Source organism: Carboxylicivirga caseinilyticus (assembly GCF_050589785.1).
GTDB classification, from domain to species: Bacteria; Bacteroidota; Bacteroidia; order Bacteroidales; family Marinilabiliaceae; genus Carboxylicivirga; species Carboxylicivirga caseinilyticus.
Genome location: NZ_JBNGOX010000018.1, coordinates 1 through 103,522, shown reverse-complemented (window position 1 = coordinate 103,522; position 103,522 = coordinate 1). Strand labels below are relative to the sequence as shown.

Here is a 103,522-nt window from a genome sequence, read left to right as displayed (position 1 = left end):
TCCCTTTTAGGGGAGGTTTGGTGGGGTATAATGAAAGTAAAGTTACAATTTGAAAGATTCCTTATTTGCAGAATCACTTTTTGGACACCCTCTTTGTTTTTGTTACGAGCTTAGATGCTGTTTGATCTTTTTAATTAGATCTTCCGGTTGAAAAGGCTTACTGATATAGTCATCCATTCCAACAGACATACACTTTTCTTTGTCTTCAGGGAATGCATTAGCAGTTACAGCAATAATAGGAGTATGTGTTCCTGTACTCTTTTCAATTTCACGAATTTTCTGAGTTGCCTTAAAACCATCCATAATTGGCATCTGAACATCCATCAGAATAAGGTCGTATTTGGCCTTACCGAACTTATCCAATGCTTCTTTTCCGTTAAAGGCAACTTCAATTTTCTGCACCTCATTTTTGATATACAGAATAATGATTTGCTGGTTTGAGAAGTTATCTTCTACCAATAAAATATTGGCATCAGCCATATCAACTTTTGGCTTAAAGTAGTTGCCACTTTGTTTGGTAGGTTCAATAATCGAGTTAATGGATTGACTCTTTAAATTTTCTTTGAAAGAAGCCGTAAACTCAAATGCTGTATTAACCGATCCCGGGTAAATATCGAGTTGGTTACCATCCATTTCAATAATCTTTTGGGTAATACCTAATTCCAAAAGATTGATGTATTTATTGGTGTTAAGTCGAATGATTTCTCTCGAGTAAAAAGCCTCCTCTTTCAATTCTTCTTTGGGTAACGGAACAATAGTATTGCTAACTATTCTGAATTTAAGAACCAGTTTGTTGGGTAACGTTTCTTTGCGGGTAACTTCAATGGTAACCTGTTTATTTTCAGATTTATTGTATTTTAAAATGCTGTTTAGAAGGTTAAGAAATATCTGTTTGATTTTTATACTGTTACCGATAACATTATTCGGAATGTCAGCTGATAGTGAAATGTCAAACTGCTTTTTGTCGTTTTCGTCCTGAAAGAGTTTGATTGTATTGTTGATGGTTGAGTATAAATTAAAACTTATTTCTTCATCAGGTATCTGACTGAAATTGGTTGTGGTGGCAGCAACCATGCTGTTAACCACATTCACCAGATTGTTTGAAGATGCATGAATTGTATTGATATAATCTCTTTGATCATCGCTGAGGTTAGTTTTTTCAAGTATGTCAATTATACCGGTAATATTACTTAGGGGAGTTCGAATCTGATGTGATAGTTTTGATATCAGTTCTTCCTGCGTCTTGTTGAAATTCTGAGAATTCAACATTCTTAATTCTTTGTTTAAGATAATCTCAGAAAACGAATGATGAACAGCATATCCAACAATGATCATGGCAAACATTACCCCTGAATACATTATTTTTTGAGGTAAAGAATACTTATGAACCAACGGTAAAATATTACTCAACCCGAAAAGGTAACCAACTACAATGAGAAAGAATATAAGCGAAATGATGGTGCCTTTATTCTTTCCTATAAGTGAGAATATAAATGTAGGGAAGAGAACAATCCATATAATACTCAAGCCTGTACTTCCTCCAAAGACTATCAGATAAAGAAAAATGAGAATGGCAAAAAATGCAAATGAATTTCTAATGCCAATTGAATGGGCTTTACGACCCAGATATAGAAAATGAAATCCAAAAATAAGACTAAAGATCAGCAGTGGTATTGCATAAAATGTCTGATCTGTTAGTAAAGTGAAAATCCCATCAACAAAAACAACCATGAAAAGTATGAAATAAATCAGATTTCGCATCATGATTGGGGTTTGTTCTTCAATATCAGCTTTTTCCTCTCTGTCGAAAACAAATAACGAAAGTATTTTATTTAGTAATATCATTTTCAGTGTAATAAATTTCTTAACCCTAAATATATAAAAAACTGCTGTAGTTAAGTCGCCAATAAATTATTAAGGTTAGATATAGGAAACTTTAATATAGCTAACAAATGTATTTAATTGTTATAGATAAAGAAACAAAATTTCGAAAATTAAAGAAGTGTTCATATGGTAAGTTTTTATATATGGATGCAATATTTTAGATAACTTTGTGTATATATAAGTAGATCACAGAAGATAATTAAAGCTGCTGATGACACTCAAATTATACCTAAAAGAAATTAGATGATGAAAAGGACTGCTTTATTAATTTTGTTAGTAGTCTCTGTATTTGCAGAGATAAACGCCTCGAACGATCACTTACCAACAAAAGAAGACTACAAAGCTTTTTTAAAAAGTAAAACATTGGTTGTAATGGATACCAATCCAATGAGTGACTTTAATTTTAAAATAAAGGAGGTGATGAAAGATGTATGGAATCTTACCGATTATGAATTCATTACTCAAAAAGAATTTGAAGAAAAAGTGGGAGATCCGTCTTATTCGTTTCTTTTATCAACTACCGTAACTTTTTCGATGGATAAAACAAAAGCGCGTTATACATTCTTAAGTTTGTTGATGGGCAAGCCTGAAACAGAAGTCAGAGATTTACCTGATTTGTGTTCCATTCCATTGTCTTACTTGAGGGTCGAGGATGATAGCTATGCATACAAAATGGAAGTATTTGTTCGTTTTATTCAGGATCATGTAAAACTGATGAATGCTCAACCTGAATTAATAAAGGCTAATGTATTTAAGTATTACAATAAGAATATTGAATCGCTTAAGAATAAGACACTTTATTTGGTTAAGGATGATCTGTCTCCAGATGTAAATTCTATGTCAAAGTTGCAAAAATATTACCCTTATGATGTGAAAATTGTAACACAGGAGGATATTGAAGAAGTCTTAAAGAAAAGAGATCCAAATGTTGTAATACTGCATAAGGTGGGTCCGGAAGGTACAAAATATAAAGCCAGATGCTATAAAATACTGGTTGGTGCAGCAGATTCACGGTTTTACTATTTCGATTATCATATGGTAAGTTCTAAAAGACCTGATGGTTTGTTAAATAGTGATCTGAAGCAAATGGGTTCGAGATAAATTAATAATCAAATAATGTCAGACGATAAAAAGATCATATTTAGTATGGTGGGAGTCAGTAAGACTTTTCCGCCACAAAAAAAGGTATTGAATAATATCTATCTCTCATTTTTTTACGGAGCTAAAATTGGAATCATTGGATTAAACGGTTCTGGTAAATCAACGCTTCTAAAGATTATTGCCGGGGTTGAGAAAAATTACGAAGGAGACGTTGTTTTTTCACCAGGTTATTCTGTTGGATACCTTGAACAGGAGCCTCAGTTGGATGATAACAAAACTGTTAAAGAAGTTGTACAGGAAGGTGTTCAGGAGATTGTGGATATTCTAAAGGCATATGAAGCCGTTAATGAGCGATTCGGAGACCCTGAAGTTTTGGAAGATCCGGATAAGATGCAGGCATTGATGGATGAACAAGCTGCTTTACAGGAAAAGATCGATCAGCATGATGCATGGAATCTTGATACTAAGCTGGATAGAGCAATGGATGCTTTGCGCTGCCCGCCCGAAGATCAGAAGATTAGTGTGCTATCTGGTGGAGAAAAACGTAGGGTTGCCCTTTGTCGATTATTGCTGCAGGAACCGGATATTCTGTTATTGGATGAGCCAACCAACCATTTGGATGCTGAATCGGTACAATGGTTAGAACAACATCTTCAACAATATAAAGGGACCGTTATTGGGATTACGCACGATCGTTATTTCCTTGATAATGTTGCAGGTTGGATACTGGAACTGGATCGTGGTGAAGGCATTCCATGGCAGGGTAATTACTCTTCATGGTTAGATCAGAAAACCAAGCGATTGGCGAATGAAGAAAAACAGGCTTCAAAACGTAGAAAGACTTTAGAACGAGAATTGGAGTGGGTGCGAATGACACCAAAAGCTCGTCAGGCAAAGAGCAAAGCTCGTTTAGGTGCTTACGACAATTTACTTAATGAGGATGTTAAAGAAAAGGAACAGAAACTTGAGATTTTCATTCCTAACGGACCTCGATTAGGTGATAAAGTTATAAATGCTCAAAGTGTTGCAAAGGGATTTGGTGATCGTTTGTTATTTGAAGATCTGAATTTTACTCTGCCAAAGAACGGAATAGTAGGTGTGATTGGCCCCAATGGTGCAGGTAAAACAACCTTGTTCCGGTTAATTATGGGATTGGAAACTCCTGATGCAGGTACTTTTGAAGTGGGCGAAACGGTTAAAACAAGTTATGTTGATCAGTCACATGATGATATTGTACCCGGTAAGACTGTTTATGAAGTGGTTTCAAAGGGTGAAGAGACAATAAAAATGGGAGGTAAAGAATTAAATGCACGTGCCTACCTTTCCCGATTTAATTTCTCAGGTACTGACCAACAAAAGAAATGTGAAATTCTCTCGGGTGGTGAACGAAATCGTTTACACCTTGCTATGGCATTGAAGGAAGAAGGAAATGTTTTATTACTCGATGAGCCAACCAACGATATTGATGTAAATACACTTCGTGCTTTGGAAGAAGGATTGGATGACTTTGCCGGATGTGCTGTAGTTATATCTCACGACCGTTGGTTTCTGGATCGCGTAGCAACTCACATTATGGCATTTGAAGGAGATTCAAAAATTTATTTCTTTGAAGGTTCGTATACCGAATACGAAGAAAACAAGAAGCGGCGATTGGGTGATGTTACACCACATAGAATCAAATATAAAAAACTGATAAAAAATTAGTTCAATAAAAACAAGGGGTTGCTTATCGAAGTGGCCCCTTTTTGTTTAGGACTGATATCGTTACTTATGGTTCTATGAATATAATACATAGGTATGGTTCCCTTTCCTTTAACCTTTCTTGCAGTACGCGTTACAATGTGATAGTAATCCTTTACTTTCTTTTGAATCTCCTCTGAAATGTTTATTTGGTCTGGTTCGCAGGCATTTTGCATTCTGGCTGCCATATTAACTGTTTCGCCAAATATATCAAACGAAAGATTGGTTGTACTTACCGAACTACATATTACATCACCGCTGTAGAGACCAATTTTAATTTCCCATTGAATTGAATTTGTTTGGTTTCTTTTTGAGATGGCCTCTCTTAGTTTTATGGCTGTTTTTACCCCTTGTAGTTCTGGATTTTCTAATTCGTGAAACATTCCACACACGGCCATGTAGGCATCACCAATCGTTTTTATGCGTGTACAAAACTGAGATTCAATTACTCTGTCAAATTCCTTGAATATTTCCTGTAGTTCACGTAGTAAAGTACCATGAGACATTTTACCTGATTTAGATGTAAAATCTACCATGTCGACGAACAAAACAACTGTATTACGATACCTTTTGGGAGATATTGAGCCATATTGTTTTACTTGAGCTAAAATTGGTGCAGGTAAAATAGATCGCAAAATAGTGTCGTTTTTATGATTCGACAGCATTAACTGATTGCGTTGAGCTTTTAAATCTTTAATCTGAGAAGATATTGCTAAAGAAGATTTTATGCGGGCTATTAATTCAGTTTCTTCAACTGGTTTTTTGACATAGTACATCGCACCGGCTTCAAAAGCCAGTTTTATGTTGTCAGATGCGTCAGATGCAGACAGCATTATTATTGGAGTGTCTGAGGTAAGTTCATTTCGTTTGAGCTTTGAAACAGCCTCCAATCCATTCATATTAGGCATTTCCCAATCCATCAGAATCAAATCTGGCAAATGACGCACAGCCTGTTTGCAGGCTTCCCTTCCGTCATTGGCAGATAAAATCTCAGCATCAGGAATACTCCTTTCAACAATGTCGCTTATAATTGCCAGCATTGTTGCAGAGTCGTCTACTATTAAAATTTTAGTGCCCATTAATGCAAATATCTATATTATTCCCCTGTGCTTTATTACGTTTAAATATAGGATTTGTTGATTTAACTTTTGTAGAATTAGCTTTTGTTTTGATGAAGCATTGTATTTTTACTGTCTAAGAATGTAACCAATGACTAACGTATGATTATTAATGACGAATTATTAAAGCCGGTTATTGAGGAATCAAGGAGCAATAACAGGAGAAGGAAGAATTATAATTTTCATAAAGTTTTGGAAGATCCATTGCAACGAATGTTGAATGTTTTGCAACCTGACAGCTATGTTCAGCCTCATAGGCATAAGAATCCGGATAAACGTGAAGCTTTTATTATTCTAAAGGGAAGATTGTTGGTTATAATATTTAATGATGAAGGAGGCATATTGGATTCTGCTGTGTTGGACAATGCAACAGGGGCATACGGGTATGATATTGATGCAGGAATTTTTCATTCAATCATTGCCCTTGAACCCGATACAGTTGTTTATGAAGTTAAAGACGGACCCTATTTCCCATTAGATGATAAAAATTTTGCTTCCTGGGCTCCTGCTGAAGGAGATGAAAATGCTTTAAGCTATAATGAAGAATTGAAGACGAAACTTTTATAAATCATTCATTCTAAATTAAATAGATAAAGTGCTTATGGTTTGATAAGATCATAAGCACTTTTTTAAAGGTATCTCTATACTTATTTCGGTTCCCAAAAACAGCGTTTTGGTGAAGTGATTTTTTCTTCGGCTTTCAATGTTTTCATTGCATTATCAACTTCTTTTTTGTCTAATCCACTTAACTCAGCAATTTCACCTGCTTTTAATGGTTTCGCCGCCTTTTTCATGGCATCCAGAACTAATTGTGTTGTATCCATTTTCTAAAATTTACGTTTGTTATTTAGATTTATTAAGTCTGTAAATTGAATTTAATAAGATCCATTTGCTAACAGTTTTATTGCTTATAGGTTTAAATAATTTCTTGAAAAATTCAAGAAATAGAAAAGTGAAGATTAGACATCAAAAGAATGGTTTTGGTTAGATTCTTTAATTGCATAATTAACCAAACCTACATTCGACTTAATATTAAGCTTTTTATGAATGTTTTTGCGATGAGTATCTATGGTAAATTTGCTAATTTTAAGTTGCTGAGCAATTTCCAGCGTACTCCTTCCTTTTGCTATTAATTCAAGAATTTCGTTTTCTCGTTTAGTAAGTCTACCGGTTTCAGTATTTGTTCTCTGTTTTTTCCAGTCCTCTACTTTTATAGGTAGTTTTTTACTAAAATAATAATCTCCGCAAATAACAGTTTTGATTGAGGTAAGGAGTTCTGTTCGTTCAACATTTTTGGTAATATAACCTTTGGCGCCTGCATCAAGCATTTCAATAACATCAGCACTTTGATCATACATCGATAAGGCTAAAACCGGTATTTCAGGAAAGTTTTTTGTAAGAGCCCTGGTTGCGGTAACCCCATCAATAATTGGCATACGTATATCGGTAATAATCAAATCAGGTGCCATTCCGTTTTCAATACATTTAATTAATTCGAATCCATTAGTTGCTTCGGCTATTACGCAGATTTCCTTTTCGGGTGCTAAAATTGATTTAATTCCGTCAATAAATAATTGGTGATCATCGGCGATGATTATTTTTATACTCATAAAGGTACTTTTAGAATAATAGTAGTTCCATTGTTCACTGCCGAGTCAATATTGTATTGCCCGTTAAGTTTGTCAATCCGCTTTTCGATATTTGTCAAACCATATCCTATTTTAATTTCATCAATATCGAATCCAATACCATTGTCTTCAACCATCACAACCAACTCATTGTTATCTATTGAAAATTGAATGATACATTCTGATGCTTTTGCATGTTTTATAATGTTTGTTAGTAATTCCTGAATTATTCTGAATAGTTGAATCTCAATGGTTGAGTTTATATTTATATGGTCATCAATATCCACATTAATAACTTCAATTTGCAATTGGTTACTCTCTGATATCTGATTTGATATGGTTTGGGTTGCTGTAATCAGACCTTTGGCAATTAACGCATTGGTATTTTTGTTGTGCGCAATTTTTCTGATTTCCTGATAAGTATCTTCCGATAAAGTTTGCAATTGCTTCAATTCAGGTTTTATATTATGAATATTCTCATAAGGCAATGCTTGTATTCCTTCTATATATAATTTTAGAGTGGCAATTTTGCTTCCCAAATTATCATGAAGATCGTTTGCAATGCGACTACGTTCCTTTTCCTGAGCATCAATAATGGCATCTATACCTTGTAATTCTTGTCGTTTCAAGATTTGTTCAACTTCTTGTTCCTTAATTTTTAACTCTTGTTTGATGAGTAGTTGTTTGCGCTTAGTCCATATTTGGTGGATATATCCAAATAGTAAAGAAAGAGTCAGCAATGCAAGTGCAATAAAGAGTAAAATGCGATTTCGGTTTCGAGCAATGTTTATCTCCAGGTTGGTTACTTTGAGTTCAGATAGCTCGCGCTTAGCTTTTTGAGTTTCGTACTTGGTTTGAATCTCATTAAATATCTCCTGGTTCTTAGCATTCAATAGGCTGTCATTAAGAGATCGGGATCGTTCGGTATAATCCAATGCTTTTGAAAACTGATTCAATCCTTTATAGCATTCAGCTATTTGGTCATAAGCGAAAATCAGTTGTTTACCATTCACTTTTTGTGCTACCAGATTATAGTAAAACAGAGCTTTTGTATATTCTTTGTTTTTTAAGTGAATATATCCCAGATTCCCTTGTGTAACTTCGAGCCCCGTTATCAGATTTAGTTGTTCTTTTAAAGCAATTGTTTTGTCCAGATAGTATTTAGCTTTTTCAGGATCTTTATCTAAGTATATACTTCCCAAATTATTGTAAATAATTGATAGAGACCGTTTATTGTCTTGTTTTTGGGCTAATTGTTCTGCCTCCAAATTGTATTTAATGGCAGTAATCGTATCGCCAACTTTAAAATATTGGGCTGCAAGATTTGGCAAAGTTATTAGTTGATACTGAGTCAGGTTATTAGTCTTAAAAATATTTAAAGCCTTATTACTAAACTCAATAGCTTTATTGTAATTCCCAAGTTCTGCCATTGCGCTGGCAATATTGCTGTAACATTTGGCAGCATTCAGATCATCCTGTACTTCTTCAAAATATGCAGCACTCTGAGTTAATATTTCAATTGTTTGATTGTAATTTCCTTGTCGTAAATAAATAGCCCCCAAACTAATGTCAACAATAGAAGCCCGATCAGTATTACCTGTTTTTGTTAGTAGATCTTTTGTTTTTTCAAAATAATAGATGGCTGAGTCGAGTTGTGTTCGATAGAAATAATTGCGACCCAGCTGATTATATGTTTCGGCAAGAATCGAATCGTTTGATTTATATTGCAGAGCATTAAGAGCATGTTTCCTCCCAAGATTTAAGTCGATACGCTCATAAAGTTTTGAGAGCTGAAGATTGGTTTTGGCTAGATCAAATTTGTTTGTGCAATTTTTTAACTTCGATTGTAAACTGTCAATTTCGTCATTATTGGCATATACAAATAAAGGAAGCAACAGAAGTAATGCAAATAGGAGTTTTATTCTAAATAAGAAAAGTGAACTTAATTTAAATGAATGGACAAACTTATAGTGGTTTTGAGGTTTTGGTTTCATCGATTGTCCTTTTATTCAAATGTAATGATTCTGAATAATGAATTCAAGTGTTTGACAAATAGAGGTATATAAACCGCGTTGACTTAAATTAGTGCAACGCGGTTCGAATTTTACCCCGTTCCTTATCAATCACTATTCAATAATTATCTTTTCAACTAAGGAGGTTTTCTCTGTTGTTATTCGTAGTAAATAATACCCTTTTTTATAAGATGATAGATCAATACAAGATTCAGAATTGCTGAAGTTATAAATGTTTATAGTAGATCCTTTTAGATTTAATACTTCAACCTTTTTGATCCCTTCAGCTGAAATAAAAACTTTTCCTTTTGTTGGATTTGGGTAGACTAAGGTTTTTGGCACTGATGATGATTCATTTCCGGTTGATAATGAAAATATAGCTGTAAGATTTATGTTTGAAGTCATATTTTGTATTGTAATAGGATTTTCAGTTGAAAATGAAGTGCCGTCTTCAGCTTGCCATTCTATAAATTGATACGAAGCATTGGGTATAGCTTCAACAGTTGCCGCATCATCGGCTCGTTTAATAATTTGATTTGTTTCTCCACTAATACTTCCATTTCCATCTGTTGCAAAGTTTAAATTATAACCAAATTGCCATTGAAGATAGGGACGTGGATTCGCATCATATTCGGGTACTGTTTTAATAATCCATGTGTTGTCAAAATCCCATTCTGAAAAGTTATCAGCATCGGCAAACATTGATGTCTCATAACCAATTGGTGTTTGTGAATTTTCGTCAGTAGCAATGGCATTTGAAACTCCAGTTGTTTCAGTATCGAAATAACAATTTGTTGCAGTTGATGCTCCTTCATTTGATCCAATGAAGCCAGCCGTTGTATAGGTTCCACTCACTGTACCTGTCGCATAGCAGTTTTTAATTGAGGCCACTGTTGTTGTATTCGAATAATTTCGACCTGAAAAAGCCGCTACCCATTCATATCCTGCCACCGTTGCATGACTAAAGCAGTCTTCAATTGTTGAAGTGTGATTTTGGGCAGCCAATCCTCCAAACGATTTAGCTCCGTAGCCTCCTGTACTGTTTACGATGTTAAACGAAAAGCAGTATTTCATGATAGAACTGCCTACCAAACTACCCATTAAACCACCTGTAAAACCATATCCTGTTCTTACTTCTAGGTTGGTATAACAGTAAGTAACTTCGCTTGAGGTGGTTGCCATGCCAATTAATCCTGCTACAGTATTGCCATTAGCTCCTTGTACTAACCCGCCAACTGCATTGCAATTACTAATGATTGAACTGTTTGCATATCCGACCAAAGTAGCAGTGTATTCTTTACCTTTCACAAGGCAATTTTCCATCACTACATTAATGATTGTAGCATTTATAACATAGCCAAATAAGCCTCGGTAATCTGTATATTGAACATTACAGGTCAATCCGCTAATGGAATGATTATGCCCGTTGAACGAACCCGTAAAATTATTGGTTTTATTACCAATAGGTGAAAACCCATTATTGCTATTCCATGTTGAAGTTGCACTTGCGTCAATGTCATCGATTAAGATAAAGTGTTTGTCCCAGTCGGCAACCGTTTCGGAAAGTGTTTTTAATTGATCAAGATTGGCAATCTGAAATGGATTGTTTTCTGTGCCGTCACCGCCTGCGTATTCGATGGCAGTGGATTTTTCAGAAAATGCAAATGAAAGCAAACTGAATAATGCGATAAGGGTAAAAAGTTTGTTCATAATAAATGGAATTATAATTAACATAACTCAAAGGTATGTGTATGTATATGTATTATAAATACCTAATAGTAGGTATTCGAACTTGTTATAGTTCATGATGATTAAAAAAAACCGTAATACCTTTTCAGCTTAAATATTAAGTTTCGATTAGCTTTAGTATCTTTGCAGCTCAATAAATTACGATAATAACGAAACAATAATATGGCTCAGAAACCAAGTATACCTAAAGGTACCAGGGATTTTTCGCCTGTGGAGATGGTGAAACGTAACTACATTTTCGATACGGTAAAATCAGTTTTTCAGAAATATGGGTATTTGCCGATTGAAACACCTGCTATGGAAAATCTTTCTACTTTATTAGGTAAATATGGCGAAGAAGGAGATAAGCTGCTATTTAAAATATTGAATTCTGGCGATTATCTTAGTAAAGCTGATGCCGGTTTGTTGGCCGAAAAAGAATCAAATAAGGTAATATCTCAAATAAGTGAGAAAGGACTTCGTTATGATTTAACAGTTCCTTTTGCCCGTTTTGTGGTGCAGCACCAAAATGAAATTACATTCCCATTTAAGCGTTACCAGATTCAACCTGTTTGGAGAGCTGATCGTCCGCAAAAAGGTCGCTATCGCGAATTTTTTCAGTGCGATGTCGATGTGGTTGGAAGTAACTCATTATTGAATGAGGTGGAGTTGATTCAGATTGTTGACGAAGTGTACCAACTGTTAAACATTAACGTGGTACTAAAACTGAACAATCGTAAAGTGCTTTCGGGTATTGCTGAAATTATTGATGCTTCTGATAAGATTGTTGATATTACAGTTGCGATTGATAAGCTCGATAAAATTGGTTTGGAAAAAGTAAATGAAGAATTGACTTCAAAAGGTTTATCAGAAGCGGCTATTCAAACCATTCAACCAATTATCATGTTGAGCGGAACAAACAGAGAGAAAGTAGCCAAGTTGCGTGAAGTATTGGCTGCATCAGAAATTGGATTGAAAGGTGTTGATGAACTGGAAGTGGTGTTGAATTATCTGGATGTTCTGAATCTCGATTTAGAAGTAGAGTTGGATCTTACTTTAGCGCGAGGATTGAATTATTATACTGGAGCAATATTTGAAGTAAAAGCCAAAGATGTGGCTATTGGAAGTATTACAGGTGGTGGTAGATATGATGATTTAACAGGAATTTTTGGTTTGAAAGATGTTTCAGGGGTTGGAATTTCGTTTGGAGCAGATCGTATTTACGATGTAATGAACCAATTGGAATTATTCCCAAAAGCCGATGGAGCAAAAACCAGAGCTATGTTTGTGAATTTTGGTGGTGAAGATGAATTGTATGCGCTGGGAATACTTACTCAATTGAGAAAAGCCGGAATAAATGCAGAGTTATTCCCTGATGATGCAAAGATGAAAAAACAGATGAATTACGCCAATAAAAAAGAAATTCCATTTGTGGTGTTGACAGGTGAAGAAGAGCGTCAGGCTGGAGTAGTGACTTTGAAAAATATGGAAACAGGAGAACAGAGTAAATTGGGTGTTGATGAATTGATAAAAGTCATCAGCATCTAAATAAGAAATTAAATACATTTGCGGATAAAGTAAACAGTTGCTTTATCCGCTTTTTTATGGGTAGAATTTTAAAAAACAGCAGACTTATTATTAGTTCTTTTGGTGGCGATATCCGTTGCCCTTGAGATATTTCCTTCTTATCTTACTCTTTGTATTCATCGTTGAGGTGGATCAATTTAGCTTTTGCAAAAAAGCATCCAAATCAGTCATATCAAAGTTTTGAATTTTATTTATGGACAAAATATTTTATATCTCCCCTAAACCATTAACATTTGAAAATATTGAAACCATTCTTTCAGAAGGGTATCACCTTAAATTATCAGATGAGTCAATTGAATTGATTCAGGTATGTAAAAAGTATCTGGATGATAAAATTGCCAAAGAAGATGGTCCTGTTTATGGTATCAACACTGGTTTCGGTGCCTTGCATAGTATCTCCATTTCAAAAGATGACTTGAGTCGATTACAGGAAAATCTGGTAAAGAGTCATGCTTGTGGAATTGGCAGGGAAGTACCACGCGATGTGGTTAAGCTGATGTTAATGCTGAAGATTCATGCTTTAAGTTTGGGTAACTCAGGGGTACAGTTGGCTACAGTGAATCGATTGATCGATTTCTTCAATAACAATATTTATCCGATTGTATTCGAACAAGGATCATTGGGAGCTTCAGGAGATTTGGCTCCACTGGCACATCTGTTTCTACCATTAATTGGAGAAGGTGATGTTCACTTCAACGGAGAAACTCGTCCTGCCATTGATGTATTAAACGAAAAAGGGTGGGAGCCTATTAAGCTGGGAGCAAAAGAAGGATTAGCTCTGTTGAATGGAACGCAGTTTATGAGTTCGCATGCAGTTTATACTTTGCTCAAAGCTTTTCGACTTTCAAAGTATGCAGATATCATTGCTGCCTTGTCGTTGGATACTTTCGATGGACGTATTGAACCATATTTTCCTCAGTTGCATACTATCCGTCCTCATAAAGGACAGATTGAAACAGCCCGTAATATCAAAGCTATCCTGGAAGGAAGTGAATTAATTACAAGGCCTAAGAAACATGTTCAGGATCCTTATTCCTTCCGTTGTGTGCCTCAGGTCCATGGCGCTATTAAAGACGCAATAAACTATGTGGCTGGTGTGGTGCTTACTGAAATAAACTCAGTAACCGATAATCCGATTGTTTTTCCGGATGATGATATGATTATTTCCGGAGGTAATTTTCATGGAGAACCACTGGCTCTGGCAATGGACTTTCTGGGCATTGCCATGAGTGAGATCGGAAGTATCTCGGAGCGTCGTACTTATCGATTGATATCGGGGGAACGTGGATTGCCTGAATTTTTGGTTGCCAATCCGGGCCTAAACAGTGGTTTTATGATACCACAGTATTCTGCTGCTTCCATCGTGAGTTTGAATAAGCAAATGGCCACGCCTTCTTCGGTTGATAGCATTCCATCATCCAATGAGCAGGAAGATCATGTAAGTATGGGGGGTAATGCAGCTACCAAGGCATTGAAAATAGCAGATAATGTAGAACGTGTTTTGGCCATTGAATTATTCAATGCTTCTCAGGCAATGGAATTTCGCCGTCCTGCCAGAACATCAGAGTATCTTGAAAATTTCTTAAGTCAATATCGTGATTATGTCACTTTTGTGGAAGAAGATAAAATCATGTACAAGGAAATACAGAAAAGTGTCGATTTTCTTCAAAACGGAAGATTCGATGAGTTTCATTCTGCTGAATAAATAAGGAAAAGATTGATATTAATTTAAGGAATGTTCACAATAAAGGGCATTCCTTTTTTATTTTAACTGGTTCAGGTTTTTTACCTAATGAAAATTGCAGTACTTTTGCGGCTGAATTTTAGCAAAGTAAATATCATCATATGGCATTACAGTGTGGAATAGTTGGTTTACCGAATGTGGGTAAGTCAACCTTGTTTAATTGCTTATCAAATGCAAAAGCCCAATCGGCAAACTTTCCGTTTTGTACAATCGAACCGAACGTGGGAGTGATTACCGTCCCTGACGAACGATTGGTGAAGTTGGAAGAGTTGGTGAAACCACAGCGTGTTCAACCAACAACTGTTGAGATTGTAGATATCGCAGGTTTGGTAAAAGGAGCTAGTAAAGGTGAAGGATTGGGTAATAAATTCCTTGCCAATATTCGTGAAACGGATGCGATTATTCATGTATTACGTTGTTTTGATGATGATAATGTGACTCATGTTGATGGATCAGTGAATCCGGTTCGTGATAAAGAAATCATTGACATGGAGCTTCAGTTTAAAGATTTGGAAACCATTGAGGCACGATTGCAAAAAACTGAGAAAGCTGCCAAAGCTTCAAAAGATCAGGATGCTAAAAAATTAGTTGAGGTTCTTTACAAGTTTAAGGAGGCACTGGAGAATGGTAAGTCGGCCCGTACTGTTGAATTAACTGAGCATGAGGAAAAAGTAAGCAAAGATTTATACCTATTGACTAACAAACCGGTTATGTATGTTTGTAATGTTGATGAGGATTCAGTTATAAGTGGTAATAAACATGTTGATGCTCTTCGTGAAGCAGTTAAAGATGAGAATGCTGAAATACTGATGATAGCAGCCAAAACAGAATCTGAGATTGCTGAGTTGGAGACATTTGAAGAGCGTCAGGAGTTTTTGGAGGATATGGGATTGACTGAATCAGGTGTATCAAAGCTTATTCGTTCTGCTTATTCGTTATTGGAACTACAAACTTATTTTACTGCAGGAGTAAAAGAAGTACGTGCCTGGACATTTCATAAGGGGTACCTGGCTCCTCAGGCTGCCGGAGTAATTCACTCTGATTTTGAAAAAGGCTTTATTCGTGCTGAGGTTATAAAGTATGAAGATTTTGTGACCTTGGGATCAGAACAAGCTTGTAAGGAAAAAGGAAAAATGAGCATTGAAGGAAAAGAATATGTTGTGCAAGATGGCGATATTATGCACTTCCGTTTTAATGTATAATATTGAAAATCATATATATTTAGAAGGTTTCACAGTAGTGGAACCTTTTTAGTATAAAAATTTTGTAAAAACAAATTGAAACTCAAGGCGGTTAAAAAATGTCAATCTAACGTTAATTACTGTTAAAGGGCGTGCAAAATAGAAAAATGCCTACTATGTTTGTAATTAATTTATGACCAAGAAAGAATCGAAAAGAATGAAAAAGGAAAGTGATTTAACATTGAAATTGAAGCGGAAGATCTTCATCTATTCGATCATTGAAGTAGTTTTGATCGCCGCATTATTAGGCTTCGTTATGTTTTTAATAATGGTGCTAATGAACTAGTACAGGAAAAGAAATAATTTCTTCTCCGCTATCAGTTTGCCATCCAACCATGTGTAGAGCTTCCATTCGCCAGCTTTGTCTTCGTACGGCTCCCACACAGTATCTCCAAGAAAAAATTCATACGTATTAGAATTGACATAATATTCACCCTCAAAAGGTGGTTCAATTTCACCTTTATCATTTTTAAAGGGTGGATGTTCAATTTTAAATACTAACTTTTTACCTTTAGCTCCTTTGATTTTAAGTACATAACCAAATTCAATATCATCTTTGATAGGAATGCGATCGGTTATTTCTAAAAGTTTAGGCAGGTCTTTTGACTGACGCTCCCAGCGATTATAAATGCCGTAACTATATAATTCGTGTGATATTTTCTTCTTTGCCATTCTATTCTTCCAGTGAGTAGCGAATTTGATCCAACATTAACGGGATGTCTGGTTTTTCAATTCCATGAGTTAATAAATGAGGAATGTCTTCCTGAAATGTTTCCAAAAATTCATTAAACGAATGGTTGGGTAGTTTTATACTTTTCTGATAGCTGGCCAAGGCCTCTTTACGTAATTTTTTACACCAAAGTGTATGTCCCAGATTTATTAAATCCTGTTTATTGGTTTCTGCAACCAGAATCTTGTTGTAATACTTTTCTGCCTGATCGAATTTACCCAAAACAAACGAACACCATCCGATTGCTCTTCCTACTTTATGATTTCCCGGATCAAGGTATTCTACTTTAAAATAATATTTTAAAGCTTCTTCAAATTGTTCCAGTTCCAGGTAGCAGTGTCCGATAGAGGCTTGTGTTGAAAGGTTTTCAGGATCGATATTTTCTGCCTCTTTATAATATTGTAATGCTTTTTCGGGGTTCTTTAAATGGCGGTAACAAAGAGCAATCTTCTTTTTATTCCATACACTTTCAGCACCAATTAAATCGGCTTGTAAATATTTAGCAAGAGCTTTCTCAAACTGATTAAGTTTTTGATAACCAAAGGCAATTTTTTGAATGATATCAACAGCTGTTTGATCCTTTTCGTAGATCTGGTTAAAGATATCTATCGCCTCATCATAGTATTCCTTTTTAAAATAATATTCAGCCAATTCTCGTAATGAAGAATCCTCAGTTACAAGTTTTTTAAAGAACCACTTATTATGAAAATCCATCGGCTGAGTAAAGATGTCGTCGAGTTGATGGCGTTGTGGATGAACTTTGATCAGTCGATATAAATCCTGTATAAACTGGTTCGAAGCAATCAGCTTTCCCTGGTTAGCCTTTAATGCTTTTTCGTCTTTGTTGATTTCTGCCATTTGTTCCATCTCAGCCGAAAACATCTGACCCATTAAATCCTTTTGCATCGAAGGCATATGAGGAATACTGAGCATTAAAGAATATTTATCAGAGTTGCATAGAAACCTCGACTCAGCCAGATTATCAAGTAATGATGAACTTTTAAAAAGATCGCTCTCGGAATCCAATGCCTTTTTTATCTCGGGGTGAGAAGGATAAAATGGTAAAAGCCAGTTAGCAAAAGAATTGAAGAACGAGAAGTGCTTCAGGTGTTTAAAGGTAGACAGAAATACATCAGCACCTTCCATCTGCCATTGAGTAAGCTCTTCCATCTTGGAGATCAGACTGGGTGAGTCTTTGAAAAAATCTTCCCATTCCGGATTCTTATCATCTGTTAGATTCTCACTTAGCATATTCTCCAGATCAAGTTTGTTTTTAAACTTGGGTTGCATTTTTACTACCTCAGGAAGTATTTCATCATGAAGCTTCTGTGAGATTCGTTGTGTTTCTTTTGTTCTGATTAATTGAATGATGATGCTTTCAATCAGTGTAATCCATTTATTTTCTTCTGCCAGTAATGTAAAGCGTGAATGAATTTTAGGGTTTAGAGGTAAACGGGCATCATATTTCAGAAACGATAAAATTAATGTTGTGACAGCACGAGAGCTTATACTATCATTTTCATTAAGAGCTAAATCCATTAATAAATCCAAATACTCTGGGATGAAAGAATGAAGAAGAGCCAGATTAAGAGCTCCCACCAATTGCGCTTTCAAATACCATGGATAGGATGAGTTATTAAAAAGGCTCTTTAACTTATCAAGGTCACCTTCTGATAAGGTGGAAGCACTCCATAAATATTGAAAGATTCTTACACTAATATTTTGTATTTCCTGAGCATTTTCGGCTTCGGGATTCACAATTTTTTGAAGTTCAATGCCATTCCAAAGTTGAGCATACTCATCCAATAAAACACTGAGTTGGATGGATGCGTTTTCGCGACGAAGCTCAAAAATGATGTCGTTGGAATATTTCAACATCAGTTTGTTATAGGCATTGTCAGCTAATCTGTAGACATCCCTCACCAAATGATTGTAGATCTTTTGTCGTTCAGGGTCGGTTATGCCTTCCACAGTATAGCGAAGCATGTTTTTATAGGTGAATTCAAGATTATAATGAGTGTCGATAAGATCGCCGTCGTGAGCATCTTTCACCAGGTCTTCAATCATATCGAGGCTATCTTTGATACGTTTTGAAGCTAGTTTCTTACAAATAGCATTATGCTTCGATTTTAATTCGCGCGTATTTATCATCACCTAATCTTTTTTGGATTCGAACTTCAAAATTACATCAAAACCTGATTCTTTGGAACTCCCGCTTTGTAATCTCATGAATAAATTTTTACTTAACTCATATTCCAGTGTGATAATCTCTGGTGTTATTTCATCTCCATCGGTTTCGCCAAAGCCACGTTGATAGATAACAAAAAGATCATTCGTAACATATTTACCAACCACAAAAGCTGCGCTTTGCCAGTTTTCTGCCGCAGTCACCTCAATCATGTCGAGGTTGAATTGAGTACCTAAAGTTTTACTTAATTGCGATGTAAGGGCTTTTGTCAACATATTGGTTCCGATTGCTCCACTAATTCCATTCTGTCCTGAGTAGGATAGTTCATCCATCGTCTTTCCAAATATGAGGATACTAATGGCATCTCCTTCTGTAATGGAAGAATCATCCAGCTTAAATGAGATAGCAGGTTCAGATAATTTTTCACTGACAGAAAGTTCCAGGGTTCGTTTTTCTTTGTCTGGTCCTCGATAAGTATAACTGGCATTAAAATTCAGAATAGGATCTATCTCCTTACCTCCCTGAAAAGTTAAAGTACCTTCGTTAATCACCAGTTTTTTACCATATAGAATATAATGTCCACGGTTAATACCTAATTCACCATATAACTCAAAATACGGATTACTCTTTTCTATCTCCAGATCGCCCCAGATCTCAATGCCCATATCTTCACTTCTCAACCAGGTATTACGAGGTATTTCCAGTTCAAGCCGACCTTGTAAATTGGTAATGAATGGAGATGTTTCTTCTTTCTTTTTTCGAAGACTAATATGCTGTTGTGAACCAGATATAGTATCTGAGGCTGCAGTAGCCTGAACCAGTAGAGGTACATTCTGTTCTTTAGTCTCATTGTCAGAATCCATGAAGGCAGGAAGGTAAAATTCAGACCTAAGAACTTTAATCTTACCTCCAAAACGGCTTTCTGATTCAGAATTTGTAAAAAAGGTCTTAGCATCAATCAATGCAGAATAATCGTGGTGTTTGATCACATAAAAGTTATTGGCATTCGCTTCCAGTGTTGAGCTATGGATTGAACCGCTTACTAAACTACTATCAAAAACAGCAGCACCAGTCATGGTTAAATAGCCTTTGTCGCGTTTTATGATGAAGGTATCAATGGCCACTTTATTACTGTCGAAATTTAAGGCTATTTGTGCATTACTCATGTCAATTCCATAACCAGGGTGACTATACTTTCCATTTTGAAGATTAAAATTGCCATAAAGAAGCGGTTTTGAAAACTCTCCTTTCGCCCTGATATTGGCATCAAGTAACCCTTCAACTTCTAGTTGTGCAATTTTCGCGGTTGGAGCAGCAATATCGAAGGAGTCAAGACGCAAGGTTGCCTCGAAATAATCACTCATATTAAAAATGAAACCTGTTGTATCAAAACGTGTTTCAAATGGTGTTGTTAAACTAAGGTTGAATTCTTTTTTATTCTCCGGATTGATAAAACTACTTTTTAACGTATCATTCTTAAGAGTTAAGTTACCTTCAAAAAAGGGCAGTTGAATTTGATCGTATTGGCCGTTTTTTACGTTGAATGTTGATTTTAATTCAGGAGACTGAGGCTGTCCTGTTAATCTCATATTGATTGAAAATAATCCATCAATATAATCATCCAGTATATTTAGCCGGGTTAATGAATTTAAATCGAAGTTATCTACAACAAAATCAAGATCCTGTGTTCGGTTGGCTCCAAATGTTCCTTTTGCTCTCAAGGAAAATTGGGGTGATAATTCATCTTTTAATGCCAAATCTTTAATGGTGAACTCATTATTGTAAAATTCAACTAAATTTATGGTGTCGGTTGTATAATAACGGATTCGTGGAGTATTGAATCGTAAATTGTCAATATTGATGCCTAATGTATCGGCCAGATGAATATGTGTTTTTAATTTAGTGTTGATACTGTCTTTTTTAGCAAATACTTCAGCAAATAAGGTGTCTTGTTTATAATTAGCTTCGCCGTAAATGGTGTCAGCCAATATATCATTGTTTTGCAAGGCTTGAATCTGGAAAGATGTTTTAGCCTGTATAAGATTCTCGATATAGTTAACATTTAACCGGGCATTCATTTTATTACTTGATAAAGAATAGCCATTGAATTCAGATACTGTTAGATGGCCTGTAGTATTTAGAGAATCAATTGAGCCATTGAAGGACAATTGTCCTGTAGCCTGTGTAAAATTGAATTCAGGTGCTAGAAAGTACTGCAGGAAGGTAAGTGAATCAACCACAAAATCAGCATTACCATTTAGTTCTTTTGATAATAACTGAAAGTTACCGGAAGCATCAACTTTTCCACCTGGTAAGAGGATTCTGCTTTCTGATATATTGAGAAGGTTATCTTTTAGATTGGCTTTAATATAGGCCGAGTCGACTGGGACGCCATAAATGTTGCTTTGCGAAATATTAATTGTACTAGTTGCGTCAATACTATCAGTACTTAGGCCTTTCCCAATAACTAAAATTTTGCCATTTGCCATACCAGCATCATCTGATATTATTTTACTTAAAAGTAAACTGTCAATCTTTAAACTTGCTTTGTAAGTTGGATTTGAAGTATAGTTTCGTAACTCAACATTTCCTTCTGCCCTCCCCAAGTAAGATTGTGCAATCAAGCTTGAACTGACATTGAAATTATTTTGCTGAGCATTAAACTTAAAAATTTTAAAATGATGATCTAAATAAGTCGAACCGGTTAAATCGCCTTTAATATTTTCCCAGGTTGTATAGTCTAAAAGATGATTACCCTTAATGTTAATATTTCCTTGTAATGTACTATTGGTATTATTCATCAACCACCAATTTTCAGGATGGACATCAACGAATGCAAGCTCTGCGTTAAATGGGATCTGCTTTACTTTATTGTTTGAATAGTCCTCAAGCCTTAAAATTTGTGCTTTCAAATGAACCTCTTCCTCATTTACAGTTATGCCAACATTGAAAAAACTAGTGTCATTCCGTGTCAGATATTCTAATTTAACTTTAGGGGATACTGGCAATTGAACTGATGGAATAAATATTTTAATTTCATCCTTACTGATCGGATCAGCTTTAAGTTGAGCAGTACTTTTATCAATGGATTGATACTTGCCTGAAGCTTCAAATAACGAACGGGATGTTTCAACGTTTAGGCTGTCGATGCTTATTAAAGAGCCGTCTTGCTTAAAATGGCCGTTTATTTTTCGAATGGTAAGATCAGGTTTTATCGAAACTAATTCAAGGTTATGCAGCTTAAAATCCATAAGCTCCTGTTTATAATAAAACGAAGCAAAGAGGTTCAGGTTTTGAATGCTGTCGGGCAATAGTTCTATTGTTGAGTTTGAGGCAATGTTCCAGTTGTTTAGCCGAATGGTATCAATTTGTATGGCATACGAAAAAGGAGCTGAAGAAGTAGTTGTATCTCCAGATGTGGGTATAATATCTGCAATTTCCCATCTGCCTTTCTCATCCTGATAAAACGATCCATCAAGGTTATTGATGATAAAAGACGAAATCTCAATTTTTTGCTCTAATAATGACCAAATGTTAAATTGAAGTTGAATTGATTCAACCTGAGTAATTATGCTACTATCTGTTTTTTGCCGAAGCTTAACTCCTGTTAAATCCAAATAACTGTAGTAGTTGCTATTGAAACCATCAACAGATATAATTGCATTAAGCTCTTTGTTAATAACATTTACAACTTGTTTTTTAACTATCCTATCAAACCATAATGTTTGAGTGAAAAGCATCAATAGGATTAGAACAACAAAAAATGTTGCAATCAGATACGACAGATATTTGATGCTTTTTTTTATCATATATTAAAATGGGTGGCCGATATTAAAGTGTATTTGCCACTGTTTTTCTGAATCAAAGATTGGTCGGGCAAAATCAATACCAGCCGGACCAATTGGGGTATCATATCTGATGCCTAATCCTGAGGCATAACGTAAATCATTCAGTTGGTATTTGAATGATGGTTCCCAAACATTACCCAGATCAATAAATGTTGCTACTATTAATTTTGGGGCGATATTATATCTGGCTTCAAAGCTTCCTTCGAGTAAGCTCTTACCGCCGATTGGATTGCCAGACTCGTCTTTGGGGCCCAGGTTTGATCTAGACCATCCTCTGACAGAGTGTGCTCCACCTGCATAGAATCTTTCCTCGGAAGGAATAAAATTTAAACCATCAGTTCCTTTAGCCATACCTATCTTGCTCTTAAACGCAAGTGTCAACCCATAGTTCAATCCCCAATACCTTTTGTATTCAAGAATGCTTTTGTAGAATGGCATATCATGAGTGATGTATAAACCGTTGGTTTTAATGTTTAGTGAGAGGGAATGACCGCTGATAGGATTTAATTTGGGTTCGCCATTGAAATAAGTAAAACCGATTGAAATACCTGATTTTAAATAAACAGATTCAGGTAATTCATCTATGCCAGATAAATAGAAATTAGTCGTGTCGTTTGTTACATCTTCGAAAAAGAAATTGATATTGGAATTGAAATTATCCGATAAGTTTTGCAGGAATGTAAAATTGAAACCATTTTTTTTAACGCTGTATCCGGGTTCCTTTTGTTCCTGAATATATGGATTAACAATTATTGAGTTGATTGGAAATAATACTGCTGGTTGTGTAAATTTCAGGTCAAAATTATAGGGCTCCAGTGCAGAATGTTTAGCACTTAGGTTTATTCTGCCTAAATTGGTTAAAAAGCCTAGATATTGCACTTCACCAAATACTCTGAATTTATCTTCCCGGCCATAACCTGCACCAAACCGGGTGGTCCATTTGGGAGCCTCTTTCAGAATTATTTCAATAGGTATAGTGTCTTGTTGTTGTTCTGTAGGAGCGGTTTTAACTGAACTAACCCTGAACATGCCCAGATTGAAAATTCGTTTCTGTGTGAGGTCAATATCTGCTTTTGACCATACATCACCTTCACTAAAAGTTAGTTGTTTTCGTATGTTCTTTTCTTTGATACGATTGTTGCCTATGATCTGTATTTTACCAAAATGAGTCAGGTTTCCTTTCTCAACTTCCCACAAAACTTTAGTTGTTGATTTTACGGTATCAACCATCAATTGGAAGTCAGCATCAGCAAAAGCATAACCAATATTATTGAATTGGTTGACGATTAACTGTTGGTCGTGTATACACCACTCATCACGAAAAATATTATCAGCCCGTAAATCTGACTGAAGTCTTATATTCCTTAATCCTTTTCGGGGTAATTCATTGGAAATCTTTTTTGTTGAATCAATTAGATAATCTACGGATTCAACTTTAATGGGCTCATCTTCTTCAATGTTGAAGGTTAAAATGACTTTGTTTTTTTTTGTGATTCTGATGGTTGGGTCCAGAAAATGAATATCTAAATAGCCTTCTTGCTGATAAAAGGTTTTTAATCGTTTAATGTCTGATAAGTAAAGGCTTCGTGAATAAAAAGAAGGGTCCTTTTTGAGTATTTTTTCTTCAAAATATGAAGTGCCCTGTAAACTTATCTGTTCTTTAAGTTTAAGATTGTTAAAGGCAGTATTACCCTTGAATTTAATTTTCTTAACCTTTAAATTTTCTTGCGAATTGGCTAAGAGAACTGAAAGCAAAAGCAAAATAATGGTCGTAGTTCGAATCAATGTGTTACATAGTTAGGAACTCAAATATACGTATTTTCAATGTCAACTGGATTTTGGTTATTGATTTTGCAAGGTAATAACCATGATTTCATCAGTTAAAGAGGTATAGTAAAACTAAATCGTGATCCTTTGCCAATCTCGGATTCAACACTCATTTCCCCTCCCAGATTATCGATGATTTGTTTTGATATTGAAAGGCCTAGTCCTGTTCCGCCGTATAACTGACCTCCATTATTATTTGCCTTATTAAAGCGTTCGAATATATGCTCGAAACTTTTAGGTTCGATACCTATGCCAGTATCCTTGACAAAGAACTCAAGCAGGTCATCGTATTTATTATAGCCGAACTCAATAGAACCAGATTCAGTATATTTAATAGCGTTGCTAAGTAGATTAGAAAGTACTTGTTTTAAACGGTACGGATCACTATTGATAATAAATTCGGGTTCGGAAGGGTTACATAAATCGATGGCGATATTGTTTTTGTGTAATCTTATTTTTTCATGACGGAACGTGTTAAGAAGTTCGAGCAGAGCTCCATTAACATCAAAATTTTTGTAGATAAGCTTAAGCTGACCTGCTTCAATTTTGGCAAGATCAATGATATCATCAATCAGGTGGAGTAGACTGTCTCCATTGGTCTGAATCTGGTCAATAAAGTTTACCTTTTCTTCATCAGAAAAATCTGAGTGTCGCAGTAAAGTTGAGAATCCAATAATAGCATTCATAGGAGTTCGAATTTCATGACTCATATTGGCCAGGAATGCGGTCTTCAAACGATCTGATTCTTCAGCTTTATCTTTTGCTGCAGCTAATTCTTTTGTACGTGTTGTAACCAATTCCTCAAGGTGATTTCTATGTTCTTCCAGAATTTCATTCTGTGTGATGATCTCCTCGTTTTTTTGTTCAAGCAACTCTTTCTGTGTTGTTATTTCTTCTTTCTGTTCTTCTAATTTTTCATTGGCTTCGTGCAGTGAGAATGTTCTTTCTCTAACTAGTTGTTTTAATCTCTCTTCTTTATTCTTGAGCATTTTAATTCTCACAAAATAAAATAGTAAAGAAGCAGAAATAATAAAGGCTACCAATAGGGTTCTGAACCACCATTCTTTATAGAAAGGAGGTTGTACAATAATTTTTAATTCGGTTCCTTTTTCATTCCAAACACCATCGTTGTTGGAGGCTTTCACTTTCAAGGTGTAATTGCCAGGAGGTAAGTTGGTATAAGTTATGAACCTCCTGTTTTCCGACATGTTCCATTCTTTCTCAAATCCATCAAGAATATAGGCATATTGATTTTTATTGCTTTGAATATAGTTTAGAGCAGAAAACTCGAATGAAACAACATAGTCGGTATTCTTAATCTTAAGTTCATCGCAATATTCAATTACCTCATTAATTTTCTGAGGTTGATCAGATGAAGGATCAAATATAATTTCTTTGTTATGAATCAATAGTTTGGTAATTCGAACCGGAGGGGGCAGGATGTTGGACATTAATTCTGTAGGATTAATTACATTAAATCCATCCGTGCCACCAAAATACAAATTGCCTTTTGGGTCGATGTATTTTACACCTTGCGAAAAGTCATTGCTTTGTAAACCATCATCTTTTGTAAACAGGGTAACTTTCTTAGTTGATGGATTGAATTTGATTATTCCTTTATTCGTACCAATCCATAGATTACCTATAAGATCCTCTTCTATGCTTACCGAAAGGCTTGATAGCAACTCATCTTCATCTCCCAAATGTTTAATCTGATCAGTTTCTATATCGTAAGAAAGTAGTCCATTGGAAGTAGCAAGCCACACAATATTTTTATCCTTCAATATATCTAATGTTCGATAAGCTCCCTTATCATCTGTTGATTTTATTAATCGGGCTTCCGAAGTAAGGTGATTGAATTTAATTAAACCAGCATCTGTTGAAAGCCAAAGAAGTTCTTCTCCATCTGGAATGATTGAATAAACTTTTATGGGATTGGGTAGCTTAAGATAATCCTGGATATTGTTGATAATTGAAATAGACTCTGTTTTTTTATCGAAACAAATGACTCCATCGAAAGTGCCAATCCATAATTTATTGTTTAGCGAATCGTCTACTAATTCAATTGGCTGAAGATCTGCGTCTTCTAAAGTGATTGTTTTAATAACCTCCAGGTTTTGGGCATCAATTTTAAAGAGTTGCTTGTCTGCTTCCATCTGACAACCCCAAATTATTTTGCCATCTGTTTTTAAATCTTTAGTAAATACATTGAAGTGTTTATCTCTGATTAATCCTAAATGTGTGATTTTTCTATTGACTTGATCTATAACATTGACATTGTTTTGTCTGCCGTATCCCGAAATCCATATTCGGTTAAGATAATCACTCGTTATAGAAGTTACACTTTCAAAGTCAATTGAGTTTTTATAGCTACTTTTATAAGTTTTGAATTTTCGTAGAGTTGGATGCCAAATATCCACTCCTTTGCCATAAGTACCAATCCACATTGAACCGTTACGATCTTTGAATAGGCTTAAAATAACATCCCAGCTAATTGACTCATCGTTGTCAATATTATATCGGTAACGGCTGAATTTTTGGTTTGTCAGATCATAAATAAATAATCCATGGCCAACAGAACCAATCCAAACCTGATCTTCATATGCCGAAATACTATTGATGGGTATGATTTCATTAGGCTCAAGTTCCAGAACTTTTGCTGTATTCAAATCAACCTGACGATTGATATCGATAGAAAAAAACTGGCCTCCGCCAGTACCAGCCCATAAATGATTGCCATGAATATGAATAGTCTTGATGGAATTTAAGTATGGCTTGTCTTTATCTTCAAACCTGAATAAACTTAGAATGCCATTGTTATTATTGTATCTGTATAAACCACCTGGTGATGCCAACCATATATTACCGTTTTTGTCTTCAGCTATTTGTATTGGAGCATTTTTATCCAAATCATATTGTGGCGAATTCTCCTGAACGATTGGTTGTAATATATCTTTTGAAGAATTATAAAGAACGACACCTCTTGTTGTTCCAATCCACATCTGATTTTTGAAATCTAAATGCATGAACAAAATATCATCACTTGGTAGCAGAGGATAAGTACTTGTGTTAATCCTTTTTTCTATTTGTCTGGTCTTGAGATTTAAGATGTCTATTCCTTTAGAGGTTCCAATCCAAAGATTATCGTTTTTGTCCTGAGCTAATGTTTTAATTCTATTCTCAGAAAGAAAAAAGGAGCTGTTATGATAACTTAAAAAAGTAATGATATTATAACCGTCAAATCTATTTAATCCATGCGATGTACCTAACCAAATAAATCCATCTTTGTCTTGAAATATAGTGTTGATGGTATTGTCTGAAAGGCCATTGTTATTATTGAGGTGATTAAATTTGAACGTAGAAGCACTAATGATTTCAGCATAACTGACTGTTATGGATGAAATCATTTGAAAAAATATGATAGTCCAAAATAACTTTTGGTATTTCATTCAACCTCTGTTTTAAAACCAACTAATGGATTTCTATATACAATAATTAAAAAAAATCATTCGGTAAGTCAAGTAAATCCTAACAAAAATTTTATTCTAATGCAATACGAATGTTATTTGTAATAGATACCCCGATTTGGTTAAATCTGATTCTGCATTTACCAATGGGCTTATTTGTCTGATAAATGATTATTCGTAGGATTTTTTTATGTTTTCAAGTTTGGTAACCGAATCCTCAAGTCCACCTTTTCTATTACGAAGCATCCATATGGTTTGATGTTTCATTATAATATAGTCGAGGGTATCAATAAATTCTTTCTGTTTGTGTAATGAAATATCTTTAAAATAACCTTCATGTGTTTGAGATTTAGCAATTCCAACGTCACAGGCATGTATTGCTAATTTAGCGGCTAATTGAATTTCTTGTTTAACAGTGTTTGAATCATAGGATGATATTTGAGCATTCCCTAATAATTCAATCTGATCATTTATGAAATTTTTTGTTCGAGCAAGTTTCTCCGCATAGATTTGTTTTAACCAGCGATCTGTTTTTATTGAATGATTATTGCGCCGCAAAAGCTGATAGAATATATTACTGTTGTCAGTTATAGCTCCGGTTTTTAGGTATGCATTACCGAGGTTTACTAGCACTTTACCGGCAATGTCAGTTTCATCCAGCAAAAGAAATTGAGAAGTAGCCTTGGCAATATCCATATCTTTACTGTCCGATACATTCCAGCTTAAAGCGGCACCGTATATAAATGATGGGTAAGAGACTGATAACGGTTGCCAATGACCATGATCGCCCCAGTCAGTTATTAAATAACCTTTGGCGTTATGTCTTTTGCCGTTTTCGGCTGCATTTAACAGGTTAGCAAAAGCATTTTTGTTTCTGCCAATTATTGTTAGCCATGATGAGGTACCCGGACAAACATAGTAATCCAAGCCTGCTTCAGCAAATTGTTTACATTGTTTATCGAAAGGGTGATTGGCTTCGTATCCCCAGATAAGGGCAACCATATCTTTAGGCAATTCACTGATCAATTCCGGGTGATTTAAGATGATGTCGCCCCAAAACTGAGTTGTTCTTCCATACTTATCAACTTCTTTCTTAAGTTCCAGCAAGTAGTTTAAGTAAACCTGTCCTTTTCCAGTTTCTTTGCAAAGTCCTTTTGATTTTCCAACACCTAACTCAACCGTTTCGTCACATCCAATATTAAAATATTTGCTTGAGAAATTGGGTAGTAACTCTGCGTACAATTCTTGCATAAGTTCTAATGAACCTTCTTCCATCGGACTCAATGTATTCTTCGATCGCATTCCCCAGATGGTTTTGCCAGGTTCCTCCAGTTCTGCCAGATGTGTGTATTCAGGATGTTTTAACCAGCGATTCATATGACCAAATGAATTCTGATTCGGAACAAGGTCGATAAAACGTTCTTTGCAATATTTATCCAGAGTTTGGATTTCCTGAGGTGTCATGGGACTCGCATCCTTCCATACCATTTCATGGTTTTTGTAAGCAAAGGTGTGTTCGGTATACAACTGAATTTCGTTGATTTTCAAACCGGCCAACTGATCAATCAAACTCATTAAAGTATGCATTGTTGGCACCTTATCACGACTAATATCCAACATTATACCTCTACGAGGAAAATCGGGCTTATCAATAATTTCAACACAAGGCCAGAATCCTGTTTTTTGTGCATAAAATCCAATTTGGTTTAAAGTGACCAAAGCATAGTAGAAGCCAGCATCAGAACCGGATTTGATGGTTATGGCTTCAGGATTTATTGTTAGTTGATATTCTTGATCTGCAATGGTGTAATCGTTTATGAATTGTATTGTCTCAGACTGATTAAACAGCTGAAAAGGACTTATCTGTGTTTTAATGCCGGTTTTAAAAAGACTGTTTTGAAGAAGTAAAGTCTGACCTATAAGTTGATTGTGCGGTAAATTAAGATAACCATTCCTAATACTTAATTTGCCTTCCTTTACAATTATTTTTTTGGGAAGTGGGAGTAAATACTCCTGAAGTTTTTGAGAGGACATATTTACCGAAATAAAGAAGATAAGACAGATTGAAAGTATTTTGTACATAGAACTTTTGTTTACCAGAACTAAGATAAACAAAGGCTTTTAATAAATAATAAGATATCAGGTTTATTGGTTAATAGCTTTAAAATAGTAGATTTGTGTTCTGCAATTTTTATCACAATTGGTTGATCATGTGGACATTTATCGGTGCTATACTGGCTTTGGTTCTTGGCTTTTTGATTTATGGTAAAATTATCGAACGATTCTTCGGTGCTGATGATAATAAAAAAACACCAGCCATCGAAAAGCCTGATGGAGTTGATTTTTCTCCCATGCCAACGTGGAAAGTTTTTACTATTCAGTTTTTAAACATTGCCGGTTTAGGACCTATTTTCGGTGCTATTATGGGTGCCAAATATGGACCAATGTCCTATGTGTGGATTGTTTTTGGCTGTATTTTCATGGGTGCCGTTCATGATTATATGTCAGGTATGTTATCCATTAGAAACGGTGGCGCCAGTATTCCTGAAATAGTTGGTAAATACCTGGGTAAGGGATTTCAGAACTTTCTGAGGGTTTTTACAGTTGTGTTACTCATATTTGTTGGTGTGGCATTTGTAACCGGACCGGCAGGTTTATTAGCTACCTTAAGCAAGGGAGGAATGACAATCTGGCTCTATGTAATCTTTGGTTATTACCTGATTGCAACTCTTCTGCCGATCAATAAAATTATTGGACGTATCTATCCTGTGTTTGGTGCTACTTTATTAATAATGGCTCTGGCAATAGGCGGAGCCATGTTATGGGGCGGTTTTAATGGCTCGCTACTATTACCAGAAATAACAACAAACAGTTTTGCTAATTTTCATTCCAACCCTACCGAAAATATACTTTTCCCCATGATGTTTATTGTTATATCATGTGGCGCCATCAGCGGTTTTCATAGTACACAGGCACCAATGATGGCACGAACGATTAAGAAGGAAAGTCATGGAAGATATGTTTTTTACGGAGCCATGATTGCTGAAGGAATTGTGGCAATGATATGGGCTACCGCAGGAATGACATTTTTTGGTGGTGTTGAAGGATTGAACGATGTGATGATACCAAAAGAACACAATGCTGCCTGGGTCGTGAATGAGATTAGTGTGGCCTGGCTGGGTAAGGTTGGTGCTATCTTTGCAATTATTGGGGTCATTGCTTGTCCCATAACAACAGGCGATACAGCCTTTAGAAGTGCCCGGTTAACCATTGCCGATATTTTTAAATACGATCAGGCCAAAATTATCAGGCGCCTTTTTATAAGTATTCCTTTGTTTATTATTGGTTATTTGCTGACAATCTTTGATTTTGAAGAAATCTGGAAGTTTCTTGGTTTATCGAACCAGATACTGGCAGTTATTATTCTTTGGACCGGAGCCATGTATTTTGCCAAAGTAGGTAAATGGCATTGGTTAATGTCGCTTCCTGCTGCATTTATGACGACTATTTGTAGTTCTTATGTTCTGGTTGCCCCGCTAAAAAATGGAGGAATGGCTATTGATACAAGTCTTGGGCTTACAATTGGTATTTTGATAGGTTTTGCCTCGCTTGCTTTATTCTTGTATAAGGTATCAAAAGCTAAAAATATTTAATTAGTTAACAATGAGGCGTTAGTTCGGTTCTGATGTTTATTCTCAACAAGACTTAAAAGAGTATCATTAACATTAGCATAAAAGAAAATATTTGTGCCGCACAAGGGTAAAAAATCAGAAACTAATTATATTTAAGTCGTCAAACATAAAATATTTTCTATGAAAAGACTTAATGTAATAGCAGCTTTAATGCTATTGTTAGCAGTAAGCATCAATGCCCAAACAAAAGTGGAAACACTAACTGAATTTTTAGATGGAATCATCAAATTCGAAAATGCAACTATTCAGGAAGGTACACCTATTGCTGATATTAAAGAACTGGCAGCAGCTCAGGCCGACAAGATGATGGATCTGAATAAAGAAACCGTTGCTGAAGTTTTGGAAACAGCCAATGATTATCATTTCTGTGTTATTACGGTTGGAGTGCATACCATTGCCCGTATCACTGATTTGGAAAATTGTCAGCAAAGTGGGTCGTGGGGGCAGTGCATGCCTATGAGCGAAGGATTTGTGCAGAAAAATGGATTAACTGATAAAAATGAGTACTTGAATAATATTATTGGAATACCCAATAGTCAGGAACGTAAAGTATATTTCTTTATGAAGAAGTAAACGCATAAGATCATTTATAAAAAGCAGATTCTTTATGGGTCTGCTTTTTTTATTTAAGTCAAATTTCAAAAGTATAAACTACAAATTGGAACCTCCCGGACTTCGTGCTTTGGACTTCGTACTCATAACTCCTGGAGTCATCTGTTTAATTGCAGAATTGTTTAGTTGTTTAACTGAAGGTATTGTGAGTGACTGTCAGTTATAACAGTCCCGAAGGGACGCCTTTACAAGCGCAGTGCGAAAGTGCTGTGGAATGAATAGGTGTTGTAATGAGTCCTGAAAGGACGACTGTCATTATGCACCAGATTAAAAGAGAAAAAGTCACATTTCAAAAGTAAAATCACCTGATTGTTACTATCCGGACTTCGTACTTAGGACTCCGGACTTTATGCTCCTCTGTCTTCAAACTAATACATATCTTTGTAATAAAAGAGCAGCTATGAGAATCAAAACCTGGATAAAGAAACCCTTTGTACTTATCTTATTACTGGCCTTGCTCACTTTTATTTTTACTGAGGTTGCCGCATCATTTCCTCAAATTACCAACCGTTTCTATTCTTCAGGTATCTATCCATTGCTGGCTTCTTTTTTATCATTTTTTAGTGGTTTGTTTCCTTTTTCTCTCGACGACCTTTTTTATATTCTTCTCATCCTTTGGCTGATTATTTTATTAATCATTCCTCTCTTCAGAAGAATTAAATGGGCAAAATCATTCCGGTTGATCATTAGTACCCTTGGGGTGACTTACATAGCATTTTACTGGTTGTGGGGATTTAATTATTATCGACCCGGATTAAATCAACGCTTGGCACTTAACGAAGCACAGGCAGATACAACGGTTTTGATGAATACGTTCAGATGGCTGATTGATGAGGTTAACGAAACATATACGCCTGTTGATTCTGTAGATAAAGATCAATGGGTTACTATAATCGAAAATGAATATCTAAGGCATGTTGAGCTCTTAAAGATTGATAGCCGTTTGTGCAAAACGCATCCAAAACAAATGACTTTCAGTCGCTTTTTTGCATCAGCTACCATATCTGGTTATTACGGGCCATTTTTTAGTGAGGTACATTTAAACCGACACCTTTTAGCGGTTGAACTGCCTCTGGTGTTGGCCCACGAACTGGCTCATCGGTATGGAATAACAAGTGAGGCAGAAGCTAACTTTTATGCATGGTATGTTTGTACTCATTCAAATAATCAACAAATGAAGTATAGTGCCAATCTATACCTTTTAAGATATTTTGCTTATTCAACCTATCAGTTGGAAGGATTTAAGGATGCAGTTTCTAATATCAGGCAAGAGGTTAAAGATGATTATAATAGTGTTACAAAACATTGGATGACATTGATGAATAGAAATGTGGAAGAAGTAGCAACTGCGGTTAATGATGCATATCTGAAATCAAATAAGATAGAACAGGGAATTGCCGATTACGAAGGTGTGTTGAAATGTATAATGGATTATCTGAATACTTATCCAACGGTTGAATAATGATTAATTTCCGTAAACATGTCTTTTTGATTGATTAATATTCAAGTGGTCAATTGACTATGGCATAATTAGGTGGTAATTTGCATGGATTCTAAAACACCTTAATTATGAGAAAATATTTTTTTACAGTTGCTTTAATTGTAGCTGCTCTTTCCGTTCAAAGTGTGCAATCGCAATCATTTCTTGAGAAAATGGCTAAAAAAGCCGCAGAAAAAGCTGAAAAAAAGGCCGAACAAAAAACAGAAGAACAAATCGATAAAAAACTTGATAAGATTTTTGAAGAAGCTTTTGAAAGCGATGAATCGGAATCTGATAATCAGGTGGATATGACAGCCAAATGGGCCGAAAAGCTGGCAAGTATGGGTTATGCCGGGGAGCCTGTTTCGTACGAAAATAGTTATTCGTTTAATGCTTCCATCACCATGCACATTGAGAGTACTGATAATAATGGTAAGGAAACCAGTAATGGTGATATAAAGATCTATACCAGTACGGATGAACAAACTTTTGCATATGAATTTATTTCTGGCGAAATGGATAATGGTTCGGATAAGCAAAAAGGCTTGATTATTATGGATATGAAAAATCAGGCCAGTATCATCTTAAACACCCAGGAAGGTGAAAAAACCGGGATTGTATATGGTGTTGATGGCATCATGAATGGTTCGATGTATGAAGATGCTGCTGATAAAGACGAAATGCCCGATGATGTAGATTATGTTGACCCACGAATTACAAAAACCGGTAACACAAAAACAATTTTGGGCTATAAATGCGACGAATACAAATACAACGATGAAGAAAGTGAAGGATTGTTATACATCACTAAAGATGTGGATTGGAAAAGTGAGGATTTTATGACAACCATATTCAAATCATCGATGTATACAAATGGTATGTTCAATGGTTTCTTAATGGCCAGCCAACATATAAATCTTAACGATGGTGAGCAATCTTCCTATGAGGTAACAGATATTAACCGTAATGATGTTAGTTCATTTCGTATGTCTGATTATCAAATTACTAATATTGGATCATTCAAAATTCCTGAAGGGATATCAGAGGAAGAATAACTGTTGGAGAGAAGATTCTTTTTTTATATCATTGTCTATCAATCCAAATTTATAAAAGACATATCTAACATGAGAAAACCTGAATTTATCAGTTACAGTGGTAAAACGTTTTTCTTTATGGATTTTTCGGAGATGAAAAGCCGTGAGGAGGTGGACACTTTAATCAAACCAAGTGCTGAATATATTAGAAGCCAATCGCAGAAATCGGTACTGACTCTAACCAATATTAAAGGGATGCATTTTAATAATGAAATTAAAAATGCTTTCTCTGAATTTTTAAACGGTAATAAACCATTTGTAAAAGCTGGTGCCGTAGTTGGTATTGGGGGGTTACAACGAATCGTTTACAACGGTGTGATGAAACTAACCGGAAGGGATATACGATCGTTTGAAACATTGGATCAGGCACAGGATTGGCTGTCTTCCATACAATAAACTATTTAACTTTAATATAGGAGGGATCATAGTGATCCCTTTTTTTATGCTTAATTTTGATAGAAATATATGGTTATGGAAGGAATATCTGTTTTATACTATCTGATGATTGCCTTTGGCTTATTTCTGATTGTTGCAGCCATTGCGAACTGGGAATGGTATTTTAAACAACGTAGAGCTCAATCAGTTGTAAAAGCTATGGGACGAACAGGAGCTCGTTGGTTGTATGGTTTATTGGGTTTGTTTTTTGCCGTTTTTGCCTACCTGGTGCTTGGTGGATATATACAGGTTTAAAAAAGTTTTGTTGAGCCTGTAACCTTTTAGCGATTCTTTGTATCCTACCACCAAACATTAAAATAAAAAGAATATGCAAAGTGTACAGATTGTTGAGAATATAATGATTGGCCTAGTGTGGCTTGCTTTTTTTGCCGGAGCATTTATGGCTTGGTTTTTCTATGTCAAAGCAAGGAATACTGAAAGATTGGCCTTGATTGAAAAAGGAGCTGATGCTAATAATTTTTATGGCAAGAAAGAAAATAGAAAATCATTTAGGTTCCCATGGATGAGGTTTGGGCTTTTAATTAGTGGTTTAGGATTTGGTTTGGCATTAGGTTTATTCATTATTTCAACGCCATCTTTAAAAGAAGCATTGGATGATGTTGGACCAGGTTTGGTTTTTGCTACAATGCTTTTATTTGGAGGCATAGGAATGATTATCGCTCACTTTGTAGATCGTAAAAAAGAAAATCAATCTCTTTAATGGAAGATATATACATCGAAAAGGTAAAGAATGGCGATGTGGAGGCATTCCGGTTTATTATCCGGCAATACCAAAACATGGCCTATTCTGTTGCTGTATCGGTGGTTAAAAATGAATTTTTAGCACAGGAAGTAGTTCAGGAGGCATTTTTAAATATCTACCAAAATATAAAACAATTCAGAGGAGATTCGAAGTTTAGTACCTGGCTGTATCGGATTGTTATCAACAAAGCATTTCGAATAGCTGAAAAGGAAGGAAAACATACTTTTGATTCAATTGATACGATTGGTGAAGAACAGGATGATACTGTTATGGACGAGCTTTCGTCGGATGAACGTAAATACTTTATAAACGAAGTATTGATGCGAATGCCGGCCAATGAAAGTTTGGCATTACGACTTTTTTACCTTCAGGAAATGGCAATGAACGAAATGCAGGAAGTAACAGGATGGTCGTTAAGCAATATTAAAGTGATTCTGCATCGGGCACGAAAGAGATTTCAGGTTGAACTGGAGATAATATTAAAAACTGAAGCTAAAAGTATTCTGTGATGAATGAAGATAAATTTAGAGAATTACTTAGTGATAGCAAGTTGGAAATGCCTTTTGCTGACTTTGAGGATAAAGTGATGCAATCGGTTTATAGTGAAGAACAAAGCAGGCAAGGTATTTTAAAGAATATTCGTTTGTCGTGGTTGTTCTTTACCATCGGAGCTTTGTTCGGTATTATTGCAACCATTCTATTACCTCATATCTCAAAACCTGTCTATAATATTAGTGTAGAATATATTCAGATTCCTGTTTTATTGGTTCTGACAGGTGTTTTAATCTGGTTGATGGATGCTATGCTTCGTTTCTCGCTAAGGAATAGTAAAAAATAATAACGGTGCTTAGTACACCGTTATCAATATATCTTTTTCTTTGGTTAACTCTCCAAATGGCTCAGCTTCTATTCCCTTGCTCAATAATAAAGCTTCTACTTCTTCACTTTTTTCAGGATTAACAGCCAGTAGAAGACCGCCACTTGTTTGAGGGTCACAAACGATTGGTTTATACGATTGCGATTTCAGGTTCACCTTGTCACCATAACTATTCCAATTGCGGTGAGTGCCACCAGGCATACATCCTTGCTCAATGTATTCATCCAATACATCCAGTTTTGGAATTTTATCAAACTCTATCTCTGCAGAAAGTCCACTTCCTTCACACATTTCACTCAGGTGACCAATCAAACTGAAGCCTGTTACGTCTGTCATAGCTTCTACTCCATCCAAATTAGCCAATTCTTCTCCGATTGAATTTAATCTACTCATTATTTCCGGAGCTATATCAGCATGTTCATCTTTCAGTTTACCTTGTTTTTGAGCAGTTGTTAATATGCCTACTCCTAATGGTTTAGTAAGATATAGAAGGCATCCTTTGCTTGCTGTGTCATTGCGTTTAAGTTTACTAATGTCAACACGGCCGGTTACTGCAAGGCCAAAAATTGGTTCAGGGCTGTCAATGCTATGACCTCCTGCCAAAGGTATGCCTGCTTCTTTACATGCCTGACGTCCACCGTCCATTACTTTTGAAGCTTCTTCGGGAGGCAACTTATCAATTGGCCATCCAAGTATTGCAATAGCCAGAAGAGGTTTGCCACCCATTGCGTAAATATCACTGATGGCATTTGTGGCGGCTATTTTACCAAAGGTAAAGGCATCATCCACAATCGGCATGAAAAAGTCGGTTGTACTGATGATAGCAGTTCCGTCTCCAAGATCATAAACCGCAGCATCGTCACGGGTATCATTACCAACAATCAATTTACTGTTTGATACCGGTGTGATGTTACTTTTTAAAATGGAACTAAGAACCGATGGGGCAATTTTGCATCCGCATCCGGCTCCGTGGCTATATTTTGTTAATTTAAACTCCAACATAAAATTGTTTTTGAAAGTATTTTAAAATGGTTTGGGCATTGGCTTGGGCATCTGTATTCTCCAGCTTCAGAATGTCAATTTTATCCTGATCTCTTTTGGCTAAACCTTTGAGATAATATTTATCGTAGTAATGCAGGGTTATCAATGCAACCTCATAGAAATTATCTTCTTCCAGCATTTCCATTGCATATTTTGTAGCCTGAGGTCCCAATCGTTTGCTAATACGCTGAATTGCATCTGCCAACTTAGGTTTATTATCCAAGGCATATTCCTTTACCAAAAGTCTGGCCCTTTCTTCTTTCGATATGTCTATAAACAAGAGTCTGTTTGATCTCATTCGTTGGAATAAATACTGCGGAATATTAACATTGCCAATGTTTGGACTTTCATCTTCAACCCAAATAGGATGATTAGGATCAAAATCACGCCAGATCCAATATAGATTGTTTTCAAACTGTTCTGTAGTTGGCTGTTCTCCGTAACCAATACTTCCGAAAGCAGACCCTTTATGCTGAGCTATGTTTTCGAGATCCAAAACCTGTTCGCCTAAAGTGGTTAACTGATTTAGGATATGTGTTTTACCACTTCCGGTGTAACCGCCCAGCACATTAATCTTATAATTATCAAAGGAATTGAGGGCTATTCGGCGAAATGCTTTATATCCTTTTTCAACAAGATATATTTCGTTAAAGCCATTATCCTCAAGATGTTGAGCAAAGGCATGGCTGCGCATCCCTCCACGCCAGCAATGCACTACCACCTTTCTATCCGGAGCAACAGCTAAGGACCGATCAATAAACTCCTGTAATCTGGGGTTTACATATTGATATCCCAAATCAATAGCTGCTTTTTGAGATTGTTGTTTGTAAACAGTTCCAACATGGGCTCTTTCGTCGTTGCTAAAGAGTTCAATATTTACAGCACCCGGGATATGTCCTTTTTCGAATTCGCCCGGAGAGCGAACATCAATTAAAGGCCACCCTTTAAATTGGGTTAAATATTGTTGTATCGTGATGTCTATAGGCATGGGGCAAAGGTAATTATTATACCTAAATCAGAAATAAAACAAAAAAATAAAGCTTGCAGTATTTTGCAAGCTTCAATGTTACTTAGTGTAAACTCTGTTTTCTTGTTCTGCTACCCTTATAAAGGTTGTTCTTTTTGTAAGTTCCTTCAATTGTGAAGCTCCCACATAGGTGCATGTGCTGCGCACTCCACCTAGTATATCCTGAATAGTATTTTCAACCGGACCACGATAATCTACTTCAACTGTTTTGCCTTCGCTGGCGCGATATTCAGCAACACCTCCGGCATGCTTCTCCATGGCTGTTGAAGAACTCATGCCATAGAATTGTTTGTACTTTTTGCCTTCACGCTCAATAACCTCACCACCACTCTCGTCGTGACCGGCCAACATGCCTCCCAGCATTACAAAGTCTGCTCCGGCTCCAAAAGCTTTCGAAACATCACCGGATGTAGCACATCCTCCGTCACTGATAATCTGACCACCCAGACCATGAGCTGCATCAGCGCACTCGATAATTGCAGAAAGCTGAGGGTATCCAACACCTGTTTTTACACGAGTGGTACAAACCGAACCGGGACCAATTCCAACTTTGATAATATCAGCTCCTGCCAAAATTAATTCTTCCACCATTTCACCAGTTACCACATTACCTGCCAATATTGTCATGGTAGGAAATTGTTGGCGTGTTTGCTTAACAAACTCCACAAAATGTTCAGAGTAGCCATTGGCAACATCAATGCAGATAAATTCTAATTTAGGATGGGCTTGGATGACTTTACTTATTTTTTCAAGATCTTTATCGCCTGTACCAGTGCTAATGGCAATGAACTTTTCAATGTTTTCAGGAGCATTTTTTAAAAATTGATCCCATTCATCAAAGCTATAATGTTTATGAATGGCCGTGAAAATTTTCTTTTCAGCAAGTTTTAAGGCCATTTCAAAGGTTCCAACAGTATCCATGTTGGCCGCCATAATGGGAACTCCTGTCCACTCTTTCTCACTGTTTCTAAAACGAAAGGTACGGTCCAGATTAACCTGAGATCTGCTTTTTAGTGTTGATCTTTTGGGCCGAAACATTACGTCTTTAAAACCCAACTTGATATCATATTCTATTCTCATCTTAATTTTTTTTACGCATAAAAGTAGTTAATTCTTTCATGCTATATGAATATATACTGACTGAGAATAAACAAAAAAAGGGCTCAAGGCACTTTTTATTAATATTTAATAACCATCTCATCTAATGGTTTCCTAACTTTTGGTAAATGCTGATATTTATCGTTTTCTGATCGGTAACCTACAGTTGCCATAACCATTGAAGCAAGGTTCTTCTCTTTTAAACCAAGTATCTTGTCAAACTCATCATGATCAAACCCTTCCATTGGACAGGCATCAATATTATTAATAGCACATGAAGTAAGAAGTTGCCCCAGTGCAATGTATGCTTGCTTGCCAGCCCAAACCAGTTTTTGCTCATCACTTTGCTTTGCTAGTGATCCTTTCATCATAGATGAATAGTCACTTAAGGCTTCAACCTGAATGCCTCGAACACTAGAAACCAACTCTATAAAATTATCGATATCAGTATCACTCAGATTTGTTTTGGCAGCAAAGATAATCACATGTGAAGCATCAGTTAATTGTGACTGTCCCCAAGCGGCAGCTTTAAGTTTTTCTCTTAATTCAGAATTTTCAATAACCAAAATATGATAAGGTTGTAAGCCGAATGAAGAAGCCGATAAGTTGGTAGCTTCTAAAATCATGTTTAATTGTTCATTCGATAATTTTTTTGTGTTATCGAATTGTTTGGTTGCATATCGCCAGTTTAATTGTTTTATCAAATTCATGCTTAAATCTTTTTTATTAGGTATAGAAACATGGATTTAACGATTTTGTTTGATGGACTATAATATTTTAGTGAGTAATGAGTTTGTGTATAAAATGGCGTTTTGTAAATTCGTCACCTAATGTTTTTATTTTTAAAAGCTTATTATTGATTGTAAAGTTGGATTCTATAAAAAATAGATCGTACAGATATACGCGGATCAGGGAAGTCCTTTTATTTGTTTTTGCATTGGTTTTGTTTATTGGAAATGCCCAGGAGCGAAAATTTACTCTTGACAATTTTTCCATTAATCAAGGTCTGTCTCAAAATACTGTTTTATCAATATATAAAGATCACAGAGGTTTTGTTTGGCTGGGAACTTACGATGGATTAAACCGTTTTGATGGCTTAAATGTAACAGTGTTTAGAGGAGCTGAGAATGAGGTTGACGGATTGCTAAACAGTACCATTTATGGCATTGCAGAAGATATTGAAAGAGACAAGCTTTATTTTGCAACTGGAGGAGGTGGATTAAGTGTATTTGATCCGATAAAAGAGAGCTTTACAAATTATACGAATCAAGGTGACAGTACTTCAGTTCTCTCCGATTATTCATATGGATTGGAGGTAGATGATGATGGAACTGTTTGGATCGCCAACTCTTATGGAATCAGTGCTTTTCATCCTGATTCGGGAAAATTTACCAATTATCAGACTTATAGATGTAAACATGAGGGGATTAATGATGCTTCACCGCTTTCACTCTTAGTTAATTCAAAAAATGAAGTCTGGATCGGGACTTTTGGACAAGGTCTTATTAAGATTAATAAGGAAGGTCATAATCATGAACATTTTATAAATGAGGTTTCTGATAAAAAGTTATTCGAAAACAATATCATTAACTGTATTATTGAGTTCGATGAGAATCATTTATTAGTTGGCACCGACAATGGTTGTTATAAAGTAGAGACGAAAGATGGTGATTTTGATCAGTTTAGTATGCTTGAAGAGTCTGTAACAGCAATTGTTAAAGGGAATGATGATGATTTCTGGATGGGAACGAAAGAATCCGGGTTAATGCATTTGAAAAAAAATGGAGAGGTTGAGAAACTTAGTCATAATAAGTATGATCCATATTCACTTCCCGAAAACTATCTTACTTCATTATACATCGATGAAGCTGGATTGCTATGGATTGGGACCAAAGCCAGTGGTGTTGTTAAGATGTCTTTAGAACCCAATTTTTTTGAACATTATTACAATGTTCCCAACCGGAATTCGTTCCATGGAAGTTCAGTTTTTGCTTTTGAGCAGGATGTTCAGGGAAACGTATGGATTGGTACCTACGAAGGGTTGACAAAATGGTATGTTGATGAGGGGCGTTTCGAACGAATTTCTTTTTTCAAAAATGCTAAAGATTACTCTGTATGGAGTTTAATGAGCGATCCCATTGGTGTTATGTGGATTGGTACCTCAAGTGGTTTGATTAAATATGATTTTATAACCAATCAGGTTAAGACTTTTACTAATATTCCTGGAGATTCAACTTCATTACCTAGTAACGATGTGTTTGCCATTGAGCGTGATGCTAAGGACAGGCTTTGGGTGGGTACCAGTTATGGATTGTGTCGGATGGATGAAGCTTCAGGTAAGTTTAAGGTGTATGAGCCCTATGTAACACCTCATTCAGTAAGTAGTATGGTTATTTGGGCTATCAAAAAGGATAGTAAAGGTAGATTATGGGTTGGTACCGATGAAGGATTAAATCTGTATGACTATACAGCTGATCATTTTACGGTTATTAAGCACGATGAAAAAGCTGTTAATTCATTATGGTCAAATCGTATTACTGCTGTTTCAGAAGGAAATGATAATAAAATATGGATAGCCTCTGATAAAGGTATCGATTGTCTGGAAGATGATCTTACTGTCTCAAAGCACTTTTCTGAAAAAGATGGCTTGATAAATGGATATGTCTATTCAGTTTTTGAGTATGAAAAAAGCCTTTGGGTATCTACAAATCGTGGAATTAGTCGCATTGATTTAAATTCTGGTGATGTGATGAATTTCGATGAAACGGATGGAGTACAAGGGAACGAATTTAGTCCTGCTGCCATTCGCTTGTTTGATGGCAGTATTTTAATGGGTGGAATTAATGGATTTAATAGGTTTCATCCGGATAGTCTCAAAAGATCAGATGTAGAGCCTCCTATATATTTTACCGGTCTTAAGTTGTATGGAAAAGAAATATCTATCAGAGAGAATAGTAGCTGGGATGATGTATTGATAAAAAAGTCGCTTATTACCGCTTCAAGTCTTTGGTTAACACACAAAGAGCGATTTATAACCCTTGAGTTTTCTGCTTTGGATTTTGTGAATCCACAAAAAGTGGAGTACTTCTATCGAATGAAACCAACTTCGCAAAACTGGATCCCATTGAAGCAGGAGCGTCATCTTAATTTTATTGATTTGCGACCGGGGGAATATGAGTTGGAGATTCGCTCAACAAATTCAGATGGTATTTTATGCAATAATATCAAACGATTAAACATAACTGTAGTGCCACCGTTTTGGCGAACAACTTGGTTTATATCGCTTATAACAGTCTTGGTTATTCTTTCAGTGTTCTACTTTATCAAGTATAGGGTAAGAGTTATGAAGGCCGAAAAGGATCGGTTGGCAAAAACCATTGAAAAGAAAACACATGATTTGCAGGTGCAGCGTAATATTGCACATAAGCAAAGAGATGAAATATCACGCCAAAAAGAACAGCTTCAGGATTTTGCTCAATCACTGGAGTCAAAAGTAAAAGAACGAACTGCTGAACTTGAGAAAGCTAAGCTGGCAGCAGAAGAATCGGATCGTCTAAAGTCGGCCTTTTTATCTAATATGAGTCATGAGATTCGTACTCCTATGAATGCAATTATTGGATTCTCGGAACTTTTGCTTGATTCGTCACTTAATCCAAAGGAGCGTTTGGAATATGCCGGAATGATCAAAGCCAATGGTGATGAATTGCTGAATCTGTTAAATGATATTATTGACATTTCAATGATTGAATCAGAGCAGATTACAACTAAGGTATCTACCTTTCCTGTGAATAAAATGATGAGGGAGGTTTACTATAGTTTTCTTAATTCGAAATACCTGATTGATAAAGATGAGTTGGAGCTTCAGCTGGAGATTCCTGATGAAGAATTGGACTTAACAACGGATGTATTCAGATTAAAGCAGGTATTGAAGAATTTGGTTGGTAATGCATTGAAGTTTACCAGTGAAGGGTATGTGAAATTAGGATATAAGGTGATTGATGGTCATGTTCAGTTTTATGTTGAAGATTCCGGAATAGGAATTGATGAAGCGCATCAGCGTATTATATTCGAGCGTTTTCTTAAAGTAAAAAATGATGTTAGTAATCTTTATCGCGGAAATGGTTTAGGATTAACTATTTCTAAAAACCTTGTTGAATTACTGGGAGGAACGATAGGTCTTTCTTCGCAGGAAGGTAGGGGATCATGTTTTTACTTTAAGATTCCCAAAAGCCACAATAACTAATCAAGGTGTAATTCAGTACCGGTTTTAATTTCTCTCATCACAAACGAGCTTTGTACGTTGCCAACATTGTTAACAGACGATAGTTTGTTATAAACAAAGTGATGATATGTTTCCATGTTTTCAGTTATTACTTTTAATGTGTAGTCGAACTGACCGGCAATATGATGGCACTCCATAACTTCGGGTAATTGACTGATGCTCGCCTCAAAATCTCGAATCACATCGTGCGAATGCTCTTTTAAAGAAACATTGCAGAACGCAATCAATTCCTTTCCAACTTTTTCTTTATTAATAATGGCAACGTATTTCTCAATTACTCCGGTTCGTTCCAGTCGTTTAATCCGTTCAAAAACAGGTGTGATGCTTAAATTTAAATGATAAGCTAATTGTTTAGTTGTCATTTTAGCATCTTTCTGTAGTAACGCTAATAGTTTTTTATCAGTATTATCCAGTTGTGCAGACGAAAATTTTTCTTTCTTCATAATGGTTTATTAGAGATGATAACATAAAATGCTAAAATAATCATTATAAATAGAATAAAATACTGATTATAGATTTATATATAGTATAAAAAACTGGATTAAAGTAAATTTGATAAAAAATAATTCAGTTATGAAAAAGGGTAATCTACAACCGGAAAGTTTGATGATGAGTTTGGGCTATAATGCTCATGAACATCAGGGAGCTGCCAAATGTCCAATTTATCAGACATCAACATTTGTTTTCAATAGTTGTGAAGAAGGAAAAGCCTTTTTTGAACTGGCTTATGGACTTCGTGAGAAAAAAGATGGGGAAGAAATGGGTATGATATATTCCCGTTTAGATCATCCGAATATGAATATTCTTGAGAAAAGGTTGGCTGCCTGGGACGAAGCAGAGGCAGGAGCTTTCTTTTCAAGCGGTATGGCTGCCATTTCAACAACCATTCTGACTTTTGTTAAGCCGGGAGATATACTTTTGTTTTCATCACCGGTTTACGGTGGTACAGATCACTTTATTCATCATGTACTGCCTCAGTTTAATATTGCTGTAGTAGGTTTTGTTAAAGGTGAAAAAGAAGAAACCATTATTGAGCGGGTAGAAAAAGCTTACCCCGGTAGGCGACCATCAATGATTTATGTTGAAACGCCAGGAAATCCAACCAACTCATTAATTGATATTGAAATGGTTTCGCGCATTGCGGGCTACTTCAGTACCAAGGATAAAAAATGTGTTTTTGCTGTAGATAATACATTTTTAGGACCTGTTTTTCAGCATCCACTTCATTTCGGAGCTGATTTGGTCATTTATTCGGCAACAAAATTTATTGGAGGGCACAGCGATGTTATTGCCGGAGCCTGCACAGGATCAAACCAACTGATTACCCAAATTAAGGGGATGCGTACTTTCTTCGGAAGTCAGTTGGATCCTAATTCAAGCTGGTTACTCCAGCGAAGTTTGGAAACGGTAAAAGTAAGGATGGAAGCTCAGGCGAAAAGTGCACAAATAATTGCAAAATATTTAAAGAATCATCCATTGGTCGAAAAAATACACTATCTTGGCTTTCTGGAAAATGATTCTGATTTAAAGGATATCTTCGATCGGCAGTGCCTTTCAACCGGTTCGATGATTGCTTTCGATATTGCTGGTGGCGAGAAAGAGGCTTTTTTGTTTTTGAATAGCCTGAAATTATTTAAATTAGCAGTTAGTTTAGGATCAACCGAAAGCTTGGCAGAGCATCCTGCAACAATGACGCACGTAGACGTATCACCGGAAGACAGGTTGAAATTAGGTATTTCTCCATCACTGGTCAGACTAAGTATAGGACTGGAAAATCCACAGGATTTGATAGATCAAATAGAAAACGCCTTTGAAGTGGTTAAAAAGGCGAATAGTTCGGCCGTTTGTTAAAATGGCTTGAATTTGGTTTTTATGGTTAATGTTTTGCTAAGCCCCGCTTCGGCGGGGTTTTTGCAAATTTCTTCCCAAAGTGTAAATCTGTTTTAGAACACTTTTTACCTTCTTAATGTATTTTTTACTTCCATAATATTAGATAATTCGATACATTGTGACCCGATTTTTCAGCGCTGTTAATTTTTATATTAATGAAGTTGAAAAATAATCCTTGAATGTATATGAATCTACTATTTATTGAATAGCATGTTTTAACTGTTTAAACGATAAGCAATATGCAAACACAGCATCTGAATTTAATTGGAAATATGGGCAATGAACGAGTTGAGATTTACTACTTAGAATTTGTAACCAGTTATATTTAGGTTTTGTGCAGTTTGGAATGAAAAATGGCTGCTTAAAGCTTTTATTAAAAAACATGTTTATGTTGGATCTTATATTTGGATCATATACAAAATCTATGAATGTTTTTATATAATATTACATATTCAAAATTGTAGATATGTAATTATAATCTGGAATGATAAGCTTAAGCTTTAAAGCGATTCATTTTTAATAAAAATGGGGAGTCAGTTGAAGAATACAGCTGCTTTTAAAATATAAATTATGAAGGATATCAATAAAAAGAGGACAGGAAACCTTATTTCTATCCAGGACTCGTTGGTGAAAGCCCGATTCTTTGATGATGTGATAATGGGGGAGACTGCAGAAATTTTCGTTGACGGAAAATACCTCCAGGCCGAGGTGTTGCAGATTCAGCCTGATCCTAAAAACCCTGATGCAGGTATTGTTGAAATGCAGGTTTTTGAAGATTTGACCGGAGCCAAAATCGGTGATGAGGTGGTGTTTAAAGGTACTCCTTTATCCGTTTTGTTAGGCCCCGGACTGTTAACCAGTGTTTGGGATGGATTGCAAAATCCATTATACAAACTAAGTGAAGAGGATGCTTATCTAAGACCCGGAATGAATGCTCCTGCTTTGGATGAGGAAGTCCTGTGGGACTTTACACCAAGTGTAAAAGTCGGTGATACCGTTTCGGGTGGAGATGTGATTGGAAATGTTCCTGAAGGAAAAGTAGATCACAAGATCTTAGTGCCTTTTAGCTTTGGTACTTGCACAGTTGAAAGTATTGTTGAAAAATGTTCAGTAAACATTACTCAACAGGTTGCAGTGGTTGTTGATCAGTTGGGTAACAAACATGAACTAAAATTAGCATTTCGTCAGCCTGTAAAGTCGCCTATTCCTTTTAAAAACCGTGCAATTCCAAGTAAACCAATTTCAACGGGTACACGTGTAATTGATTTATTGGCTCCTGTTGGGTATGGTGGTACGGTCGGAAATCCCGGACCATTTGGTGCTGGTAAAACAGTATTGCAGCACTCTTTATGTAAGTACGCCGTTGCCGATATTATTGTAATGGCAGCCTGTGGTGAACGTGCTGGTGAAGCCGTTGAGGTATTTAAGGAGTTCGCAGAACTGGAAGATCCTACTACCGGAGAATCATTGATGAACAGGATGTGTATCTTTGGAAATACTAGTTCTATGCCGGTTGCAGCCCGGGAAGCTTCTGTATTCATTGCTTTAACAGTAGGTGAATATTACCGTTATCAGGGTAGAAAAGTTGTGATGTTGGCAGACTCAACATCGCGATGGGCACAGGCCTTACGGGAGCGTAGTGGTCGCCAGGGAGATATTCCTGGACCAGAAGCATTTCCAATGGATATTCCTGACCAGATTAAAGGTATGTATCAGCGTGCCGGAGAAGATTTGGGAACAGGAGGATCATTAACTTTTATTGGTACCGTATCACCAGCTGGTGGAAACTTTCAGGAGCCGGTAACACAGGCAACCATGGATGCAACAGGAGGTTTCTGGGGATTATCTCAGGATCGCGCAGATGCAAAGAAATATCCAGCTATTGATCCGTTGGTATACACTACTTCTGTTTATGATGGCTTTATTTCCTGGAATGATCGTAAGAAGATGTTAAGTACCTTGAATGATGCCAATGATATCGATCAAACTATTAGTACAATCGGCCTAAAAAAGGTTCCGGTTTCAAATTATATACAGTTCCAGAAAGGTCTAACCATCGACTTTTGTGTGATGCAACAGGATGCATTTGATAAGGTTGATGCCTGTACTCGTCCTGAACGTCTAGCAGTACTTAATGAAGCTGTGCAGAGTTTAATTGACAATGATATTGCTTTTGAAGCCGGTGAAATGGATGATGAGCAGTTAAAAGAGTCAATCAAACAAAAATTTGATGAGCTTCGTCAGTGGTGGCGCGATTGGAATTACTCAGCCACAACAGAAGATCAATTGGCACAGTTGCCAAAGGCAATCAACAAATTTATTTTACAGGAGGAATACGCCGTATGATAAGGAAAGAAATTAATAAAATAAGCGAGGTAGGTAAAGCGCTTATCTCAGTAGAGGGTAACCCGGGTGTTGCATTAAATCATGTGGTTGAACTGTTGGAGGCTGATTCAGGTCAGAGCTTATCTTTTGCAAAAGCAATTAATATTAGCGAAAATTCTACCCGTTTCCAGGTTTTTAATGGAACAGCAGGGTTAAGCACGCGCACCAAAATACGAATGCATGAAATTCCGCTTACAGCTGGTTTTTCAACTAAGATGTTGGGACGAAGCTTTGATGGTTCGGGTGCAGTTGCTGATGGGGGACCTGATGTGATTTTTGAGAAGCAGGTTTCAACCCGTTTGGATACACTGAATCCAACAGTACGAAATGTTCCAAAACAACCATTATGGACAGGTATCCCAATGATTGATGTATTTAATACATTGGTTAAATCACAAAAAATTCCAATTTTTGCCGGTCCTACCGAACCCTATAACCGCCTGTTGTCGCAAATTGCACAAGGAGCTCAGGCTGATGTAATTATCTTTGCAGGAATTGGTCTTAAATTCGATGAATACCAGTACTTCAAAGAACAGCTTTCTCAATCAGGTAATATCGATAAAACCATCATGTTTACTCACCTTGCCGGTGATTCGCAGATTAAAGGACTGATGTTGCCTGATGTGGCTTTAAGTGTAGCTCGCGAGTTTGGTGATCAGGGCAAGGATGTATTAGTATTACTAACTGACATGACCAACTGGTCAAATATTCTTCGTAACGTAGCCAACTATCAGGATATGATTCCATCATTACAAGGTTATCCTGGATCGTTATACTCAGAGTTAGCTAAACGATATGAGGTGGCAGCCGATATCGAAGGTGCTGGTTCTATCACAATTATCGGTGCAACTACTTTGGAATCATTGGAAGATCCTGTTCCTGATAACACAGGATATATTACCGAAGGTCAGTTTTTCCTTGAAAATGGTAAATTGAAATTGGCTCGTTCGCTATCTCGTCTTAAACAAGGGGTGAATGGTAAAACTCGTAGCGATCACCGTGCTATAATGACAGCGATGGCTTCGTTACTGGCTGATGCTGAAAAAGCCTATGAAGCTTCTGAAGTTGGAGCTGCCAACGATGCTTACTCGCAAAAATTATTACGATACCGTACCGACTTCATCAGTAATATTGAGGAACCTTTTGGTGAGCCTATCGGACTGGAAGCAGCTTTGGATAAGTGTTGGTCAATACTTAAACGCCACTTTGATCCAACAGAAACAGGTTTGAGTAAAAAACTGATTGAAGAATATTGGGATAAGAACTAAGCGGTTATCAATAAAAAAATAAAGAAATGAACGATAATAAAGAAAACCTTGAAGGGATAGTTGCAAAACTGAAAGAGCAAGGTATTAATGCAGGCGAAGCGGAAAAGCAACGCATTATTGAAGATGCCAAAAAGCAAGCTGAAGCAATCATTTCGGATGCGGAAAATAAAAAACGTACCATTATTGATGAGGCAAATTCAAAAGCTGAACAGGCTGAGAAGAATGCTCAAACCGCTATTAAGCAGGCTTCGCGTGATATGATTGAGGCGACTAAAGTGGCTGTTTTAAAATACATGGAATCAGTTTTTGGTGGATTAACGCAAAGCTTGTTTAAGCAGGAGCAATATCTGCAGGAATTAGTAAAAGCAGTAGTTGCTACTATCGAAGGTGGTAAAACGGTTTCTGTACCTGCAGAGACACTAAAAGCAATGGAGTCATTTATTGTTAGTGAAGGTTTGAAAGAACAGGTAGAGCTGAAACCGTTAACAAATAGTGAAGCTAAAATTGAGATTCAGTCTAAAGGAAATAGTGGCGTTCAGTTTGTTTTGAGCGATAGTGATATACAGCAGGCTATGTTTGCTTTGATGAATAAAGATTTGGTTGAACGTATAACCAAAAACCAGGAGGACTAATAATGTCGAACTTGGTTTATTTAATGTGTAGTTTGCCATCGTTGAGCTTTGGTCAGGTGCCTCCAATTACAATGGAGGAGTTCACCCGTGATGCCAAAAATCAATTGTCGGCAAAGCACTTTAAAAAACTCGAACCGGTCGATATATATCAGGCAACCGATTCGAAAGGGAAGGTTGGTTTGAAGAGCATTGGCGTTATGCTGAAGGAGATGCAAAACGACATTTCTGAAATCAGAATGGCCAAGGCTCAAAAAAGAACCCCCGGATTACAGCGACTTCCACAAGCTATTATTAATGCCAATCCATTAGAGCGCGAAAAGCTAATAATGAAATGGCAATGGGAAGAACTGGATACCATACAGGCAGGTGAAGTGTTTACGTTAACTGAGGTGATGGTTTATAAACTGCGATTGCAGATTTTAAACCGTTTGAACTCATTTGATAAAGAACAGGGAGCAAAAGTATTGGCATCCGTTGTTAACCCACCTAAAAAGAAGGAGGTATAATGGCAGGAGCAAAAATAAAATACACAAAAACAGAGCGTGCCCGTCAGAAAAAAATTCTGAAGGTATCCTTGCGAATGCTGCCATTGTTCGAAGCCATGGAGAAATCCTTAATGTCAACAATTAATACAATTGCTGAACGAATTGAGGAGATACGACAGGTTATTGATAAGAACAATAAAGCGGCAGAGACCTGGGTGGCTGTTATGAGTGATTCACATGTTGATGTTACTTCTTTTATCTCGGTAAATAAAGTTATAACCAGGCATATTGATGTGGCTGGTGTGCGCGTGGATCAATATGAAGGTGTAGATTTTAACGTGAAACCCATTGATGAGGATACTCCCTTATGGGTGGATGATGCGATTGAGTTAATGCAGGAGCAATTGCAATTGATGGCTGAGATTGGATGTTTGGAAGAACAGATTCGATTGCTTGAAGAAGAGCTTCTGGATGTGCGTGCGCGAATCAAACTGTTTGAAAACCGACGAATACCGAATGCAAAAACAGCAATTCGTAAAATCGGTCAGAAATTACAGGATGACGAACGTTTGACAATTGCAACCGCTAAAGTTGTTAAAACAACACAAAAGGAAGGAGTGATGGTATGATTATAAAAATGAAAAAGCTGTTGCTCTTTATGTCAGATCCAAGCAATGATATGGATGAAGACTTAACTGTTTTGGGGCAATTGGGATTAGTGCATATCACACCTTTTCAACCTGCTAAGGATGATTCAATTGATCGTGTTCAGAATAGGATTGAGCAACTTCAGGAAGCCATCTCAATTTTAGATAATGTTGAAGGTGAAGCTGCTGGTAGTTCAGTTCAGGTTAATGATTACAGTAGTATTGAAAGAGGTGAGATAGCATTGTTGGACAAAGTTCTTGAAACAAATAATTCCAACCTTGATCTTCAAAAAGAAATTGAAAATCTTAATAAAGATCAGCAATGGTATGCCAATTGGGGTAGTATTTCTTTGGATGATATAAAGTTGATCAACCAAAAAGGTATTTATCTATCGCTTTACGAAATGCCTGAGAAGGATATTAAAATTATCCAAAGCAAGCAGAATGTTAAGGTAGTAAGTATTATGAATGGTATCGCCAGGGTTGTTTTGATCACTGATGAAGAGGATGCTGTTTTAAATTACCAAAAGATTGATTTTCCAAAGCTATCGAAGCAGGAGGTTGAACAGTCTATTACAGATAAGACATCTGCCCTGGCTGAAGGCAAACAGATATTAAAGGAGTTAAGTACTCAGAAAGGTTTATTGATCGATGCTCTGTCAGAAAGAGAACGTCGCCTTAAAGTGCGCACTGTACAATACGCTGGAATCACTTTTCATGAGAAGGTTCGTTGCTGGGAAGGTTTTATTCCGGTTGATAAAGTTAAAGATGTTACTGAGGTAGCCGATCAGAATGGTTGGGGTTATGTTGTAAAAGAACCACGAGCGGATGAGTATGATCAGGTTCCTACTCTGTTAGAGAATCCAAAATGGTCGCATAAGATTAAGCCGGTCATGGGTTTTATGGGATTGGTTCCGGGCTACGACGAAATAGATGTATCAAAAGTGTTTTTGATATTCTTTACTTTCTTTACCGGTATATTAGTGGGTGATGCAGGTTATGGGCTTATCTTTTTTGGACTGACTCTGTTTGCGCACTGGAAAAGTGGTTTTGTTAAGAAAATAGAGTTTGGTCTGTTTTATACACTTTCAGTTTCAGTAATGATCTGGGGTGTACTGACTGGTACCTATTTTGGGGCTGAAACCATTGCAAATATTCCTTTCCTTAAGCAATTGCAAGTGCAGCAGCTGGCAAGTTTTGGAGGAGATAACCTTAAGATTCAACAATTCATGTTCCTGATAGGAGCAATTCATCTGACTATAGGTCATATGCAAAAAGCCTGGAAATACATTAATACAGTGCTTGTAATTGCTCAGGTTGGTTGGATAGCCATTGTATGGGGATTGTATTTTTTGGTGAGTCAAATGGTATTGTCTATTCCAGGCCCTGACTTTATGGTATGGTTATTTGCTGGTGGTGCTCTTTTAGTAGCATTGTTCTCAAGCCCTGGCCATCCTATCATTAAAGGAATATTATCGTCTTTGGGTAATTTACCTTTAAATGTAATTAATGGTTTCTCTGATGTTATCTCATACATTCGCTTGTATGCTGTTGGATTATCAACGGTTTTAATGGCAAGTAGTTTTAATGATATGGCAATAGGAGATGGAATAACCACAGTTGCATCAGGTGTTGGAGCTGTTTTAGTTCTGATTTTAGGTCATGGATTAAATATGATACTTGCAGCAATGGCTGTATTGGTGCACGGTGTACGATTAAATATGTTGGAGTACGCCGGTCATGCCAGTGTTGAGTTTTCAGGAAGTGAATACAACCCTTTCAAATTAAAAAATAAGTAAAATCTAATAAAATTATATACGATGACATTATTAACAGTAGTAAACGGATTTGGTGGCCACGCTATCGCTTTAGGAATTGCTGGAGTTGGTTCAGCTATTGGAACTGGAATTGCAGCTATGGGAGCAATGGGATTATGGAAACAGTCGATTAAAGACAAAAAGAAATTGCCTTCATTAGCTTTGGCAATGGTTGGTATGCCTTTAAGTCAGGTAATTTACGGTATGATCTTTATGAACTCTTTAATTGGCGCAAACCTGAATCCTGATAGCTATATGAATCAAATGGTTTTTGCTCTATTTGTTGGTATTGCAATTGCTGCTTCAGCAATTATGCAGGGAAAAGCAGGAGCTGCAGCTTGTGCTAACCTTGCTGTTGATGATAAACAGGGGGCAGGTATGTATATAGCTGCAATGGGTATCATCGAAACAGTTGCTTTGCTTAGTATGGTGTTTGGTATGGGAGCGATTCCAGCCGGCGCATAGGTATGATATTATCCATTAGAAGGATTATTAAAAAGAGTTGGTATATTTGCCAGCTCTTTTTTTATAAATTATTGTAAGATGGATCTGACAGGTCAATGGCGTTTTTTTGAACAGTTTGAAGCAGGTTTTGATATGGGTTATGCGCTGTTGAAGCAGGAGGGTTCTGTTATTACAGGTAATTTGGTTTATACAGAGTATATTTACGACGAAGAACCTTTTCTGATAGATGTTGAGGTTGTGGGTGAAATTGAAGATGATCGAGTCCTTCTTAAAGGAGTTTCTTATGTCGTCTTAGAAAGTTCTTTTGAGTTTGAGTATTGTTTGGATGACAGAATTGCTGAATTAGATGATCAGGATAGAATCGAAGGTCACAGTGTTGATGATCAAAATCTGGAAGGTCGTTTTGTTCTGCGGCGATTGGACGTCAAACATTCTTAACCTTGTACTTACACTTATTTGGAAAATTGAGTTACACTTAGTTGATTGATTGATCTTTTTCATTGATGAATCAATGAAATTATTACACTAAAACTCAAACTAATTTCTTTTACAATTCGTATAAATTTATGTAGTGTGCTCAAAAAAGGGTTATACCTTTTATTCTTACCGTTTTATTTATCATAGCCAAAACTCATCGAAAAAGTTCGGATGTGAGTCTTCCTCAGCCAACTGCGGCCATTGTACTTAAAAACTTTTGCAACTATTAAAGTTTTGAATTATGAAAAGGATCTTATTATTGACCGACTTTTCAGATACAGCCAGGAATGCCGCTATATATGCTCTCAAGATGTTTGAAAACGAAAAGGTTTATTTCGACTTATTAAATGCATATGATCTTGAGTTTAGCGGTAGCCCATATATTATGCAGGTAAAAGAAGAGTTGGCACAGGAAAGTCTGAAAGGCTTAAAAAATGAATTGTCTGTTTTACACAGGCGCTTTCCAAATGCTCGGATTGAATTAGCTTCACGTTTTGGTTCTCTGCTGGATGTTGTGAAGAACGAAGTTTCAGATTTTAAACCTGAACTTATTGTTTTGGGTTGTAGAGGAGAAACAGCTCTTGAAAATTTCCTTCTGGGAAGTAATGCTTATGAGGTGGTGAAAAATATTCAGGAAGCCATGTTGGTGGTGCCTAAGCATGCCAAGTTTAAAAAGCCTGAGAATATTGTTTTTGCAACCGATTTAAAGGATGTGAAGTTAGATAACGTGGTTGAACCGTTAAGGGATTTAGCCCAGCATTTCGATGCGGGTATCAGCTTTGTTAATGTGTTGGAGGACGATTACGTTAATCGTATTGATGCTGAAGAGAAAATTGCTGCTCATTTCGAAGGTCTTGATTTAAACTTCAATTTTATTGAAGGGGAAAATATAAGCAGAGGAATTTTGAAGTTTATGGATGAACATGGATGTGATATGGTCACCCTGATTCGCCATAATGAAAGCTTTTTTGATCGTTTGTTCCACCCAAGCACAACAAGGCAAATGGTGTTGCATCCAGAGCATCCAATGCTTATCCTTCATGACTAGGAATAAAAAAGAGGCCGGCGGCCTCTTTTTTATGATATCTTAATTGACATATTCGTTATAAACCCTCTTAAGCCATGGCATTAAAATAAGTATGATTATAAATGCACCAGCTGTAAGTAAAGCATTGGTCAGGAAGAAATATGATTTCTTTTCAAATACATCCCAAAGTCCTGAAAGTACACCTGATAGTTTGTTTCCTATTGCAGTGGACAGAAACCAACCTCCCATCATCAAAGCTGCAATACGCTTGGGTGCTAATTTTGAAACCAGGGATAAACCCATTGGACTCAGGCAAAGCTCTCCGATTGTAATTACGCCATAGACTCCAAATAACCAGGCAACAGAGGCTTTGCTGATTCCGTTTCCGGATGCTATGGCAGCCCAAACCATCACCAGCCAAGATAAAGCTGAGATTAACATACCCCATGCAATTTTTCCTGGTGTGGTAGGTTCTTTTTTGCGTCTTCTTAAAAATCCAAAGAACATTACAACTAATGGAGTTAGTACTACGACAAAAAACGGATTAATGGAAGCTTGTAGTTCTGTAGGCCATAAGTTGATCTTACCATATTTGGGAAGCTCTTGCTTTGGAACCCTGCTCCAATCTTCGTCATTGACATCCCCGGGTTTACCATCAATATTCCCGGTAGGTAAATCTTTGGTGTAATTATCAAAATATGGATTTGGCCCTGTTTTACTTCCTAAATCCTCTCCATGTAATCCTTGCAGTTGTATGGTTCGTGGTACAGTTGATACTTCTTCTACCTTGGCAACAGTATTTATAACTGATTCGGTTATTCCTTTTACTTCTCTAGATGTATTATTTTTTGCCCAGTAGGTTAGTGCTGATCCGTTTTGATGAAATACAGCCCAGAATATGATTACTACTCCAAATACAGCAAGCAAAGCCGCAATGGGTTCGCGCTCTGTTTTTTTGTCAGCAGATTTCCAGGTAGTAAAAAAGAATAATATAACTGGTATGCAGAAGAAAATGAAAGCATCAGTTGAATCAGATCCGAAGATATTGTTTGGAATAAACCATCCTAAAGCAGCAGCTGCAAAGGCTGGCAGGAATAATACACTAAAAATTCTTGCCATAGAAATATCATTCGGACGTTTCGGCGAGATTTTGTCCGCTTCTTTTATTTCAGGGACTCTGGCAAGGCCAATCATGAACCAGATGACTCCGATGATCATACCGATACCTGCAGCAGCAAAAGCCCATCCCCATCCATAAGTAAGTCGCAGATAAGCAGCAACGAAATTACAGACAAAGGCACCAATGTTTATTCCCATATAGAAAATATTGTATCCTGAGTCTTTTAATGATTCATATTCGGGCTTTTCATATAATTTCCCTAGAAGAACCGAAACGTTAGGTTTAAACATGCCGTTACCAAGTATTATTAGTAAAAGGGCAATGTAAAAGGCTATCATTGAGTTTGGAATTGATAATCCAATGTAGCCAGCGGCCATCAATACGCCACCAATTAAAATAGATTTTCGATACCCGATAAACCGGTCTGCTATCAGTCCTCCGAAGAAAGGAGTCAGATACACTAAAGCGAGGTATGTGCCATAAATATCTGCGGCATACATGTTTGTGAACCCTAGTCCGGCGAACTGAGATGAGGTTGGTTCAATCATGTATAAACTAAATATGCCCAGCATTAGGTAATATCCAAAACGTTCCCACATTTCGGTAAAGAAGAGAATCATTAACCCTTTAGGGTGTTTTTGGTTCTTTGCCATAAGTATATGTTTTTAGACGAGATGTTATCTTTTTAAAGTTAGACTATGTCAAACGGAAAAAGTATGATATTTAGCATCTTAACCAAGATTGCATTTTACTTAACTGATGAAAAGATATAAAAAAGCCGGTTTGAATGCTACAAACCGGCTTTAAAATATAATTACAAAACGATTATTTTATACCGTGCATCATCCTCTTTAACCAAGGGGATAAGGCAAAAAGAATAAGGCCTGCAATGAATGATTGAATGGCAATAAACCAGAAAACAGGAATACTTGTATCAAGTACAGATTCTAATTTAAGTGAGATAGCTTTCATCTGAGAGGCAACGAAGTTACCAGCTGCAAAACTACCCATCCAAACGCCCATCATAGTAGATACAAGTTTGGTAGGTGAAAGCTTGGTAACCATTGAAAGCCCAATAGGAGATAAACAAAGTTCTCCAAAAGTATGAATCATAAATACCATAACCAACCAAATAGGACTCACTAAATGGCTTTCAGCTCGTTCAGAGGCAATTGCCATTACAACAAATCCTAATCCTAATAGGATCATTCCCCAAACAAATTTCATTGGAGTATTAGGATTAAGCTTTACCTTGTCTAATCTAGACCATAGAATTGTAAATAAAGGTGCAAATACAACAATGAAAACTGCATTTACACTTTGGAACCATGTTGCTGGTATTTCAAATGAGCCAATCATACGATTGGTATTATCACGAGCAAAAATACTGAAGGTAGTTCCAGCTTGCTCAAATCCTGCCCAGAAGAAGATGTTGAATAATGCCAAAACGATGATTACACTTACCCGGCTCCACTCAGTTTTTCCATTAGTTCCGTTTACAATGTTCAGAGTTAAGTAGATTAAGCCACCTACAGCAGCGATTCCAATAATCCAACTTGAAGCAGCCTCAGGTAAGAAGCTCCACCCCATAATAAAAGCGAATACACCACCTACTATAGATCCAACATAGATAAGAATGCTTACCCAATCTTTTGCAATTAAACGAATGCGTTCCTTTTTAACTGCAGGAGGCATTCCAATTGGACCTAATGTATGACTTCTTAAATAAAACCAAACAGTACCGATAATCATTCCAATACCTGCGGCCATGAAACCATATTGCCAGGCAACCTGCTCTCCAAGTTTACCTGCAATAAGAGGTGAAATACCTGCGCCTATGTTAATACCCATGTAAAATATAGTAAAACCACCGTCTTTTCTTGGGTCCGAATTATCATATAACTCGCCAACCATTGTGGAAATGTTGGGTTTGAAAAATCCGTTTCCTAGTATAAGAACACCTAAACCGATATAAAAAATCATTTGGCGTGATTCAAGGTTCTGAGAAACAGACATTGCACTATATGATAATAGTAATTGTCCAATAGCCATTGTTAGTCCACCTATATAAATAGCCTTTCTTTGACCTAATACTTTATCAGCAAGCATTCCTCCAATAATTGGAGTTACATATACCAAGCCGGTAAATATACCATATATGGTAAATGCGTCAAGTTCTTCCATCCCGAAACCACCTTCAATTAATGTATCTGTTAAGAAATACACTAAAAGGGCTCTCATTCCATAATAACTAAAACGCTCCCACATCTCTGTGGCAAAAAGAGAAGACAAACCTAAAGGGTGTCCAAAAAATGCTCTATCTTTATTACTCATATTATTTAATTTGATGTCAATATTATTTGGTTTAACGTTTTTCAAAACTTACGAATTGACAAATTTAGTTATTAATATCATTTTAAATGATGTGTTTTCTCATTGTATTAGGTTTTTAATCGGATTTTGGTGAAAATATGATAAAAATTTTAAACTCGCTACAAATAAAAGGGGTTGATATTGCAACAATACATAATGAACCAGTTGAATCAATTGATTTGATGGAAAGAGCTTCCAGGGCTTTTTATAACAGGTTTGTAGAGTTGTGTCCAAATTATCCGGTGGTGGTTTTGGCCGGACCAGGAAATAATGGTGGGGATGCATTGGCTGTTGCACGTATGTTATTAGAAGATAAGCGTAAAGTTAGGGTAATAGTTTTTAAAGTTCGGGATAATAAACTCTCAGAAGATGCCAGTATTAATTTGAATCGTTTGATGCAAAACTATTCAGATGTAATTGCAGAGGCTGATGAGCAGGTAAGATTGAATATCACTTCTGAAGAATGGATTATAGATGGCTTATTTGGTAGTGGATTGAATAAACCAGTCACCGGAGTGTATGCGGAGGTTATACAAGAAATAAACAATGCAGATAATCCTGTTGTATCAATTGATGTGCCATCAGGTTTGTATTGTGAGAATAATTCAGATGAGAATTTGCAGACTTGCATTAAAGCTACTTATACAATTACTTTTCAAATACCAAAGCTGGCTTTTTTCTTCTCAGACAATGAGGCGTATGTTGGTAATTGGGAAGTGGTTGACATAGGGTTAAATCAGGAAGCCATAGATAATTCGGATACTTCTTATTATTTGACGGAAGAGTCTGATATTAGTCGACTATTAATAAAGAGAAACCGGTTTGACCATAAAGGAAAATTTGGTCATGCCTTATTGATGTCTGGTTCATATGGTAAAATGGGCGCTGCAGTTCTGGCATCAAAAGCATGCATGAAAACGGGAGTTGGGTTATTAACGACTCACGTCCCTCGATTGGGCTATAATATTATACAAACAGCTGTTCCTGAGGCTATGGCTAGTATTGATCGATCTGATATTTTGATTTCAGAGCATCCTGCATTGGAAGAATTCGATGCCATTGGTATTGGTCCGGGTATTGGTATTAAACCCAATACGATAACCGCTCTTTTTGAACTGATGCAACAATTGAATAATAAGCCATTGGTGCTTGATGCAGATGCCATTAATATTTTGAGTAAAGATCAACGTTGTTATGATGCTATTCCGGAGAGTTCAATTCTTACTCCACATCCGGGCGAATTAGATCGTTTGCTTGGGAAATCAACAAATGCATCTGAACGGTTACAAAAAGCAATTGACTTTGCTAAAGAAAAGCATGTTGTTATAATTCTCAAAGGAGCCAATACAGCTGTTATTAATGCAGATGGAGAATGTTGGTTTAACTCTACTGGAAATGCTGGTATGGCTACTGCTGGAAGTGGGGATGTTTTAACTGGTATAGTTTTGTCATTTCTGGCTCAGAGTTATTCGCCTTTTGATGCAGCTCGGGTTGCTGTTTATGTGCATGGATTATCAGCAGATGAATTTATTAAAACAGCATCAATGGAATCATTGACGGCAAGTGATATAATTGACTGTTTGAATAAGGCATTTTACCGATTTAAGAATAAATAAAAATCGTTTCAATTTATTTAAATAGGCCATTAGCAGTGTGTTGATTGACCTTGGCGTTTCACTTTTTTCGTTTACCTTTGATGTTTGCGACTTTACCCTAATGTAAAATCAGAATATATACTGTTTTGAAAATTATTGAAGAATGAAGAAGTTTTTGTTTGCACTTTCAACAATAGCTCTGCTGGCATCCTGTTCAGGAGAGAAAATGATACCCTCTAAAGTAAATGTGAAGGCCGTTTCAACAATGCAAAATGCAGCATCAAATGCAATTGTTTATAGTTTGCCAACAACTCATTTGAAGATTGCTGTCACTGTTGAGAAGACAATTTATAAAGTAGGTCCATTTTACAGGTATTCTCAAAAGATGTTAAATGTAACAGATGTAATAACTGAAGATAAGGTTGAATGGAAAATTAAGAGTGTTGATATTTCTACCTATGGTTTGCCTGATGCTTCAAAAAGATTTGCCATCAGTTATGAGGGTAACAACGTGGCTCCTCTGTTGAATATTTCAAATGATGGTGTTTTATATGGTATTAATTCAGATGATGAGTTGGATAGTTCTCAATCATTGAAAGATTATACCTACAAACCACTTCCGGAAATGGAAGATATAAACTTTAATGAGATTGCAATGTTAGAAAAACAGCTGGAAAAAACTTCAACAGCTGCTATGGCTCAGGAAGCTGCTAACTTTATTTACAAAATTCGCAAAAGACGTTTTAAAATATTGGCAAGCGATTTTGAGCAATTGCCTCCCGATGGGCAGGCTTATGAAGTTATGATGAAAGAGTTGAATGATTTGGAAAAATCTTTTTTAGAACTCTTTGTTGGGAAAAAAGTAAGTATGACAGAAACCAAAATATTTGATCTGGAGCCAAATAGTTTAAGTGCTGAAAGTGATGTGTTGTTTCGCTTTTCAACAGTAAAAGGTATAGTTGACAAGATGGATGTAAGCGGAACACCTGTTTATATTGAGATTAAAGGATTGGAGCAATCTAAATTACCTGATGCACCATTACCTCCATCAAAAGAAGAGGTTCGTAACGGTTTGTTTTATTGTCAGCCAGGTAAGGTAAATGTTAAGCTAATCGATCGTAACCAGTTGATTAAACAGCAAGAAGTTTATTTAGGACAATATGGACAGGTTGTAAGCCTGCCGTCTTCAATACTGGAAGAAGAAAATGTTTCGATCCGTTTGGATGAAAAGACTGGAGCTCTAAAATCGATAAAGCGTAGTGTAAAATAAGGTATGCTGTTATCTTAATTTGTAGTGATTAATAAATATCCCCCTTATAATAAAGTTTGATATGAGTAACGAAATAGCAGGTTTAACTCCTAAAGGATTATGGGAGAGTTTCTATAAACTGACACAGATACCACGTCCTTCAAAGAAAGAAGGCAAGGCGATTGATTTTATTGAAAATTTTGGAAAGTCATTGGGATTGGAAACTATTCGTGATGAAGTGGGTAATGTAATCATCCGTAAACCGGCGACCCCGGGATTGGAAGATAGAAAAGGCGTTGTTCTTCAGGGACATATTGATATGGTTCCTCAAAAGAATAGCGATAAAAAACATGATTTCGAAAAAGATCCGATTGAAACATATATCGAGGATGGATGGGTTACAGCCAATGGAACAACATTAGGAGCTGACAATGGAATTGGTGTTGCAGCTGCAATGGCAGTGCTTCAAGCCAGCGATATTGAACATGGACCTGTGGAGGCCTTGATTACAATGGATGAGGAGGCTGGAATGACTGGAGCAAATGCACTTAAGCCAGGTCTACTGCAAGGTGATATTCTTCTGAATATGGATTCAGAGGATGAAGGTGAATTGTATGTAGGCTGCGCAGGAGGTACCAATGCAAGTGTTGAGTTCAAATATACCGAAGAGGCTGTTCCAGAAGGTTCTGTTGCATATAGACTAAGTTTAACTGGTTTAAAAGGTGGTCATTCCGGGCTTGATATTAATCGTGGTCGCGGTAATGCCAATAAGTTAATATTTCGGTTTTTGAAATTTGCTGTTGCTAACCTGGATGCTCGTCTGGCATCAATTGATGGGGGTAGTTTGCGTAACGCGATTCCCCGTGAAGCGTTTGCTGTGATTACTCTGCCTTCTGAAAATGCTGATGAATTAATAGAATCCATTGAAGAATTTGAAGAAATTTTTGTGGAAGAATATAAAGGAGCAGAAACAGCTATCTCGTTTACAGCTGAAGTAGCCAGCCTTCCTAATGGAGTTATTCAGGAGTTGGTGCAGGATGACCTGATTAATGCTATTCAGGCATGCCCGAATGGTGTAATCCGATTTAGTAATGATATGGAAGGATTAGTTGAAACATCTACCAATCTTGCCATAGTTAAATCTACAAGCAGTTCTATTGAAGTTAAGTGCTTATTAAGAAGTTCGGTTGATACCGCTAAGGAGGATTTGGAATCAAGTATTGAAAGTACATTCAGGTTAGCTGGTGGGGAAGTAACTTTTGGTGGTCAATATCCAGGTTGGAAACCTAATATGGATTCTCCTATCCTGAGAACCATGCAAGAGGTTTATAATAATATGTGGGGTAAAATTCCTGAGATAAAGGCTATACACGCTGGTTTGGAATGTGGAATATTAGGTAGTGCATACCCTCATTGGGATATGATATCTTTTGGTCCAACAATTAGATTCCCTCACTCTCCTGATGAAAAAGTAAATATTGAAACTGTCTCCAAATTCTGGGATTTCTTAGTTGAAACATTAAAGAGCATTCCAAAAAAGTAAGTCAGTAAGCATGATATATCCAGCCCGTTTACGTGAGTAGATGGGTTTTTTCGTATTAAATTGATGTAGACTTTAATTCAATAGGAGTTTTAAGATGTGTGATATGAGTTTATTGATAATATTTTAAAGATTTTAATTATTGTTTGATTAATAGTTACCCATTTTTTAAGGGGTGTTGTTTTGATTTTTTAGCTATTTATGATTTTTTAGCTATTAAGTTGGGGGTGAATCTTGCAAAACATTTTTTTTAAAAAAAAGGTTATATATTTGAATGTATGGGAATAGCATTGTGAATTTTATTTTTTGAATATTTGTTTTCTAATATATTGAAAATGAGGTGACCAAATGGTCGGTTGTTAAAATAGATAACATATCTAAATTTAACAATACGGGAATAGTAAACATGATATAAGTCATAAAAATGCTAATTGGTCTATGTTTTTAACGCTTCCTTAAGATTGTTAAGGAAAAATATAAAGTTAAAAAATTTTAAAAATTAATACAGAATGTTATTTTTACGTTAGAATTGAATATTTGTCCTATTTATTAATTTAAACCTTTAGTCTATGAAGAAAGTACTTTTTGCACTTTCGTTTATGGTTATGGTAGGTGTGCAAGCTCTTTTAGCACAAACTACCAATATAACCGGTACTGTGACTGATGCTAATGATGGTAGTCCAATACCAGGTGTATCAGTATTTGTAAAAGGAACAACCGTTGGTACGGTTACCCGCCCTGATGGAACATATAGTTTAGCTGTTCCAAATGATGCTACTACTCTTGTTTTTTCTTTTGTGGGTATGACAGCTCAGGAAGTTGAAATTGCTGGACAAACACAAATTAGTGTTGTCATGAGTAGTGATTCAGAAGATATTGATGAAGTTATTGTTGTTGCATACGGTACATCAACCAAAGGGTCTTACACAGGATCTGCAGCAGTGGTTGATGCCGAATCTATTGAGAAACGCCAAGTCTCTAATATTTCGCAGGCCTTGGCAGGTACAGCAGCTGGTGTTCAGGTGTTAAGTAATAATGGTCAGCCTGGAGCAGATGCAACAATACGTATTAGGGGAGTTGGTTCTATTAATGCAGACTCAGATCCATTGTACGTTTTAGACGGTGTTCCTTTTGATGGGGATTTATCATCGATTAACTCTTCTGATATCGAATCGATGACTGTGTTAAAAGATGCAGCTTCAACAGCTCTTTATGGTTCACGAGGAGCTAACGGAATTATCATGATTACAACTAAAAAAGGTAAAGCAGGAAGAGTTGTAGTTAATTTTGATGCAAAGTACGGAATGAACTCTCGTGCCCTTGAAAACTATGATGTGTTAACTAGTCCGCAGAATTATTACGAGAGAGCTTACGAGTCTATTTATTATGCAGGATTAGGTATGAACCTAACACCTGTTGAAGCGAATATTTATGCTAATGAAACTATTACTTCAAATGGTGATGGAGGATTAGGATATCAAGTCTATACAGTTCCTGATGGAGAGAATCTGATTGGGGCTAATGGAAAACTAAATCCTAACGCGACTTTAGGATATAGTGATGGACAGTACTATTATACTCCTGATGATTGGGCTGATGAAACTTTTTTATCAAATCCAAGACAGGAATATAACTTATCTATTTCTGCCGGTTCACAGACTAATTCATTCTATATGTCATTTGGTTATCTAGATGATAGTGGAGTTGTAGATGGATCTGGGTTTTCACGCTTTTCAGGGCGCTTAAAAGGAGATCAAAAAGTGAATGATTGGTTGAAAGTAGGAGCTAATATTAATGTTAATAGCATAGAGAGTAATTATCCTTCGGAGCAAACACAAACCAATTCAAGTGGAAATGCATTCTTTATTGCTAATTACGTTGCACCTATTTATCCAATGTATGTAAGAGATGCCGAGACTATGCAAATTATGCAGAATAATGGTCGTAATTTATATGATTATGGTGATGGTGTGAGTACTAATTTTGATCGTCCATTTATGTCTATTGCCAACCCTGCAGGTGATCTTAAATATAACAAGAGAGATTACATAATGGATGTTGTAAATTCTAATTGGTTTGCTGAGATTTCTCCTGTTGAAGGTCTTATGATCAGTGCTCGTTATGGTTTAAATGTTGATAATACTCGCTATAATGATCTAGGAAATGCATACATGGGTCAAAGTGCAGCCTATGGAGGTACAGCTTGGCAACAAGCATATCGCACTGTAGGGTTTAACCAACAATATGTTGCTAATTATCAATTCTCAATACAAGATGAGCATCAGATAGATATTACTGCTGGTTATGATGGTTATAACTACACATATGAGTATAATTTTGCTTCCGGACAAAATCTTTACAATCCTGAATCTTATTATGTAAGTAATGCTATTGATCAATTACGTGGAGGAGGTAAAAAGGATGAATATGCAACACAAGGTATTTTTACTCGTGTAAATTATTCTTTAAGAGATACATATTTCTTTAATGTTGCTTACCGTCGTGATGCTTCATCACGTTTTCACCCTGATAATCGTTGGGGTAACTTCTATTCAGCAAGTGGAGCTTGGATGATATCTAATGAATCATTTATGAGCTCTTTATCATGGATTGATATGTTGAAATTAAAAGCTTCTTACGGAGAGCAAGGAAATGAGGCAATTGGTAATTATTATGCATATATGGACCAATTTGAAGTAGGTGGAGCAGATGGTGTATTCTCTGATGGTGCATTGGCATACAAAGGTAATCCTGATTTAACTTGGGAAACATCTGTTACTTATAATATTGGTATTGATTTTGCTTTACTAGCCAACCGATTATCTGGTACAGTGGAGTATTTTGGACGTAAATCAAGCGACATGTTATATTATAAGCCTGTGAATCCAAGTGCTGGATTTCCAGAAATTCCAATGAACATTGGTTCTATGACAAATTCAGGTTTAGAAGTTGCTTTAGTATATGACATCATTAAAACAGCCAACTTAAATTGGAATATTAATGCTAATGGTACCTTCATTAAGAATAAAATTAATGAATTACACCCAGATCTTAACGGGAGCTTTGCTGATGGATCAAGATTTTATGAAGAAGGTGAGTCGATGTATCGAATGTATTTAGTAGAATACGCTGGTGTAAGTGAAGAAACTGGAGAAGCAATGTATATGGCCATGGGTGAAGACGGTGTTGAATATGCAACAGCTGATTATGCTTTAGCAAATACTAATAAGAAAGCATCTGATGATTTATTACCTACTGTATATGGTGGTTTTGGAACGACCATTGAAGCATACGGTTTCGATGCTTCTGTACAAGCTTCATATCAACTTGGTGGTCAAATTTACGATTCTGGTTATGCTCGTTTAATGCACGGTGGTTATTCAAGTAGTGCTGGTCAGAATTGGCATAAGGATATCTATAATGCGTGGACACCTGAAAATCAAAGTACTGATGTGCCACGTTTGAATGCTAATGATAGATATACTAATTCTACATCGACACGTTGGTTAACAAGTTCAGATTATTTAAGTCTTAACAATATTACAATTGGATATTCATTACCTAATCATCTTATTAGTAGAGTGAATATTTCAAAAGTTAGGATTTATTTAGCGGCAGAAAATGTTGCTTTGTGGACCAAACGTAAAGGTTTAGATCCTCGTCAGAGTTTTACTACTGCTACAACAGCACGTTATACACCAATTCGTACAATATCAGGAGGTCTTAACTTATCCTTTTAATTTTTAAATGATTGATATGAAAAGAAAATATTTATATACACTATTGGCACCTGTTTTGATGTTTTTTTATGGGTGTGAAGATAGTTTAAATACGGCACCTGAAGGGGATGAGATTACCCAGGGTACAAAAGAGGAGGTTTATGCAAATGATCCTGCCAAAGCTAAAGCTAGTGTAAATTCAATTTTTGCTCAGTTTACACAATACGCACCAAATTATACGGCTCTAGGTGATGTAACTCGCCATAATGATTTCGGTTATCCATCAGTAATGATGTTTACTGATGCAAATGGTGAAGATATGGTAATGGAAGTTATTGGATACAACTGGGCTAATAGTAGTCTTGATTTCTCTGATAGAGAGTTCGACTCTAACGAGGCTCAAATTGTTTGGAATGATATGTATTCAATTATTTATACATGTAATAGTGTGATTGGATCTATTGATGAAGCAACTGAAGAAACTCCTTCACAGTTTTATCTAGCTCAAGGATTAGCTGTTCGTGCTTTTAGCTACTGGAATTTAGCTCAACTATATCAGTTTAACTATAAAGGTAACGAAACAAAACCATGTGTACCTATTGTTACTCATCTTAACGCTAATGAGGTAGCTCTTACAGGTGCTCCTCGAGCAACTGTTCAGGAGGTTTATAATCTGATGTTAGCTGATATTAATTCTGCTATTACACTACTTAGTGCTGCGGAAGAAGCTGAGGAACCTGTTGTACGAGATGATAAGCGTTATGTTAGTCTTGCTGTTGCATATGGTTTAAGAGCTCGTATAAATTTAACCATGCATTATTATGCTGAGGCTGCTGCGGATGCTCAAAGTGCAATTGATGCAAGTGATGCAACTCCAGGTACAATGGAAGATGTGGGTAAACCTACATTTATGTCTGTCACTGAATCCAATTGGATGTGGGGTATCATTATTAATGAAACAGATGGAGTAGTTACTTCTGGTATTGTTAACTGGATTTCACATTTAGGATCTCTTAACTGGGGATATTGTAACTATAATGGTGGAAGACAGATAAGTAAAAAACTTTTTAATACTATTCCTGATACTGATATTCGTAAAGGATGGTTTTTAGATGAAAATGGTGAATCGGCTAATCTAAATGCAGCTCAAGCAGCTCAAATGGAGGAAGTTGGTTATCGTCCATATACACATGTGAAATTTGCTCCCTATAATAATGAAGTGGCTACAACAACTAACTCCAACGATGTTCCATTAATGCGTATAGAGGAAATGTACCTTATTAAAGCTGAAGCTCTTGCTATGAGTGGAGGTGATGGAAAAGGAGAATTGGAGACATTTGTAAAGACTTATCGCGATCCTAGTTATGTATGTAGTGCTAGTAGTCCTGAAGGTATTCAAGAGGAAGTTTATCATCAACGTCGTGTTGAGTTATGGGGTGAAGGTATGAATTGGTTTGATATAATGCGTTTAAATAAAGGAGTAGACAGAAGAGGTGCTGGTTTTATTAATGCATCTGTTATATTTAATATTCCTGCAAATAGTGATATACTTTTATGGAGAATATCAGAACCTGAAATAGAGGCCAATCCATTAATCGGTCATGGAGATAATAATCCTGCTGCACCAGCTCCTGAGCCTGTTGCTGATATTGACTAATTTTGTTTTACTATAAATATTAATTATATGAAGTTTAATAAATTATATATAGCTTTTCTTTTTGCACTATCTACTTTGTTTGTAGGGTGTAGTGAATGGGAAGATAAAGTTACGCCCAGTCCTTCTGCTCCGGAAGGCTGTCAAGGAGTATATTTCCCAACATCAAATCAGGCATTATTTGAATTAGAGCCTAATGATGAAAAGGAATTGACGTTAACAATATCTCGTACCGTATCAACAGGTAGTGTTGATGTACCTATCATTGTTGAAATGAATACAGATGATATATTTGTTGTTCCTGGTTCAATTAGTTTTGCAGATGGAGAAACCGATGTAGAATTTACAATTACATTCCCTACTGCTGCAGAAGGGGTTGCGTATAATTTGAAATTAGCTGTTGAAGGTGACGCGTTTGTAAACCCTTATGCTTCAACAATACCTTATGTTGAAACTTCTGTTTCTCGTATAAAATGGGAAGCTTTAGAAGAACCAATGGTTTATGTAGATGGTACTTTCTCAACTTTTTATGGAGTAAGCATTGTTCCTATGTATGTTGATGTTGAAAAAGCACAATTAGGAGAATCTGTAAGATATAGATTTAAGAATGCTTATAAACCTGCTTCAGGTTCATGGGTTGGAGATGATTGGGTCGCGATACCTGATGCAGACGGTATATATGATGGGTATTATGCAACTTGGCCTGGTGAAATGGATGAAAGTCAAGATTGGTATACAACAATTGAGATATATAATCCTTCAGGTACATCAGGAGATGTATTTATGTCCGCACATGATTTAGGAGTTTCTTGGTCATATGGGATGTTTTCAATTGGGTCTATTTACGGAAATCTTTCTGATGACTTGAGTTCTTATCCGTTAGGAACATTAAGCAATGGTGTAATTACATTTCCGGCTAGCTCTTTATATATAAGTATGGCAGATTATAATGGTGGAGGTGCGAGTGTTTGCTCAACTCCTACATACATCTATCTAACAAAGGAAGCCTATATTGCTGCAAATCTTAAAATTGATGACTATAATGATGTCGAGTATGAAACTATCGAAGGTGAGGTAGGTGAATTTGCTTCTGCTGCATATGGAGATGTGTGGAATCAAACTATTGCTAAAGCCATTGATGCCGACCCCGATAATGTTGATAGTGATTATAAAAATCTATATTATCTTGCTGATTTGTATGCTGGAGGTAAGGGACTTGCTTTTTATTATGAAGAAGAAGGTAGTGTGAAAATACCCGAAAATCAGCCTACTGGTGCTCAATTCATGCAGCAAGATATTTATGTATCTCCAAGTGCAGAAATCGAATCTTCTGTTGAAGTTAATGCAAAAGGTGTTACTGTTTATACTTTAGGATTAACTTTCCATTATGAGGATGGAACCATCTTAGGTGATTTTGCAGAAACATTCTTTTATTCTGAGAATGCTGTTGCCTATACAAAAGAAGACTTTATTGGTGCTTTCACAATGACTGGTGTTAGTCCTTTTGGAGATCCGGATGCAGATGTTGATATTACGATTTCTGAAGGAACAGAAGCGGGTACATTAGCTATTTCTGGTATTGCCTATGCTGGTGATGTGATTGCTACTTATGATAAAGCTACTAGTATGATATCTATTGCTCCACAAGTGTTAGATGATTTTGTTTCTGGTGAAACAGCTTATGATATGACTCTTTATACTTTTGATGGAGGTTCTTATTATACAGATGCACCACTAGTAATGAGATTTAATATGTCAGGTAATATTGTGCCAGATGAAAGTAGTGTTCCAACTGGATATCTGATCCGTAGTGAGACTGCTGGGGGTTGGGTTGATGGTTATTCTGATGTAATGTTTGCACCTGTTATGGAAACTGCATCATCAATGATGGTACCAAATTATAATCTTATTGCTCGTGATTTGGTAAGTGTTGAAAAATCTAGTGCACCTATAAGTAATTTCGAGATTCTAGGGAAACGAAGTTCAAAACAATTAAGAGAGTCTGTTCCTAGTACTGTGATATTCTAAGACGATGATAAGTTAAGATAAAGAAAAGGATGTCGTAAGGCATCCTTTTTTTATAAATTGTTTGCTGAATGTCAATAAGACCAATTTATTTCTCTTTCAAATAAGTCGAACACTCTCCAATTTGGAAAAACTTCACTCACTACCTGACTTAAGGAGTCATAAATATATCAACATTCTTGTTATTAATTAAAGAACTCATTCAAATGAAGTTGTTCATTTGTTAAAGTAGCTGTATTTTTGCAGCCTATTAGACCTTTAAAGCCGTATTTTTTGTTGGCATAAAACCTGTACTTATGAAAAAAATTTATAGAGAGTTGTTAATAGGCCTTTTGATTCTATTTATGATTTCAAACCAGGCTTATTCGCAAATTAGTTTTGGAGGGACTCCTCCAAGTTTTATAAATGGATTGGCGTTACCTAAAATTAACAACATTGATGTTAATTTGAATGTCGAAAAACTTAAAGCAGAAAACCTTTTACGTAAAAAAGAGTCCAATAATCCTCCTTGCATAGCTAGAGCTATATCTGTTTCATTCGATATGGAAAACTCTGGGGAATGGACTCAATTAAGCAATGGTGGCGAAATGTGGCAATTGCGTTTAAAAGCAGAAGGTGCATTAGCCATTCTGTTATCATACGACGATTTCTATATTCCTGAATCAGCCGAACTTTACATTTACAATGCTGACAAAACCCATATCTTAGGGGCTTATACTAATGCAACACATCCGCAATCAGGGGCTTTTTCTACAGAAATGGTTGCTGGCGACGATATTATTCTAGAATATGTATCGCCTTACAACCATAAAGTTCTATTAGATAGTGGAAATTTTGATGGAATTCCTGTGATTTCAATTGACAATATCGGTTATGTTTTCGATAATGTAGTGATCAAGCATTTTCCAAAGAACGCTGTAAGTACCGAGATAGGAGGGTCAGAAGCTTGTATGATCAATATCAACTGCAGTGAAGGAAATGATTGGAAAACGGAGAAAAACGGAGTTTGTCAAATGACAATGTATATTTCAAGTGGATCAGCTCCAGGATGGTACGTTTGTTCTGGAGACTTAATTAACAATACAGCTCAAGATTTAACTCCGTATGTAATCTCAGCTTTTCATTGTTATGAAGGTGCCACAACAGCAGATTTAGCTCGCTGGCAGTTTAGGTTTGGATACGAATCACCAGGGTGTGAAGATAAAGAGCCGCTTCAAACATACACAATAACAGGTTGTTACCTAAAAGCAGCTAGCCCTATAGATGGAGGATCAGATGGCTTGCTTGTTGAGTTAGCAGACGATATCCCTGCCGAATGGTGTGTTTATTACAATGGCTGGGATAGGCGTAATGAAGTTACTCCTGGAGTTGGAGTCGGTATTCATCATCCTGCCGGAGATATTAAAAAGATATCCACTTTTAATACGTATGAGACAGGAACTTGGCCTGGAGAAGTTACTGGGGCAACTAATGCTCACTGGAATTTGCAGTTTATTGCAACTGAGAATGGTCATTCCGTAACAGAAGGAGGATCTTCCGGTTCATCCTTATTCAATAGTAATCATTTGATCATTGGAACTCTAACTGGTGGTAATTCATCTTGTGGAAATTCTGGGGGAAGTAACTATTATGGCAAATTGTGGTACCATTGGGATCAATATGGAACTGATGCTACATCACAGATGAAAACCTGGCTTGATCCACTTAATTTAGGTGTTGAAACTTTAGTAGGGACAGCCTTTAATCCATCAAGCCCACGAATCAGCTTTGATTCTCAAGACGTGACTGTAGAAGGCACAACTACTTTGGGAGTTGCAGGACCAGCTACTACAATCAGTATTGAGGGCCATAATCTTGATAATGAAATTACGGCTTCCATTGAAGGAAATTTTGAAATTTCATTAGACGGAGTTAATTGGACGCAAAGCGCCAATCTACCAAAAGAAGGTGGTTTGCTGTACGTACATTTTATACCAACTGTTATAGGCCATTCAACAGGGCGCATCACATTATCAAACGATTTAACATCTGACTATTATATTAATACAAAGGCATCGAGTTGTCCTGATGTTACGTTTGAAAATCCAGTGTTATCAGCAGCAACATATAATGAAATGTATTCATCAGTTATTACAGTTCTTAATGCAACAACGGAGGTAATTAATTATGTTATTACTGAGGGACAGCTTCCATTAGGAGTAGAGCTTAATTCCTTGACTGGTGAAATTTCAGGTACTCCAATGGAATCTGGAGTATTTGCTTTCACATTGTTAGTAACAGACGATAATGGTTGCTTTGTATCTGCTGATTTCGAATTGGATGTTAACTGCAAACCATTTAGTAGTTTCCCATATACTGAAAGTTTTGAATATGGTTTCCCTTCATGCTGGTCAGAGGAATACGAAACAGGTTCTGTTGGTTGGGTAAATCAAACAGGCGGATACGCAGGGAATGAAAATCCGGATAAAGCCTTTGATGGAGCTTACAATATGGTATTCAGAAGTGAGAATTACGATGGTAATACTACATATCTTGTAACTCCTCAATTTGACATTTCTTTGTTGGCAAATCCAGTTTTATCGTTTGCTCATGCTCAGGCATCGTGGGAAGGAGATCAGGATATATTAACTGTTTATTATAAAATATCTGAAGTTGGAGAATGGAAACAATTGGCCAGTTATACTAAAGATATTCCTGATTGGAAAATTGAAAACATTGCTTTGCCGGAGTTAAGTTCTGAAATATTCATAGGTTTTAAAGCTGAAGCCAATTATGGATATGGCGTTGTTTTAGATAATATAATAATTGGAAGTCCCTCTATCACAGCACGAAAACAGTCTATCTCATTAAGTGATTTTAATTTAATCAATGGGCAACCTGTGGCTGAAATAGGAATTGATGCCTCATTGTTATCAGAAGATATCATAGTGACATGTTCTGCTCCTTTTGCAGTATCATCCGATAATATAAATTGGGACTTGTCTTGTCAATTGAGTAAAGATGGGGGAATTCTTTATATTACATATGACACAGAATACCAAGTTAGTAGTGAATTTGAAATATTACTTCAGAGCGCAGTTACGGAAGAAATCATCAAAGTATTGGATTCTACAACAGGGGTTGACGATATTACTAATGTAGATTCAAGTATTAAAGTAGTAAGTCCATTTTCAGATGAGCTTAAAATTGTTTGGTCATTGGAATTCTCTGGTATTGAAATTACTGATCTTTCAGGTAAAAATGTATATTCTCCTGCTACGATTTCTGGTTTACAATCAATTAACATCCCTACTAGCTCATGGGCACCTGGATTGTATTTTATAAAGATGAAAGGTTATGAAACCATTTACCGAGTAATAAAAGTAATTAAGAAATAGTTTTGACTGAAAAGAGGTTGTATAATAATAACCTCTTTTTGGTTTTTAAGATACTGAAGGATAAGCGAGTAGTGTTGTGTGATGATTTGTTTAACTTTTTTTTAATTCATAAAAACAGATAAAAAGATCCGAAACTATTGCAAGGTGTTTATTTTTGAAGTATATTTGTTCAACAAAACGAACAAAAAATTAAACTCAACAATATGACCGCAAAAAAGTTTGATCAGCAATTGCTAAGCTTACAGGATAAATTGCTTTATTTTGCTTTAAGCTTAACTGCGAATGACGAGGATGCTCGTGATTTACTTCAGGAAACAACCTTAAAGGCACTCACCTATCGTAATCAATTTGTAAATAATACCAACTTTAAGGCATGGGTATTTACAATTATGAAGAATACTTTCATTAATAATTATCGTAGAGATCAAAAGACCCGAAATACTTTTGATAGTACAGAAGATGCAATAAGAGTTGCTTACAAGCATAATTATGCTTCTGAAACACCTGAAAATGTATATTCAGTTAATGAAATGTCGGCGAAGGTAGAAAAACTGGATGACGATTTTAGAATTCCTTTTAAAATGCATACACAAGGTTTTAAATATAAAGAGATAGCTGAAGAGTTGGACTTACCAATTGGTACTGTGAAAAGTAGAATCTTCTTTACAAGAAAGAAACTACAGGAAATGCTAAAAGATAAATAGATATTAATAAGAATTGTTTTAAGAAGCCGATGTTAATTTGTAATTTTCATCGGTTTTTTATTTAATAAAATTAAGGGTAAAGTGTTTATGAAAGCTGAATCGAAAGCAAAACGTTACGAAAGAATATATGAACAAGTTAAAGGATTAATTGATGCAACAACTTATCCAATATCGCGGATGGCAACAATTAATGCGCTTTTGCACCACAAATTTAATTATTACTACTGGACCGGGTTTTATGAACTGGTAAACGGAGATCTGGTGGTTAGTGCATATCAGGGACCTGTAGCATGTTTGAAATTAAAAAAGGATACAGGAGTGTGTTGGGCAGGAATTAATGCGCAGGAAACTGTTATTGTAGAAAATGTTCACGAATTTCCTGGTCATATTGCTTGTTCTTCTGCCAGTAATTCCGAAATTGTAGTTCCAGTAAAGAACCCCAAAGGTGAAACTGTTGCAGTTCTGGATGTTGACAGTAAGGAGTATGCAGCTTTTGATGAAGCTGATAAAGTGGGTCTTGAAAAACTGGTTTCATTAATCTATAGTTAATGGTAAAAACAGCTTTAATAACAGGTGGAGCGAAAAGGCTTGGGAAAAGCATGGCTGAATTTCTTGCTGCTAAAGGTTGGAATGTTATTATTCATGCTAATAATAGTAGTGATGAAGCACAACAATTGGCTCTTGATCTTCATACTAAATATCCAAAACTGAAATTTGAAGCTGTAAAATTTAATTTGTCAGATTGGAAAAATGCAACAGCATTTATAGATGATATATTAAAAAATCATTCGCAAATTGATTTGCTGATTAATAATGCAAGCAAATACTCTCCAGGTAAACTGATAGAGACAAACAAGGACCTATTGGAAGAAATGATGGCGATACATTATTATTCTCCATTATTGTTGTCGAAGCAGTTGGCGGTAAATACGAAGTCCTTCTCAATAGTGAATATTTTGGATTCTGCTATTGTGAATAATAAAACTGATCACAGTGTTTATTTAATGGCAAAAAAGAGTCTGGCTGAATTTACAAAGATGGCTGCCGTTGAATGGGCTCCCAATATCAGAGTTAATGCAATTGCGCCCGGACCAGTCTTACCCGTTGAAGGTAAAAGTCAGGAAGTTTTTAATAATGTTGTAAAGAAAACACCTTTACAAACTCGGGTCGATCTGAATTCAATTCTCTCGACTTTGCATTTTCTGATTGAGAATCATAATGTAACAGGGCAGATAATGTTTTGTGATTCCGGACAACATTTAATCTAGTTTTTGTATTTTAGTATAAGAACGATAATCAAAACCTATGGGAATACTCAAAATAAAAAACTTATTATTAAGAACATGTGTTGGTTTTAATCCGCATGAGATTGGTAAACGTCAGGATATAAATATCAATATTATAATAAAATACAATACTAAAACCGAAGAGCAATCGGATGATCCTAAAGATGCGCTTGATTATCGCGCAATAACTAAAGAAATCATTTCAAAAGTTGAAAACACCCAATTTAATTTAATTGAAGCATTAGGGCGTTTGGTCTTAGATAGTATTATGGCAAACGAAAGAGTTGAATTTGCTGAAGTTGAAATTGATAAACTACATGCTCTCCGATTTTCTGAAAGTGTTTCAATGACTTTATCTCAATCCAGATAAATGATGCATACTGCAATTTTAGGTTTAGGTTCAAATATTAATCCGAATGAAAATATTAATCGGGCTTTGGAATTATTAAAGCGAATTGCAGATGTTAAGAAAATATCTAAAATAATAATTACCAAACCTATTGGTATAACCGATCAGCCTGATTTTCATAATGGTGCAGTATTAATCGACACTATGCATGAAAAAGATATGTTAAAACTTCAGCTAAAAACAATTGAAGATCAACTCGGACGTGATCGTTCACGACCTAAATTTGGCCCAAGAGAAATTGATCTGGACATAGTTGTTTTTGATAACGTGGTTGTTGATGAAGATTATCATCAAAGGGAATTTCTACAAAAAGTTGTTGATAGTATCTGGTTATAGAAAAAAGATTAACAGACGTTATTAATATTAAAATAATTATTTGCGTCTATGTGCATATTTCAAATTATTACAATATAGTCGAAATTAATTAGAACCTTTTATAATAAATAATGGTTATATTACACATTAATTTATGTGTATAAGTATTTATGATAAGATTTTGTTGATTTTGTTATATAATCTAATATCTTTATACTCTAAGTTTGTGTATATTTTAAATTAGTCCTATTTATTAATTAAAACCTTTCATCTATGAAGAAAGTTCTACTTGTACTTTCGTTATTGGTTATTGTTGGTTTGCAGGCATTAATTGCCCAGACTACAGATATAACCGGAGTTGTAACTGATGAAGCAGACGGTAGTGCTATACCGGGTGTATCAGTTTTTGTTAAAGGAACTACTATTGGTACCGTTACCAGGGTAGATGGTAGTTATAGTTTGTCAGTTCCTAATGATGCCACTACTTTAGTGTTTTCTTTTGTTGGAATGAAAACTCAGGAAATCCAGATTGATGGACGTTCTGCAATAAACGTAGTTATGGTTTCCGATGCTTTCGGTGTTGAAGAAGTTTTGGTTATTGCCTATGGAACAGCCAAAAAGGAATCTTTAACCGGTTCTGCAGCTGTAATTGGGGAGAAGCAAATTGAATCCCGTTCTTTTTCTTCAGTTGCACAGGTTCTTACTGGGTCAACAACAGGTCTTCAAACGACTGCTGGATCAGGTCAGCCAGGTAGCTCTCCTGATATTCGTATTCGTGGTATTGGAACACTTAACACTTCAGCTGATCCACTTATTATTTTAGACGGGATTGAGTACTCTGGTAGTCTTGCCAGTATTAATCCTGGAGACATTTCTTCTATGACTGTTTTGAAGGATGCTTCATCAACGGCTCTTTATGGTTCTCGTGCTGCAAATGGTGTAATAATTATAACCACCAAAAAAGGAAACAAGGGTGATGAAAATATGAAAGTCAACATAAAAGCTCAGGCTGGTTTGATTAATCATGCCCTTCCTTACTACGAATCAGTAAATGCAAAAGATTATTATGAATTGCAGGCTGAAGCATTTGCACAAGCCAGATTTCAGGCAGGTACGGCAAGCACAATAGAAGAATCAAGAGGCTATGCATATGAAAATATTTATTCTCAGTTGAGATATAATCCTTTTGTTGGAGTTGCCAATGATGCTATTTTAGGTTCCGATGGAAAGATCAATCCGAATGCTACTGTCGGACTTCCTGATCTTGATTGGTACGAAGCTGCCAAACAACAAGGTTACAGACAGAATTATGATCTTAGTCTGAGCGGAGGTAGTAAGAAAACAAGCTATTTTTATTCTATTGGATATCTGGACGAAAGAGGTTATGTAATCAAGTCAGATTATGAACGTTTTAGTTCTCGTTTAAATATAGATTTCGATGCAAAAGATTGGTTACAATTAGGAACAAGTTTAAATGCTACACTTGTTAATAGTAATATCGGATCATCAAATTCTGCTACTTACTCCAATCCATGGAGAAATGCCAGAATGACGGCACCTATTTATCCTGTCTATTTGGTTGATCAGACAACTGGAGAGTATATACTTGATGGAGCCGGGGAAAAACAATACGATGATGGATCAGAGTATTCAAGACCAATTAATCAGGGACGAAATGCTATTGCTGAATTAAACTGGAATAGTGATGATTTCAAAAGAAATGAATTTGGTAACAGATCTTATGCGAAAATTACTTTCATGCCAGGTTTGACTGCAACTATTAATGCTGGTGTTGATATTCAGAATTATCAATATAAAGGTTTTGAGAATGAGAAAATTGGTGACGGTGCGCCAACTGGTAGAATGGATGAAACCCGTTACACCAGAACTGTAATAAATTTCAACCAACTTCTTAATTATGAAAAATCGATCAATGATGTTCATAATTTCTCAGTACTTGTTGGTCATGAATCATTTTCAAGAAAATATACTTACCAAAGAGGATTTAAGAATCAGTTTATTGTTAGTGGTATTTATGAGTTGAATAATTTTGTAAATACATCAACAAATACCAGTTATACAACAGATAAAACTTTAGAGGGTTATCTTTCCCGTGTAAAGTATAACTATGATAATAAATACTACATTGAAGGTTCTTTCCGCCGGGATGGTTCATCAGCTTTCCATAAAGATGTACGTTGGGGTAATTTCTACTCTGTTGGAGGTAGCTGGAGGATTGACCAGGAACAATTCATGAATTCAGTGGATTGGGTGAATAGTTTGAAAATTAGGGCTTCTTACGGTGAAGTTGGAAACGACGACACGGGAGACTATGGTTATCAGGCTCTTTATGAAACTTTTCCTAATGCTGAGAGCCCAGGTATTAAATGGAGTACGGTTGGAAATACTGCATTAACATGGGAGGTAAATAAGACCTTTGATATTGCTACGGATTTTGCATTGTTCAATAGGGTAAATGGTACAATTGAATGGTATAATCGTAAATCAGATGACTTACTATATAGTATGCCTTTGGCGTCTTCAATGGGTTTGCTTGAGCAACCTAGAAATATAGCAGCAATGGTTAATAGTGGTTTAGAAATTACGTTGGAAGGTGATATTGTTAGAAATTCAGATTTCACATGGAACCTTAGCCTAATGGGATCAACCATTAAAAATGAAATAACTTCTATTCCTGATCCTTTTGTTAATGGTACCAAAAGATGGTCAGAAGGTCATTCAATCTATGATTTTTGGTTAAGAAAATATTATGATGTAGATCCTGAAGATGGTGCGACCAGATTTCACGTTTGGGAGGATGTAGCCAATGAGGATGGAGAAGTCATTGGAACACAACTTGCATTTGATGAAAACGGAGATCCCGTTTTGACAAAAGATTCTAATGAGGCCGGTTATGGTTATGTAGGAGCCTCTGCATTTCCTAAATTGCAAGGTTCAATAGGAAATAACTTTAGATTTAAAGGTTTTAATCTGAATGTGTTGTTAACATACTCATTAGGTGGAAAAATGTTGGATGGTATTTATCAAGGTATGCTTATTGCAACAGCAGGTGAATCTTTACATCCTGATGTGAAAAATTCCTGGATGAATCCTGGAGATGTAACTGATTTTCCAAGGTTACAATATTCTAACTCGCATTTATATGCAACATCTGATTATTTCCTAATTTCATCTGACTATTTGAATATCAGAAATGTTACGTTGAGTTATGATTTCCCACGAAGAATTTTGAATAATTGGGGAGTGGGACAATTAAGTATGTTTTTGACAGGTGAAAACCTTTACTTATTCACAGCTAGAAAAGGAATGAATCCAACTTTCAATTTCAATGGAACGCAGGATGAGTTTGCTTATAATCCAAGCCGATCTATCATTTTAGGTTTTAATTTGCAGTTTTAATCAATAGAAAAGAATACTACAATGAAGATAAAATATAAATTTCTACCAAAATCGCTAGTCTTTGCGTTAATTCTGGGTTTAAGCTCGTGTAGTGAAGATTTCTTGCAAATTGTTCCTACCGATTCAGTATCAACGGAAATAGCGTTAGGATCAACAGATAACATGATGCTGGCATTGAACGGTGTTCATCGTGCTATGTATGCTCAAAATGGATATGTTAGTAATTACGCAGGACAACAATTTATGATACCGACAGCAGAATATGCTGCAGGAGATGCATTGCACTCTGCCCAAGGTAATGGTTGGTTTAATGCTATGTTGAAATGGACCATGCATACAAATGCTACCAGGTCTGATTTGGAATACATATGGTTTTTTAATTACAACATTATTGGCTCAGTTAATAATATTATAAATGCAGCAAACGGACTTCAGGAGTCGGATGATCTGAATAATATTTTAGGTCAGGCATACACTTATCGTGCTTGGGCTCATTTTAATCTGGTTCGTTTCTTTGGAAAAGCTTACATGATTGGTAATCCATCTACAGATTTAGGAGTGCCTGTAATGCTGGCTACTGAACCTCCTTATGAAGGCTTGGCTCGTAATACTGTTCAGGAAGTATACAATCAGATTACTTCTGATCTAAGTTCAGCAATTACTTATTTTGAGGGTGCATCTTCCAGAGAGGATTTGTCACACCTGAATATAGATGTTGCTAAAGGGATTGCAGCAAGAGTGTATTTGACTATTGGTGATTGGGCAAATGCTGAAAAATTTGCCAATGAAGCCCGTCAGGATTACTCCCTTATGAGTGAATCTGAATATAAATCTGGTTTTAATACAATAAACAATCCAGAATGGATGTGGGGATCGAAAATGATCCAGGATCAAACTTCCTATTATTATTCATATTTCTACTATTGTTCGAATAACTTTAATGGTTCACAAAATAGAAGTAATCCTAAATTTATGAATCATAATCTATATGATTTAATGTCGGAAACTGATTATCGTAGAGATTTGATATTGAAGGATTGTCCAAGTACTTTTGATGAATGGGATGAGGGAGCAAATGAAGGAAGATATGCCAGTGAAGCTGAGTACGATGCTGCCATTTCAGAATATCGTACAATAGTTAACAATGCGAGTTCTCATAATATGGTTCCATACATGCATATCAAATTATCGCAATCAGATGGCCCAACCATTACTCCTATGGATGTTCTTCATATGAGAGCAGCAGAAATGTACTTGATTCAAGCTGAAGCTGAAGCTCGTCAAAATAAGAGTGGTGAAGCTCAAACTACCTTATTTGAATTGGTATCAGCAAGAGATGCAGGTTACGTTAAATCAACAAATACTGGACAAGCTTTGGTTGATGAAGTTTTGGTTCAAAGACGTATTGAATTGTTCCTTGAAGGGCACCGTTGGTTCGATATGCTTAGAAATGATGAAGAACTTGATTTGACAGGTAGTGGTGCAAGTCCTGACCTTTACTTGACAGGTTATCAGCAGGCTAAGCCAAGTGAGAACCCACAGTGGTTGTTCTTAATTCCACAAAGAGAATTAGATGCTAATTCAAATATGGTTCAGAATAAGTACTAAAATTTGAATATAGATTTAAAACCTGGAGTGTATGCTAAATAAGTAAAACCTTCGAGGTAAAATATTTATTAGAAAGGCTGTTCTATATTTTAGAATAGCCTTTTTTCTGTTTTTAACTATTATATATCAATCTTATCAGTTTCTAATAAAATAGAATCAAGAAAGAGATGTGTTTTATTTAAATGGATAGCTAAAAAATATTGTCAATTTAGGAACTTATCAGTAATAACTTGATAGAGGATCGAGAGAAGTGAATTTGGTTATATAAGTATAACGGTTGTTGATAAAGATTATCATCAAAGGGAATTTCTACATGAAGTTGTAGATGAGGTTTGGCCTAAAAATATATAGAGCCGGTTCGCCAAAACCAGCTCTACACCTTTATCACCATTATTAACCTAACCTTTGTTAGGAGAATTCTTTATTCTTTTTTGAAAAACCTTTATTTAAAGATTTTATATCACCACATTGCAAATGTAATCTCTTTCGTCATATAATTAACGATAAATATCGGTAATTTTAGTACGTTAATTATAAGAATTTTTATTAAACTACTTAATCATCACTCTGACAGCAATTTAGTATTGCTGGAATAAGTGAGCATTTTGGTCGATTTGATAAAAATCATAATTCTTATTGATCTTAACCTTAAAGACTTTGCTTTAAGGTTTCTTCTTTTGAATGGTTAATTATATACATCTTCTAGTACGATAAATCTGAGAAAAAGGTTCTGATTTAAACATTAACAATTAACCACCTTAAATTTTTGTATTATCTGTAGCCTCTTTAATTAACGAAGTATTTCTTTATTTAATTTTATTATTTTTATGCTAAAATAGCCAATACGTCAATCTACCTAAATGTGTCCGAGGATTTCAACCAACAGAGTTTTTTGCTTGTTTCTTTTACTATTGATCGTTTCAGTATCAACGATATTAAAGGCTCAAACAGATCAGGTTAATGAGTTGCAGGGGAAGCTCAAAAATGCTTCTGTTAAGGAACAGGTAGATATATATAATCAACTTTCCAAAACTTATCTATATAGTGACCCTCAAATGGCTATCAAATATGCCAGACAAGCTTTGCAACTGGCTATTCAGCATAAAGATAAAAAAGGGGAAGCTGAGGCATATAACAATCTGGGAATGGGTTATTATTTTGTCAATGATTATGAGCAGCTTTTAGTGTCTTATCGAAAATCTTTAAGTTCATACAGAGACATAGGTGATAACAGAAGTATGAGTAAGCTTTCAACTACTTATTTCAGATTAAAACAGTCGGAAAAAGCGTTGAAAAGTTATAAACGTTCGCTAAATCTTTATATAAAAGAAAAGGATTGGAAGAATATTACTGAGACTTATAAACAGATGGCTGATGTTTATAAAAACATTGCAGATTACAGAATGGCACTATCATACTACAAGCAGGCTCTCGATTTAGTGGAAGACAGAGAAGATGAAGAAAAACAGAGTGACAGGGTTAGATTACTGGGCGAGATTGGTGAGATCTTCTTTTATGAGGAACAGTATGATACTGCTTTGGTCTACTATCATCGAATGGAGTCTATTCTGGATAATATGGGAGATCATCGAAGTAAATCTATTTTACAAAGCAATATAGCAAATGCTTATTTTTATAAGGGAGATATGGATCAGTCATTCAAGACCTATCTTCAGGTTCTTGATTATCAGATTGAGCATAATGAGCATTGGGAAGCTGCAATGAGTCTGTTGCATATTGGAATGATTTATTCTGAATGGAAAGATTTTAAAAATGCCATTAAAAGTCACAAACAAAGTTTGGCATTAGCTCAGAGTATAAATCAGGCAAATGATCTTATCAGGGATAATTATCTCGCGTTATCACAAATATATGAAGAGCTGAACGATTTTAAAAAGGCTTATGAATACCGGATATTATACTCAAAATTATCGGAGTCGGTGATGATGGAAGAAAATGTCAGCAACTTTGTTGATGTATGGGGCTTACAGGAATTGGAGGAAAAAAAGAAAGAAAATGAAATACTTCAGGCTAAAAATAAGAACTATTTATTAGAGTTGGAGAAAGAAAACCTTGTTCGTTGGAGACTCTTATTCGGGTCTACCATCCTGATAATTTCCATTTTGGTCTTTGTTATTTATTATCGCTACTATCTGAAACGTGAGGAAAATAAGAACCTGGAAAAACGAATTGCTGAAGCTTTAAAGAAACAGGAAGAGCAGCAACAAATAATCATGCATCAATCCAGCCTAACCTCGTTAGGTGAACTGGCTGCAGGAATTGCGCATGAAATCAATCAACCCATCCAAAATATCTCATTATCGACTGAGAGTATTAAATATGAACTATCGGAAGAAAGTCCTAACAAGGGTTTTATCAACCAATCGGTCGAAGAAATATTTGAAGATATTGTTAGAGTTAGGCAGATTGTTGACCATATCAGAATTTTTAGCAGTGGTCAGAAAGATGAAGTAGAAGAAGAATTTGATGTTAGTGAATGCGTGAAAAGTGCAGTTTCAATGATCGGTAATCAATATGCCAATCATCATATTAAACTTGGGCTTAATCTGGCGGATAAATTACCCTTGGTTCTGGGAAATCCGCATCGTTTGGAACAGGTAATTCATAATTTGTTATCCAATGCAAGAGATGCTGTGGAAGAGCGGAAAATGAAGGAAAATGACCTTCAGATGGAAGTGAACATTAAAACTCATTCGGATCAAAAACAGGTATATCTTGAAATAATTGATAATGGTATAGGAATACAGCCTAATCGGAAAACTGATATTTTTCTTCCTTTTGTTACAAGCAAACAACTGGGTAAAGGTACTGGTCTAGGACTATCCATCTCTTATAGCCTTATTAAAGAAATGAATGGCAGGATTGAAGTAGAAAGTCAGCGTGGTAAGGGAACACGAATGATAGTCGTATTACCTGTTTTTGATAAAAAATAAACTAGAATATTATCTGCAAAAATATATGAACAGACTGAAAGTGCTTATACTTGATGATGAATCAAGAATCACCGAGAAGCTTAAATATCATCTTGAGAAAAGAAATTTTGAAGTAACAACTGCCAATACACCCAAAGAAGGATTGGTGAAGTTAAGTGAAGAAAAGCCGGGAGTTCTTATCTTGGATGTAATGCTTCCTGGAATGAATGGTTTGGATATACTTGAAAAAGTAAAGGGAGAATATCCGAATCTTGAAATCATCATGATAAGTGGTTATGGTGATATGGATATGGTAATACAAGCCATGCGTAAAGGAGCTTCTGACTTTATTCGCAAACCCTTTCAGATAATGGATATTCAACTGGCTATTGAACGTACAGAAAAGTTTTTAGCCATGCAATCAAAGCTGGAGGAAGCCGAAGACCGTGAAGAATTAGTTTCGAAGGAACTTGAGAGCATGATTGAAAAAGATTTTATCGGAGACAGTCCTCAGATTAAAAAAGTGTTGAAAATGGCGCTTAAAGCAGCTGAAGATGGTGATGTCAATGTACTTGTTACAGGAGAAAACGGAACGGGAAAAGAGATTATATCCAGGATTATTCATTATGGAAGTCCACGTAAAAAGAAGGTTTTTGCACCAGTAAATAGTTCAGCAATTCCGGCAACTTTGCTCGAGAGTGAATTTTTTGGTCATGTGAAAGGTGCTTTTACGGATGCAAAGGATGAGAAGAAAGGATATTTCGAATTGGCAAATAAAGGAACGCTCTTTCTGGACGAGATTGCAGATATGCCTTATTCGTTGCAGGCTAAATTACTAAGAGCCATTGAAGAAAATATGATTAAACGAGTAGGTAGTAATCAGGAAATACCCGTTGATGTAAGGATCATATCAGCTACCAACAAGAATATTGAACAGCTGATTGAGGATAATGAATTTAGAATTGACCTGTTTCATCGTATTAATACCATAGAGATTAATATACCACCGCTTAGGGAGAGGAAAGAGGATATTCGTCCTTTATTAAATCATTTTGTTGAAAGTTTTGCCCGTAAAAAAGGAAAAACTAAACCCGGTATTTCTGAAGCTTTGGTTTTAAAATTGGAACAGTATCATTTTCCGGGCAATGTTCGTGAATTACGTAATATGGTAGAACGAGCAATGATTCTGTCTGATAATGATACTTTGCAACCGGAAGATTTTCTTATTAAAGGTGATGCAACTCCTAAGATTGAAAAAGTTGTCTCAACCGGAGGATTAAACCTGGATGAAAATGAAAGAACATTGATCGAACAGGCATTGAAAGAGTCGGATTTAAATCAAACGAAAGCAGCCACTTTGCTGGGTATCAGTAGAGATGCGATGAAGCGAAAGATTAAAAAGTTCGGTATTGAAATTATTAAAGACCTGCAATAAAAAGAAACCCATTCGAAACGTTTACGAATGGGTTCTTCTAACCAAGGATTATATAAAAACAACGGCCGTGTTGTTCTAATTAATTACTGTTTCAGGTATTAATTCGTTCATTACCTTTTGTAAATTATTCTGACTGATATTGGGAGCTGTAATATTGCCCGGACCGCTGATGCAGCCACCTTCACAAGCCATTACCTCAATAAAATCCAGGTCAGGTTGCTTTTTAGTAAAGGCTTTTAGCAGTTTAATACTTTTCTTATTCAGGCCATTAATAACCTGACTTCTTATTTTTACATCTTTATTCAGATTTAGCAGAATGGATTGATGCACTCCACCTGAAGCAGCAAATCCTCTGTTTTCAGGCTTGAGGTCTTTGTTCACATTTTTTTCATCTGCAAAATTGGCTGGATCAATTTTAAGTGCTGTCCAGATGGATGCAAGTTCTTCGGTTGTTATTACATAGTCAATTATACCAGAAAGGTATGCTTCTTTTCTTTTTGCTAAACAAGGACCAATAAATACAGTGGCATAATCAGGATATAATTTTTTTGCCTTTTGAGCTGTGTAAATCATTGGAGTATGCGTGTGGCTGATATGCTCTTTCAATTGGGGAATATGATTCTCGGCCAGATAAACATAGGATGGACAGCAAGATGTTGTCATAAATGGTTTTTGCTGTTCAATATTTTCAAGAAGTTCTCTGGTCTCTTCCTGTGTTGTCATCTCGGCTCCTTCTGCAACTTCAATTACTTCATCAAAGCCAATGGCTTTAATAGCTTCAAGAATCTGACTGCTCGTTCCCTTATATTGACTCAAAACCGCAGGTGCGACCATCGCTACCATTTTTTGTTTTTGCAGTTTAAGTGTATTGTAAAAATGTAAAACCTGTGATTTTTCGGCAATGGCACCAAACGGACATGCAGTCATGCATTTACCACAATGAATGCATTTGTCAAAATCGATTTGCTCAATTCCGTGTTCATCTTTTTTGATAGCCTTTACCGGACATGATTCTTCACAAGGTACTGGTAAGTATGCGATAGCATGAAAAGGACAAGCTTTTTGACATAGTCCGCAGTTAACACATTTGTGATGATCAATATTAGCTTTGCCATTAATAACCGTAATAGCATCTTTAGGACAGTTAACCTGACATGGGCGTCCTTCACAACCCTGACAAAGGTTACTTACTGTATAGTTGACCTGAACGCAAGAGCTACAAGCCTCATCAACCACCGTTAAAAATTCACCGTTTGATTCAATTCCTTCAATGGCTTTCAAAGCATAATCACGCAAAGGAGTTAATTCATCTTCCTCATCACTGATGTTGAAACCCATTGCTGCCATTATTTTATATTTCAGAACAGCTCGGTCTTTATGAACACAGCATCGGATTGGAGCCTTTGTTCGTGGACGCATTTCCAGCGCTATGCGATCAATCTGATCGAACAAATGATTTGAATCAAGCAGTTGAATAAGTCGGATTAGTAATTCTCTTTTAGTTCTTACAGCGTTGTTGTAATAGGTCATCTGATATAATAATTAAGATGTATTTTTTATAAATATTCGATGGTAACGGTCTTTAAGAATTTGGATTCTAGTATGCCGGCTATCTTTTTTATGACATTTCTTCTTATTTCCAGTTCAACAGGAAGATTGGGGTCCTGATGAGCAATATTAATCTGCGTACCAGCCAGTATGAGTATTGAGTCACTTTTTAATAGGAGGCGAACCATGTCTTCAGCCGGACTGCTACCTTCCACCATATTGAACTTTACTGATTCAAGAATAGATGAGACTTTGCCTAATGTTAAAATACCTTCGGTAATCAAATCAATGCCTTTCATGTTGGCTTTCGGTGGTAAATCCAAATTTATCTGATTGATATTTATATCAATCGGACGATTTAATTCCCTTGAAATAATCTTTGATGTGGTACCTCCGCAAATAACTTTTAAACCTTCAAAAGTGTCGATTCTTTCTGCTAGTACACTGTCGTAATTTTTATAATAAGGAGGACCGGAGGCAAGCACAAGCTTCCGGGGTTCACGGCAATAAATAACCTGACAGGTAGCGTCATCTTTTAATTCATTGGCATCATTGTTTTTGGCCCGTTCCAGAATTTTCTTGGCAAGTTCAAGTGCAGAAATGGCAGGTTTATCATCAACCGAAGTTCTGATAAAATCTTTCAAACCATCTTCACCCCATCCAAAAGGATTTACACGTGTGCCCATTCCAGATTGAGTAATGCCATCTGAAACCATGATGATCCGATCTTCTTTTTCGAGTTTGAGATGTGAATTTTTTACTGTTGCATCTATTGCATCAGGTCGTGTTATCTTTTGTAAAGTGTGATCGGAATTTATAAAATCTCCATTTCGATAGATAAGAACCGAAGGATTATCAAATTCAACCAGATGAGCTTCTCCAAAACAATTGATGTCGATGATACTAAAAGTAGAGTAGCTGATTTTACGTTGCGTATCAACCGGTAAGGTTCGCATGATGAATTCAGAGGTGTGCTTAAGTGGATTGTTCCGGGCAGTAAACTGCAGAGCCATACCTGTTGTCATGGTTGATAAAACATTTGCTTTAACACCAGAGCCCAACCCGTCAGACAGAACGGTAATAAAACGATCCTCATCTTTTAGTTTTCTGGATTCGCAGGAATCGCCACATACATTTTGCCGATACTTGCTTGCCTGACAGGTTTCAGATTCTATGTAGAAATGCTTATTCTGCATGCGTCTTCTCCTGTGTTTCTAAAATAGAGTTAAGCAACGAGTCGGTGTAAGAAGCATTTTCTCCCAATAAGAAAGCTATCTTTTGAACTGTCTCCATGTTTTTATTGATCACTTCTCTGGTTCGTTTTTCAATGATATCTTTCTGGAACTCGGGTTGAGCCATGCCCTGTATTATGCCTGTAACCAGTTTGTGTTTCTGAATATTGAAAATGGATAATTGAAGTTGTTTGCCATATTCTGTAATTGGTATCTCATAATATTCTTTGCCGGTAAGTAATGCTGTTTTAAAAATTGTTGCAAAAGATCCTATTTTGTCAATATGAGCCCCTTTCATTCCTGGGTTTGCATCGTAACAAAGTTGAATATCTTCACCCAACAAACGGGCACAGGCGGCATTCATCTCAACTACCTTATATTCATCATCAAGAACAATAACACCTGAAGGAATTTTTTGAAGTAAGATTGTAGCTTTATGATGTGCCACTTTTCGCATATGAGATACACACATATCAGACTCTGCATGTTTCATTAGCATGGCTTTGGCAAAATCACGACAACTGTCGTAACCACAACCGCCACAATTCAGTTCGTCACTGATTTCAGTTTTACCAATAGTGTGTAAAGCTTCCTTTATCTTGGATTCACTAAACGTTTTTTTGTCAATGGATTTAATATTGAAGAAGTCGCGCTCAATATTAAATGTTCCTTCCCCAACATTGGGTTTAATTTCCTCATTAGTTCGCTTCCGACATATGTTTCTTAATGCCAACTGGTTTTTAATCGAAATTTTTTGCTCCGACATACCCGGGCCATTAATACAACCGGTCTCGCAAGCAAGAAGCTCCAGAAATACAACACCTTCATTTGACTCAGAGTCGAGATTATCTAATATGTTTCTGATGTTTTTAAGTCCGCTGAAACACATGTATTCAGCTTTAGTAACAGGTTCATCTTTATTAATGGTTTCGATCATGCCACCATCAATGGGGTAAATTGTTCCGTGTTGAGCCTTATGCGGGATAAATAGTTCTTCCTCTGATGCATGATGATCGTTTAATGAAATCTTTTCCCGCTCTAACCAATTGTTTAATTCCTTAAAAGTTAAGGCAATGTCTACACAATGGGAAGCTGAGTCTGCCTCTGATTTCTTGCCGATACAGGGTCCAATAAATACTACACCTATATCATTACCATACCATTTTCTGAGTTGCTTTGCATGTGTTAACATCGGCGACATAAATGGAGTAATGGCCAAAGTGTGCTGTGGGTAATATTTTCTAACTAATTCAACAACAACCGGACAGGCTGATGAGATATATGTTCCTGACTGTCGGAAATTTAAAAATTGATGCACTTGTTTCGAAACTTCTTGTGCACCCAATGCTGTTTCTGAAATACCCGCGAAACCTAATTTCTTTAATGCCAGAATAAGTGAGTCGGCCTTGTTGCCATATTCAGCTATATACGATGGCGCCAACGATACATATACCTCTTTTTTATTTTTAATTAAAAGTTTTGTGCGGGCAACACCATCTCTTACTTTTTTTGCATTTGAAGGACAAATGGATACACACTTCCCACAATATACACACATAGAATCAATTACAGAAGCTTTGTTATCTGTAACTTTAATTGCTTTATTGGGACATTCTCTTACACACTTATAACAGTCCTTGCAATCATTTGTCTCGGTATAGATGGGTTGTAAGTTCATGGCTGTTTTAGCTCTACTTAAACATATACTAAAATAATAGCTAAAGCTGTGCCGATAGTTATAATGATCTGTAATACAAATGAATATAAATTAGGATTTGCAGAAGGATTTTAGAGCTTAATGAAGCATGTCCTAATATAGGACAATTTAGGTAATACAAGCGTAATAAAATAGGACAATGTTATAAAATAGGACGCTCTTTGATTAAAGGAATATCATAAGCTTTGGCTTTTAAGTAGAGCGTGTTTCTACTGATACCAAGTGATTCTGCAGATTTGGTGACATTATAATTGAAATGAATAAGAGTGTTGATTATCAATTGTCGTTCGATATCTTTTACTGTTCCTAATTGAGACGGAACAGATTCTGTTCTTACTATAGAGTCCGTTTTTTTCGCTTTCTTCTGTTTTAAAGTTAGCTGATCAAATTCGATGTTTCCATCCAGGTTTACGTATTGCTCTATTGCGTTTTCAAGTTCCCTAATGTTTCCCGGCCAATCGTAGTTTAAGAATTGTTGAAGTGTTGAATATTTTAGAGCTGGTGCCTCTTTCTGAAGGTGAACCGATTTCTTAGACAGGAAAAAACGTATTAATGATGGCAGATCTTCCATCCTTTCCCTTAGTGAAGGAATTCGTAATGGTATAACACTGAGCCTGTAGTACAGATCTAACCGGAAACGTCCTTCTTCCACTTCCTTCTTCAGGTTTTTATTGGTTGCTGCAATAATTCTAACATCAACAGGAATATTTTTATTACCTCCAACTCGAGTAATGGCATTTTCCTGTATAGCTCTCAAAAGCTTCACCTGAAGTTCAGGTTTCATATCTCCAATTTCATCCAGAAAAAGAGTGCCACCGTTGGCTAATTCAAATTTACCCGGATGGCCTCCTTTTTTAGCACCGGTAAACGCACCGGTATCATATCCGAAGAGTTCAGTTTCAATGAGGTTTTCACTGATGGCGCCACAGTTGATGGCAACAAATCCGTGATCCTTACGACTGCTGGCATTGTGCATGCTTTGTGCAAAAACTTCTTTCCCGGTGCCACTTTCAGCCTCTATTAAAACTGTTGAAGGACTATCTGCAATGTTCTGAGCATAATCGACCAGTTTGCGCATTACCTGACTCTTGGCTATGATGTCATTAAAGGTATAATGAGCCTGCATTCCGGTGTATTTATTTATCAAATTGTAAACATTTTCGAGTTTACGCATGGTAAATACCAAGCCAATTAACCTGGATTGAGCTTGATTTAAGATAGGACTAACTGTAATATTATATTTTACAATGCCATCAGAAGTGTTTACCGGAACTTCTTCATTTACATATTTATCACCCGAACTTATTATTTTATAAATGGTTTTCCATTGGTTGATAATCTTATCAATCGGAATTTTAAGTAATTCTCTGCGTCTGATATTAATCCATCGGCAAGCCAGATCATTTGCATACAGAATCTCTCCATTGGTATTTACCGAAAAAATACCCACCCTCAGAGCATTCATCATGGCAAATGTATACTGATTGGTATCTTCCATTTTTTGCTGCATAGAGGCATCATGGAATTCGGCATGTATGGCTTTTTCAATTGCAGCACTTGCAAAGTTTAGCCATGGAAAGTCAATGTCAATCGATGAAATAAGGTAAACGCTGTAAGGCACTTCATAATCCTGATGGTGACAATTGATAATATTATATGCTGATGAAATAGTAGTAACAATTCCTTTGTGACGTTTGGTATCGTTCCACACAATCTTCTGCTCAAAATGATTCCAGTTTTTTCCTTTTAATAAGGCTAAATCAGAATTCTTCTGACTCGAATAGGATGCAACAATCAGGTTTTGTTTATCAACAGCAACAATATAAAAGAAAGTATCTTTCATACTACCGGCAAAATCATCTAAAACCTGTTGTAATAGTTGTAAACTACTCTGTTGATTATTATTCTGATTTTGTTCTGGCATATTTTGCTGGATATATTATACAAAAGTAAGTTTTTTTCAAAAATGCCCTAGTCAATTACGCCCATATGGGCGGGTTTATTTAACAGATTTACATGATTGCTTTTGTTTTGATTAGTTGGTTAAGGTGATGTAAGTGTCACATATTTAAGTATTAGTGATTTTTGTATTTGTTCCTTTGACATTAAATATTTTTACTGGTATACCTCTTGTTATTGATAGAATCAAATGCATCATTCGTTTGGGATTTATACCAGGAAGTGATCTTAGTATTACGCAGATGATGCCAATATGAACCTTTAAATCATTTGCCTATGGAAGTAAAAAAAAGTAAAAAAGCTGACCTGGAAAGGAAAAGAGCCATGTTCTTTCAAATAGGTTTAATTGTCACTTTGGGTGTTGTGTTTGTAGCATTTGAATGGACAACAACCGATATGGCAGCTGGTAATTCGTCATGGGTGGAAGAAGAGATTGTAGAGGAAGAAGCTCCTCCAATCACTCGACAGGAAGAGGTTAAGCCACCTCCACCTCCACCTCCACCACAAATGTCAGATATTATTGAGATAGTTGATAATGATGTGGAATTAGACGAAGAACTGGTTATCGAAGATACTGATGTTGATGAAGACTTTGAAGTTGACATGAGTAAGTTCGAAACCCAGGAAGAAGAATCCGGTGATCCTTTACCGTTCTTCATTCTGGAAGATAAACCCGAATTTCCTGGAGGTGAAAAAGCCTTGTTAAAGTATCTGTCTACAAATGTTAGATACCCGGTTATTTGCCAGGAAAACGGGATTCAGGGGATGGTTTTAGTCTCCTTTATTATTGATGAAACCGGTCAGGTTACCAATGTTGCTGCTACGCGGGCTCAAGATGCCAACTTAGAAAGAGAAGCCGTAAGAGTAGTAAAATCAATGCCAAAGTGGAAACCTGGAAAACAAAGAGGGCGTGCTGTTAAAGTATCATACAGTGTACCCGTACGTTTCAGATTACAATAATTATTAAAGTTTATTACTGTTGTTCCTTAATTTTTCAATGAGATAACGATCTCGTTCTTTTCAAAAAAATTAAAGCCGGTCTGTCCTGAATGACCCTGCAAACTTCCGATTACACGAATCGATCAATCAGGACGGCCCGGCTTTAGTTATGCCTTTTTTTCTGATGGGCGGTTTTATTCAATTTGTCTAGAATAAGCTGCTAAAAACGCCCTGTAGGGCGGGACTAAATACTATAAAAACTAATCAGATTTATAGTTTAAAAAAATACGTAAGATTATAAGATACAGGTATTCAGTGATTAACGATTTTTCTTTAGATGGTTTGTGGTGAGAGATGTGTTTTTGGTACAACCATTGATTTTAGAAAGGCAAGTAACATTTTATTAACTCTTAAACCTTCACGTCATGAAAGTAAAAAAATATAGACACGCCGACTTAGAACGCAAACGTTCAGTTTTTTTTCAAATAGGTTTAATTGTTGCTTTAGCCGCTTCGTTAGCTGCATTTGAATGGACATCTGAGGATGTTACAGTACCAATAATCTATGAAGGAGCTGATCCATATGAAGTAGATTTGATCTTACCTGAACCAATTAAATTGGAAGAGAAAAAACCTGAACCCATGAAAAAGCAGGAAATATTAGCTCCAATAATTGAACTGACAGATAATAATGACCCAAATGCGGGAGAGGTAAATTTTATTTCAGAAAATATTGTTGATGTACCATTTGAAATTCCTGAATTACCGTCAGAACCCGAAGATAACTCAGTTCATATTATTGTAGAAAGAATGCCAGAGCCTGCAGGTGGCATGGAAGGATTAATGAAATACTTTGCCGAAAGTATTAGGTATCCGGTAATATGTGCTGAAATGGGTATACAAGGAAGAGTATATGTTGCATTCGTTGTTGACAAAGATGGTAGCATTACTGATGTAAAAATTATGCGTAGCCCGGATGCTAATCTGTCAAAAGAAGCAGTAAGAGTTGTTAGCAGCATGCCTAAGTGGACCCCTGGAAGACAAGGAGGTAAACCGGTAAGAGTGTCTTATACAGTTCCTGTAAACTTTAAATTACAAAAATAGACTTTCTTCTTTAGCTAACCCTTAACCTATATATAATCAAGTGCCGTGCAAGGTCAATTAAGTTTATTAATAATCCGTGCCTAAAGTGATAGCAACACAAAAAAAGGATGCCTTGTACGGTACTTTTAAATCTAAAGTCATGCGTAATTATCTTTCAAAATCCAATTTTATTCTGCTTTCTGTTGCCATTGTATTATCATTGGTTTTTATAGCAGTATCATGCAATAATACAGTTAATGATATCAAACCTCGTCCTCTTGGTTCACCTGGCGAAGTTCTTTTAGTTATTGATGACGACAACTGGAATACAAACCTGGGAGATACTCTGCGTAACCTTTTGTCAGATGATTTTCCAGCATTACCACAGATCGAAACGATGTTTAAAAAAACCAGAATTAGTTTTTCTGATTTCCAACGCCATTTTCGAACGTATAGAAATATATTATTTGTTTCTGTTAGACCTAACGCCTCTTCCAATAGAGTAGAATTCAGGAAAAATGAGTGGGCTTTAAATCAGCAGGTAGCAGAAGTTATTGCAAAAGATACTAAAGAGTTGGAGGAATTGATTGTTCAAAAATGGCCTAAAATAAAAAGTTTCTTCTATAATGGCGACATTGATGCGCTTGTTAAATCGTACAATTTGGTTTATGAACCTGCTGTGGTAAATCTTGTAAAAGAGGAATATCCATTTAGTTTGCACTTTCCCAAAGGGTACCGTTTAAAAAAGAAGGATAATTATTTTACCTGGATTGTAAATGATAGAATTGATAGTCATCTGGGTGTTTTTGTGTTTCAGTTTTCACTTGATTCAATTGAAAATACAGATGCCAGATCTTTATTAGAATTGAGAAATAAGATATTGTTTGAACAGGTACCCGGAGAACATCCCGGATCTTATATGACCACAGAAGAACATTTTCCGGTTGTTGTAAACAAAAGCAAGTTTGCCGGACGAAAATGGACTGAGTTAAGAGGGTTGTGGAAGGTCGAAGGTGACTTTATGGGTGGTCCGTTTGTTGATTACTTTTATGCCGATTTTGAAAACAATCAGTTAATTATGCTTGAAGGTTATGTATATGCACCTTCGAAGCCAAATAAAGCAGGTTTTGTTAGAGAAGTAGAAGCCGTATTGAAAACTTTTATGCCGGTTTGAATCACAATAACGGGTTGTTAAAGTTTCTTAATCTTCTGGTCTGGACATTGAAATAATTAATAGAAAGACATATACTTACAGCATGAAAAGGTTTCTTTTAATTGTTTTATGTCAGTTGATATTCTGGGTTGGATTTGCACAGAATGATGAAGTTGAGAAGTTGATTGATCAGGGTGTGGCATTGCAAAATCATGGTTTGTATCATGATGCTATCAGTAAGTATAATCAGGCTTTAGCTAAAGATAAAAATAATCTGAGAGCTCAATATGAAATGTCTTATTCTTATCTTGAGTTAGAAAACTATGATAAAGCTATCTATTACAGTTTTGAAGTAGTCAGAAAAAAAACATCACACTACCTTGATGCGTGTATGGTTTATGGTGCTGCACTTGATTACAGCGGTAAAGCCAAAGGAGCTATAAGATTCTATAGAAAGGTTATCAGTGAATATCCCAACGAGTATCTTTTATATTATAATCTGGGGCTGAGTTATTACAAAAATAACGAAACAGAAGAAGCTGAAAAATGTGTGGAGAAAGCTATTCAGCTTAATAAACTACATATGAGCAGTCATCTTCTTCTTTCTTCAATTATGCAAGCAAAAGGTGAAAGGCTAAAAAGTATGTTGCCATTGTATTATTTCCTTTTGTTTGAGCAGGATAGTAAAAGAAGTGTTGATGCCTATAATCAATTACAGAATCTATGGACCCTATCAGCAATTCATAAAGGTAATACAGTTGCTATTTCTGTTGGCTTGAATCCATCGAAGGCAGGCATGTCTGCATTGGAATTAGGAGTGGGAACCATTGCTGCCGGTTATTTAATGGATGAAAAAGATCTGGATTCAGAACCATATTTGAAGATGGCAGAACAAACTCAGGATTTGTTTACCCTAATGAAAGAAGTGGATGTCGCTGATCTGGATTTTTTTGCATTAACCTATATCGATTTCTTTAAAATGCTAACCACAAATGAGCATGAATATGTTTATTCTTACTATATAAGTAATTGCGCATATAAAGAAAAAGTACTGGCCTGGTTAACCGAGAATAATGGTGATTTCTCGAAATTCATGGAATGGATGGAGCTTCAGCAGTAAATCAATGATATTTTGGTCAAAAAATAGAGGATATAATGTATCCTTAAGTTTTTAAGTTCGTAGTAGAAAGAAATAAATGTTGAATTTTAACTTACGAATTTATGAGCAATATTATTACGAAGCATTTTCAATATACAGGTACGGATGACTTTGATGAATCATTGGACGACCAGATCAATAAGTTTATTGTGAAAGAAGGAATTACAACTGATCAGTTGATCGACATTAAATTTAATGGACATTCCGATAAAACAGTGACTGTATATTCAGCTCTGCTAATTTATAAGAAATAAGAATTTTCTCGTACTTGACTTCATATAATAGGTTGGCGAGTAGTAACATAGAAGAGGTAATCACAAGTTGATTGCCTCTTTTTTATTTTCTTATTTAATATCCTTGTAATAAAGGTTTTGGGATAAATTTTATCTTTAGGGGCAAAACCTCAGGCCCATGACTCTTATTTTTGTTTTATACCTGGTTCTTCTCATTATAATAGTGGCAGTTAGTGCTCGAAAGTCTCATACAAATGCTGATTTTGTTATTGGGGGTAAAAAAATTTCAGGGTATTCATTAGCCTTGTCTGAAAGGGCTACTGGTGAATCAGCCTGGTTGTTATTAGGTTTAACGGGGCATGCTTTTGCTGAAGGGATGGCTTCGATATGGGTTGCCTTGGGGTGTGTTACGGGTGTTTTTATTATCTGGTTTACAATGGCTCAGCCCATACGCAGATATACCGAGAAGTATAATGCCATGACGGTTCCGGGTTTATTCATGAAACGATTTCCCGGTAACGACAGGGCTATCAGTATATCAACATCTCTAATTGTTGTCTTCTTTTTTATGCTTTACATTGCTTCTCAATTTGCAGGGGCTGGAAAGATATTTCAGAATACATTTGGCATAGATCCTTTCTGGGGAATGGTTTTAGGAGCTGGATTGGTAACTGTTTATACTATGTTGGGTGGTTTTATAACAGTTGTTGCAACCGATGCTTTTCAGGCTGTATTAATGGCTGTTACCTGTGTGGGATTGCCTATTGTTGCTTATTTTATTGCTGTTGAGAATGGGGTAGATTTAGCAGGAAGCTTTTCTCATTTGCCGGAAATGTATGTAAATTCCGGTGGCTCTGAAATATTCTCTTTAGTATTAATTCTAAACGGTTTGAGCTGGGCCTTTGGCTATACTGGTCAACCTCAGTTACTAACCAGAATGATGGCTTTAAGAAGCGAGAAAGAAACAACGCAGGGTAGAAGGGTGGCTGTTATTTGGACTTCATTGGCTTACACAGGAGCTTTTGCCATTGGTATTTTTGGTTATGCTCTTGCTCAAAAAGGTTTGTTGGGTGATGTGATGCAAACTCTTTTAAATGATTCAGAGAAGATTATGCCAACAATGGTAGTGGTATTATTAAATCCTCTACTGGCAGGGATTTTATTGTCGGGAGCCGTAAGCGCAATGATGAGTACTGCATCATCACAATTGATGGTGGCTTCAACAGCAATAGGTGAAGATGTGACCAATAGCTTTTCAATAAAAAGAATTACTCAGGAGAAAAAGCTATTATTCAATAAAATTTTGATTTTGGTTGTTGGTTTGGTTGCATTTGCATTTGCTATTTCGTTGGAGGAAACTGTTTATAGTTTGGTTTCTTATGCATGGTCGGGTATTGGAGCTTCATTTGGACCAGCTGTTATCTTGTTGCTTTTCTGGAAACGTTTTTCATTGGCGGGTTTGTATGGTTCCCTGTTAGGAGGAACAGTATCTTCAATTATTTGGAAGACGTTTTTGTCAGAATCAACCGGAATCTCAGAGCGCCTATCGAGTTATGTTATTGCTTTTGTGTTGTCTGTTTTATTTTCTTTGTTGTGGCCTCAGAGGAAGTAAGAAATTGTTGAAACCATAATCCAGAATCCTTAATGGTTCTTTCCTGTGTTTTAAAATCATTATAAACCAAGCCAAAGCGAGGTTCAAATCCTTCTTTCCATTCAAAATTGTCTACCAAAGTCCAAACAAAATAACCTTTTACCGGAATATTTTGGGCTTGTGCTTTTAATACATGTTTTAGCATTTTCTGATGATATTTTAACCGGCGTGCATCATGAACATGTTTTGAAACTTTAAAATCGGGGAAACAAACTCCGCTTTCGGAAATGATTATTTTTTTGATTTGCGGATAAGAATGGTAGAATTTCAAAATCTTATATAATCCTTTGGGATAAACATCGAGGTTCATAGTATTCAAATTGGCTTTTCGTTGAGTAGGATGTACCTCGTTAGCAAATAATACCGGCGGTGTAAGACTGTGTTGAGCCACTACTCTGAAATAATATTGTAGTCCGATAAAGTCAAAGTCGAACGCCATTTTATCATCATCCCCTTTTCTAAAATACCTTCTAATAGTGTTGAGAACTGGCATTACATCAGTTGGATAGCCTAAACCCAATAAAGGTTCGAGGAAGAAACGATTTAGTAAAGCTTCAATGCGTTTGGCAGCTTTTCTGTTTTTGGGCAGTTGATTTAGTGGTTTTACAAAAGAACAAGAAAGTGCTACACCAATATTAGCATTTGACTGAATCTTTCGAATGATTCGTCCTCCTGCTGCCAGGCTTAAAACAACATGATGGGCTGCTTTTAAAAACGTGGTTATTCCTTTTTTCTGTGGAGCATGATATCCCATAAAATACCCTAACCCTACAAAGGTCATGGGTTCATTCATTACTATCCAGTTACTTACCTTATCTTTGTATTCATTTACGCTTATTTCAACATACTTGTTAAACCAACCAATTATTTCACGGTTACTCCAGCCTCCTTTGTCTTCAAGAGCCTGTGGTAAATCCCAATGGTAAAGGGTAATATATGGAATCAAACCGTTTTTAAGACAAGCATCAATTACTTTGTGATAAAACTGTAATCCATCTAAATTAATAGCACCTGTACCTTTGGGAATTATTCGAGACCAGCTTATGGAAAATCGAAATACATCCAAACCGAGAGATTTGGCAGTTACTATATCCTGCTCATACATTGTGTAAAATGAAGAGGCGTCGCCTATAAGGTCATTATTTTTTATGTTCTTCGGTTCGGCTGTAAATGTATCCCAGATAGATAATCCTTTTCCATCAGCTCTTGAGTGACCTTCATTTTGAAAGGCAGAGATGGTTGCTCCCCATTGAAAATCATTTCCAAAGTCAGATTTCTTCATTTTAATGTTTCAAAAGCAACGAAAATACGAGAATGGATCACCGATGAGGTTAATTCATTGTTAAGAAAGTGAACTGGATCGGTTATGTCAGAATCTGATGATTTAGTTATGTCTTATCATAATAAATGTCGTTGTGCAAGTAATCAGTTTGCAGGGATGGGATTACTAAAAGATATATCTTTGCGCCATGAAGTGGATGCTTTTGTTAGTTGTTATTGTTTTTAATTTGAATTGTCAGGCTCAGGTTAAACCGGAAAAGGTTGTTGCTGACTTTGAGTCTGATATGATTTATTACCGGAAAAATGTAACCAGACTTTCATTAATAGTTGGAGCAGGTACTGTTTTGTCTTTTGCTATAGATGAGCCTATTCAAAGATACTTACAAAATAATCAAAATGATTTTGCTGATGGTATTGCAGAAGGAGCTAACTTTTTTGGAGAAAAGCTTTTGATTTTACCAGCTGTAGGATTGAGTTGGGGGGCAGGTTATGTTCTTAAAAACGATAAACTGCGGTACACATCATGGAATGCCATTAAATCAATCGCTGTTACTGCATTATCAACCGAGATGATAAAGATCTCTGTTGGTCGTGCCAGACCATTTGTTAATGAAGGTTCTTTTGCTTATAGTCCTTTTAGTAATGAGGATCAATTTAAGTCGTTGCCATCGGGGCATGTTTCGCTGGCTTTTGCAGCATTTACACCATTTGCCGAAAGTTACAGCCGCTGGTTGTATGTGATACCAGCCTCAGTGGCTTATGCACGTATGTATAAAAACAAACATTGGTTTTCGGATGTAGTTTTAGGGGGAGGAATTGGGTTTATCAGTGGCTGGATATTTACTCATCATCCAAAAAGTAAAATTCAGGTGTCTTCAAATGGAATCATTTTTTATTTTTGAGTAATCAAATTGTAAACTATGAAACAGCTGAAGACGATAGAAGAATTCAATATTGGTATTGCTTTGAGTGGTGGAGCAGCTCGTGGAATTGCTCATATCGGCGTTCTGAAAGCGCTGGAGGAGCATGGGATTTATCCGCAAGTAATATCAGGAACCAGTATGGGAGCTATTGTGGGCTTGTTTTATGCCGCCGGATTTACACCAGACGAGATGCAAAAGATTCTGCATGAAGAAAAGTTTTATAAGATTTTAGGTATCAGTTTTAAACCCACCGGACTTTTTAATCTAAATCCGTTAAAAGATATATTTGAGGAAAAGATCGGTCAGAATGACTTTTCTGTTCTTAAAAAGAAGTTCTTCGTTGCGGTTTCTAATTTAAATACAGCCAGGGTTGAGGTTATTAGTAAAGGGCAAAACTTGTTTGAATATGTAATTGCATCAGCATCTATTCCTTTTGTTTTTCCGGCTCAGCAGATCAATGAACAGACTTATATCGATGGCGGATTGTTTAATAACCTTCCGGCAGAGTGTTTATTGGGGCGTTGTGATCGTATTATAGGGGTTAATGTCAATCATAACGGAATAGTCGAAGAAGTCAAAGGAGCAAGGGCGATAGCAGAACGCTCATTCTCACTTGCCTTGGAGCAAAATGTTAAACTTAGTCGAAATTATTGTGATTTTTACATTGAGCCCCGCAAGCTTCGTAACTTTTCGTCATGGGAATACGATAAGGTTGATGAGTTGGTTGAGATTGGCTATGTGAAAGCCATAAAAAGCATTAAGCAGTTTATTATTCCTGAATTGCAGAGTCATTAGTATTAGAATGTATTAGACCCCATGCTGCAAACTGCTGATTTTCTCCATATGAACTTAAAGGAATAAAACCTTCGGTTATCTTACCATCTTTTATTTTTACAGGATGATCTTTTATTTGCTGAGAAAAGAACTCTTTCGCTTTTCCAGTCTTAAATACTTCAATCTGCCAGGTTCCAATGCTACCCTGGTGAATACGTTCCTTAAGTTTCATGTTGATAAGTCCCATATTGCATCTTAGGTTGGCTTCGATGAGAGGATGAAATTTCAATTGATTATTATTATCCAGCAAAAAGATGGAGTCAACACCAACCGGGCCGTTGTATTTTTTATGAAGACATGTATTTTGCATTGCCTGGGCAACTTGTTGAGCTGTTTCTATAATCCAGGTTTCGTCTTTAGGTAATAATGATTGAATAACCTCAGGTGTTCCAATATGCTCTTTTTGAAATTTACCTTTGCAATCTGAATCAAAGTAATTCAAACCCAAAAAATGATAGTTGTCTTTTTCAACGATAAACTGTAAAGAGGCGTCTTGTACTTTATTATAGATAGGTTCAGCAATCACATAACCGTGCAATTTTATTTTCGCTTCTATCCAGGTTTGATTCCGCGTAATTTCTTCTTTTTGTCTGATAAAAAGTAATCCTCTTCCCGAAGAACTATATAGAGTTTTTAAGATGATGCCATCCGGGTATTGATTTAATAACATTTCCAAGGGTTGTAAATCAACAATTTTAAGAGGTAAAACAGGTTGAAAACTTATTTCATGTTTGAATGGCAAAGTTAATTTCAGATATTCGGTAAGTATTTCAAGGCTTGTTTGTCGACTGAAAAGCAGCTTTGTTTCTGGGTTATTGAAATTGTATTCAATATTAAATTGCTTAAGTCGTTGGGCAATTACGGGGCTCCATCCCCAAGGATTAACCTTATAGTTTTTAGATAATTTATTTATTTTATTCCACGATAGATATTTTGGTTGGTTAAAGCCGGCTTTGTTCCAGAATTCGACAAACTCTTGATAATCTTTATTTTCTGTTAATAAAATGTCATTCTCAGATGCCATCAATGACATTAATGGTGAGATATCAACTTCAAATTTGCGAAGAGAAACGGGTGCCATATAACTTATTGTGCCATTCTCCACTGCCAGGTCGCAGGTAGGATTATAAATAAAGATGTTGTTATCCATTTTGTCGTTGATATGTGCAGCAAAAGTAGTTTAAAAGGATATTATAAATTGAAAAGATGAGTTCGAATAAAATAAACTAAAAAAGATTACACCCTAACCCACACCAAACCAGCTTAGAAACACAAATTAACAGAGTTGATTCAAAAAAAGAGTGCATTTTGATTTGGAAGTTTAGAAAAAACTGCCTTATTTTGCACCCGCTTTTGAGAACAACGGTTGTCATGAAAAGCAGACGGGGCGGGCGATAGGCTGGTCTTGAAATAATGAAAGCAAAGAAAGTTTTTGACAGAAAGATAAGATTTAGTAACTTGTTTTTCTGGCTCCAAAAAAAGGTTTTTAAGAGGCGAAAGAAGGGTTAGGGATTGAAAAAGAACGACTCGAAAAAAAAAAGAAGAAAAAACTTAAAAAAAGATTTGGAGCTTAAATAAAAAACTTCTTACCTTTGCAGCCGCTTCTTAAACGAGAGGGGTTAGAAAGGATAACGGATTGAGGCAGTTAAGTGCTGAAAATTCACAAGAGCAAAAGGCTCAAAAGATCTTTGAAAATATTGAATAGTACCTAA

Annotated in this window: 75 protein-coding genes; 50 read left to right on the top strand and 25 right to left on the bottom strand. The window is 36.1% G+C overall.

Annotated elements, in window-relative coordinates:
* Nucleotides 1-102: 102 nt before the first annotated feature.
* The gene (locus ACRD62_RS11110; protein WP_430820182.1) at nt 103-1,845 is read right to left on the bottom strand and encodes a response regulator; all 1,743 of its coding nucleotides are present in this window, start codon (nt 1,843-1,845) and stop codon (nt 103-105) included.
* A 282-nt stretch (nt 1,846-2,127) separates the two neighbouring features.
* Between ACRD62_RS11110 and ACRD62_RS11105 the strand changes: the two genes are divergently transcribed.
* Nucleotides 2,128-2,985 (top strand): hypothetical protein, encoded by an 858-nt coding sequence (locus ACRD62_RS11105; RefSeq protein WP_430820181.1) that lies wholly within the window; start codon nt 2,128-2,130, stop codon nt 2,983-2,985.
* Nucleotides 2,986-3,000: 15 nt separating this feature from the next.
* Nucleotides 3,001-4,689, top strand: a complete 1,689-nt coding sequence (ettA, locus tag ACRD62_RS11100; RefSeq protein WP_430820180.1) for an energy-dependent translational throttle protein EttA — start codon at nt 3,001-3,003, stop codon at nt 4,687-4,689.
* Here the strand turns inward: ettA and ACRD62_RS11095 are convergent.
* Nucleotides 4,686-5,804, bottom strand: coding sequence for an adenylate/guanylate cyclase domain-containing protein (locus ACRD62_RS11095; protein WP_430820179.1), 1,119 nt, complete (start codon nt 5,802-5,804; stop codon nt 4,686-4,688). The two genes, ettA and ACRD62_RS11095, sit on opposite strands and share 4 nt — an antisense overlap.
* Before the next feature lie 141 nt (nt 5,805-5,945).
* Here ACRD62_RS11095 and ACRD62_RS11090 point away from each other — a divergent pair, with 141 nt between their 5' ends.
* Complete coding sequence (locus ACRD62_RS11090) at nt 5,946-6,410, top strand: WbuC family cupin fold metalloprotein (protein ID WP_430820178.1); 465 nt, start codon at nt 5,946-5,948, stop codon at nt 6,408-6,410.
* Between the two features lie 80 nt (nt 6,411-6,490).
* On the opposite strand, the gene ACRD62_RS11085 is transcribed toward ACRD62_RS11090, so the two are convergent.
* The 4 genes from ACRD62_RS11085 to ACRD62_RS11070 all read right to left on the bottom strand — a co-directional run bounded on the left by ACRD62_RS11085 (nt 6,491) and on the right by ACRD62_RS11070 (nt 11,193).
* Nucleotides 6,491-6,667 (bottom strand): hypothetical protein, encoded by a 177-nt coding sequence (locus ACRD62_RS11085; protein WP_321407848.1) that lies wholly within the window; start codon nt 6,665-6,667, stop codon nt 6,491-6,493.
* Nucleotides 6,668-6,802: 135 nt separating this feature from the next.
* Nucleotides 6,803-7,453, bottom strand: coding sequence for a response regulator (locus tag ACRD62_RS11080; RefSeq protein WP_430820177.1), 651 nt, complete (start codon nt 7,451-7,453; stop codon nt 6,803-6,805).
* Nucleotides 7,450-9,465 (bottom strand): tetratricopeptide repeat-containing sensor histidine kinase, encoded by a 2,016-nt coding sequence (locus tag ACRD62_RS11075; RefSeq protein WP_430820176.1) that lies wholly within the window; start codon nt 9,463-9,465, stop codon nt 7,450-7,452. Before ACRD62_RS11075 ends, ACRD62_RS11080 begins: the two co-directional genes overlap by 4 nt.
* Before the next feature lie 132 nt (nt 9,466-9,597).
* Nucleotides 9,598-11,193, bottom strand: a complete 1,596-nt coding sequence (locus ACRD62_RS11070) for a T9SS type A sorting domain-containing protein (protein ID WP_430820175.1) — start codon at nt 11,191-11,193, stop codon at nt 9,598-9,600.
* 201 nt (nt 11,194-11,394) lie between these two features.
* On the opposite strand from ACRD62_RS11070, the gene hisS reads away from it, so the two are divergent.
* From hisS to ychF, 3 genes are all read left to right on the top strand, one after another.
* Complete coding sequence (hisS, locus tag ACRD62_RS11065) at nt 11,395-12,759, top strand: histidine--tRNA ligase (RefSeq protein WP_430820174.1); 1,365 nt, start codon at nt 11,395-11,397, stop codon at nt 12,757-12,759.
* Between the two features lie 232 nt (nt 12,760-12,991).
* Nucleotides 12,992-14,503 carry a histidine ammonia-lyase gene (gene hutH / locus ACRD62_RS11060; RefSeq protein ID WP_430820173.1) on the top strand — a complete coding sequence of 504 codons (1,512 nt, stop codon included), beginning with the start codon at nt 12,992-12,994 and terminating at the stop codon, nt 14,501-14,503.
* Between the two features lie 140 nt (nt 14,504-14,643).
* Nucleotides 14,644-15,744 (top strand): redox-regulated ATPase YchF, encoded by a 1,101-nt coding sequence (gene ychF, locus ACRD62_RS11055; protein ID WP_430820172.1) that lies wholly within the window; start codon nt 14,644-14,646, stop codon nt 15,742-15,744.
* A gap of 321 nt (nt 15,745-16,065) precedes the next feature.
* On the opposite strand, the gene ACRD62_RS11050 is transcribed toward ychF, so the two are convergent.
* The 6 genes from ACRD62_RS11050 to ACRD62_RS11025 all read right to left on the bottom strand — a co-directional run bounded on the left by ACRD62_RS11050 (nt 16,066) and on the right by ACRD62_RS11025 (nt 29,925).
* Entirely contained in the window at nt 16,066-16,455 is a 390-nt protein-coding gene (locus tag ACRD62_RS11050; protein ID WP_430820171.1) for a DUF3859 domain-containing protein, read from the bottom strand.
* Nucleotide 16,456: 1 nt separating this feature from the next.
* Nucleotides 16,457-18,664, bottom strand: coding sequence for a tetratricopeptide repeat protein (locus tag ACRD62_RS11045; protein WP_430820170.1), 2,208 nt, complete (start codon nt 18,662-18,664; stop codon nt 16,457-16,459).
* A 3-nt stretch (nt 18,665-18,667) separates the two neighbouring features.
* The gene (locus ACRD62_RS11040; RefSeq protein WP_430820169.1) at nt 18,668-22,510 is read right to left on the bottom strand and encodes a translocation/assembly module TamB domain-containing protein; all 3,843 of its coding nucleotides are present in this window, start codon (nt 22,508-22,510) and stop codon (nt 18,668-18,670) included.
* Nucleotides 22,511-22,513: 3 nt separating this feature from the next.
* Nucleotides 22,514-24,334, bottom strand: a complete 1,821-nt coding sequence (locus ACRD62_RS11035; RefSeq protein ID WP_430820168.1) for a BamA/OMP85 family outer membrane protein — start codon at nt 24,332-24,334, stop codon at nt 22,514-22,516.
* Between the two features lie 95 nt (nt 24,335-24,429).
* Entirely contained in the window at nt 24,430-27,825 is a 3,396-nt protein-coding gene (locus ACRD62_RS11030) for a two-component regulator propeller domain-containing protein (protein WP_430820167.1), read from the bottom strand.
* Nucleotides 27,826-28,014: 189 nt separating this feature from the next.
* Nucleotides 28,015-29,925, bottom strand: coding sequence for a beta-N-acetylhexosaminidase (locus ACRD62_RS11025; protein ID WP_430820166.1), 1,911 nt, complete (start codon nt 29,923-29,925; stop codon nt 28,015-28,017).
* Nucleotides 29,926-30,053: 128 nt separating this feature from the next.
* Here ACRD62_RS11025 and ACRD62_RS11020 point away from each other — a divergent pair, with 128 nt between their 5' ends.
* From ACRD62_RS11020 to ACRD62_RS10980, 9 genes are all read left to right on the top strand, one after another.
* Nucleotides 30,054-31,496 carry a carbon starvation CstA family protein gene (locus ACRD62_RS11020; RefSeq protein ID WP_430820165.1) on the top strand — a complete coding sequence of 481 codons (1,443 nt, stop codon included), beginning with the start codon at nt 30,054-30,056 and terminating at the stop codon, nt 31,494-31,496.
* 159 nt (nt 31,497-31,655) lie between these two features.
* Nucleotides 31,656-32,108, top strand: a complete 453-nt coding sequence (locus tag ACRD62_RS11015; protein ID WP_430820164.1) for a hypothetical protein — start codon at nt 31,656-31,658, stop codon at nt 32,106-32,108.
* Between the two features lie 439 nt (nt 32,109-32,547).
* Entirely contained in the window at nt 32,548-33,609 is a 1,062-nt protein-coding gene (locus tag ACRD62_RS11010; RefSeq protein WP_430820163.1) for a DUF3810 domain-containing protein, read from the top strand.
* Between the two features lie 107 nt (nt 33,610-33,716).
* Nucleotides 33,717-34,682, top strand: coding sequence for a DUF4412 domain-containing protein (locus ACRD62_RS11005; protein WP_430820162.1), 966 nt, complete (start codon nt 33,717-33,719; stop codon nt 34,680-34,682).
* Nucleotides 34,683-34,751: 69 nt separating this feature from the next.
* The gene (locus tag ACRD62_RS11000; protein WP_430820161.1) at nt 34,752-35,117 is read left to right on the top strand and encodes a hypothetical protein; all 366 of its coding nucleotides are present in this window, start codon (nt 34,752-34,754) and stop codon (nt 35,115-35,117) included.
* 75 nt (nt 35,118-35,192) lie between these two features.
* Complete coding sequence (locus tag ACRD62_RS10995; RefSeq protein WP_430820160.1) at nt 35,193-35,411, top strand: Imm17 family immunity protein; 219 nt, start codon at nt 35,193-35,195, stop codon at nt 35,409-35,411.
* 73 nt (nt 35,412-35,484) lie between these two features.
* The gene (locus ACRD62_RS10990) at nt 35,485-35,877 is read left to right on the top strand and encodes a DUF6249 domain-containing protein (RefSeq protein WP_430820159.1); all 393 of its coding nucleotides are present in this window, start codon (nt 35,485-35,487) and stop codon (nt 35,875-35,877) included.
* Complete coding sequence (locus tag ACRD62_RS10985; RefSeq protein WP_430820158.1) at nt 35,877-36,428, top strand: RNA polymerase sigma factor; 552 nt, start codon at nt 35,877-35,879, stop codon at nt 36,426-36,428. Before ACRD62_RS10990 ends, ACRD62_RS10985 begins: the two co-directional genes overlap by 1 nt.
* Complete coding sequence (locus ACRD62_RS10980) at nt 36,428-36,757, top strand: hypothetical protein (RefSeq protein WP_430820157.1); 330 nt, start codon at nt 36,428-36,430, stop codon at nt 36,755-36,757. Before ACRD62_RS10985 ends, ACRD62_RS10980 begins: the two co-directional genes overlap by 1 nt.
* A 9-nt stretch (nt 36,758-36,766) precedes the next feature.
* Here ACRD62_RS10980 and selD read toward each other — a convergent pair whose 3' ends face one another.
* The 4 genes from selD to ACRD62_RS10960 all read right to left on the bottom strand — a co-directional run bounded on the left by selD (nt 36,767) and on the right by ACRD62_RS10960 (nt 40,672).
* Nucleotides 36,767-37,798, bottom strand: coding sequence for a selenide, water dikinase SelD (gene selD / locus ACRD62_RS10975; RefSeq protein WP_430820156.1), 1,032 nt, complete (start codon nt 37,796-37,798; stop codon nt 36,767-36,769).
* Complete coding sequence (mnmH, locus tag ACRD62_RS10970) at nt 37,785-38,825, bottom strand: tRNA 2-selenouridine(34) synthase MnmH (RefSeq protein WP_430820155.1); 1,041 nt, start codon at nt 38,823-38,825, stop codon at nt 37,785-37,787. The genes selD and mnmH overlap by 14 nt, the downstream gene beginning before the upstream one ends.
* Before the next feature lie 78 nt (nt 38,826-38,903).
* Nucleotides 38,904-39,944, bottom strand: coding sequence for a GMP reductase (locus ACRD62_RS10965; protein ID WP_430820154.1), 1,041 nt, complete (start codon nt 39,942-39,944; stop codon nt 38,904-38,906).
* Nucleotides 39,945-40,042: 98 nt separating this feature from the next.
* The gene (locus tag ACRD62_RS10960; RefSeq protein WP_430820153.1) at nt 40,043-40,672 is read right to left on the bottom strand and encodes an NAD(P)H-dependent oxidoreductase; all 630 of its coding nucleotides are present in this window, start codon (nt 40,670-40,672) and stop codon (nt 40,043-40,045) included.
* Nucleotides 40,673-40,818: 146 nt separating this feature from the next.
* On the opposite strand from ACRD62_RS10960, the gene ACRD62_RS10955 reads away from it, so the two are divergent.
* Nucleotides 40,819-44,205: a ligand-binding sensor domain-containing protein gene (locus ACRD62_RS10955; RefSeq protein ID WP_430820152.1), complete on the top strand. Its 3,387-nt coding sequence runs from the start codon at nt 40,819-40,821 to the stop codon at nt 44,203-44,205.
* On the opposite strand, the gene ACRD62_RS10950 is transcribed toward ACRD62_RS10955, so the two are convergent.
* Complete coding sequence (locus ACRD62_RS10950) at nt 44,202-44,687, bottom strand: Lrp/AsnC family transcriptional regulator (protein WP_430820151.1); 486 nt, start codon at nt 44,685-44,687, stop codon at nt 44,202-44,204. The two genes, ACRD62_RS10955 and ACRD62_RS10950, sit on opposite strands and share 4 nt — an antisense overlap.
* 130 nt (nt 44,688-44,817) lie before the next feature.
* Between ACRD62_RS10950 and ACRD62_RS10945 the strand changes: the two genes are divergently transcribed.
* The 10 genes from ACRD62_RS10945 to ACRD62_RS10900 all read left to right on the top strand — a co-directional run bounded on the left by ACRD62_RS10945 (nt 44,818) and on the right by ACRD62_RS10900 (nt 55,358).
* Nucleotides 44,818-46,095 (top strand): cystathionine gamma-synthase family protein, encoded by a 1,278-nt coding sequence (locus ACRD62_RS10945; RefSeq protein WP_430820150.1) that lies wholly within the window; start codon nt 44,818-44,820, stop codon nt 46,093-46,095.
* Between the two features lie 609 nt (nt 46,096-46,704).
* Nucleotides 46,705-48,480, top strand: a complete 1,776-nt coding sequence (locus ACRD62_RS10940; protein ID WP_430820149.1) for a V-type ATP synthase subunit A — start codon at nt 46,705-46,707, stop codon at nt 48,478-48,480.
* Nucleotides 48,477-49,787 (top strand): V-type ATP synthase subunit B, encoded by a 1,311-nt coding sequence (locus ACRD62_RS10935; RefSeq protein WP_430820148.1) that lies wholly within the window; start codon nt 48,477-48,479, stop codon nt 49,785-49,787. Before ACRD62_RS10940 ends, ACRD62_RS10935 begins: the two co-directional genes overlap by 4 nt.
* Before the next feature lie 26 nt (nt 49,788-49,813).
* Complete coding sequence (locus ACRD62_RS10930) at nt 49,814-50,419, top strand: hypothetical protein (protein ID WP_321407903.1); 606 nt, start codon at nt 49,814-49,816, stop codon at nt 50,417-50,419.
* Nucleotides 50,420-50,421: 2 nt separating this feature from the next.
* Complete coding sequence (locus ACRD62_RS10925; protein ID WP_430820147.1) at nt 50,422-50,925, top strand: DUF2764 family protein; 504 nt, start codon at nt 50,422-50,424, stop codon at nt 50,923-50,925.
* On the top strand, nt 50,925-51,533 hold the full coding sequence (locus tag ACRD62_RS10920) for a V-type ATP synthase subunit D (protein ID WP_430820146.1): 609 nt from the start codon (nt 50,925-50,927) through the stop codon (nt 51,531-51,533). The genes ACRD62_RS10925 and ACRD62_RS10920 overlap by 1 nt, the downstream gene beginning before the upstream one ends.
* A gap of 8 nt (nt 51,534-51,541) precedes the next feature.
* The gene (locus ACRD62_RS10915; protein ID WP_430820145.1) at nt 51,542-53,350 is read left to right on the top strand and encodes a V-type ATP synthase subunit I; all 1,809 of its coding nucleotides are present in this window, start codon (nt 51,542-51,544) and stop codon (nt 53,348-53,350) included.
* 21 nt (nt 53,351-53,371) lie between these two features.
* A complete protein-coding gene (locus ACRD62_RS10910; RefSeq protein WP_430820144.1) occupies nt 53,372-53,833 on the top strand; it encodes a hypothetical protein in 462 nt (153 codons plus the stop codon).
* Nucleotides 53,834-53,911: 78 nt separating this feature from the next.
* A complete protein-coding gene (locus tag ACRD62_RS10905) occupies nt 53,912-54,271 on the top strand; it encodes a hypothetical protein (protein ID WP_430820143.1) in 360 nt (119 codons plus the stop codon).
* 280 nt (nt 54,272-54,551) lie between these two features.
* The gene (locus tag ACRD62_RS10900) at nt 54,552-55,358 is read left to right on the top strand and encodes a universal stress protein (RefSeq protein ID WP_430820142.1); all 807 of its coding nucleotides are present in this window, start codon (nt 54,552-54,554) and stop codon (nt 55,356-55,358) included.
* Between the two features lie 39 nt (nt 55,359-55,397).
* Here ACRD62_RS10900 and ACRD62_RS10895 read toward each other — a convergent pair whose 3' ends face one another.
* Both ACRD62_RS10895 and ACRD62_RS10890 read right to left on the bottom strand, forming a co-directional pair.
* Entirely contained in the window at nt 55,398-57,110 is a 1,713-nt protein-coding gene (locus ACRD62_RS10895) for a peptide MFS transporter (RefSeq protein WP_430820141.1), read from the bottom strand.
* A 172-nt stretch (nt 57,111-57,282) separates the two neighbouring features.
* A complete protein-coding gene (locus ACRD62_RS10890) occupies nt 57,283-58,791 on the bottom strand; it encodes a peptide MFS transporter (RefSeq protein ID WP_430820140.1) in 1,509 nt (502 codons plus the stop codon).
* Between the two features lie 137 nt (nt 58,792-58,928).
* Between ACRD62_RS10890 and ACRD62_RS10885 the strand changes: the two genes are divergently transcribed.
* The 16 genes from ACRD62_RS10885 (at nt 58,929) to ACRD62_RS10810 (ending at nt 86,099) form a co-directional block, all read left to right on the top strand.
* Entirely contained in the window at nt 58,929-60,446 is a 1,518-nt protein-coding gene (locus tag ACRD62_RS10885) for an NAD(P)H-hydrate dehydratase (RefSeq protein WP_430820139.1), read from the top strand.
* 142 nt (nt 60,447-60,588) lie between these two features.
* Complete coding sequence (locus ACRD62_RS10880) at nt 60,589-61,695, top strand: DUF4831 family protein (protein WP_430820138.1); 1,107 nt, start codon at nt 60,589-60,591, stop codon at nt 61,693-61,695.
* A gap of 61 nt (nt 61,696-61,756) precedes the next feature.
* Nucleotides 61,757-63,217, top strand: coding sequence for an aminoacyl-histidine dipeptidase (locus ACRD62_RS10875; RefSeq protein WP_430820137.1), 1,461 nt, complete (start codon nt 61,757-61,759; stop codon nt 63,215-63,217).
* 566 nt (nt 63,218-63,783) lie between these two features.
* The gene (locus ACRD62_RS10870) at nt 63,784-66,954 is read left to right on the top strand and encodes a SusC/RagA family TonB-linked outer membrane protein (RefSeq protein ID WP_430820136.1); all 3,171 of its coding nucleotides are present in this window, start codon (nt 63,784-63,786) and stop codon (nt 66,952-66,954) included.
* 16 nt (nt 66,955-66,970) lie between these two features.
* Nucleotides 66,971-68,590 (top strand): RagB/SusD family nutrient uptake outer membrane protein, encoded by a 1,620-nt coding sequence (locus ACRD62_RS10865; protein WP_430820135.1) that lies wholly within the window; start codon nt 66,971-66,973, stop codon nt 68,588-68,590.
* Nucleotides 68,591-68,617: 27 nt separating this feature from the next.
* Nucleotides 68,618-70,615: a hypothetical protein gene (locus tag ACRD62_RS10860; protein ID WP_430820134.1), complete on the top strand. Its 1,998-nt coding sequence runs from the start codon at nt 68,618-68,620 to the stop codon at nt 70,613-70,615.
* Nucleotides 70,616-70,908: 293 nt separating this feature from the next.
* The gene (locus ACRD62_RS10855) at nt 70,909-73,989 is read left to right on the top strand and encodes a putative Ig domain-containing protein (RefSeq protein WP_430820133.1); all 3,081 of its coding nucleotides are present in this window, start codon (nt 70,909-70,911) and stop codon (nt 73,987-73,989) included.
* A 203-nt stretch (nt 73,990-74,192) separates the two neighbouring features.
* Entirely contained in the window at nt 74,193-74,693 is a 501-nt protein-coding gene (locus tag ACRD62_RS10850; protein ID WP_430820132.1) for an RNA polymerase sigma factor, read from the top strand.
* A gap of 87 nt (nt 74,694-74,780) precedes the next feature.
* Nucleotides 74,781-75,242 carry a GAF domain-containing protein gene (locus tag ACRD62_RS10845; RefSeq protein WP_430820131.1) on the top strand — a complete coding sequence of 154 codons (462 nt, stop codon included), beginning with the start codon at nt 74,781-74,783 and terminating at the stop codon, nt 75,240-75,242.
* A complete protein-coding gene (locus ACRD62_RS10840; protein WP_430820130.1) occupies nt 75,242-75,961 on the top strand; it encodes an SDR family oxidoreductase in 720 nt (239 codons plus the stop codon). Before ACRD62_RS10845 ends, ACRD62_RS10840 begins: the two co-directional genes overlap by 1 nt.
* Before the next feature lie 37 nt (nt 75,962-75,998).
* Nucleotides 75,999-76,349 (top strand): FolB domain-containing protein, encoded by a 351-nt coding sequence (locus ACRD62_RS10835; RefSeq protein WP_430820129.1) that lies wholly within the window; start codon nt 75,999-76,001, stop codon nt 76,347-76,349.
* A complete protein-coding gene (folK, locus tag ACRD62_RS10830) occupies nt 76,350-76,724 on the top strand; it encodes a 2-amino-4-hydroxy-6-hydroxymethyldihydropteridine diphosphokinase (RefSeq protein WP_430820128.1) in 375 nt (124 codons plus the stop codon).
* 252 nt (nt 76,725-76,976) lie between these two features.
* A complete protein-coding gene (locus tag ACRD62_RS10825) occupies nt 76,977-80,123 on the top strand; it encodes a SusC/RagA family TonB-linked outer membrane protein (RefSeq protein ID WP_430820127.1) in 3,147 nt (1,048 codons plus the stop codon).
* A gap of 21 nt (nt 80,124-80,144) precedes the next feature.
* Nucleotides 80,145-81,731: a RagB/SusD family nutrient uptake outer membrane protein gene (locus ACRD62_RS10820; RefSeq protein WP_430820126.1), complete on the top strand. Its 1,587-nt coding sequence runs from the start codon at nt 80,145-80,147 to the stop codon at nt 81,729-81,731.
* An 860-nt stretch (nt 81,732-82,591) separates the two neighbouring features.
* Nucleotides 82,592-84,685, top strand: coding sequence for a tetratricopeptide repeat-containing sensor histidine kinase (locus ACRD62_RS10815; protein ID WP_430820125.1), 2,094 nt, complete (start codon nt 82,592-82,594; stop codon nt 84,683-84,685).
* A 25-nt stretch (nt 84,686-84,710) separates the two neighbouring features.
* Entirely contained in the window at nt 84,711-86,099 is a 1,389-nt protein-coding gene (locus ACRD62_RS10810; protein WP_430820124.1) for a sigma-54-dependent transcriptional regulator, read from the top strand.
* Nucleotides 86,100-86,174: 75 nt separating this feature from the next.
* On the opposite strand, the gene ACRD62_RS10805 is transcribed toward ACRD62_RS10810, so the two are convergent.
* The 4 genes from ACRD62_RS10805 to ACRD62_RS10790 form a co-directional block, all read right to left on the bottom strand.
* Entirely contained in the window at nt 86,175-87,629 is a 1,455-nt protein-coding gene (locus ACRD62_RS10805; RefSeq protein WP_430820123.1) for a monomeric [FeFe] hydrogenase, read from the bottom strand.
* A gap of 26 nt (nt 87,630-87,655) precedes the next feature.
* Nucleotides 87,656-88,843: a SpoIIE family protein phosphatase gene (locus ACRD62_RS10800; RefSeq protein WP_430820122.1), complete on the bottom strand. Its 1,188-nt coding sequence runs from the start codon at nt 88,841-88,843 to the stop codon at nt 87,656-87,658.
* Nucleotides 88,833-90,557, bottom strand: a complete 1,725-nt coding sequence (locus tag ACRD62_RS10795; protein WP_430820121.1) for a [Fe-Fe] hydrogenase large subunit C-terminal domain-containing protein — start codon at nt 90,555-90,557, stop codon at nt 88,833-88,835. Before ACRD62_RS10795 ends, ACRD62_RS10800 begins: the two co-directional genes overlap by 11 nt.
* 181 nt (nt 90,558-90,738) lie before the next feature.
* Nucleotides 90,739-92,520, bottom strand: coding sequence for a sigma-54 interaction domain-containing protein (locus ACRD62_RS10790; protein ID WP_430820120.1), 1,782 nt, complete (start codon nt 92,518-92,520; stop codon nt 90,739-90,741).
* Nucleotides 92,521-92,831: 311 nt separating this feature from the next.
* On the opposite strand from ACRD62_RS10790, the gene ACRD62_RS10785 reads away from it, so the two are divergent.
* The 6 genes from ACRD62_RS10785 (at nt 92,832) to ACRD62_RS10760 (ending at nt 98,733) form a co-directional block, all read left to right on the top strand.
* Nucleotides 92,832-93,515, top strand: a complete 684-nt coding sequence (locus tag ACRD62_RS10785; protein ID WP_321407944.1) for an energy transducer TonB — start codon at nt 92,832-92,834, stop codon at nt 93,513-93,515.
* 404 nt (nt 93,516-93,919) lie between these two features.
* Entirely contained in the window at nt 93,920-94,597 is a 678-nt protein-coding gene (locus ACRD62_RS10780) for an energy transducer TonB (protein WP_430820119.1), read from the top strand.
* Between the two features lie 139 nt (nt 94,598-94,736).
* Nucleotides 94,737-95,750 (top strand): DUF4837 family protein, encoded by a 1,014-nt coding sequence (locus ACRD62_RS10775; protein WP_430820118.1) that lies wholly within the window; start codon nt 94,737-94,739, stop codon nt 95,748-95,750.
* Between the two features lie 82 nt (nt 95,751-95,832).
* Nucleotides 95,833-96,849: a tetratricopeptide repeat protein gene (locus ACRD62_RS10770; protein WP_430820117.1), complete on the top strand. Its 1,017-nt coding sequence runs from the start codon at nt 95,833-95,835 to the stop codon at nt 96,847-96,849.
* A gap of 101 nt (nt 96,850-96,950) precedes the next feature.
* Nucleotides 96,951-97,142 (top strand): sporulation protein Cse60, encoded by a 192-nt coding sequence (locus tag ACRD62_RS10765; protein WP_321407951.1) that lies wholly within the window; start codon nt 96,951-96,953, stop codon nt 97,140-97,142.
* 157 nt (nt 97,143-97,299) lie between these two features.
* Nucleotides 97,300-98,733 (top strand): sodium/proline symporter, encoded by a 1,434-nt coding sequence (locus ACRD62_RS10760; RefSeq protein WP_430820116.1) that lies wholly within the window; start codon nt 97,300-97,302, stop codon nt 98,731-98,733.
* On the opposite strand, the gene ACRD62_RS10755 is transcribed toward ACRD62_RS10760, so the two are convergent.
* A complete protein-coding gene (locus ACRD62_RS10755; protein WP_430820115.1) occupies nt 98,678-100,054 on the bottom strand; it encodes a glycoside hydrolase family 1 protein in 1,377 nt (458 codons plus the stop codon). The two genes, ACRD62_RS10760 and ACRD62_RS10755, sit on opposite strands and share 56 nt — an antisense overlap.
* 187 nt (nt 100,055-100,241) lie before the next feature.
* Here ACRD62_RS10755 and ACRD62_RS10750 point away from each other — a divergent pair, with 187 nt between their 5' ends.
* Together ACRD62_RS10750 and ACRD62_RS10745 are read left to right on the top strand one after the other, a co-directional pair.
* On the top strand, nt 100,242-100,955 hold the full coding sequence (locus ACRD62_RS10750) for a phosphatase PAP2 family protein (RefSeq protein WP_430820114.1): 714 nt from the start codon (nt 100,242-100,244) through the stop codon (nt 100,953-100,955).
* An 18-nt stretch (nt 100,956-100,973) separates the two neighbouring features.
* Complete coding sequence (locus ACRD62_RS10745) at nt 100,974-101,771, top strand: patatin-like phospholipase family protein (RefSeq protein ID WP_430820113.1); 798 nt, start codon at nt 100,974-100,976, stop codon at nt 101,769-101,771.
* On the opposite strand, the gene ACRD62_RS10740 is transcribed toward ACRD62_RS10745, so the two are convergent.
* On the bottom strand, nt 101,746-102,960 hold the full coding sequence (locus ACRD62_RS10740; RefSeq protein ID WP_430820112.1) for an ATP-grasp domain-containing protein: 1,215 nt from the start codon (nt 102,958-102,960) through the stop codon (nt 101,746-101,748). The genes ACRD62_RS10745 and ACRD62_RS10740 overlap by 26 nt on opposite strands.
* Between the last annotated feature and the right edge of the window lie 562 nt (nt 102,961-103,522).

Excerpts from the sequence above, each read along its gene's own strand:
- ACRD62_RS10900 (WP_430820142.1), top strand. The coding sequence starts at position 54,552 with ATGAAAAGGATCTTATTATTGACCGACTTTTCAGATACAGCCAGGAAT.
- ACRD62_RS10810 (WP_430820124.1), top strand. The coding sequence starts at position 84,711 with ATGAACAGACTGAAAGTGCTTATACTTGATGATGAATCAAGAATCACC.
- ACRD62_RS10845 (WP_430820131.1), top strand. The coding sequence starts at position 74,781 with ATGAAAGCTGAATCGAAAGCAAAACGTTACGAAAGAATATATGAACAA.
- ACRD62_RS10770 (WP_430820117.1), top strand. The coding sequence starts at position 95,833 with ATGAAAAGGTTTCTTTTAATTGTTTTATGTCAGTTGATATTCTGGGTT.
- ACRD62_RS11045 (WP_430820170.1), bottom strand. The coding sequence starts at position 18,664 with ATGATAAATACGCGCGAATTAAAATCGAAGCATAATGCTATTTGTAAG.
- ACRD62_RS10930 (WP_321407903.1), top strand. The coding sequence starts at position 49,814 with ATGAACGATAATAAAGAAAACCTTGAAGGGATAGTTGCAAAACTGAAA.
- ACRD62_RS10895 (WP_430820141.1), bottom strand. The coding sequence starts at position 57,110 with ATGGCAAAGAACCAAAAACACCCTAAAGGGTTAATGATTCTCTTCTTT.
- ettA (WP_430820180.1), top strand. The coding sequence starts at position 3,001 with ATGTCAGACGATAAAAAGATCATATTTAGTATGGTGGGAGTCAGTAAG.
- ACRD62_RS10925 (WP_430820147.1), top strand. The coding sequence starts at position 50,422 with ATGTCGAACTTGGTTTATTTAATGTGTAGTTTGCCATCGTTGAGCTTT.
- folK (WP_430820128.1), top strand. The coding sequence starts at position 76,350 with ATGATGCATACTGCAATTTTAGGTTTAGGTTCAAATATTAATCCGAAT.
- ACRD62_RS10775 (WP_430820118.1), top strand. The coding sequence starts at position 94,737 with ATGCGTAATTATCTTTCAAAATCCAATTTTATTCTGCTTTCTGTTGCC.
- ACRD62_RS10950 (WP_430820151.1), bottom strand. The coding sequence starts at position 44,687 with ATGAAGAAAGAAAAATTTTCGTCTGCACAACTGGATAATACTGATAAA.
- ACRD62_RS10885 (WP_430820139.1), top strand. The coding sequence starts at position 58,929 with ATGATAAAAATTTTAAACTCGCTACAAATAAAAGGGGTTGATATTGCA.
- ACRD62_RS10965 (WP_430820154.1), bottom strand. The coding sequence starts at position 39,944 with ATGAGAATAGAATATGATATCAAGTTGGGTTTTAAAGACGTAATGTTT.
- ACRD62_RS10985 (WP_430820158.1), top strand. The coding sequence starts at position 35,877 with ATGGAAGATATATACATCGAAAAGGTAAAGAATGGCGATGTGGAGGCA.
- ACRD62_RS11105 (WP_430820181.1), top strand. The coding sequence starts at position 2,128 with ATGATGAAAAGGACTGCTTTATTAATTTTGTTAGTAGTCTCTGTATTT.
- ACRD62_RS11040 (WP_430820169.1), bottom strand. The coding sequence starts at position 22,510 with ATGATAAAAAAAAGCATCAAATATCTGTCGTATCTGATTGCAACATTT.
- ACRD62_RS11070 (WP_430820175.1), bottom strand. The coding sequence starts at position 11,193 with ATGAACAAACTTTTTACCCTTATCGCATTATTCAGTTTGCTTTCATTT.
- ACRD62_RS10840 (WP_430820130.1), top strand. The coding sequence starts at position 75,242 with ATGGTAAAAACAGCTTTAATAACAGGTGGAGCGAAAAGGCTTGGGAAA.
- ACRD62_RS10805 (WP_430820123.1), bottom strand. The coding sequence starts at position 87,629 with ATGACCTATTACAACAACGCTGTAAGAACTAAAAGAGAATTACTAATC.
- ACRD62_RS11085 (WP_321407848.1), bottom strand. The coding sequence starts at position 6,667 with ATGGATACAACACAATTAGTTCTGGATGCCATGAAAAAGGCGGCGAAA.
- ACRD62_RS10780 (WP_430820119.1), top strand. The coding sequence starts at position 93,920 with ATGAAAGTAAAAAAATATAGACACGCCGACTTAGAACGCAAACGTTCA.
- ACRD62_RS10740 (WP_430820112.1), bottom strand. The coding sequence starts at position 102,960 with ATGGATAACAACATCTTTATTTATAATCCTACCTGCGACCTGGCAGTG.
- ACRD62_RS10920 (WP_430820146.1), top strand. The coding sequence starts at position 50,925 with ATGGCAGGAGCAAAAATAAAATACACAAAAACAGAGCGTGCCCGTCAG.
- ACRD62_RS11010 (WP_430820163.1), top strand. The coding sequence starts at position 32,548 with ATGAGAATCAAAACCTGGATAAAGAAACCCTTTGTACTTATCTTATTA.
- ACRD62_RS10860 (WP_430820134.1), top strand. The coding sequence starts at position 68,618 with ATGAAGTTTAATAAATTATATATAGCTTTTCTTTTTGCACTATCTACT.
- ACRD62_RS10795 (WP_430820121.1), bottom strand. The coding sequence starts at position 90,557 with ATGAACTTACAACCCATCTATACCGAGACAAATGATTGCAAGGACTGT.
- ACRD62_RS10820 (WP_430820126.1), top strand. The coding sequence starts at position 80,145 with ATGAAGATAAAATATAAATTTCTACCAAAATCGCTAGTCTTTGCGTTA.
- ACRD62_RS11095 (WP_430820179.1), bottom strand. The coding sequence starts at position 5,804 with ATGGGCACTAAAATTTTAATAGTAGACGACTCTGCAACAATGCTGGCA.
- ACRD62_RS11110 (WP_430820182.1), bottom strand. The coding sequence starts at position 1,845 with ATGATATTACTAAATAAAATACTTTCGTTATTTGTTTTCGACAGAGAG.
- ACRD62_RS11020 (WP_430820165.1), top strand. The coding sequence starts at position 30,054 with ATGTGGACATTTATCGGTGCTATACTGGCTTTGGTTCTTGGCTTTTTG.
- ACRD62_RS10910 (WP_430820144.1), top strand. The coding sequence starts at position 53,372 with ATGACATTATTAACAGTAGTAAACGGATTTGGTGGCCACGCTATCGCT.
- ACRD62_RS10755 (WP_430820115.1), bottom strand. The coding sequence starts at position 100,054 with ATGAAGAAATCTGACTTTGGAAATGATTTTCAATGGGGAGCAACCATC.
- ACRD62_RS10890 (WP_430820140.1), bottom strand. The coding sequence starts at position 58,791 with ATGAGTAATAAAGATAGAGCATTTTTTGGACACCCTTTAGGTTTGTCT.
- ACRD62_RS10800 (WP_430820122.1), bottom strand. The coding sequence starts at position 88,843 with ATGCAGAATAAGCATTTCTACATAGAATCTGAAACCTGTCAGGCAAGC.
- ACRD62_RS10790 (WP_430820120.1), bottom strand. The coding sequence starts at position 92,520 with ATGCCAGAACAAAATCAGAATAATAATCAACAGAGTAGTTTACAACTA.
- ACRD62_RS11015 (WP_430820164.1), top strand. The coding sequence starts at position 31,656 with ATGAAAAGACTTAATGTAATAGCAGCTTTAATGCTATTGTTAGCAGTA.
- selD (WP_430820156.1), bottom strand. The coding sequence starts at position 37,798 with ATGTTGGAGTTTAAATTAACAAAATATAGCCACGGAGCCGGATGCGGA.
- ACRD62_RS11050 (WP_430820171.1), bottom strand. The coding sequence starts at position 16,455 with ATGGCAAAGAAGAAAATATCACACGAATTATATAGTTACGGCATTTAT.
- ACRD62_RS10995 (WP_430820160.1), top strand. The coding sequence starts at position 35,193 with ATGGAAGGAATATCTGTTTTATACTATCTGATGATTGCCTTTGGCTTA.
- ACRD62_RS10765 (WP_321407951.1), top strand. The coding sequence starts at position 96,951 with ATGAGCAATATTATTACGAAGCATTTTCAATATACAGGTACGGATGAC.
- ACRD62_RS11080 (WP_430820177.1), bottom strand. The coding sequence starts at position 7,453 with ATGAGTATAAAAATAATCATCGCCGATGATCACCAATTATTTATTGAC.
- ACRD62_RS10825 (WP_430820127.1), top strand. The coding sequence starts at position 76,977 with ATGAAGAAAGTTCTACTTGTACTTTCGTTATTGGTTATTGTTGGTTTG.
- ACRD62_RS10815 (WP_430820125.1), top strand. The coding sequence starts at position 82,592 with ATGTGTCCGAGGATTTCAACCAACAGAGTTTTTTGCTTGTTTCTTTTA.
- ACRD62_RS10745 (WP_430820113.1), top strand. The coding sequence starts at position 100,974 with ATGAAACAGCTGAAGACGATAGAAGAATTCAATATTGGTATTGCTTTG.
- hutH (WP_430820173.1), top strand. The coding sequence starts at position 12,992 with ATGGACAAAATATTTTATATCTCCCCTAAACCATTAACATTTGAAAAT.
- ACRD62_RS10875 (WP_430820137.1), top strand. The coding sequence starts at position 61,757 with ATGAGTAACGAAATAGCAGGTTTAACTCCTAAAGGATTATGGGAGAGT.
- ACRD62_RS10870 (WP_430820136.1), top strand. The coding sequence starts at position 63,784 with ATGAAGAAAGTACTTTTTGCACTTTCGTTTATGGTTATGGTAGGTGTG.
- mnmH (WP_430820155.1), bottom strand. The coding sequence starts at position 38,825 with ATGCCTATAGACATCACGATACAACAATATTTAACCCAATTTAAAGGG.
- ACRD62_RS11025 (WP_430820166.1), bottom strand. The coding sequence starts at position 29,925 with ATGTACAAAATACTTTCAATCTGTCTTATCTTCTTTATTTCGGTAAAT.
- ACRD62_RS10880 (WP_430820138.1), top strand. The coding sequence starts at position 60,589 with ATGAAGAAGTTTTTGTTTGCACTTTCAACAATAGCTCTGCTGGCATCC.
- ACRD62_RS11075 (WP_430820176.1), bottom strand. The coding sequence starts at position 9,465 with ATGAAACCAAAACCTCAAAACCACTATAAGTTTGTCCATTCATTTAAA.
- ACRD62_RS10905 (WP_430820143.1), top strand. The coding sequence starts at position 53,912 with ATGGATCTGACAGGTCAATGGCGTTTTTTTGAACAGTTTGAAGCAGGT.
- ACRD62_RS10945 (WP_430820150.1), top strand. The coding sequence starts at position 44,818 with ATGAAAAAGGGTAATCTACAACCGGAAAGTTTGATGATGAGTTTGGGC.
- ychF (WP_430820172.1), top strand. The coding sequence starts at position 14,644 with ATGGCATTACAGTGTGGAATAGTTGGTTTACCGAATGTGGGTAAGTCA.
- ACRD62_RS10865 (WP_430820135.1), top strand. The coding sequence starts at position 66,971 with ATGAAAAGAAAATATTTATATACACTATTGGCACCTGTTTTGATGTTT.
- ACRD62_RS10940 (WP_430820149.1), top strand. The coding sequence starts at position 46,705 with ATGAAGGATATCAATAAAAAGAGGACAGGAAACCTTATTTCTATCCAG.
- ACRD62_RS11005 (WP_430820162.1), top strand. The coding sequence starts at position 33,717 with ATGAGAAAATATTTTTTTACAGTTGCTTTAATTGTAGCTGCTCTTTCC.
- ACRD62_RS10990 (WP_430820159.1), top strand. The coding sequence starts at position 35,485 with ATGCAAAGTGTACAGATTGTTGAGAATATAATGATTGGCCTAGTGTGG.
- ACRD62_RS10935 (WP_430820148.1), top strand. The coding sequence starts at position 48,477 with ATGATAAGGAAAGAAATTAATAAAATAAGCGAGGTAGGTAAAGCGCTT.
- ACRD62_RS10750 (WP_430820114.1), top strand. The coding sequence starts at position 100,242 with ATGAAGTGGATGCTTTTGTTAGTTGTTATTGTTTTTAATTTGAATTGT.
- ACRD62_RS10850 (WP_430820132.1), top strand. The coding sequence starts at position 74,193 with ATGACCGCAAAAAAGTTTGATCAGCAATTGCTAAGCTTACAGGATAAA.
- ACRD62_RS11090 (WP_430820178.1), top strand. The coding sequence starts at position 5,946 with ATGATTATTAATGACGAATTATTAAAGCCGGTTATTGAGGAATCAAGG.
- ACRD62_RS10915 (WP_430820145.1), top strand. The coding sequence starts at position 51,542 with ATGAAAAAGCTGTTGCTCTTTATGTCAGATCCAAGCAATGATATGGAT.
- ACRD62_RS10980 (WP_430820157.1), top strand. The coding sequence starts at position 36,428 with ATGAATGAAGATAAATTTAGAGAATTACTTAGTGATAGCAAGTTGGAA.
- ACRD62_RS10760 (WP_430820116.1), top strand. The coding sequence starts at position 97,300 with ATGACTCTTATTTTTGTTTTATACCTGGTTCTTCTCATTATAATAGTG.
- ACRD62_RS10835 (WP_430820129.1), top strand. The coding sequence starts at position 75,999 with ATGGGAATACTCAAAATAAAAAACTTATTATTAAGAACATGTGTTGGT.
- ACRD62_RS11000 (WP_430820161.1), top strand. The coding sequence starts at position 34,752 with ATGAGAAAACCTGAATTTATCAGTTACAGTGGTAAAACGTTTTTCTTT.
- ACRD62_RS11030 (WP_430820167.1), bottom strand. The coding sequence starts at position 27,825 with ATGAAATACCAAAAGTTATTTTGGACTATCATATTTTTTCAAATGATT.
- ACRD62_RS10785 (WP_321407944.1), top strand. The coding sequence starts at position 92,832 with ATGGAAGTAAAAAAAAGTAAAAAAGCTGACCTGGAAAGGAAAAGAGCC.
- ACRD62_RS10855 (WP_430820133.1), top strand. The coding sequence starts at position 70,909 with ATGAAAAAAATTTATAGAGAGTTGTTAATAGGCCTTTTGATTCTATTT.
- ACRD62_RS10960 (WP_430820153.1), bottom strand. The coding sequence starts at position 40,672 with ATGAATTTGATAAAACAATTAAACTGGCGATATGCAACCAAACAATTC.
- hisS (WP_430820174.1), top strand. The coding sequence starts at position 11,395 with ATGGCTCAGAAACCAAGTATACCTAAAGGTACCAGGGATTTTTCGCCT.